This window comes from Kangiella aquimarina DSM 16071 (assembly GCF_000374105.1).
GTDB lineage: Bacteria > Pseudomonadota > Gammaproteobacteria > Enterobacterales > Kangiellaceae > Kangiella > Kangiella aquimarina.
In genome coordinates, this window is record NZ_KB893650.1 from 473,354 (window position 1) to 588,696 (window position 115,343).

General features: G+C 44.8%; 105 protein-coding genes, 1 other RNA gene and 1 pseudogene (1 of these 107 cut by a window edge). 56 read left to right on the forward strand and 51 right to left on the reverse strand.

The genetic code is table 11. The features are described 5' to 3' along the window. The first annotated feature begins 140 nt into the window (after positions 1-140). From B158_RS0102355 to B158_RS0102365, 3 genes are all read left to right on the forward strand, one after another. The gene (locus B158_RS0102355; RefSeq protein ID WP_018623726.1) at positions 141-689 is read left to right on the forward strand and encodes a DNA-3-methyladenine glycosylase I; all 549 of its coding nucleotides are present in this window, start codon (positions 141-143) and stop codon (positions 687-689) included. A gap of 221 nt (positions 690-910) precedes the next feature. Continuing rightward, complete coding sequence (locus tag B158_RS0102360) at positions 911-1,144, forward strand: hypothetical protein (protein WP_018623727.1); 234 nt, start codon at positions 911-913, stop codon at positions 1,142-1,144. Positions 1,145-1,341: 197 nt separating this feature from the next. Beyond that, positions 1,342-1,719 carry a hypothetical protein gene (locus B158_RS0102365; protein WP_018623728.1) on the forward strand — a complete coding sequence of 126 codons (378 nt, stop codon included), beginning with the start codon at positions 1,342-1,344 and terminating at the stop codon, positions 1,717-1,719. A gap of 48 nt (positions 1,720-1,767) precedes the next feature. Here the strand turns inward: B158_RS0102365 and B158_RS0102370 are convergent, their stop codons facing one another. From B158_RS0102370 to tusA, 3 genes are read right to left on the reverse strand one after another with little or no spacing between them, the layout of a single operon-like run. Continuing rightward, positions 1,768-2,001, reverse strand: coding sequence for a hypothetical protein (locus B158_RS0102370; protein ID WP_018623729.1), 234 nt, complete (start codon positions 1,999-2,001; stop codon positions 1,768-1,770). A 14-nt stretch (positions 2,002-2,015) separates the two neighbouring features. Next, on the reverse strand, positions 2,016-2,615 hold the full coding sequence (locus B158_RS0102375; protein ID WP_018623730.1) for a DUF1285 domain-containing protein: 600 nt from the start codon (positions 2,613-2,615) through the stop codon (positions 2,016-2,018). Between the two features lies 1 nt (position 2,616). Next, the gene (gene tusA / locus B158_RS0102380) at positions 2,617-2,871 is read right to left on the reverse strand and encodes a sulfurtransferase TusA (protein WP_018623731.1); all 255 of its coding nucleotides are present in this window, start codon (positions 2,869-2,871) and stop codon (positions 2,617-2,619) included. Between the two features lie 179 nt (positions 2,872-3,050). Here tusA and B158_RS0102385 point away from each other — a divergent pair, with 179 nt between their 5' ends. Then, positions 3,051-3,527, forward strand: a complete 477-nt coding sequence (locus B158_RS0102385; protein ID WP_018623732.1) for a Dps family protein — start codon at positions 3,051-3,053, stop codon at positions 3,525-3,527. A gap of 88 nt (positions 3,528-3,615) precedes the next feature. Here the strand turns inward: B158_RS0102385 and B158_RS0102390 are convergent, their stop codons facing one another. The 6 genes from B158_RS0102390 to B158_RS0102415 form a co-directional block, all read right to left on the reverse strand. After that, positions 3,616-5,490, reverse strand: coding sequence for a tetratricopeptide repeat-containing diguanylate cyclase (locus B158_RS0102390; RefSeq protein WP_018623733.1), 1,875 nt, complete (start codon positions 5,488-5,490; stop codon positions 3,616-3,618). A gap of 134 nt (positions 5,491-5,624) precedes the next feature. Further along, positions 5,625-8,831, reverse strand: a complete 3,207-nt coding sequence (locus B158_RS0102395; RefSeq protein ID WP_018623734.1) for an amidohydrolase family protein — start codon at positions 8,829-8,831, stop codon at positions 5,625-5,627. Between the two features lie 347 nt (positions 8,832-9,178). Then, positions 9,179-9,895 (reverse strand): CPBP family intramembrane glutamic endopeptidase, encoded by a 717-nt coding sequence (locus B158_RS0102400; protein WP_018623735.1) that lies wholly within the window; start codon positions 9,893-9,895, stop codon positions 9,179-9,181. Positions 9,896-9,950: 55 nt separating this feature from the next. Next, the gene (locus B158_RS0102405; protein ID WP_018623736.1) at positions 9,951-10,199 is read right to left on the reverse strand and encodes a hypothetical protein; all 249 of its coding nucleotides are present in this window, start codon (positions 10,197-10,199) and stop codon (positions 9,951-9,953) included. A gap of 15 nt (positions 10,200-10,214) precedes the next feature. After that, a complete protein-coding gene (locus B158_RS0102410; protein WP_018623737.1) occupies positions 10,215-11,042 on the reverse strand; it encodes an enhanced serine sensitivity protein SseB C-terminal domain-containing protein in 828 nt (275 codons plus the stop codon). A gap of 104 nt (positions 11,043-11,146) precedes the next feature. Beyond that, entirely contained in the window at positions 11,147-11,794 is a 648-nt protein-coding gene (locus B158_RS0102415) for a hypothetical protein (RefSeq protein WP_018623738.1), read from the reverse strand. A gap of 252 nt (positions 11,795-12,046) precedes the next feature. Here B158_RS0102415 and B158_RS0102420 point away from each other — a divergent pair, with 252 nt between their 5' ends. The 3 genes from B158_RS0102420 to B158_RS0102430 all read left to right on the forward strand — a co-directional run bounded on the left by B158_RS0102420 (position 12,047) and on the right by B158_RS0102430 (position 13,254). Beyond that, the gene (locus tag B158_RS0102420; RefSeq protein WP_018623739.1) at positions 12,047-12,415 is read left to right on the forward strand and encodes a VOC family protein; all 369 of its coding nucleotides are present in this window, start codon (positions 12,047-12,049) and stop codon (positions 12,413-12,415) included. Between the two features lie 34 nt (positions 12,416-12,449). Then, a complete protein-coding gene (locus B158_RS0102425) occupies positions 12,450-12,818 on the forward strand; it encodes a SpoIIAA family protein (RefSeq protein WP_018623740.1) in 369 nt (122 codons plus the stop codon). A 79-nt stretch (positions 12,819-12,897) separates the two neighbouring features. Next, positions 12,898-13,254, forward strand: a complete 357-nt coding sequence (locus B158_RS0102430) for a PDZ domain-containing protein (RefSeq protein WP_018623741.1) — start codon at positions 12,898-12,900, stop codon at positions 13,252-13,254. Here B158_RS0102430 and queG read toward each other — a convergent pair whose 3' ends face one another. From queG to B158_RS0102445, 3 genes are all read right to left on the reverse strand, one after another. Then, positions 13,255-14,403 carry a tRNA epoxyqueuosine(34) reductase QueG gene (gene queG, locus B158_RS0102435; protein WP_018623742.1) on the reverse strand — a complete coding sequence of 383 codons (1,149 nt, stop codon included), beginning with the start codon at positions 14,401-14,403 and terminating at the stop codon, positions 13,255-13,257. 37 nt (positions 14,404-14,440) lie between these two features. Beyond that, positions 14,441-14,755, reverse strand: coding sequence for a c-type cytochrome (locus tag B158_RS0102440; protein WP_018623743.1), 315 nt, complete (start codon positions 14,753-14,755; stop codon positions 14,441-14,443). 74 nt (positions 14,756-14,829) lie between these two features. Then, on the reverse strand, positions 14,830-15,270 hold the full coding sequence (locus B158_RS0102445) for a c-type cytochrome (RefSeq protein ID WP_018623744.1): 441 nt from the start codon (positions 15,268-15,270) through the stop codon (positions 14,830-14,832). A gap of 222 nt (positions 15,271-15,492) precedes the next feature. Between B158_RS0102445 and B158_RS0102450 the strand changes: the two genes are divergently transcribed. The 3 genes from B158_RS0102450 (at position 15,493) to B158_RS0102460 (ending at position 18,788) form a co-directional block, all read left to right on the forward strand. After that, positions 15,493-15,954, forward strand: coding sequence for a thioesterase family protein (locus B158_RS0102450; RefSeq protein ID WP_051082509.1), 462 nt, complete (start codon positions 15,493-15,495; stop codon positions 15,952-15,954). Positions 15,955-15,990: 36 nt separating this feature from the next. Next, complete coding sequence (gene rarD, locus B158_RS0102455; RefSeq protein ID WP_018623746.1) at positions 15,991-16,911, forward strand: EamA family transporter RarD; 921 nt, start codon at positions 15,991-15,993, stop codon at positions 16,909-16,911. Between the two features lie 101 nt (positions 16,912-17,012). Then, a complete protein-coding gene (locus B158_RS0102460; RefSeq protein WP_018623747.1) occupies positions 17,013-18,788 on the forward strand; it encodes an SLC13 family permease in 1,776 nt (591 codons plus the stop codon). A gap of 19 nt (positions 18,789-18,807) precedes the next feature. Here the strand turns inward: B158_RS0102460 and B158_RS0102465 are convergent, their stop codons facing one another. The 4 genes from B158_RS0102465 to B158_RS0102480 form a co-directional block, all read right to left on the reverse strand. Beyond that, positions 18,808-20,064, reverse strand: coding sequence for a pepsin-like aspartic protease (locus tag B158_RS0102465; RefSeq protein ID WP_018623748.1), 1,257 nt, complete (start codon positions 20,062-20,064; stop codon positions 18,808-18,810). Between the two features lie 61 nt (positions 20,065-20,125). Beyond that, positions 20,126-20,614 carry a DUF2165 family protein gene (locus B158_RS0102470; protein WP_018623749.1) on the reverse strand — a complete coding sequence of 163 codons (489 nt, stop codon included), beginning with the start codon at positions 20,612-20,614 and terminating at the stop codon, positions 20,126-20,128. Positions 20,615-20,771: 157 nt separating this feature from the next. After that, positions 20,772-23,084: a TonB-dependent receptor gene (locus tag B158_RS0102475; protein WP_018623750.1), complete on the reverse strand. Its 2,313-nt coding sequence runs from the start codon at positions 23,082-23,084 to the stop codon at positions 20,772-20,774. 73 nt (positions 23,085-23,157) lie between these two features. Then, complete coding sequence (locus tag B158_RS0102480) at positions 23,158-23,430, reverse strand: hypothetical protein (protein WP_018623751.1); 273 nt, start codon at positions 23,428-23,430, stop codon at positions 23,158-23,160. A gap of 142 nt (positions 23,431-23,572) precedes the next feature. Here B158_RS0102480 and B158_RS0102485 point away from each other — a divergent pair, with 142 nt between their 5' ends. The 5 genes from B158_RS0102485 (at position 23,573) to B158_RS0102510 (ending at position 31,859) form a co-directional block, all read left to right on the forward strand. Further along, a complete protein-coding gene (locus tag B158_RS0102485; RefSeq protein ID WP_018623752.1) occupies positions 23,573-24,883 on the forward strand; it encodes a threonine/serine exporter family protein in 1,311 nt (436 codons plus the stop codon). A gap of 31 nt (positions 24,884-24,914) precedes the next feature. Beyond that, positions 24,915-25,388, forward strand: a complete 474-nt coding sequence (locus tag B158_RS0102490; protein WP_018623753.1) for a thermonuclease family protein — start codon at positions 24,915-24,917, stop codon at positions 25,386-25,388. Between the two features lie 5 nt (positions 25,389-25,393). After that, a complete protein-coding gene (locus B158_RS0102495; protein ID WP_228127052.1) occupies positions 25,394-26,287 on the forward strand; it encodes an aspartoacylase in 894 nt (297 codons plus the stop codon). A 103-nt stretch (positions 26,288-26,390) separates the two neighbouring features. Then, complete coding sequence (gene polA / locus B158_RS0102500; protein ID WP_026309200.1) at positions 26,391-29,129, forward strand: DNA polymerase I; 2,739 nt, start codon at positions 26,391-26,393, stop codon at positions 29,127-29,129. A gap of 510 nt (positions 29,130-29,639) precedes the next feature. Next, positions 29,640-31,859, forward strand: coding sequence for a PKD domain-containing protein (locus B158_RS0102510; protein ID WP_018623757.1), 2,220 nt, complete (start codon positions 29,640-29,642; stop codon positions 31,857-31,859). 48 nt (positions 31,860-31,907) lie between these two features. On the opposite strand, the gene B158_RS0102515 is transcribed toward B158_RS0102510, so the two are convergent. After that, positions 31,908-32,765, reverse strand: coding sequence for a tetratricopeptide repeat protein (locus B158_RS0102515; protein ID WP_018623758.1), 858 nt, complete (start codon positions 32,763-32,765; stop codon positions 31,908-31,910). A gap of 182 nt (positions 32,766-32,947) precedes the next feature. Between B158_RS0102515 and B158_RS0102520 the strand changes: the two genes are divergently transcribed. Next, positions 32,948-33,529 (forward strand): hypothetical protein, encoded by a 582-nt coding sequence (locus B158_RS0102520; protein ID WP_018623759.1) that lies wholly within the window; start codon positions 32,948-32,950, stop codon positions 33,527-33,529. An 80-nt stretch (positions 33,530-33,609) separates the two neighbouring features. Here the strand turns inward: B158_RS0102520 and yihA are convergent, their stop codons facing one another. Continuing rightward, a complete protein-coding gene (gene yihA / locus B158_RS0102525) occupies positions 33,610-34,227 on the reverse strand; it encodes a ribosome biogenesis GTP-binding protein YihA/YsxC (protein ID WP_018623760.1) in 618 nt (205 codons plus the stop codon). A 130-nt stretch (positions 34,228-34,357) separates the two neighbouring features. On the opposite strand from yihA, the gene B158_RS0102530 reads away from it, so the two are divergent. Then, complete coding sequence (locus B158_RS0102530; RefSeq protein ID WP_018623761.1) at positions 34,358-34,975, forward strand: c-type cytochrome; 618 nt, start codon at positions 34,358-34,360, stop codon at positions 34,973-34,975. Between the two features lie 145 nt (positions 34,976-35,120). Then, positions 35,121-35,711: a DsbA family protein gene (locus tag B158_RS0102535; protein ID WP_156823035.1), complete on the forward strand. Its 591-nt coding sequence runs from the start codon at positions 35,121-35,123 to the stop codon at positions 35,709-35,711. Between the two features lie 61 nt (positions 35,712-35,772). Here B158_RS0102535 and B158_RS0102540 read toward each other — a convergent pair whose 3' ends face one another. Continuing rightward, a complete protein-coding gene (locus tag B158_RS0102540) occupies positions 35,773-36,501 on the reverse strand; it encodes a DUF599 domain-containing protein (protein ID WP_018623763.1) in 729 nt (242 codons plus the stop codon). Between the two features lie 107 nt (positions 36,502-36,608). Between B158_RS0102540 and B158_RS0102545 the strand changes: the two genes are divergently transcribed. Further along, complete coding sequence (locus B158_RS0102545; protein WP_018623764.1) at positions 36,609-38,681, forward strand: thioredoxin domain-containing protein; 2,073 nt, start codon at positions 36,609-36,611, stop codon at positions 38,679-38,681. Here the strand turns inward: B158_RS0102545 and elbB are convergent. After that, the gene (gene elbB / locus B158_RS0102550; RefSeq protein ID WP_018623765.1) at positions 38,678-39,337 is read right to left on the reverse strand and encodes an isoprenoid biosynthesis glyoxalase ElbB; all 660 of its coding nucleotides are present in this window, start codon (positions 39,335-39,337) and stop codon (positions 38,678-38,680) included. The two genes, B158_RS0102545 and elbB, sit on opposite strands and share 4 nt — an antisense overlap. Positions 39,338-39,509: 172 nt before the next feature. Between elbB and B158_RS0102555 the strand changes: the two genes are divergently transcribed. The 8 genes from B158_RS0102555 to B158_RS0102590 all read left to right on the forward strand — a co-directional run bounded on the left by B158_RS0102555 (position 39,510) and on the right by B158_RS0102590 (position 55,132). Next, positions 39,510-44,060 carry an EAL domain-containing protein gene (locus B158_RS0102555; protein WP_018623766.1) on the forward strand — a complete coding sequence of 1,517 codons (4,551 nt, stop codon included), beginning with the start codon at positions 39,510-39,512 and terminating at the stop codon, positions 44,058-44,060. A gap of 186 nt (positions 44,061-44,246) precedes the next feature. Next, a complete protein-coding gene (tkt, locus tag B158_RS0102560) occupies positions 44,247-46,244 on the forward strand; it encodes a transketolase (RefSeq protein WP_026309201.1) in 1,998 nt (665 codons plus the stop codon). Between the two features lie 27 nt (positions 46,245-46,271). Then, positions 46,272-47,273: a type I glyceraldehyde-3-phosphate dehydrogenase gene (gene gap, locus B158_RS0102565; RefSeq protein ID WP_018623768.1), complete on the forward strand. Its 1,002-nt coding sequence runs from the start codon at positions 46,272-46,274 to the stop codon at positions 47,271-47,273. A gap of 373 nt (positions 47,274-47,646) precedes the next feature. After that, on the forward strand, positions 47,647-48,825 hold the full coding sequence (locus B158_RS0102570; protein WP_018623769.1) for a phosphoglycerate kinase: 1,179 nt from the start codon (positions 47,647-47,649) through the stop codon (positions 48,823-48,825). Positions 48,826-48,869: 44 nt separating this feature from the next. Beyond that, positions 48,870-49,934, forward strand: coding sequence for a class II fructose-bisphosphate aldolase (fba, locus tag B158_RS0102575; RefSeq protein WP_018623770.1), 1,065 nt, complete (start codon positions 48,870-48,872; stop codon positions 49,932-49,934). Between the two features lie 199 nt (positions 49,935-50,133). After that, complete coding sequence (locus B158_RS0102580) at positions 50,134-51,435, forward strand: DUF4123 domain-containing protein (RefSeq protein ID WP_169334647.1); 1,302 nt, start codon at positions 50,134-50,136, stop codon at positions 51,433-51,435. A gap of 14 nt (positions 51,436-51,449) precedes the next feature. After that, positions 51,450-54,305 (forward strand): toxin VasX, encoded by a 2,856-nt coding sequence (locus tag B158_RS0102585; protein WP_018623772.1) that lies wholly within the window; start codon positions 51,450-51,452, stop codon positions 54,303-54,305. Beyond that, positions 54,302-55,132 carry a DUF4199 domain-containing protein gene (locus B158_RS0102590; protein ID WP_018623773.1) on the forward strand — a complete coding sequence of 277 codons (831 nt, stop codon included), beginning with the start codon at positions 54,302-54,304 and terminating at the stop codon, positions 55,130-55,132. Before B158_RS0102585 ends, B158_RS0102590 begins: the two co-directional genes overlap by 4 nt. A 53-nt stretch (positions 55,133-55,185) precedes the next feature. Here B158_RS0102590 and serA read toward each other — a convergent pair whose 3' ends face one another. After that, positions 55,186-56,415, reverse strand: a complete 1,230-nt coding sequence (gene serA, locus B158_RS0102595) for a phosphoglycerate dehydrogenase (protein WP_026309202.1) — start codon at positions 56,413-56,415, stop codon at positions 55,186-55,188. Between the two features lie 236 nt (positions 56,416-56,651). Between serA and B158_RS0102600 the strand changes: the two genes are divergently transcribed. The 4 genes from B158_RS0102600 (at position 56,652) to B158_RS0102615 (ending at position 60,682) form a co-directional block, all read left to right on the forward strand. Next, positions 56,652-56,915, forward strand: coding sequence for an acyl carrier protein (locus B158_RS0102600; RefSeq protein ID WP_018623775.1), 264 nt, complete (start codon positions 56,652-56,654; stop codon positions 56,913-56,915). Between the two features lie 103 nt (positions 56,916-57,018). After that, positions 57,019-59,016, forward strand: coding sequence for an XrtA/PEP-CTERM system histidine kinase PrsK (gene prsK / locus B158_RS0102605; RefSeq protein ID WP_018623776.1), 1,998 nt, complete (start codon positions 57,019-57,021; stop codon positions 59,014-59,016). A 17-nt stretch (positions 59,017-59,033) separates the two neighbouring features. Beyond that, entirely contained in the window at positions 59,034-60,389 is a 1,356-nt protein-coding gene (prsR, locus tag B158_RS0102610; RefSeq protein WP_018623777.1) for a PEP-CTERM-box response regulator transcription factor, read from the forward strand. 2 nt (positions 60,390-60,391) lie between these two features. After that, positions 60,392-60,682, forward strand: coding sequence for a GIY-YIG nuclease family protein (locus B158_RS0102615; protein ID WP_018623778.1), 291 nt, complete (start codon positions 60,392-60,394; stop codon positions 60,680-60,682). 902 nt (positions 60,683-61,584) lie between these two features. Here B158_RS0102615 and rpiA read toward each other — a convergent pair. The 6 genes from rpiA to zapB all read right to left on the reverse strand — a co-directional run bounded on the left by rpiA (position 61,585) and on the right by zapB (position 64,686). After that, complete coding sequence (gene rpiA / locus B158_RS0102625; protein WP_018623780.1) at positions 61,585-62,244, reverse strand: ribose-5-phosphate isomerase RpiA; 660 nt, start codon at positions 62,242-62,244, stop codon at positions 61,585-61,587. A gap of 8 nt (positions 62,245-62,252) precedes the next feature. Further along, positions 62,253-62,717, reverse strand: coding sequence for an EVE domain-containing protein (locus B158_RS0102630; RefSeq protein ID WP_018623781.1), 465 nt, complete (start codon positions 62,715-62,717; stop codon positions 62,253-62,255). A gap of 439 nt (positions 62,718-63,156) precedes the next feature. Continuing rightward, positions 63,157-63,789 carry a 5-formyltetrahydrofolate cyclo-ligase gene (locus B158_RS0102635; RefSeq protein WP_018623782.1) on the reverse strand — a complete coding sequence of 211 codons (633 nt, stop codon included), beginning with the start codon at positions 63,787-63,789 and terminating at the stop codon, positions 63,157-63,159. Between the two features lie 12 nt (positions 63,790-63,801). Further along, positions 63,802-63,981, reverse strand: a non-coding RNA gene (gene ssrS, locus B158_RS13285) — 6S RNA. 154 nt (positions 63,982-64,135) lie between these two features. Further along, on the reverse strand, positions 64,136-64,462 hold the full coding sequence (locus tag B158_RS0102640; RefSeq protein ID WP_018623783.1) for a cell division protein ZapA: 327 nt from the start codon (positions 64,460-64,462) through the stop codon (positions 64,136-64,138). Positions 64,463-64,488: 26 nt separating this feature from the next. Next, entirely contained in the window at positions 64,489-64,686 is a 198-nt protein-coding gene (gene zapB, locus B158_RS0102645) for a cell division protein ZapB (RefSeq protein ID WP_018623784.1), read from the reverse strand. A gap of 197 nt (positions 64,687-64,883) precedes the next feature. Between zapB and B158_RS0102655 the strand changes: the two genes are divergently transcribed. The 17 genes from B158_RS0102655 (at position 64,884) to B158_RS0102735 (ending at position 83,626) form a co-directional block, all read left to right on the forward strand. Next, positions 64,884-65,435 (forward strand): UPF0149 family protein, encoded by a 552-nt coding sequence (locus B158_RS0102655; RefSeq protein WP_018623786.1) that lies wholly within the window; start codon positions 64,884-64,886, stop codon positions 65,433-65,435. Positions 65,436-65,477: 42 nt separating this feature from the next. Further along, entirely contained in the window at positions 65,478-66,797 is a 1,320-nt protein-coding gene (gene pepP, locus B158_RS0102660) for a Xaa-Pro aminopeptidase (RefSeq protein WP_018623787.1), read from the forward strand. A gap of 12 nt (positions 66,798-66,809) precedes the next feature. After that, positions 66,810-68,048, forward strand: a complete 1,239-nt coding sequence (gene ubiH, locus B158_RS0102665; RefSeq protein WP_018623788.1) for a 2-octaprenyl-6-methoxyphenyl hydroxylase — start codon at positions 66,810-66,812, stop codon at positions 68,046-68,048. Continuing rightward, a complete protein-coding gene (locus B158_RS0102670) occupies positions 68,038-69,000 on the forward strand; it encodes a hypothetical protein (protein ID WP_018623789.1) in 963 nt (320 codons plus the stop codon). Before ubiH ends, B158_RS0102670 begins: the two co-directional genes overlap by 11 nt. A 70-nt stretch (positions 69,001-69,070) precedes the next feature. Next, complete coding sequence (locus B158_RS0102675; RefSeq protein ID WP_051082495.1) at positions 69,071-69,889, forward strand: hypothetical protein; 819 nt, start codon at positions 69,071-69,073, stop codon at positions 69,887-69,889. Beyond that, the gene (locus tag B158_RS0102680; RefSeq protein WP_018623791.1) at positions 69,876-71,069 is read left to right on the forward strand and encodes a UbiH/UbiF/VisC/COQ6 family ubiquinone biosynthesis hydroxylase; all 1,194 of its coding nucleotides are present in this window, start codon (positions 69,876-69,878) and stop codon (positions 71,067-71,069) included. Before B158_RS0102675 ends, B158_RS0102680 begins: the two co-directional genes overlap by 14 nt. 10 nt (positions 71,070-71,079) lie before the next feature. Continuing rightward, the gene (locus B158_RS0102685; RefSeq protein ID WP_018623792.1) at positions 71,080-71,361 is read left to right on the forward strand and encodes an antibiotic biosynthesis monooxygenase family protein; all 282 of its coding nucleotides are present in this window, start codon (positions 71,080-71,082) and stop codon (positions 71,359-71,361) included. Positions 71,362-71,960: 599 nt separating this feature from the next. Then, positions 71,961-73,052, forward strand: coding sequence for a Fe(3+) ABC transporter substrate-binding protein (locus B158_RS0102690; RefSeq protein ID WP_018623793.1), 1,092 nt, complete (start codon positions 71,961-71,963; stop codon positions 73,050-73,052). 20 nt (positions 73,053-73,072) lie between these two features. Continuing rightward, entirely contained in the window at positions 73,073-74,719 is a 1,647-nt protein-coding gene (locus B158_RS0102695) for an ABC transporter permease (RefSeq protein ID WP_018623794.1), read from the forward strand. A gap of 90 nt (positions 74,720-74,809) precedes the next feature. After that, entirely contained in the window at positions 74,810-75,271 is a 462-nt protein-coding gene (arsN2, locus tag B158_RS0102700) for an arsenic resistance N-acetyltransferase ArsN2 (RefSeq protein ID WP_018623795.1), read from the forward strand. Between the two features lie 103 nt (positions 75,272-75,374). Next, the gene (gcvT, locus tag B158_RS0102705; protein WP_018623797.1) at positions 75,375-76,463 is read left to right on the forward strand and encodes a glycine cleavage system aminomethyltransferase GcvT; all 1,089 of its coding nucleotides are present in this window, start codon (positions 75,375-75,377) and stop codon (positions 76,461-76,463) included. A gap of 130 nt (positions 76,464-76,593) precedes the next feature. After that, on the forward strand, positions 76,594-76,983 hold the full coding sequence (gene gcvH / locus B158_RS0102710; protein ID WP_018623800.1) for a glycine cleavage system protein GcvH: 390 nt from the start codon (positions 76,594-76,596) through the stop codon (positions 76,981-76,983). Between the two features lie 323 nt (positions 76,984-77,306). Then, entirely contained in the window at positions 77,307-80,174 is a 2,868-nt protein-coding gene (gcvP, locus tag B158_RS0102715) for an aminomethyl-transferring glycine dehydrogenase (protein WP_407635755.1), read from the forward strand. A 68-nt stretch (positions 80,175-80,242) separates the two neighbouring features. Continuing rightward, the gene (locus B158_RS0102720) at positions 80,243-81,043 is read left to right on the forward strand and encodes an SAM-dependent methyltransferase (protein WP_018623807.1); all 801 of its coding nucleotides are present in this window, start codon (positions 80,243-80,245) and stop codon (positions 81,041-81,043) included. A 69-nt stretch (positions 81,044-81,112) separates the two neighbouring features. Further along, positions 81,113-81,334 (forward strand): hypothetical protein, encoded by a 222-nt coding sequence (locus B158_RS0102725; RefSeq protein ID WP_018623808.1) that lies wholly within the window; start codon positions 81,113-81,115, stop codon positions 81,332-81,334. 111 nt (positions 81,335-81,445) lie between these two features. Continuing rightward, positions 81,446-82,510 (forward strand): tetratricopeptide repeat protein, encoded by a 1,065-nt coding sequence (locus tag B158_RS0102730; RefSeq protein WP_018623809.1) that lies wholly within the window; start codon positions 81,446-81,448, stop codon positions 82,508-82,510. Positions 82,511-82,519: 9 nt separating this feature from the next. After that, positions 82,520-83,626 carry a tetratricopeptide repeat protein gene (locus B158_RS0102735; protein ID WP_018623810.1) on the forward strand — a complete coding sequence of 369 codons (1,107 nt, stop codon included), beginning with the start codon at positions 82,520-82,522 and terminating at the stop codon, positions 83,624-83,626. A 4-nt stretch (positions 83,627-83,630) separates the two neighbouring features. Here B158_RS0102735 and mutH read toward each other — a convergent pair whose 3' ends face one another. After that, on the reverse strand, positions 83,631-84,305 hold the full coding sequence (gene mutH / locus B158_RS0102740) for a DNA mismatch repair endonuclease MutH (RefSeq protein WP_018623811.1): 675 nt from the start codon (positions 84,303-84,305) through the stop codon (positions 83,631-83,633). Positions 84,306-84,383: 78 nt separating this feature from the next. Between mutH and rppH the strand changes: the two are divergent. After that, a pseudogene (gene rppH, locus B158_RS0102745) lies at positions 84,384-84,860 on the forward strand (RNA pyrophosphohydrolase); the annotation flags it as partial. 653 nt (positions 84,861-85,513) lie between these two features. Here the strand turns inward: rppH and B158_RS0102755 are convergent. After that, on the reverse strand, positions 85,514-86,113 hold the full coding sequence (locus B158_RS0102755) for a DUF938 domain-containing protein (protein WP_018623815.1): 600 nt from the start codon (positions 86,111-86,113) through the stop codon (positions 85,514-85,516). A 133-nt stretch (positions 86,114-86,246) separates the two neighbouring features. Here B158_RS0102755 and B158_RS0102760 point away from each other — a divergent pair, with 133 nt between their 5' ends. Genes B158_RS0102760 through folA form a run of 4 tightly spaced genes read left to right on the forward strand, consistent with a single transcriptional unit; the run spans position 86,247 to position 89,233 of the window. Beyond that, a complete protein-coding gene (locus tag B158_RS0102760; RefSeq protein ID WP_018623816.1) occupies positions 86,247-87,080 on the forward strand; it encodes a sulfite exporter TauE/SafE family protein in 834 nt (277 codons plus the stop codon). Positions 87,081-87,096: 16 nt separating this feature from the next. Next, positions 87,097-87,885: a prolipoprotein diacylglyceryl transferase gene (lgt, locus tag B158_RS0102765; protein ID WP_018623817.1), complete on the forward strand. Its 789-nt coding sequence runs from the start codon at positions 87,097-87,099 to the stop codon at positions 87,883-87,885. Between the two features lie 31 nt (positions 87,886-87,916). Further along, on the forward strand, positions 87,917-88,711 hold the full coding sequence (gene thyA / locus B158_RS0102770) for a thymidylate synthase (RefSeq protein WP_018623818.1): 795 nt from the start codon (positions 87,917-87,919) through the stop codon (positions 88,709-88,711). Positions 88,712-88,720: 9 nt separating this feature from the next. Then, complete coding sequence (gene folA, locus B158_RS0102775; protein ID WP_018623819.1) at positions 88,721-89,233, forward strand: type 3 dihydrofolate reductase; 513 nt, start codon at positions 88,721-88,723, stop codon at positions 89,231-89,233. 202 nt (positions 89,234-89,435) lie between these two features. Here folA and B158_RS0102780 read toward each other — a convergent pair whose 3' ends face one another. From B158_RS0102780 to B158_RS0102835, 12 genes are all read right to left on the reverse strand, one after another. Beyond that, complete coding sequence (locus tag B158_RS0102780) at positions 89,436-90,005, reverse strand: class GN sortase (RefSeq protein ID WP_018623820.1); 570 nt, start codon at positions 90,003-90,005, stop codon at positions 89,436-89,438. An 11-nt stretch (positions 90,006-90,016) separates the two neighbouring features. After that, the gene (locus tag B158_RS0102785) at positions 90,017-92,077 is read right to left on the reverse strand and encodes a marine proteobacterial sortase target protein (protein WP_018623821.1); all 2,061 of its coding nucleotides are present in this window, start codon (positions 92,075-92,077) and stop codon (positions 90,017-90,019) included. Positions 92,078-92,230: 153 nt separating this feature from the next. Beyond that, positions 92,231-92,941 (reverse strand): SIMPL domain-containing protein, encoded by a 711-nt coding sequence (locus B158_RS0102790; RefSeq protein ID WP_018623822.1) that lies wholly within the window; start codon positions 92,939-92,941, stop codon positions 92,231-92,233. Positions 92,942-93,094: 153 nt separating this feature from the next. After that, on the reverse strand, positions 93,095-93,493 hold the full coding sequence (locus B158_RS0102795) for a YccF domain-containing protein (RefSeq protein WP_018623823.1): 399 nt from the start codon (positions 93,491-93,493) through the stop codon (positions 93,095-93,097). 151 nt (positions 93,494-93,644) lie between these two features. Further along, complete coding sequence (locus tag B158_RS0102800) at positions 93,645-94,064, reverse strand: hypothetical protein (RefSeq protein ID WP_156823038.1); 420 nt, start codon at positions 94,062-94,064, stop codon at positions 93,645-93,647. Between the two features lie 22 nt (positions 94,065-94,086). Next, a complete protein-coding gene (locus B158_RS0102805) occupies positions 94,087-94,578 on the reverse strand; it encodes a hypothetical protein (RefSeq protein ID WP_018623825.1) in 492 nt (163 codons plus the stop codon). A 100-nt stretch (positions 94,579-94,678) separates the two neighbouring features. Continuing rightward, positions 94,679-95,185, reverse strand: coding sequence for a GNAT family N-acetyltransferase (locus tag B158_RS0102810; RefSeq protein WP_018623826.1), 507 nt, complete (start codon positions 95,183-95,185; stop codon positions 94,679-94,681). A 165-nt stretch (positions 95,186-95,350) separates the two neighbouring features. Beyond that, positions 95,351-96,328, reverse strand: a complete 978-nt coding sequence (locus B158_RS0102815) for a malate dehydrogenase (protein WP_018623827.1) — start codon at positions 96,326-96,328, stop codon at positions 95,351-95,353. A gap of 140 nt (positions 96,329-96,468) precedes the next feature. Next, complete coding sequence (gene recG, locus B158_RS0102820; RefSeq protein ID WP_018623828.1) at positions 96,469-98,571, reverse strand: ATP-dependent DNA helicase RecG; 2,103 nt, start codon at positions 98,569-98,571, stop codon at positions 96,469-96,471. Beyond that, positions 98,571-99,488: a hydrogen peroxide-inducible genes activator gene (locus B158_RS0102825; RefSeq protein WP_018623829.1), complete on the reverse strand. Its 918-nt coding sequence runs from the start codon at positions 99,486-99,488 to the stop codon at positions 98,571-98,573. The genes recG and B158_RS0102825 overlap by 1 nt, the downstream gene beginning before the upstream one ends. An 88-nt stretch (positions 99,489-99,576) precedes the next feature. Beyond that, entirely contained in the window at positions 99,577-100,413 is an 837-nt protein-coding gene (locus B158_RS0102830) for a rhodanese-like domain-containing protein (RefSeq protein WP_018623830.1), read from the reverse strand. After that, entirely contained in the window at positions 100,382-101,605 is a 1,224-nt protein-coding gene (locus B158_RS0102835) for a DUF418 domain-containing protein (RefSeq protein ID WP_018623831.1), read from the reverse strand. The genes B158_RS0102830 and B158_RS0102835 overlap by 32 nt, the downstream gene beginning before the upstream one ends. Positions 101,606-101,881: 276 nt before the next feature. On the opposite strand from B158_RS0102835, the gene B158_RS0102840 reads away from it, so the two are divergent. Further along, complete coding sequence (locus B158_RS0102840; protein ID WP_033413804.1) at positions 101,882-102,838, forward strand: GlxA family transcriptional regulator; 957 nt, start codon at positions 101,882-101,884, stop codon at positions 102,836-102,838. A 27-nt stretch (positions 102,839-102,865) separates the two neighbouring features. Beyond that, positions 102,866-103,783: a hypothetical protein gene (locus B158_RS0102845; protein WP_018623833.1), complete on the forward strand. Its 918-nt coding sequence runs from the start codon at positions 102,866-102,868 to the stop codon at positions 103,781-103,783. Between the two features lie 69 nt (positions 103,784-103,852). On the opposite strand, the gene trmH is transcribed toward B158_RS0102845, so the two are convergent. From trmH to B158_RS0102890, 9 genes are all read right to left on the reverse strand, one after another. After that, a complete protein-coding gene (gene trmH / locus B158_RS0102850) occupies positions 103,853-104,545 on the reverse strand; it encodes a tRNA (guanosine(18)-2'-O)-methyltransferase TrmH (RefSeq protein WP_018623834.1) in 693 nt (230 codons plus the stop codon). 3 nt (positions 104,546-104,548) lie between these two features. Further along, positions 104,549-104,935 (reverse strand): RidA family protein, encoded by a 387-nt coding sequence (locus tag B158_RS0102855; RefSeq protein WP_018623835.1) that lies wholly within the window; start codon positions 104,933-104,935, stop codon positions 104,549-104,551. 35 nt (positions 104,936-104,970) lie between these two features. Then, positions 104,971-107,079 carry a bifunctional GTP diphosphokinase/guanosine-3',5'-bis pyrophosphate 3'-pyrophosphohydrolase gene (gene spoT, locus B158_RS0102860; RefSeq protein WP_026309206.1) on the reverse strand — a complete coding sequence of 703 codons (2,109 nt, stop codon included), beginning with the start codon at positions 107,077-107,079 and terminating at the stop codon, positions 104,971-104,973. Positions 107,080-107,116: 37 nt separating this feature from the next. Beyond that, a complete protein-coding gene (gene rpoZ, locus B158_RS0102865) occupies positions 107,117-107,365 on the reverse strand; it encodes a DNA-directed RNA polymerase subunit omega (RefSeq protein ID WP_018623837.1) in 249 nt (82 codons plus the stop codon). 146 nt (positions 107,366-107,511) lie between these two features. Beyond that, complete coding sequence (gene gmk / locus B158_RS0102870) at positions 107,512-108,165, reverse strand: guanylate kinase (protein WP_018623838.1); 654 nt, start codon at positions 108,163-108,165, stop codon at positions 107,512-107,514. Positions 108,166-108,427: 262 nt separating this feature from the next. Next, positions 108,428-108,967: a nuclear transport factor 2 family protein gene (locus B158_RS0102875; RefSeq protein WP_018623839.1), complete on the reverse strand. Its 540-nt coding sequence runs from the start codon at positions 108,965-108,967 to the stop codon at positions 108,428-108,430. Between the two features lie 103 nt (positions 108,968-109,070). Further along, complete coding sequence (locus B158_RS0102880; RefSeq protein WP_018623840.1) at positions 109,071-110,042, reverse strand: L-threonylcarbamoyladenylate synthase; 972 nt, start codon at positions 110,040-110,042, stop codon at positions 109,071-109,073. 8 nt (positions 110,043-110,050) lie between these two features. Then, positions 110,051-112,522 (reverse strand): YbcC family protein, encoded by a 2,472-nt coding sequence (locus B158_RS0102885; RefSeq protein ID WP_018623841.1) that lies wholly within the window; start codon positions 112,520-112,522, stop codon positions 110,051-110,053. After that, a complete protein-coding gene (locus tag B158_RS0102890) occupies positions 112,519-114,057 on the reverse strand; it encodes an NADH-quinone oxidoreductase subunit L (protein WP_018623842.1) in 1,539 nt (512 codons plus the stop codon). Before B158_RS0102890 ends, B158_RS0102885 begins: the two co-directional genes overlap by 4 nt. Before the next feature lie 117 nt (positions 114,058-114,174). Between B158_RS0102890 and B158_RS0102895 the strand changes: the two genes are divergently transcribed. Continuing rightward, positions 114,175-115,050 carry a LysR family transcriptional regulator gene (locus B158_RS0102895; RefSeq protein WP_018623843.1) on the forward strand — a complete coding sequence of 292 codons (876 nt, stop codon included), beginning with the start codon at positions 114,175-114,177 and terminating at the stop codon, positions 115,048-115,050. 61 nt (positions 115,051-115,111) lie between these two features. Here the strand turns inward: B158_RS0102895 and B158_RS0102900 are convergent, their stop codons facing one another. Further along, positions 115,112-115,343 carry the 3' end of a YicC/YloC family endoribonuclease gene (locus B158_RS0102900; RefSeq protein WP_026309208.1) on the reverse strand. It continues 635 nt past the right edge of the window, so the window shows 232 of its 867 coding nt (coding positions 636-867); its start codon lies beyond the right edge, outside the window; it ends in the stop codon at positions 115,112-115,114.

Consider the following 115,343-nt stretch of genomic DNA (forward strand, 5'->3'; position numbering starts at 1 on the left):
CTTTATTTTGTGCAAAGAGCGAAATTATACGGTAATTCAGGTTATTTTCTAACCTTAGAGTGTGAAATATCGGGCTTTTTGTCGATTTCCAACTCGTGGTAACATTCATTGAAATAAAAATCAGTCAATAAGATAAATAAATGCGTAACCGATGCGGTTGGGTCAATGATGATCCGCTATATATTGAATACCATGACAATGAATGGGGTGTACCGACCTATGACGACCGCGAGTTATTTGAAATGCTCTGTCTGGAAGGTGCGCAGGCGGGCTTAAGCTGGATCACGGTGCTAAAAAAACGTGAGCACTACCGCAGGGTGTTTGACCATTTTGATGCCGAGAAAATCGCGCTTTATGATGAAGTGAAGCGCGAGCAACTCTTGTCCGATCCCGGCATCATTCGCAATAAACTCAAAGTAAATGCTTTTATCGTCAACGCGCAGAATTATCTCCGCATTAAAGAGCAGCAAAGTTTCAGCGACTACCTGTGGCAGTTTGTGGGTGGTGAACCCATCGTGAATAACTGGAAAAGTCTTAAACAAGTTCCTGTTACGACGCCTGAATCCGATGCCATGTCAAAGCAACTCAAAAAGGACGGTTTTAAGTTTGTCGGCAGCACCATTTGCTATGCCTTTATGCAGGCAACAGGGATGGTGGATGATCATACGGTGGATTGCTTTAAAAGATAAAATCCCCTTTTTTTGTCCTAAGCTTTGCTTTAAGTCCTTTTATCGTAAATCATTTAAGAGCAACTAAACTCCTTCCTCAAAAAGACTTATGCCGCGCTCAGTAAAAAATTTAGTTTTATGATGATGAGTTTGTTTGAAGGAAAATTTATATTTAAAGTTCAGTCAGTATTCATTTTAAGAACGCTAAGTTAGGTAATTTTAGTTAAGGCTTAAGGGATACTATGAAAAAGGTACGGATTATAATTGGCTTAATCGTTTCTTTTGGAATGGCAGGTTGCGAAACAATGGGAAAAATTGCTTTGGTTGAGGCGATTGAGCAAGCCACTAATAGCGATATCAGTGCAGGGTCATACTGCCAGCAATTGAGAGCGACCTGTGAGCTGGGGCATTATAAAGAGTGGCAAACTCCGAGTGGCGGCAAGCGCTGTGCCTGTGAGAACCAGAATTATCGATAACCAATAGCTACATCAGACACTCTCTCTTCTGTGGACTTCATCTTCTCTAAAATCTGCTTGAAAAATAATCGGTTTTGGATAATTCTTTAGCTACTTAAAGTGCCACAGAGCATTATGTTGAGAAAATAGGCTAAGGAAAAGGACGTATGTTAGGGCAGACAATATTCAGATTGATTGGGTAAACAGAGGGAACATTTATGGATAGAAAGTTTATTATTACCGCATTACTTTACGCTGTGGTAGGTATGCTGATCGGCATACATATGGCGGCTACTCATAATCATCTTCAACACGTCACTCATGCTCACATTCTTTTAGTCGGATTTGTGGTTTCATTTATTTATGCGCTGTGCCATAAATTGTGGCTCAATGCTGACGCTACCATGCTTGCCAAATTACAGTTCTGGATACATCAGGTTGGAGTTTTGGGGATGGTGATTGGTCTGTATTTACTTTACAGTCACAAATTTGATGCTGCTAAAATTGAACTGGTTCTGGCAGTGTCGTCTATCCTGGTTTTAATCGGGCTGATATTAATGCTGGTCATGGTTCTGAAAAATAAGGCTACTCACTGATTCTAAATAGGGGTGAGCTATGTTCGCCCTACTCGTATTTACTAACTATTAATTTTTTGCCGAAGGTTTATTACGCTTGAGGAAGCCCGCCAGCTGCTTTGCAATACTGACGGTCGATCCAAAGACGCCAATAATGGCAGCGCTGACTAAAATGCCGACTTTAACTTTACGACTAAACAGATCCCATTCGGCAAACTGCTCGGCTAATACAAAGCCAATAATGATAATTGAAATGATGTAGGAAACTATAGTGATTTTGGGCAGGGCTTGAAACTTGACCATCTGTTACCTACAACCTAAATAGTTCCCAAACTGAAAAACTCACCGGCAGACATTACGCCTAGATGTTTTTGATCAACAATGACTCTTTCTTCGGCGCGTTCCACCAGCTCATAAAAGACATTGCGATGAATTAAAGCGTGGAGATTACGACGAACCATTATATAAGGTGAAGGTTCGCCAGTTTTAGAGTCATGCTCAACCCAGATGGGGTTGTCCTTGGTAAGGACTATCTGATTATCGCAGTTATCTTCGAACGAAATGATTGGGCCTTCGGCAGTATCTTTAACCTGCATGCGAATGACCAGAAAGGGAGCATCTTCGACTCGAATGCCAAGTTTTTCAACCGGCGTAACCAGAAAATATTTATCGTCTTCTTTCTTGAGTACAGTCGAGAACAGTTTAACCAGCCGCTGGCGGCCAATCGGTGAGCCCTCATATTGCCAGCTACCATCGCGTTTAATGATCAGCTCCATATCGCCGCAGAATTCTGGGTTCCACTTTTCTACAGGGGGTAAGGATTGTCCGTCGCTATTTTTTTCAAGCTCAGAAAGAATTTGACCAAGATCCTTATTGACCGCTTCCTGCTGTTCGGGGTGATTGTCGGTGCCTGCCATACTAGGCCGCCATGCCCTTTTTAATCAGATACTTGTAGGGGAGCTGGTCGGTATCGCTTCCAATAAGCTGATGATCCATGAAGGTACAGAACTTTGGAATATCCCGAGTGGTCGAAGGATCGTCTGCTACAACCAGCAGGACTTCGCCGTCTGCCATCTTGCGAACATTGAGGCGCACCATCATGACAGGCTCAGGGCAACGCAGGCCGAGTGCATCGAGTTTGCGGTCGTATTGATCAAAGTTGAGCTGTGTCATAGGGTAGTAAAACAATTGCTGTATGCTGAAATTGTGCGAATTTTAGTCTTTTTCACCCTTAACATGAAGCTAATAGCACTTTATATAGTAACTATATATCAATTCGTTAGTTAAGATTGATTTTAACTAACATTGAAGTTAGGTTAGTATGGTGAAAAGTTAATCATAAGGAGTACAGAATGAATAAAGCGATTAATATTGGAATTAACGAAAACCACCGTGAAAAAATTGGCGATGGTCTATCTCGTCTATTAGCAGATACTTACACCCTCTATCTGCAAACTCACAACTTTCACTGGAACGTCACTGGGCCATTCTTCCAGTCATTACACACCTTGTTCGAAACTCACTACACAGAACTAGCGGTTGCAGTGGATGATATTGCAGAGCGTATTCGTGCGCTGGGTATTTTGTCGCCGGGTACTTATAAAGAATTTGCTAAGCTTACCAACATTAAAGAAGTTGAAGGCAATATTAGTGCTGAAGAGATGCTAGAGCGTTTAGTGGATAGCCATGAAACTGTAGTGAGAACAGCACGTGAGATTTTGCCACTGGCTCAAGAAGCCGATGACGAATCGTCAGTGAGTTTGATATCTGACCGTCTGGTGGTGCATGAAAAGACTGCCTGGATGCTACGTTCTCATTTGCAGAAGTAGCTTATTAATTAAACACCGTAGTATTTGTAGGGGCGATTCATGAATCGCCCTTACATTGATATTGGAACAGTCTGTAGCTTAAAGTGTCTCAAGCAAAACTCGCCATCACCTGATTACGACCTTCATTCTTTGCTTTATACAATAATCGATCAGCTCGATTGATAACCAGATCAAGAGTTTCATCGTCGGGCATGTACTCGGTAACTCCGAAACTGGATGTGACGGTAAGTCCTGGCGCTAAATCATCAAAGTTATAACATTCAAAATATTCGCGTAACCTTTCTGCAATGCTGTAGGCTTCTTTAATGCCGGTATCCGGGAGTAAGATTAAAAATTCTTCGCCACCAATTCTTCCTACTGTATCTGAATCCCTTAATATTGCTTCACAAATATTACGTGTAGCCTGGATAACTCTATCGCCGACGTTATGTCCAAAGCGGTCATTAATACTTTTGAAGAAATCAATGTCAAACAGAATGACGCTGTAGGGTTTCCGTGTTTGTCCACTGGATCGATGCTGAAGCTCCAAGGTACGAAAAACGTGGCGTCTGTTGGGCAGCTTAGTCAAATTATCTGTATAGGCCATACGATGATTGGTTCTGGCCACGCTTCGATAACGCAACATAATCCACAGCGCGATACACACTACCAGTAACAAGAGTAATATTAGTACCCATAAAATATAACTATACTTTCGGCTCTCCTGGACATACTGAGCGTTAAGTATATTTTCCTGTTCTAGAAGCTTATTCTCGAATACCAGACGTTCTTGATCGAGTTGCTCACGAGACAAGTTAGAAACATAAGTCAAATTGTCATTAAACTGTTTACGATATTGAGTGTAAGACTCATTAAGCAGCTCATAGGCCTGTTCAAAGTTACCACTTTTAAAGGCTAACTGACTCTCAAGGCGGTTAATATAATGAGTATCTTGGCTGCCTAGTTGCACCGCATATTCTTTTGCAATAACCAAGTGTTGATTGGCTTTATCAAGTTGGCCCAATTCAAGGTAGATAGTTGCTAATTCTGTATGAATCTCAAAACTGAATAGTTCTTCGCCAACCTCTTTATGTAATTCTTGGGAAGTCAGAATGTGATTTAAAGCGGCCTCATAATTTTTTTGATCAATCAGCAAGCGCCCTTTAACTTGATGTGCGTATGCTCTGAGAGAGATATCTCCTGTATCTTTGGCTATTTGAAATGATTTATCGAGATAAGCATCTGCTTGCTCAAAGTCTTCAGCTGCGCGGTAAGAGTCGGCTAGATTTACGTATAAGTAAGTGTTCTGAGTGAACTTAGGGTTTGCTTCCATAATCTCAATTGATTTTTTAAGGTAATCAATTGCCGATGGGTAGTCATTAAGTGCACCGTATAAAATCGAGAAAACATTATAGGTTTCAACCAGTTGAAAAGGGTCGTCACTTTCGTATGCATGGGATAAAGCAAGCTCCATTAGCTCGAAAGCTTCCTGATAGCGATACATATAGGAATTAATATAAGCCCGCTCAAGCACAATATCGCTGAGTTTATTGTCTGGCCATGATTCTCGAACATCACGATAGAGTGCATCGGCAGTACGCTTAGCTTCTTTAATTTTACCCTCGGTTCTCAAAACCAGCATGAGAACATAATTGAACTCCTGATAGAGACTTGCCTTATCAACCGTATTTACCAGTGGTGTAGCGATGTTAAGGAATTCGCGGGCACGAAGAGGATCATTGGTGTGTATGTAATAATCAGCAACCAGAATATTGGCTAATGCTTCTGAGTGAGGATCCAAATCATTATTGAGAATGGTTTGAAGTTTATTGAGAAAGGAGTCCTGACTGCGCTCGGGTATGGATAATTTACCCATGGCATAAAGCTGGTTCTGCAGGGGAATATTGTCTGCTGGACTTGCTGAATAAGTTTGTGAGCTAGCCAGTAGCAACAACACCATCAATAGTGATTTGAGCTTGACCACATTAATCCCTTAATTGTTGTATTAGTAGAATGTGAATTAACTCACTTTACCGTAAATTGATGCAAAAATGAACAATGCCGTAATGCAAATTTGCATTACGGCATTGCAAGATTGAAATAATCTATTGAGAAAGGTTATTCAAAGAAGAAAGCAGGACGTTTCTTCTCTTCTGGGGCAATTTGATTGAGGGTCTGGGCATCGTATAGGCGTCCATTCAGCATCACCATATTGACCTTTTCACTGTTCTTCAGGTTTTCCAGTGGATCAGCATCAAGGATAACCAAATCTGCCAGTTTGCCCTCAGTGATAGAGCCAATCTCCGAATCCATACCGAGTATTTTAGCGCCATCCATAGTACCCGCCTCCAAGGCTTCATGCGGAGTCATGCCACCTTGCTCAAACATCCACAGTTCCCAATGGGCAGCTAGACCTTCGCGCTGACCGTGAGCACCGATACCCACTTTAACGCCAAGTTCGCGCAATTGTGCGGTAACCGTAGCATTGTTGATATGGTTGTAGTCCTCATCAGGCGCTGTGTAGCGACGACGAGACACCGGATCAAGGATTTCACGAGGAACAAATTTGGTCAGCAAAGGATGATCAAAAACCTTGGTTTTGTCATACCAGTAACGCTCACCCCATATTCCACCATAGGCTACGCCAAGCGTTGGCACGTAAGATGTCTGACTCTGGCTCCATAATTGCTTAACATCGTCATAGATTTTTTCGACAGGAATTGAGTGCTCAATGGTCGTATGACCATCAATGACCATCGAGATGTTATGCATGAACAATGAACCGCCTTCAGGAACCACAATGAGTCCAGTCTGACGGGCAGCTTCCAGTACCTGCTGTCGTTGATCACGACGTGGCTGGTTATAACTTTTTACAGAGAATGCTCCGGCAGCTTTCATGCGTTCAAGGTGGCCAATCGCATCATCCAGGTTGTTTACTTCAGCCGTAATGTATTGCTCTGCACCATAAAGAATGGTCCCTGTTGAGAAGAGGCGAGGTGCCGTAATCACACCTGCCTTTTGCATCTCGCTGGAAGAGAAAACAGCTTCGGTGTTGGCAGACGGATTGTGAGTCGTGGTGACACCAAAAGCCAATGAAGCCATTGCGTTCCAGTTCGTTTGTGGCTGGATCTGGTCATTCGCGTAAGGGCCATGCCAGTGTACATCCACTAATCCAGGGATAATGGTTTTGCCAGAAACATCAATGGTCTTAGCGCCTGAAGGAATGGTGACTTCACCACGCTGACCAACTGCTTTGATACGGTTGTTTTCAACTACAATGACACCGTTTTCAATGATCTCTTTACCTTCCATAGTAATAACTTTAGCACCAACCAAAGCTAATGAGGTGTCAGGCTTGTCTGCATTAACGGTAAAGTTAATGCGAGTTGCTTTGGCTTCAGGAGCTTCGGCTTCTGCATCTGCACCAGCATTTAAAAACGCAAAGCGCTCTTTAAGAGCTTGCTGATACAGATCTGGGCCTAACGACCATGAAAGCGATGCACTGTCTTCTGACCAGGCCAGGTTGCTGCCTGCAAATTTAGAGAACTGACGAACCGGCAGGTTGCGAGCAGATGGACCTGTACTAATCGCATTACCGCTACGCACGAATGGTGTTACATAAACTTGATAGCGTTGCGTGAAAGCGAGCCATTGCTGATCCGGAGATACTGCAAAATCACTAATCCAGTTGCCTTCATAATGTTCCTGCTTGGCGTTACCGCTTAGGTCAGTACTAACTAACTTGGTGCTGTAAATTTCGCCGTTAGGTGTTACCTGAGAAAAGAACACACGGTCAGAGCTTCCGGCAAAGAAAGGGCTGCTACCACTTTTTGATAACACGTATTGTTTATCATCATCAAGGTTAATGGCGACGATGCCAGTATCCTGAGAATAAAGTGGACTGGTCAGGTAACCGCCAGAAATGGCTTGTACCACAACCGTTTCACCATCCGGACTTAGACTTGGATTGGTGTAATGGCCTGGTTGCTGAGAAACCACTTTACCGCTGCCGCCACGTGAAGAAACGATGCGAACCGTACCCAGTTTTGCGTCATCCCAGGTGGTGTAGACAATTTTGCTACCATCCGCTGAATAATGCGGATAAAACTCAAAATGATCATTCTGGCGAGTTAAGCGTTTAGGTTTGCCATCTGGTAGGTTTACGGTATAAATCTTGCCCAATGCCTGGAAAATAGCTTGATCACCATCAGGAGAAACCTGTAACCAACGCAGCATCTTGGCATTAAATTTGGACTCATAAGCAGCATTCTTTTGAGTCACGGCCTGACGCATCTCGCGGCGATCAGTCACTTCAAAAGGAATGTTGGAAACCTCTTTGGAGGCAATATCAATCTTGTGAAGTTTACCCTGCGCCCAGAAGACAATTTCATCGCTATCTGGCGTCCAGGCAAAATTTGGGTAAACCCCATGAATAGCCCAGGTCTCCTGCATATCGCGCTCAAGGCCTTCATAAATCGGGTATTCAGCACCTGTCTCACGATCTTTCAGGAACAATGCGCTTTGTGCACGGATGCGACGCACGAAAGCAATAAACTTACCATCTGGCGAAGGTGTTGGACGAACTGCGCCGCCGGGGCCGTCAATCCAGGTTTCGATGTCGCCTGTCTCACGATTAATCGCAAAAACTTCATAAATCTGATTGTTGGAATCTTTACTGTATTCGAAATAACGACCTGGTGTTGAATCGCGAGAGAAAAGAACGTACTTACCGTCAGGGGTAAAAGCTGGCTCACCCAGATCTTTCTGCTCATTAGGACGCTTGTTCAACTGAATGCCGCTACCGCCTGATTTGTGGTAAAGCCAGATTTCACCGGCACCTAGAGAGCGTGTTCCGGTAAAGTGTTTGCGCGCAGCAATATAGTTGCCATCAGGACTCCATACAGGATTATTCAGCAAGCGAAAGCTTTCTTTAGTGACCTGATATTGGTCGGAACCATCGGTATCCATGACCCAGATATTGTCACCGCCACCCTGGTCAGTGGTGAAAGCTAGCTGCTTACCATCAGGCGAGAAACGCGGCTGCATATCCCACGCCATGCTGTTAGTAATGTTAGTCGCCTTACCGCCAGACATCGGCATAGTGTAGATATCGCCCAACAAATCAAAGGCAATCGTCTTGCCATCAGGGCTAACATCAAGATTCATCCAGGTGCCTTCATTGACCTGAATATCCGCAAAAATAGGAGTGCCGGGAGGATTGTTCACATCCCACTTAGCCTTGTCCTCGTCTGCCGCTGTAGCTGAATTCGCCACAGTCCCCAAAGACAGCACCAACAGGCTGGATAAGATAGATAATTTCTTCATTGCCAGACTCTTTCGTTAGTTAATGAAAATGACTCAACCTAGCAATATAGTGGGGCAATAGCTATTAGGCAAAAGATTGGCGCAGTAAATTGTAAGAAAAGGTTAAATGAAGGAGATTAACGTATACTTGGGAGGCGGGTGACATACCTATAAGGTAAGACTTAGCTCAGCACGTGACCATAGGAAGTACATTTGGGGAAAGTAAGAATTTGCTTCGTTACGTACCATGTTTGAGCCTGGTTTGATAGGAGGATAGTCCTCTGAGCTGGGAAAAGCAGGATTTAGAATAAACGTTATAGGTTAAGGAGTTCGAATGATACTTAAGCAACATGAGATACATACGGAACTTAAACCCTTTCTAACATAGACATGGTATTGAGAAGGCAATGGGCAAAAATTAATGGCCATAAGTTTCTACCAAATGCCACATAACCTATACCCATGGCTAAACCTATCAATCCTACGGTGATAGAACGCTCGGAAAGATCGTAGGAGTGTCTAAAGCCAAAGAGCATGGCTTGAAAAATGACCGCAATAACTGTGGCAAACCAGACGCTGGATAAGGTTTTTTCTATCCAATTAATGAGAAAACCTCGATCAAGGATTTCTTCTAATGCAGATTGTAGCCATATAAAAGGAATAATAGATAAAAAGAGCAGCCAATTACTAGTCAAGTTGCCAAATTTATCTGCTGCATTTTGCTCAGATGTATCAGCCGCTATTTGTAGGCCAAACTGGTCATTTACTATTTGGAAAAAAACGATAGAGATTACTGTAAACCCTAAAATAAAAGCAGTAGCATATAATGACTGCTTATAGTTTTTGGGTTTGCATAATCCAATCTCTTTCCAACTGACGTTTCTTAAACGTACTAAAACCACAGCGACCAGTAGAGTAGATATCGACCAGAAAAGACCATTAGTGATGAAGTTAAATTGTGAAAAATAAACTTCCCTTATTAAAAACATGACTGAAATATAGATCGCTAAATCTAATAAAAAGTATAGTGGTGATGGTTTGGAGATGTTTTGAGCGGGTGGTTCAGCCTTTCCGAGAGAGTTCATCTTTATAATCCCTTAAACAGTTTATGGTGAAAGCGAAAGCTAATTGCAAGTAGTGTTATAAACTTTTATCACTATCAGTGTCTTGCATTTCGGGGGTGTCTTTACACAGTGCACAGTGTTGACCGCGTCTGGCCTGATAAAAACGGCTTACGGTAAAAATGATTGATGTAATCGGAGCCCATATTGCACCCTGAAACAAAGCATAGCTTAGGTCATTATTTTTTAAATACTGGGCACCTGAAATAGCAATAAAAGCACCAATAAGAATGGTAATAAATCGTTTGACCCAAAAAGTATAACCCATAAACCTGCCTCCGTATTATTGAGCCTGATTGTCAGCAGTCGTCGCTTGGTAGATAGGCTCTACGCGTTTACTGATTGTATGACCTATACCTGTGTCACCGATATAGATGAGATCCAAGTACTTGTTACCCGCATTGAGTGCAATGATTGCATGTGTGATAGCTGTATTTAACTCATCTTTTCGTGAGCTGCTTAAATTATGCGAGTCGATAGCTAGCAGTAAATTGGGTTTGGCGGATTCTGTTTCATAGGATACAGAAGCAAGGTATGCCAATTGTACTTCGGGAAACTCTTTAAAGGTGTTCGTTATTGCATTGATTAGGTCCGTTGAGGCATCTTCTGGATGTCGAATGAACACAGTTGTGTCTTTGCTAAGCACTTGCTCTGTTATCTTAGAATCAGCAACCAGTTCGGCAAGCCAATCTAACTCATCAGGAACGAAAATTTTACTATGCTCAGTTCCAACATTAAGTGCCCAATGCAGGTCTGAACCTACCGCTTCGACAAGCGTTCGGCCATTCATGGAAACATAGGCAAGTTCATCATTACCCCACTGTCTTAATCGTTCCAAGGAATCGAAAACCATCAGAACGAGAACACCGTCAGTTTTCATAAGCAGCGGATCAAAGGTGCCTCCCTTTTGGGTAAGACTATCTTTTTCAAAGCTATGAACGGGTATATAGAGTTCAGAATTTAATAACAGGTTGTAGTAGGCGAACTCTTTTTGCTCATCCTGTAGCGCAATTTCATATGCTTGGTCCAAAGGGCTTAGAATGGTTTTAGTCGCAACTGCAAATGGTGCGAACAAGCAAATTAAAAGCAGTGAAATACGTAATTTATGCATGGGCTATAATGTAAGTTAGTTATTAGAATAAATGACTTAAAGAGAAAAATATAATACAAGAATAATTAACTCTGTCCGTGTTGATTATTGAATTAAAGATTAAGTCATTGTTCTGTGATGTCTCTTGATTTAGGCGTTGGGATTAATCCTATAAACCTTGCTAGACTTAATAAAGTCATGAAAAGGCCAATCATCGCTTGTCCGATAACGAGGGAATAAGCCAAGACTCCAAGTGGTGTGACATTGTAATAACCAAAACTGGTCATTACGACAAAGCTGGTATAAATAGCTCCGAAAACGCTTTCGTTCGATCCTTCGACTGCGAACAAAAATAAACTATTGAATACTACATACTGGGCTGCAAACCAAAAAATAATTTCAAAATAGTTTTGAATCAAAAGTACTACAATCCGACGATAGCCATGCAAAGCATATTCTTTACCTGCTTTTTTGGCTCTGTATTCATCAAAGAGCAACACATTGGTCTGATATACAACAACCTCGAAGACCCGTAGTAAGGCATATGCTGCAATAAATAAACCTACATAGTAGTTATTGATGAATAAAACGGCGGGTACAGATAAGAAAGATAGCAGCAGATGTCCAAGAGCCCAGGCTTCTGAAAAAAGACCAGTTCTGGCGCCTGGAAATAAAAACCTGACAAAGTTGAAAAGTGATATTTTACCTATGGCTTTGAAAATAAAGGCCCAAAAATCAAGAATGAATGTCGTTCGTTTTGGTGAATCTGCCATAGAACACTCTGTTATTAATTATTTGTAGTATATTCGTAAGACTTTATTATCATTAATCTTGTAATACAAGTATCGATTATCCAGCCATAAACAGCACTTTCTTCGGTCGAATTACTCGGCTAGCAGATAGGAAATTCAGTTATAGGTATAATTAAGACAGCAATGGAACTGAGTTCATAATCGCTGCAGCGTGTTAACTGGCGGTGCTATTGCATATCATTCTGTAATAACTAATAGGGTCAAGGAGGGTTTATGAGATCACGCTTCGAACCGGGCCATAATATTGCGATGAAGGTTCCAGCGCATGAGTACGATACGACGGTGGCGTTTTATCGTGATGTGTTGGGGTTTGAGTTGATTCCTTTGGACAATGATGAGGAGAACAATACCATTCGTTTTAAGTTTGGCGATAAGGTGTTGTGGATTGATCGGGTTGCGACTCTCAGCCAAACTGAAATATGGTTAGAAGTTACTACGGATGATGTGGAGGAGGCTGCTCAGTATTTACAGCAAAATAACGTCGTGCGTTGTGATGATATTGAAATCTTGCCTGAGGGTTTCAAAGGCTTTTGGATATCTAGTCCTGCCAATATCATTCACTTAGTGACCGATTCCGATTAATATGGTGTAAAACATAAGCAAGGAGAGTAAGGATATGCTGAATGTAAAAGTCGATGCTGATCATGCTTTAGTGATTTTAGAGCCGGATGGTGCTTTAACGGATAATGATTTTCGGTTGGCGGCACAGTTAATTGATCCGGTGATTGAAAAGAATGGTTCACTCAAAGGGCTAATCATTCAAACACGTTCATTTCCTGGCTGGGCTTCATTTGCCGCGCTAGTCTCTCATCTACGTTTTGTTCGTGAACACCATAAAAGCGTACAGCGCATTGGCTTTGTTACTGACTCTCCAGTAGGGTCATTTGCGGAGGCGATAGGCAATCATTTTGTTAGTGCTCAAATTCGGCACTTTTCGTATGATGAATTTACACACGCCAGAAACTGGGTTCTGTATGGAGAATAAACCGACTGATTTAATGGAATTAATTCGCTTTTATCGAGTCTAGTAAAATTCAAATAAAAAAGCAGAAGGAAGTTAGTGAATGAATAAAATACTGGTTGGATTAATTTTGTGTGCCGCTTGCACGGGATTTGCAAAAGAAAAGGGCTCAATTGGATTTTCAGGAAAAGTTGGTGTAGATGGCTTTTTCTCTCCAGAAATTTCGTCTTTTGAAATAGAAGAAGTCTTTGCGGATTCTCCCGCTGAAAAGGCGGGTCTAAAAGCAGGTGACAAGGTGTTGGCAATTGAAGACTGCCAGATCCCAGGCTGTGATACTGATGAGGCACAGGAGTTAATGAAAAGAGCGCCTGGAGAAGAGCTAAGATTAACTATCCAAACCAAGGATGGAGAGGAAAAAGAAATCCTGATTCTGGTGGGTGAGCCGATTGAAGAATCTTAATTAAGCATCATCAGGTAACATGACCGTCACACAATGAATTAACTTTTGTGTTTTTTTATCAGTGGCGGTTCTATCGATATTTTCTGGGTTAGTAAGCTGTTGAACTGCCCAATCAATATGTTCTCGAACCATTTCGTTGGCCTCTTCGTATTTAGCCTTCAGCGGCTCAATCATTTCATGCTGATTTGAGTTACCAATAGCAACTGCCAGATTTCTGAGCCAGTTCTGATAACCGATGCGTCGAATAGGACTACCCTGGAAATTGTTTAGGAAGGTTGGCTCATCCCAACTCCATAGCGTTGCCAGCGATACTTTGTGGAGATCATGTCGAGCTGAAAAATCCTCAATATTGGTATGATTAGCAAATCGGTTGTAGGGGCATGCCAGTTGGCAGTCATCGCAGCCATAAATTCGGTTGCCCATTAAAGGTCGTAATTCGATTGGAATGGCTTCCTGATTCTCAATGGTCAGATATGAAATACAGCGCCTTGCATCGATTTTTTTATCATCAATAATCGCATCCGTTGGGCACAGATTGATACAGGATGAGCAACTGCCGCACAGATCCTCGACCGGCTCATCAATGGACAATGGTAAATTAATAAAGATTTCACCAAGGAAAAACCAGGAGCCTGCATCTTTATTGAGTATCAACGTATGCTTACCCTTCCAACCAAGTCCTGACTTTTCAGCGAAAGCTGTTTCCAGCACTGGAGCACTATCAACTAACACCCGATAATCAATATCACAATCTTTTTCCAGAGTGGACCTTAAATCCTCGATGACCCGCTGCAACCGTTTACGCATCAACTTATGATAGTCGCGACCTAAAGCATAGCGAGAGATATTGGCCAGGGATTTATCTTTGAGTGGCGTAGTAAAGCTGGCGTTGTTATTCAGATAGTCAAAACGTAAAGATAAAACACGGCAGGTGTTGGGATGTAGCTCGGCGGGGTTTTGGCGCAGCTCCTGATTACGTTCAAGAAAGGACATGCAGCCATGATAGCCGTCATCCACCCACTGCTTGAAGCGCTCAAAGTAACCGCCGGTATCAGTGTCGGAAACTCTTAGATCCTGAAACCCATGCTCTTTTGCCAACCTAACCGCGGTCTGCTTAATCTGTTCAAGTTGTTGGTCGGTCAGGGGCATAGATAGTTAAAGGGATTACCATGCATACATGGTAACGCTATTCCTTGGGCAATAACATAAAGTCCAAGGCCATTTGCAGGTCGGCTTCACTACAATCGAAGCAGGCACCTTTGGGTGGCATACCCTTATAGCCTTCAACCATACTAGTCATCATAGCTTCCTCGCCTTTGTCCAGGCGTGATTGCCATTGCTCCATATTGCCACGGATCGGGGCTCCGCCGTGGCCACGTTCATGGCAACTGAAACAGGATTGGTAATAAATGCTTTCACCAGTACGTTCCTGTGGTTCTGGAGTGCAGGCAGATAGCAGTAATAATGCTGTGGCTGAGATAGTTAAAAGAGTCGGTTTCATGGCAGTGTTACAGAAGTGTTCGTAAATGACAGGCACAAAAAAGCCGATCGCGAGGGATCGGCTTGATGTAATGATTACTGGCTTTGTTCGATCATGTAATCGACAGTAGCGATGATTTCTTCATCAGAACAATCAGCACAGGTACCTTTGGCTGGCATTGCGTTAATACCATTGATGGCGTTGGCGTGAACGGTATCGATACCCTTTGCGGTACGGTTAGCCCACTCAGCAGCATCACCAATTTTAGGAGCGCCTGCAGCACCAGTAGTATGACAGGCCATGCAGTATGTGTTGTATATCTGATCTGGAGTGCGTGTTGCTGAAGCACCGCCAGCTGCAGCTGGAGCAGCGTTAGCTACTTGTGGTACATCGTCACCTTCAACATAAACGCTATGAACAGGCTTCAAGCGTTCGTTAACATTATGATCACTCATGTGCTTTGCGGTGGCGATACCAGCAAAACCCGCGATAGTGAAACTGGTGATAAAAACAAGTGCGTTTTTCAAGTTAGTCATGACGTCTCTCTCTGTATATGCCTGTTGCCTGTGCTCTATAGTCGAGATGCAGGCATTCATGTGGCGCAGATTATAACGGTTATTGGCAAACGATCAAATAGTCATCAACTATCAAGGGCAAAAAATAACCAGATTAAACAGGGATCGAAGGGCTTTGAATTAGGCATAGGTTTTTGCCGTCAGATCAGGCAAACTAGCGCAAAAGCTTTGGTTGGGGAGAATATGGGTTTTCTAAAGCAAACAGCGCTCAAAATGCTTGGTGAAGCGTTGGTCAATAAGATTCCTTTCAATCGCCATATAGGGCTCGAATACGATAGTGTCAGTGAACAGGAATGTATCATCAAGTTCGATATGAAGCCTGAGTTAGTGGGCAATTACTATCATGGAATATTGCATGGAGGAGTAATTTCCTCTGCTTTGGATATGGTTGGTGGTACCATGGCTGCGGTTGGTATTCTTAACGATAATCCTGCTACTCATTTACCTCAACTGAAAACTAAACTGGCCAAACTGAGCACCATTGATATTCGTGTTGATTATCTGCGGCCAGGTCGCGGAGAGCAGTTTTTTGCTAAAGCTCAGCTTTTGAGGGCTGGTCGAAAGGTGGCGGTAGTGCGAATGGAGCTGGAAAATAACGAAGGCTCATTAATCGCTGTGGCAACCGGCACTTACATGGTGGGTTAGCCCCATACAAAACCAATAATTGATTAGAGAATCATCATGCAGAACGTTAATCGTGCAGGATACATTTATGGCATTCTAGCTTTTGTCATCTGGGGACTGGCGCCTATATACTTTAAGGCTCTTGAAGGGGTTTCTGCCCTAGAAATACTTGCTCATAGGGTGGCCTGGTCAGTGCCGGTGGTACTGATCATTATGTGGGCCATTAAGCGGCCTTTTCCGAAGAATATCCTGCAAGATAAAAAAACCATTGGGATTCTGATCGCCACCTCAGTATTAATTTCAGGTAACTGGCTGGCATTTACCTGGGCGGTGACCAATGAGCGGGTGCTTGAAACCAGTTTGGGCTACTTTATCAATCCTTTATTCAGCGTTGCTCTGGGCATTCTCTTTTTAAAAGAGAAGTTGACAACTTGGAGCAAGATAGCACTACTTTTGGCGACGTTAGGCGTACTTTATCGTATATTTTCGTTAGGAAGCTTGCCCTGGATATCCCTGTGGCTGGCTTTTTCATTTGGTGTCTATGGGTTGCTGCGTAAGCAGGTCAATATTGGGCCTTTACAGGGTTTGCTGGTTGAAACGCTAATCGTTTTGCCATTCACGGCAGGTTACATCATCTATCTATGGTACACAGGCACCGGCGCTTTCCTGCATACCTCGGCTTCTATCGATTGGTTATTGTTAGCAGGTGGTGTAATCACCACGGTACCTCTAGCATTGTTCTCAGCCGGAGCGCGCTTGCTACCACTTAATACCATCGGCTTTATGCAGTATCTGGCTCCAAGCTTGACCTTCCTGTTAGCAGTATTTGCCTTCAAGGAAACCTTCAATGTCGATCTGTTGATTACCTTTGGCCTGATCTGGGCAGGTTTGATCATCTATACCATTGGCGTAGTTCGCCAGCAAAATCAGAAGAGACGCGACCGCAAGTCAGCAGCTAAGTTAATGGAAAATCAGTAAGTTTTAGAGCGTAAAGGGCCAGGATAATCGTATTGGCGATAGCCTGATGTATGATAAATTGGCTGGTACATTGATTTATTCTTGGTGCAAACGGAGCTTGTATGACTTTTGAAGTCATTTTCATTTTTGGACTGGTATTAGCGGTTTTTATCGCTTTCATCTGGGAGAAATACCCTCCAGAAGTAATAGCCCTGGCATCATCAGCAATATTGATGGTGGTAGGCATTCTGGATACCGGCGAGTTTCTATCAGTATTCAGTAGCAGCGCGCCAATGACAATTGCCATGATGTTTATCATCAGTGCCGCTCTGGAGCGGACTGGCGTGCTACAAATTATTAGTAATATCCTCAAGCGCAGTGCCAAAGGTTCCTATCTTCGTTCATTATTGGTGATCATGTTTTTCAGCATGATTTCATCAGCATTCATGAATAACACGCCAATTGTTATCATGCTGACGCCGGTGGTCATTTCATTGGCAGCCAGTATTAACATGCCCCCTTCAAAACTGCTTATCCCTCTATCCTTCGCTTCAATTTTTGGTGGCACCTTAACGCTGGTTGGAACTTCAACCAATATCTTGATGAGTACTGTGGCAACTGACCATGGTCAGCCAGTGATTGGTATGTTTGAAATGACCTTACCGGCACTGTTTTTTGTAGTGGTCGGTTTTACTTACATGATGATCCTCAGCCGATTTTTGTTACCTGATCGCTATTCACTGGCAGATATTGTTGGCAGCCAACCTGAGAGAAAATTTATCGCCGAAATACTCATACCGGCTGAGTCAGACCATATAGGAAAACAGGTAAAAGACTTCTCATTGCCGGTAGAAGGGGCCAGCGTTATCGACATGATTCGACGTAATGTTTCGGTAAGGCGCAGGATGAGAGAGCTGACGGTTAAGGCAGGCGACCGCTTTATTTTAAAAACCGATGCCAGCGAGCTGTTAAGTTTAAAAGAAGATGGGCAAGTCGAGTTCAGTTCAACGTTACCACAAGGTTTTGAGCCAGTTACTGCCAGTGAATCATTGTTGATGGAAGCCAGTATCAATCAAAAATCCAGCCTTATGGGACGTCGGTTGATGGACTTAGGTTTAGCACGTAAATATGGCGTTTATGTAATCGCTATTCATCGTGATGATGAAAATCTGAATGAAAATTTTGAGAATATTAAATTAAAGTTTGGCGATACCCTATTGTTAGAAGGTCCGGTTGACGGAATTAAGCGGTTGCTGGAAGACGGTAACATCATTAATTTAACCGAACCACAAGATAGACCCATTCGTCGTAGCAAAGCCCCCATCGCTTTCATTACCATTCTTGGCATTATGGTGCTGGCAGCGATGAATGTGTTGCCGATTGCAGGATTAGCCATTATTGGCGCTACTATTGTAATGATCACGCGCTGTGTCGATCCTGATGAAGCATTTGATGCGATTGACTGGCGTATTCTGTTTCTGATATTCGGTATGCTGGGACTGAGTCTGGGCATGGAAAAAACAGGCGCAGCTGAGATATTGGTTTCAGGAGTTGTTGGAATTACCGAAAATATTGGCCCCATTGGTTTGCTGTTTGCAGTTTATGTATTAACTTCTTTGCTGACCGAAATGATCAGTAATAATGCGGTAGCGGTATTAATTGGGCCGCTGGTGATTGCACTTGCTGAACAATTGGGGCTCGATCCGAGACCTTTTATCATGGCAGTAATGTTCGCTGCCAGTGCCAGCTTTGCAACGCCAATTGGTTATCAGACCAATACATTCGTTTATGGTGCCGGTGGCTATAAGTTTAGAGACTTCCTCAAGATTGGTATTCCACTGAATATCATTTTTGCGATTCTGGCAACCGCTGTCATACCGATGTTTTTTCCATTTTAGAACACAGTTGCCGAGGTGATTACAGTTTCACCTTGGCAACTTTTATGACGCCATTGGCATCGTATTCCCGATCGAACACGCAGTAATAGTCGCTCATTAGTGGCAAACCCATAATCGACATATCAGGCCAGTTTTTTAATTGATCCATGATCATGAAATAAGCTCGGCCATGTTCCAGTGCATTAATCTGCCAATAATTATCAGGGGTACAGCTCATTCGGATTTTCTCGCCATAGGGGCTAAGGAAATAAAAGTGAATGTCAGGCCATTGAGCTAAGTCCAGATCAGTCGGGAAGTAGCCTTTGCCAGCCTGATTGGCATTCTGGAATCGCTCAATATGACGAATGAAGCTGACATCCAGGTCTATCAGGTCATCCATTAGTTCCTGGTAAAGATAACGCTGTAATACTAAGAAACTGGAGCCACAGTCAATGATGCTGTTGGAGCGGCCCTTGCTGCGATAATTGTTTTGAATTGGTGGTGCGGCAATTTCACGGCCATTACCAACCTGCATCGAAATTAACTTGGTGTTGTAATAACTGTCGTGCACCACATCAATCGTTTCGAGGTTGCCATGGTAGAGTTCGCGATGAACTTCCCCGGCACCCAGAATCAGCAGCCCCTGATTTAATGGGTCGGCATGTAGATGTTCATCGGTATAAGTCGGATCGGCAACATGCACGATGGAACGCTTGGTATACAGGGCAAATTTATTTTTACTGATTTTTTGTTCTTCGAGCTGGGTGAAGAATGCTTTGGGATAAAGTCCCGGGTATTGTTTTAACTGCTTACGAAATTGACGGATACCCTGTTTACTAGATTCAACCTCAAACGGCCAGGGATAGGTGTGTGCCGGCTCGTGATTTCTCTCTGTGAAATAGTCTGTCAGGTCATGGGCGCGATTAAGTTCGCGATAGCCAAGCCCGAGAATGCCATCAGCCCCATAAAAATTATCCTGTTGTTCGGTCTTAATTACCGCAATATGAGTGTCCTTGAGGAGCATACGTTTATTGTCATGTTCAAGCGACAAGTGAGTTTTAACGATTGGGCCTGCCCAACCACCGGCACCATAAGTGAGCGCCTGCGCCAGCGGCGTTGGCTTAAGATAATAGTCATTGGCGTGGTTATAAGCTTTGGTTTCTACGGCAATGGTACTGCTGCCTGTATCCAGTAAAAGATGGGCGACTTCCTGATTGCAACCAATTTGAATAGGGGCGCAGTAGCCGCCTTTGGCTGGCACAATGGTGATGGGCAGTTTCATCGTATCCTTGGGCATTATTGTTGTTTCCTTGGGGTACTCATTAAATTAAAAGAAAGCCTCGATAGAGGCTTTAAATCTAAACGTCGTTACTATTTACAATTAACCAGATGAAAACGCAACTGGCAAAATACTGAAAGGCACCAGTCAGCGACATCGAGCCGGCCTGAGTTTGCCACATCTGCATCAGCGCACCGCCAAATACGGCGAAATAACCAAACCAGACAATAATTCCGATGCCAGCACCGATAAGCGCATATTTCTTGGCATGATTAAACGCCATGGCTTCCGCCAGTCGAGATGTCCATAGGTCCCAAGCGCCTTTTAATAGCACCAGGCCAGCGATGATTTCGGTTGTAATGATCAGAATGACCACGAACCAGACCAAAAAGCTGCTCTCAATGCTTGGCATAAAGGAGTCTGGGTAAACAGCGTGTTCCTGCATGGAAAGCACATAGGCAATGGCTTGATAGCAGGCATCGATGTTGGCGATATTTTGAAAAGCGTAGATTAGGCACATGAGTGCTAACAGTAAGACAAAAATAACCTTGAAATGACGAATCGTCATAGTTCCCTCCTTGATTATCAGCCTGATTAAAAAACAATCAGTTCAAAGAGTATAGGTAATAAGCCATAAAATCGCTAGTGCGAGAAAGAAGAGAGTTGTATCAATAATATGAAATGGCAAGCAACAGGAATAACCGTTGCTTGCTACTGCTCAAGAATTAAAAGGTCCAGCGGAATCCTGCAAGAAGTGAGCGGCCTGCACGTGGCGCTCTGTCTTTCAGGAATGACGAATGATCTCGGATTTCTGCATCGGTCAGGTTTTGCCCACGTAAAAACAGGAACAATTCTGACTCATCAAAGAACACGTTGTATCCCAGATCAAGGTTAACCAGAGTATAGCCATCAGTTGGTAGCTCATCTTCTGCCAGATGATCCTGATCGAATACTTTGGTCGCCGACAGGTTACTGGTGAACATATCGTAATCAAACCCAATGGAACCGCCTAAACGTTTGGCTGGCGTACGTGGTAAATAGGGGCCACTTTTCAGTTCAGCGTTGGTATAGTCTCCAAATAGCCCCGCTCTCCAGACAGCCAATCCATCGCTGGCAAAACGCCAGTCAATCTCTGCTTCAGCACCCTCAAATACAGCATCAGCCTGACTATAGACAAATACTGGCAGCTCGTCATGGGCGTGGACTTCACCAGGCGCCGGTTCGTGTTCCTCATGAGCAAGATAAATAAAGTCATTGATACGGTTATGGAAAATCGCAACCGATGCACTCACTGAGTCTGAATTATAACGAATACCAATATCGATGTTGTTGGCGGTTTCTTTGCCTAAGTCAGGATTACCCACTTCAATACTGGCAGTTGCAAGATGAGGAACATAGGTTGCTTCTGTATTACCGGCATTGGAATAGAGTTCTTCAACCGCCGCCAGACGTTGCGCACGGGTGATATTGATTGGCAGTGTCCAGTGCTCATCAAGATGCCATAAGGAACCAACTGCAACACTGAATGCATTATCATCACGCTGACCAAACATATCGGTAGTGATGGTCTGCTTGTCGTAACGTGCGCCTAGCTCAGTGTGCCAATGGCCAACTTCATACTCTTCCAGCCAGAAGAGTCCTAACTTCTCTGTATTGGATGCAGGAATATAGGCTTCATCACCAATGGTTACAAAATCGCTGTCCGAATACTGCAAACCAAAAGCACCTTGCCAGCCATTCCAGGAATCATGAACCAGCTCCAGTCGAGTTTCCTGCGCATCATTCAGGAAAGTGGTACCAATTTCTGCACCTTCAATTTCCTGATGCTTATAATCGGTGCTGGCAAATTGCACGCTTAAACTACGGAAACCATCAAAGGGATCATTCCAGCGACCCTTCATATCCCAGCGTTGCTGACGAAGGTCGAGACGAACTGCTTCTTCAGTAGGTTCAGGTTCAACAACTGCCCCTTCATCATGATGCTCAGCGTGGCCCGGTAAACCATAATTACGCTCATAATCGGAATAAGACATGCCCCAGTAACCCGCATCGGAAATGTAGGAGAAGCCAACACTGCCGCCTTTGCTGTCAGTATCGCTATTTTCAAGAATGCCGGAAGCAGCCTCGTCGTGGCCTGCTTCGCCTTCTGCTTCTTCTTGTTCGCGCAAGTAGTAGGACTCAGCAAATCCTGGAATTTCAATTTCATCAGTTTCCGATTTGAAGGCATCAATGTTGAAGGCAAGACCGCCATTAGCGGTAGAAAAAGTACCCACCGTACTGCGCTCGCCAGTGGCCGAGTCGCCCATGCGTACTTCCACACCGCCTTCAATGCCGTCAGGTAGTTCGGTGGGGATACGATTATCAACTACATTGACCGCGCCACCTACAGCACCGCCGCCATATAGTAGGGTTGCAGGCCCTTTTAAAATTTCAACACGTTTTGCCAGTAATGGTTCCGCTGCGATCCAGTGATCAGGACTGGCGTTAGAGGCATCCTGCGTTGAGCTGTTATTGCTCAGTATCGTGACACGATTACCTTGTTGTCCTCGAATAACCGGACGCCCAGCGCCAGCGCCAAAACTGGATAGATTGACACCAGGTACTTCAGCCAATGTTTCGCCAATATTGGAGCCGCGCTTCTGGGTCAGTTCGTCACCGCTGACGATAACTGCTGGGGCGGCCATCTCAAGAATAGTGTGCTCAAGCGGATTACCAGTGATCACTAAAGTTTGAGTGTCGGAAAAATCGACTGTAACTGTCAGACTTTCGCCAGTGTGCTGGACCGCTTTATTAACGTGACCTTGTTTGCCACCTTTGATATCCAGAACATAACGACCGGTTTCAAGACCTGTGAACTCAAAGCGGCCATTTTCATCGGTGGTGACCGATTGATTTTCAGAAGAGATAAAGATTTCAACATTGGCAAGAGGCTTACCCTCGCTGTCCTGAAGGGTGCCAGAAAAAGTTTGGTTGTCAGCTGCCAAGGCCTGCTGGCTTAATGCTGCGGATAGTAATAATGCAATAGCAGAATATTTCATGCTTAAGATTCCTCATAGAATAGACCTGTGTCTATTCGGTTAATACACAAATAAAAGAATAAAACTGGAGAAATTAAGCTGAAACTGGTGGGGCGCGGCCAAAATAACCCGTTCGTGGACAGGACTCAATAACAGGTGTTGGCCAGGCTATGGATTGCTCCGCAATCATAGAAGGAGACGCAACGAAAAGAGTTGGCGAACTGCTATGATAGTCTTTAAAAGGCTGGTATAGGCAGATAGCACAATCGCTGGTCTCATGATCGGGAGCTTTAGCATGAGCAACACCTACCAGCGCCATGCCAAGCAGGGCGACAATCAGTAGTATGTGTTTTATGGATTTGCTCATGGTTTGTGACTCCTATTACAGAGGTCTAATATCCTAATTACCTTATTACCGATAGGCAATACAAGAATAACCGATTAATGTTACAAATAGTGAACAAAAACAGGTAGCATTGGTAGATTCCAGTAACCATTTAGCCAGAACGATGAGTGAAAAGCTAACCGAGCAAATTCCTGAGTCAATATCCGAGCGCAGACTCGATATGGTGCCTCATTTTCCAAACCGCCACGAGCCTGTGGGCTTTATGTTGCGACTGGTTAAAGCCTTGCATACTTACGGTGTGCCCAGTTATGAACTTGAGCGCCTACTGACCAATGTAGCGGAACAACTTGGCTATGGTCTGCAATGTATAGCGGTGCCGACCAGTATTACCCTGACCTTCATGCTGGAAGAAGACAAACCGCAGACTTATGTGATCCGCTCGAATGCAGGTGAAGTGGATGTCGACAAGTTGAGTCGAACCATGGAAGTCGCGTATGCCGTCATAAATGAAGAAATGAGTACGGTTGAGGGGGCAAATAAATTAAATGAAATCACCCGCTCTAAACCAGTCCATAATCGCTACTGGACCATCCTTTGCTTTATGCTTGTTTCGGCATCAATCGCAAGGATATTCAATGGTGGATTCCTTGAGGTAATTACAGGAGCAGTAATTGGCCTGTCAGTAGGTTTGCTGGTCAATTTAGCAGGCTCTCGCTCAGAAACCGTGGCCAACCTGATGCCAGCCCTCTGTGCCTTTATGGCTTCGATAATTTCAGTTGGATTTAATAAATGGCTGGGCCTGGGATCCACCTATATACCGATTGTTGCGGGTATTATAATTCTGGTCCCTGGGATGATGCTGACCATAGCCATGGCTGAGTTGGCAACCCAGAATCTGGTATCGGGTACCGCGCGACTGTTGGGTGCTGGCGTGATATTTATCCAGATGACTTTTGGGGTGGCAATTGGTAGTCAGCTGGGTAATTTTCTATTTCCTACTGAGCTTGCAACAAACTTGGTATTGCTTCCAACCTGGTCCATCTGGATTGCCATTCTGGCTACGTCATTTTCATTTGTGGTTTTATTTCAGGCCCGTTGGAGCCATTTCCCATGGATTATTGCAGCGGTCTGCATCGCCTACTTTGTCTCACGCTGGGGGGTAAAATTAATGGACCCAGCAAGCGGTGCATTTGTGGGAGCCTTATCTGTAGGGTTGTTTGCAAACCTCGCCTATCGCATCAAGCAGGTTCCGACGGCAACAATTATGATGCCTGGCTTCATTATTCTGGTTCCCGGCAGTATTGGCTTCAAAAGCCTGACAGCGTTACTAGAGCACGATATTATTGGTGGATTGGATACTGCCTTTAATATGATTATTATAGGTATATCATTAGTTACTGGCTTATTGATTTCGTCGATTGCCACTTTGCCAAAACCAAAAACAAAAGCAAAGCTGGGTAAGCCATTAAGCTAATCAAACGCATTGATGATAAAGTGGGGTAGGCATGATAAGACAATTGCAATGTTTTGTGTTGGTGTTTCTGTTGTCTGGCTGCGAGCCGGCAGAATCAGAGTACCGGGTCAAGTTCGTGCAGGATGGAGACAGCATGATCGTCTGCTGCGATAAGGGTAATAGTTTCACCATTCGACTTAAGGATATTGACGCACCGGAAAGAGAACAGCCGTTTGCGTCAAACTCGAGAGATTATTTGAAAGAAATGGTTATGGATAAACCCATTAAATTGATTGGCGATAAACGCGATAAATATGGTCGCCTGTTGGTCGATATCATGGTGGATGGGCAATCTGTTAACGAAATCATGATTGCTGAGGGAATGGCATGGCGGTGGCGCTACAGTAAAAGCAAAAAAATGGAACTGCTAGAGGAAACTGCCAGGGATGCAAAAAAAGGCATTTGGGCGCTGCCGGAAAGCCAGCGCATTGAGCCGTGGGAATGGCGTAAACAACGGGCGAGGTAACGGTTGTGTCTAGGGAAGAAGCAAGAGAAATGGTAAATAAGGCAGTAGTTGTCGGTGGAACTCATGGCAATGAATACACGGGTGTTTACTTGTTGGAAAAGTACCATGAATATCCCCATCTATTAAAACCTAAAACCTTCGAGCTGGAATATCTGCTAGCCAATCCCGAAGCCTTTAAACATAACCGTCGTTACCTCGACCGCGATCTCAATCGCAGCTTTAAACAATCCGACCTGAAAGACCCTTTATTATCAGGTTATGAAAATGCCCGTGCTAAAGAAATCAATGACCAACTGGGGCCAAAAGGCGATGCCCGCGTCGACATGATCATTGATCTGCACACATCAACTGCCCCAATGGGCGTCAACCTGGTATTAACTCAAACCGATACTTTCCATTTGATGTTGGTAGATTATGTTCAACAACGAATGGACGATGTAACTGTGACGCTTGAAAAACAACAAGATCATCATTTCTTAATGACCGTTGCCGATAGACATGTATTAGTAGAAGTTGGCCCTGTACCACAAGGCCAATTGAAGCATGAGGTTTTTGAAAAAACCGAGCAGGCGGTGCAGCTAATCGCAGAGTTTATAGAACACTATAACCAGCACAGCTTACCGCAACCTTCAGAATCGATAGATATCTATGAATACTTTGGTGTCATGCATCTACCGACCGATCCACTTGGTAATATCTGTGGCATGGTGCATAAGAATATTCAAGACCGAGATTTCCAGACTCTCAAATCAGGCGAGCCAATTTTTCATCTGTTTAATGGTGAAGACGAATTCTATGATGGCGAAGACTGCACCATAAGCTTCATCAATGAAGCTGCGTATTATGATGAGAAGAAAGCATTCTCAATGTCTAAGAAACACACCTACCATATTGGATAATGTTTCTAAAGATGAATCTTTAGACCTCTTGAAACAAACTGACTGCGAGAAGGTAACGTTTTTTGCTACACTAGTTGTATCTAACCAATATCGCTAATTCATAATGTCAGAAAAAAAGCCTCCATTTATTCTTGTAGACGGATCCTCATATTTATTCCGTGCCTATCATGTACCTCAATTACAGCGAATGACTAACTCCAAAGGGATGATGACCGGTGCTGTGTTTGGTGTCATCAATATGCTGAAGAGTCTGATAAAAGAGTTTGAGCCAGAGCATATGGCGGTGGTGTTTGATGCCAAGGGCAAGACCTTCCGCAATGATCTTTACCCAGAATACAAAGCCAACCGTCCACCGATGCCGGAGGATTTGCGTCAACAGATTGAGCCAATTCATGAGATTGTGAAAGCAATGGGGTTGCCTTTGTTAGTGATTGAGGGAGTTGAGGCGGATGACGTTATTGGTACATTGGCAAAACAGGCCTGCAATGAGGGGCGTGAGACATTAATTTCGACTGGCGATAAAGACATGGCGCAATTGGTTAGCGAGCATGTCACGCTGATTAACACCATGGATAAAAATAATCCAATTACCGATAGGGAACGGGTTGTTGAGAAGTTTGGCGTAAAACCAGAGCAGATAATCGATTATCTGGCTTTGGTCGGGGATAAGGTTGATAACATACCAGGCGTTGATAAGTGCGGACCGAAGACAGCTGTAAAATGGTTGGAGCAATACGATAGCCTGCAGGGGGTTATTGACCATGCAGATGAGATAGGCGGCAAGATTGGTGAAAATCTTCGTGAGGCGATTGATCGTTTACCGCTTTCCTATGAATTAGCAACGATTAAGCTGGATTGCGAACTTGAATATAAGCCCGGTGAGTTAAATATTGGCAATCCGGATCACAAAGAGTTAAAGAAGCTCTATGGCGAGATGGAATTTAAGCGCTGGCTAACTGAGGTATTGAAAGAACTCGGTGAGGGTGATGAATCAAGTCAGGATGGTGAAAGTGAATCAGGTGTAGCTTTGGTCGATCGTTCTAAATATGAAACGATTTTAGAGCAGCAAGATTTAGACAAGTGGATACAAAAACTAAAAGAAGCAGAACTGTTTTCTTTTGATACCGAAACGACCAGCCTAAATTATATCGAAGCGGAGTTGGTTGGCATGTCGTTTGGTCTTGATAATGGTGAGGCCGCTTACCTGCCGGTCGCTCATTCGTACATGGGCGCCCCTAAGCAGTTAGATAGGGGTGAAGTTTTAGAAAAATTAAGGCCATTGCTTGAATCTGAAAAGCATAAAAAGGTCGGTCAGAATTTGAAGTACGATATGAGCGTATTGGCTAACTATGGAATTGAACTAGGTGGTATCGAGTTTGATACCATGCTTGAGTCATATTGTTTGAATAGTGTCGCCAGTCGGCATGACATGGATACGCTCGCGCTTCACCATTTAAATCATGTGAATATTAAGTTCGAGGAAATCGCGGGCAAAGGAAAGAATCAACTCACATTCGATCAGATTGAAATTGAACAGGCCGCTCCTTATGCAGCGGAAGACGCAGATATAACGATGCGTCTACATCAAAAGTTATGGCCAGAACTGAAAGAAAGTGAGGGGCCTACTCAAGTTTTTGAACACATTGAAATGCCTTTGTTGCGAGTATTATCTAAAGTTGAGCGCAATGGTGTTTTAGTTGATGGGAAACTTCTGCTAGAGAAGAGTCATCTTTTTGAAAAGCGTTTAAAAGAGCTTGAGAAAGAAGCTTTTGAAATTGCAGGTAAAGAATTTAATTTGGGTTCACCAAAGCAATTGCAGTCTATTTTCTATGAAGAGTTAGGTTTGCCAATTCTAAAGAAAACTCCTAAAGGTCAACCATCAACAGCCGAAGAAGTTTTACAGGAATTGGCGCTTGACTACCCCTTACCAAAATTAATTTTAGAGCATAGAAGTTTAAGCAAATTAAAGTCAACTTACACCGATAAGTTGCCGCAAATGATTAATGACAAAACCGGTCGTGTTCATACGTCTTATCATCAGGCTGTAGCTGCGACTGGGCGACTTTCGTCCACTGATCCTAATCTGCAAAACATACCCATCAAGACTGAAGAAGGTCGCAGTATTCGCACTGCATTTATTGCGCCGAAGGGGCACAAAATTTTAGCCGCTGACTATTCACAGATCGAACTTCGTATCATGGCTCATTTGTCGCAAGATAAAGGTCTGTTGAAAGCCTTTGAAGAAGGACTAGATGTCCACTCGGCAACAGCCGCTGAAGTATTTGATGTGCCATTGGAAGAAGTGACTTCGAATCAACGTCGTAATGCTAAAGCCATTAACTTCGGTCTGATTTATGGCATGTCTGCATTTGGCCTCGCAAAGCAAATCGACACTGATCGCAATACGGCGCAAGATTACATCAATACTTATTTTGCACGTTATCCGGGTGTAGAAACCTATATGGAGTCAACGCGACAAAAAGCAGCCGACCTGGGTTATGTTGAAACGCTTTACGGGCGCCGCCTGTATTTACCGGAAATACACTCAAAGAATGGCATGCGCCGCAAGGCAGCGGAACGTACAGCGATTAATGCACCTATGCAGGGCAGTGCTGCCGATATTATCAAGCTGGCAATGCTGGAAGTGGATAAATGGCTACAAGATGTCAAAGGCATCAAAATGATCATGCAGGTACACGATGAACTGGTCTTTGAAGTCGAAGAAAGCCAGCTGGAGTTAGCACAAAAGAAAATTCCAGAATTAATGGAAAGTGTTGCTGAACTATCCGTACCGTTAATCGCAGATGTTGGAATTGGCGAAAACTGGGAAGAAGCACACTAAAAATTTTAGTCGACAGGCTGTAAAACAAGTGAGAACTGTGAACCGCTAGCGGTCGATTCTGTGAGTCATTTTTAAGCTAAAAACGACTATCGTTAGCCTGTTCACATTTCTTGCTACTCTTTACAAAAGCTGACACTTTTCTTGCAACAAACACCCCAAAGCAATGTCTATTGTACTGAGCGCAACGAATGCGCTCCCCGCGACTCCCTCCTTCCAGCGGGACTTGCAGTTCGGCCTCCCCAAGCCGGATTGCGCATTTGGGGTGGTGCCTTGTTCCCTCAGGCCACCCCTTTTTTTTGCCTCGAATAAATTCGTGAGCATAATCAATGATTAATTCTCTAAGCCTTTAAATTCAAAGACTCTTGAATAAGATTAATTTGCTTGCAATTTATCTAATATAAATAGGGATAATGCATAAATGACATTTCTGCTTGAAATATGAACAAATCCCGCTATTATTCGCAAGGCTAGAAAAAGCGCATTGACAAAAAATTACATAGGATATTTATCATGAATAATAAAGGGGTTAAGCTCTTATTTGTTTCTTTATTCTCTTTGGGGATTATCAGCTGTGGAGGTGGCGGTTCTGATTCGACGCCTGAACAAGAGCCTGTTAATCAAAAACCCACAGCTAATGCCGGTGCAGATCAAACCGTAGATGAGCAAACTGCAGTAACTATTCAAGGTTCAGGAACAGATAGTGACGGTAGCATTGCATCTTACTCATGGGAACAGACATCTGGACCTCAAATAACCTTAAGCAATACTGGTCAGCAAAGCCTAGAATTTACAGCACCAGTTGCTAAACAAGCTACTAATCTCGAATTTACTCTAACAGTAACAGACAATGATGGTGCAACTGGGTCAGATCTGGTTATTGTAACTGTAAACCCAGTTGACGAGCAAAAAGTAACGCTTCAGGGTGTGGTAACTGATGGCCCAATTGCTAATGCAGAAGTAACGGCTGAAGTGGGTGGCAGAACCTACACCACAACTGCTGACGAAAATGGTATCTATTCATTAGTGATAGGTACTGATGAAGATGTCAGTTTTGATGATGATTTAGTCGTTCTTACAGCGCAAGGAATTAATAATCAAAGCCACGTTAAGTTGATGTCTGTGGTAGATAGCTTTGACTCGATTGTAAGTCAAGCAGGGAGTGACAATATCCTGACGGCTGATGAAAATAACAGTGTTAATGTAACTCATGTATCAACAGCAATAATTGCTCAGTTAAAATATCGTAACAATAATATTCTACCGGCTACCATCGAAGAGTTGGAGTCAAATAGTCTCAAGCTAGATGGCGACACGATTCTATCAATGGCAACTTTGATTAAGTTTATTGTTGATTATGGAGCAACTAATACTGAAGCTACATTGCCAGATGGTATTGCAGACACTTGGGAGCTTGTTGCAGATATCAATAATTATCGGGCTTTTATGGCATTAGAATTGTCAGAAAAATCTAAGGCAGACATGCAAGCTGCAAAATTGGCGACGGTAACAGACCAAAGTTTAGTTACAGACTTTGATACAACGCCATCTTTTTATATGCATACATCAGGTGACATATTTAAGCTTTATGAGTATTACGAATTCTTACCAACTGAACAAGTAAATTTTATATACAGTATGGCCTCTCAACAAGGCTCGTGGCTGAATCAGACAACCGATCTTTCGGTAACTTTGCCAGAAAATAAAGTCGTTGATACCATCCAGGTCAACAAAGAAGGTAGATATATAGACCAGGAAACAACACTCGAACAAATTTCTTTCAAACTTGTAAGGAGTTTTCCGAATATAGATATTGTTATAAGAAGAAAACAGGGCTATTACCATTATCCAAATAATCCTGAGTTCTTTGATGAAGATTTTGATGACTATCAGATTTCAGCAATGACAAAGGCTGGCTTGCCCTTTGCTGAGAGTGAAGTTATTGGTCAAATTATGTTGCCAATGAGGGCGGACTACTTGTTTGAAAGTATTGACCAAAATACTTTGGCGTATGGACCACTTAATAATTCAATTACTAATGAAGGAAGCAGCTTTGAACTTACATCAACCGGTACTGTATATAATACTTTGCCCCAGTTAGGTAATGGCACTTGGGCCATTAATCAGTCTGGAAGATTAATACTAAGCCTTAATGGTGGAACTCTAGAAGTGATTAAGTTTGACGACCATAAGGTTGGTGTAATTGCTAAAGATATCTCATCAAATTATAAAGGCGTGTTAACTGGAAGTATTGCGCAAAGAAGTATAAGTAGCTTGTGGAATGCTAATAATATTGCTGGGCTTTATGAACTCGAGGATATTCTCAGCGAACCAGACATGAATTTCTTGCTTTATTTGAAGCCAGATAATACTGGTTATGTAGCAAGTGGTAGTGATGAAGATGGAGATGGTATTGTTGAGAGCCCAGAGTACTTTCTAGAGCCTCTAAGCTGGAAATTAGAGTCCGGCAAAGTTATTGTTGATAGATACAGAAATTTATCAAATACTCCATGTGAGCCAGAAGGTGTTAATTGTTTTGTATATAATCGTCGTGTGATGGATCTGTTTGAAATAGATGGTGATGATTACTACACCATTAACAAGCATAGCTTCAACTTATACCCGTTAATTTATAATGACTTAAATGAGGAGCTTCTAGATATTTGGTACTTCGAACAGACTGATACCCGTTCATGGAAAAAGCACCCGGAAGGAACTCTACAGTTTCCATAAGTAATTAAAAAAGGCCAGCAATTGCTGGCCTTTTTTTCCTCGAATAAATTAAGCTAACAACTCTTTAAACTCTTCCAATTCATGCAGTGGTTCAAAAGCTGGTTCACGTTCGATTTCTTCGGCCAGTTTAGGAGCTTTATCAACCGCGATTTTTATGTCGCTGATAGCATCTTGGACGGCTCCATTGGCTGCATTGGCACAAGCTCTTTGCCAGTAAGCAAGGCCGTGATCTTCATCCTGGTCAATGGCGCGATTGGCTAAACTAAATGCCCACTCATACTCACCCAGCTCGAATGCTGCATCAGCTTTATAAATCAGTGCTTCTATATCGGTTGGGTTAATTGCCAGCAGTTCATCATAAAGTTTAATCTTCTGATGCATGTTAGTTTCAAGACCAGCGCGCATCCATATTGAGTGTATTTCATTAGCTTTGGAGATATCTTCCTGGGCTTCAATGATTTCCTGTGAGCGACGTTTGAGTTTATCCTCCAGGTCTTTTAAGCGTTCTTCATATTTGCTGGTCAACTCTGTAATTTTAATTTCAACCACTTCGTTAAGTTTGCTGCGAACATCGCGTAGAGAACGCCAGCCCATGAGCACCAGAAGAGATGCTGCAGTGGTGATAATGATAAAGACATTGTTGAGCGTATCAGTGGTATAGCGAATGGCACGATCTGAGACATCAAGGCGTGCGTTAGCAACTTTATTCTCAACTTCTGCTCTGAAAGCCTGCTGATCCTGGCGAATGCTTTTCAGCTCGTCGAGAATGTAACGCTCAATTAGAGGTGGATATTGAGCAGAAGTGGCATTGGTTTTAACTACCTGCTCTTTTTCCGGTTGTTGGTCTGCGGCAATTACATTGGTGCTTATAACCAACAAAAGGATAGCGATAATACGGCTGAACATGGGTTTCCTCGCTAGAATAAACAAAGGCTTAGTGAATTGATCCTAGCGAAGCTAGTGCTTCTTTGCAAAATAAAGCAGATATAACTTACAGCAATATAAGAAAAGTGCCCTATAAAATATTAAAAACGAAAAATAGAATACAGAGTGGGCAGGAAGCCTAATTTACAAAAAAGGAGTTAAAAATGAAAATCAGTCAGAAATTATATTTACCCACCTTTATAGCAATACTCTTATTAGCTGGTTGTGAAACCGTTCGTCTACCAGATGCCGGTGAGCACAGTCCTCCAACAATCAAAGTGTCAATGCCTGGAGCTGATCTAAGTGCCGCTTACGGTACTACAGTAAATGTTGAGTTCCTTAGAGAAGGTGAAACAGCGGTATTTAGGGGTGTCAATCCAAATACCAGATACGCATTCCTGGCAACAGCTGAAGATCTGCAGTCAGGTGTTAAGAACGTAACGGTTCAGGTTAGCGTAAAATTTAAGTGCCGGGTGAGATCTTATGATTCAGATGGAAATGAGCGCGAATACGGGTTTATAGAATTAGGTGAAAATCTGGATCGAAGCTATCCGCTACCGGGCTCGGGTGATGAGGTTCCAAAGGTAAAAGCAGTCAGCGCAACTGCAATCTTAAAGGAAGCTAATGATATATGCGGCAGGCTTGGGGGTGTCGGCGGTATCATGCGGGCAAAGGTCACAGCTTCGGCTACCAATTACTTTGATTTAAGCGCCAGAAAAGAGTTTGATTTAACCTTTAGGTTCTAATCACTCTTAACTATCCGTGATAAAAGGGGCTCTGCGGCCCCTTTTATCTTCTTATATGTAAGCTTCAGATTAATCCGCTATTATTCAGTCTGTTCCTCAGGCTCTTCGGAAGGGTGGTACCACTCATCCAGTATCTTATACAGTTGATCAAGGCCTTCACGTTTGAGCGAAGAAAAGGCTTGAACGGTTGCTGTCGGGTGAAGCTCCTTGACGGCTTTCTTACATTGCAGCACAGCCTTTGACTTTGCCCCTTGCTTGAGTTTATCAGCTTTACTAAGCAGGCAGTGGACGGGGAGTCCAACTTCGGCAGCCCACGCCAGCATGTCCTGATCGCTGTCTTTAAGGAAATGGCGGATATCCATTAATAGAACCAGACCACGTAAACACTGACGCTGTTGGAGATAACGGGATAGCTCTTCCTGCCATTGAAGTTTCATGGCTTCTGGAACTTTGGCATAACCGTAGCCAGGCAGGTCAATCAGACGTCTATCTTCATCCAGAGTGAAAACATTAATTAACTGGGTGCGGCCCGGTGTTTTACTGGTACGGGCAAGGCTCTTTTGCTGAGTTAACGTATTGAGAGCGCTCGACTTGCCGGCATTGGAGCGACCCGCAAAGGCAACCTCAATACCCTCATCGGGTGGTAGCTGAGCAAGTTTGGCTGCGCCAAGCAGATATTTGGCTGTGTGATAGTTCATAAAGGCGTATTTTTTATAAGAGATATTGGCATTTTACTGGTTAGTTCCCTATAATTCATCGAACTTTTTTCGAATTCTCTGTCATTGCATCTCAGCGATGACCATTTAACAGAACTATACGGGTAACCTGATGAAAAAGTTAGTGATTGTTGCATTATTCTTATTTGGTGCCACCGCTTCTGCGCAGGAAGGTGATGCCGCCAAAGGTGCCGAACTGGCAGCCACATGTGCCGCTTGCCATGGTAAAGACGGTAACAGTGCAAACGTGATTTGGCCAAAGTTAGCTGGTCAGAACGCAAAATACCTTGAAAAACAACTCCATGATTTCCAGGCCGGTGCAAAAGATCAATCGCAAGGCCGTTACGATCCATCAATGGCACCAATGGTTGCTAACTTGAGTGATCAGGATATTGCTGATTTGTCAGCTTACTATGCAGCTCAGGAAACTCAGCTTGGCGCTGTTAAAAAAGAATTCCTGGAATTAGGTAAAAAAATCTATTTCCAAGGTGATGCTGAGCGTGGCGTGGCAGCTTGTGCTGCTTGTCATGGTGCAACGGGTCAAGGCCTAGATTTAGCGGGTTATCCAGCGGTTTCTGGCCAACATCCTGAGTACACCATTAAGCAATTGAAAGACTTCAGTTGGGCTAAGCGTGCTAATGATGACAATGCAGTGATGCGTGATATCGCAAACCGTATGTCAGAACAGCAAATTGAAGCAGTTGCACACTTTATGTTGGGTCTTCATTAATTTTGACCTTTTAAAGTTGCAATGACCTGTTGAATCAGGGTAAAAAAGGCGACATTGGTCGCCTTTTTTTATGGCGAATGAACTGTGGCACCTTGTGTTTAAGCAGTTGTCTATGAGTTGTATAAATATCTATCCAGAGAAAATTATGAAACATTTATTTTTGGCTTTAGCAACCAGTCTGGGATTAATGGTTGTCGTACCCTCCGCCGCCGCTATTGAGCAGGGGCGGGACTACTGGCGGATCGAGTTGCCTGATTCGAAGCAGTTAGATACGCAGGATAACCTCTATTTCAGTTGGCTTGGTTGCACCTCTTGTCGCAAATTGGAGAAGGAGCTGGATTCAGAGCTGGAAGATCTGGAGTATGTACCGCTTATTGCACGCCCTGAATGGCGCGCTGCTGCGAAATTGCACTACACCATGCAATTGTTGGGGTTAAGCGAGCAACAGAAAACTGCAATGATTGCAAAAATTGATGCCGGTGAGATTGATGTCACTGACTTTAACGCCATGCAACAAGAACTTCTGGCAATGGGAGTTGATGAAGAAGCCTTAACAGAGTTGCTAGAAGACAAGGAGCTCTATCGACAAGTACAAAGAGCGGAACAGCTGGCAGCCAAGTATCAAATACAGTACGCACCAACTGTAGTCATTAAGGGGCAGTTTGCAACAGACGCCAACCACACCATGAAAATAGATCGTTTTGCCGAAGTCTTACGTTATTTGAAGTCGATGTAATCCTTTCTAACTCCGTCCGTATTTAAGTTTAAGTGCGGACGGTTCTTCCTGATATTAAATATCATCCCCAATAATCCGGTAACGGTTTCTCATTACTATGGTGACTGGCGTTGTAGAGTGCATCAAGAGTTGCTGAGCGGCATTCGCGGCGGTAGAGCACTAACACAACGATGCTTGAGCAAAGGATAAAAATCCAGGAGTTGAAGAACCATCCAAGTACGGCAATGGCAAAGGTGTAGGCGCGAAGGCCATAGTTGAAGGAGTTTGAGGCACGGCTGAGTAGCCAGTTGGTATGCTTTATGAACAGTTTGTGCTCTTCTTTATCGCAGGATTGATCAGGAGCTGCACCAAACAGAACCACTGCGAAGTTGTATTGGCGCATGGACCAGGTGAATTTGAAAAAAGCATAGGCAAAACAGACGACCAGCAGGATAATTTTAACTTCCCATGCTGCACGTGAGGCAATCTCAATCCAGGGCAGCGCGGAAAGGAGATTAATGGCCTGTTGCGTTGAGCCGAGTACCGTTAAAAGACCTGCAATAATAAAAATGGTAGTGGACGCAAAGAAGGTTACATTGCGCTGCAAGATCCCCAGCCCAGTCATATCAGAAATTTTAACATCCCGTTTCAGCATTTTTTCAATCCACTGTTCACGGTTTGCCGCAAGTTGATTGGCAATAGTGGGCCGCTTGCTATGTTGAATTCTGGCGTATTGAGTGTAGCCGACCCAGCAAATCAAAAACCAGACCAGTGCTATCCAGTCAAGAAACGGCAAAAAAGATAGGGACATCGGGAAACCCTCAAACTAAGGCATAAATGGTTGCAGGAGTGCAGTTAAAAGTGCCATGCTTTAAGCTATAGTTCAAGCAACTTTAAAGAATGGCCCCATAACTTTTTATGACACAGCAAGCAAATCTCAAGAATGATCTGAAGGGCGCCAGCAGTCCTTATCTACAGCAGCACCAGGACAATCCGGTTCATTGGCAGCAGTGGAGTGCCGATACTTTGGAGCTTGCGCGTCAGTTGGATAAGCCCATCCTGTTGTCGGTTGGCTATTCGTCCTGTCATTGGTGCCATGTCATGGCTCATGAGTCATTTGAAGATGAGGCTACCGCAGAGGTCATGAATGATCTCTTTATCAATATCAAACTGGATCGAGAAGAGCGTCCTGATCTGGATAAGACCTATCAACTGGCCCACCAGCTCCTGAATCGCCAGGCTGGTGGCTGGCCATTAACTACTTTTCTTGATCCGCAAACCCTGACGCCCTTCTTTAGTGGTACTTATTTCCCGAACCGACCGAAATATGGCATGCCAGCCTTTACCGATCTTCTCAAAAATATTGCTGGTGTGTTTACCGAGAAGCGGCAGGAAATCAAGCAACAGAACGGACAACTACAGGAAGCATTACAGTTTGTCTCTGGTTCGGTCAGCCGTGCAGAGCCTTCAAATCAAGTAACAGCCAACGAATTGTCTAATGGTTTTATTAATGAGGTGTTACAACGAGCTGATAAAGATTTTGGTGGCTTTAAAGGAGCACCAAAGTTTCCTCAGGCAGCAATCTGGCAAACGGTTTTTGAGTTAAGCGCTGATAGAGATAATCAGCTAGAGGAATTAAGTGACCATCTACAGAATACGCTGAACGCCTTTGCTGACTATGGCTTATATGATCATCTCGGTGGGGGCTTTTTTCGCTACTGTGTTGATGAAGGCTGGGATATTCCGCACTTTGAAAAGATGCTCTATGACAACGGGCAATTGATTAAGCTGATGGCGGAAGCTGGGCATTACTATGCTCGGGGCGACTGGATGCAGTGTGTGAAGCAAAGTGTCAGCTGGCTCTCCGAGCAAATGCAGAGTGAGCAGGCAACCTATTACTCAGCACTCGATGCAGATAGCTTGAATGCAGATGGACACAGCGAAGAGGGCGCCTATTACGCTTGGTCTCAAGCAGATTTGCAGAGTCTCAATGATGAAGAGCGGGCAGTTGCCAACCAATATTATGGCTTAGCGGATAAGCCTAATTTTGAAGGCCAATGGCACCTGGTCTGTCGCCATTCGTTGCAGGAGGTAGCTGAAAAAACAGGTATTCATCCCAAGCAACTACCGCTTTTAATCGAGGAAGTGCGCCAGCAGCTGAAACATAAACGTGATCAACGTCCACTACCGTTTCTGGATGACAAGCAGTTAACCAGTTGGAATGGGTTGCTGCTACAAGGGCTATTCAGTGCTGCCCGTCAGCTCGGTGACCAAGATATTTTGCAACAGGCCATAAGTGCACAACAGGGATTGCAGCAAACAGTCTGGCGGGATGGGCAGTTGATGGCCTGTTATCGTGATGGAACTGCTTATCAACCGGGCTTTCTGGATGATTATGCTTATCTGGCAAAAGCGCTATTGATGAGGCTGACCTTTGATTTTGATAAAGCAAGTTGGCAGTGGCTACTACAGTTGTGTGAAGCGCTTTGGGAAAAATTTGCCGATCAGAAAAATGGTGGTTTTTATTACACAGCAAGTGATGCCGAAACGGTCATTACTCGCCATAAGAGCTGGAGCGATGATGCGATGCCAAACAGTGCCTGTCAGGCACTGGAAGTTCTATGGTTGGTCTCTGAGTTAACCGGCAAGCTGGATTGGCAGGATTTTATTGAGAAAAGCCTGCACAGTGCAGGGCATGAAGCGATCAAGGCTCCTTTGCAGTATCCATCAGTAGTGCGTTTAGCCAGAGCTTTCGAACAAGGTTCAGAAATCTGGGTATTGCGCGGCGATTTGCATCAAACCGTTGCCTGGCAGGAATATCTCACCACTGGGCAATATTCTGAGCGCTGGGTTTTCAGTGTGAGACCGGATGAGGACTTGCTGGAACAAAAATATCCTGCTCAGGAGATGCCGGTTGCATACTGCTGTCGAAACCGCCAATGCTTCCCTGCACTGGCCTCTATTGCTGCGATTAAGGAGTTCTTAAATTAAGCTTTGAGCAGGCTAGCCAGTTTGGCAACCAGTTTACTGATTCCGCTGGCAGCTTCAGAGACACTACCGGCTAACATATAGGCAGGTGTCGACAATAGGTTTCGCTCTTCATCGTACACAATATCCTCTACCGGACAGGCCATGTGCACGCCGCCCATAGCTTCAATCGCTGCCGCCGTGTCCTTATCGTTACCAATGGTCAGCTTGCTGCCTTCTCCATACAGTCTTGGGATCATGGCTGGCGCAATACAGATGAATCCGACTGGTTTTTTTACTGCAGCCATGGCTTTTATAAATCGCTCAACATCAGGATTGACGGTGCAATCGCTTCCTTTGACCGCAAAGTCGCATAGGTTTTTGGCCGCACCAAAACCACCCGGCAATACCGCTGCATCGAAATCAGACTCTTTTGCCTGGGCTAAATCCTTGATATTGCCGCGCGCAATACGAGCAGCTTCAACCAGGACATTACGCGATTCACCTTCGGCCACATCCCCAGTCAGGTGATTGATTACGTGCATTTGCTCTACGTTGGGGGCAAAACATTGATAGTCCAGACCGTTCTGTTCGAGCGCTAACAGCGTAAGCACGCTTTCATGAATTTCGGCTCCGTCATAGACACCACAACCAGATAAAATTACTGCAATCTTTTTCATAATACTCCCTTTTCCAATCAATCGAGTGAAGTGTAAATATCATCATAATATAAGCAAAATTTGCTGTCAGGCGGTAAGAATTTTGATTTTTGAGACGTTTTAACCGAAACTAGAGGACAGCCTGCCGGGTAGGAACGCACAAAGGCGAATATAACGTCGCAAAGGGCCATTAATGGTGACACGATTTCTTTTTCTTTTCTGTTTAATTGGGACAATTTTTTTAAACCAACAGACACAAGCTAACCAACAGCTTGTGGATGCTATTGGTATTGAAGATCAGTTGTCTCAAAGTGTCATCACTGCCATCGTAGAAGATCCTCAGGGCTTTCTCTGGATTGGTACCGAAGATGGTCTTAATCGTTATGATGGCTATCAGATTAAAGTTTTTCAAAAACAGAATAGTAATCTTTCCCATACCACCATCCATGATCTGATGGTTGCAGATAATGGCGATATCTGGATTGCCACTGAAAATGGTCTGAACATCTTTCAACAGCAGACTGGCAAGATCATCAACTTTCATCACAACCCACTGGAACCCTTTACCCTGGCTAATGACTTTGTAACCGACCTGTCGAAAGACGAGAAAGGTGGTGTCTGGCTGGCCACCTATAACGGTCCTTCTTATTATGATCCGGCAATTGAAGGATTTAAAACCTACCCGATCATGCTGAGCCGTCGCGTAACTGCAACTGTCAGCGAGCTGCGGAAAATCTATGTAGACAGCAAGCAACGGGTGTGGGCCGTTACTACACGTGGTGAGTTGGCACAATTTAATCCGACCAGTGAGCAGTTTTTCATAATCAACTCAACTACCGGTGGTCAATTAGGTGCTATCGCCGATATTGAGGAAACTCCTGATGGCAATATCTGGCTGGTATCCTACCAGCAGGGTGTTATTGAATATAACCCTGAGAAGAGTGAGTTTGTTTCTTTGTCATATGAAGAGCTGGGTCTTAGAGACTCAAAGCTTCAGGCCAGTACAATTTTTTTTGATAGCAATCGCAATCTCTGGATTGGAACTGTCAAAGAAGGACTCTACTCGGTAAACAATGAAACAGGACGTTCCAATCACTACCGTTATGGTCGGCCCGGCTCAATCGGCAGTAATACCATTAACGCATTGTATGAAGATAGTAATGGAATTCTTTGGGTGGGGACTTCTGCATACCTCAATAAAATCAATCCAAACGCAATACTGTTTAACCATAATTATTTTCAGCCGGATTTACTGGATTCGTTGGCTGCCGACACGACCTTCTCATTGCATATAACCGCGGATGATGTCCTGCTGGTTGGTAGTGATGGACATGGTATAACCATGATGGATGCACGTGATCCACTGGATCTGAAGAAATTAGCCATCATCGATCCACCACCATTAAATGGAAAAAGCATCAATTACATCGGCCCAGCTAGCTCAGGAAAGGTCTGGGTCATGACCTTTGATGAGATCTGGTTGTTGAACCTAAAAACACGCGAATTACAGCGGGTATTCGAAAATGAGAGTTATACCGCTGAGCTGTTAACCGCCAGATACCTTGACGGGAACTTATGGGTTGGAACGACAGAAGGTTTATGGAGGCTGGATCAGAACAACAGGATTGATCGTTACCGAGTCATAGATGCTGATTTCCATCGTAATAATCGTATAAACAGCATCCTGCCCAGCAAAGATAGACAGTATTTGTGGATTGGCACGGAAAGTGGCGTTCACCAATTCGATATTCAGACATCAAGTTTCAAAAACTTAAATCAGCTGATAAAAGAAGTACCAGAAGAAGCTAACGATGTTGTTCTCAGTCTGGCACTGGATCAGTTCGAGCGGTTATGGATTGGTACTTTTGGTAATGGCCTGGTGGTGATTGATTTGACGCGTCAGGTTGCTACTACCATCAATAGTACGACATCAGGAATTCATGACAGCATCTATAGTATGGAGTTGGATGGCAATAAGTATATTTGGGCGGGAACCGGGCGTGGTCTATTCAGAGTGTCACCGAATGACTTTAGTCTGACCCAATTTACGTTGGCCGAAGATCAGCCGATTCTGGAATTTAATACCGGAGCCAGCACCCACGATCGCCAAGGTAACCTCTATTTTGGAGGAATTAACGGTATCATCAATTTCCGGGCAGAAGCCTATCAGCCTGATGAAGTTCCGCCAACGCCAGTGATAACCGAGATCATGATTAATAATGGTCCGGTACTTATTGGTGATGAACATAAAAAGCGCCTGGCAAAACCTGCGAACCTCGCCAAAGAAGTTACCTTTTTCCCTGAAGATACCAGCGTAAGTTTTGTATTCTCAGGACTGAACTATGCCGATCCTAAGAATAATCGCTATCGGTATATGCTCGAAGGATACGACAATGAATGGATTGAAACGGATGCTAAAGCTCGCCGCGTCACCTATACCAATCTTCAGCCTGGTGATTACCGTTTTCTGGTGAAAGCTTCTAATAAGGATGGAGTCTGGAGTGAAGTTCCGGCTGAGCTGAAAGTTCATGTCAAAACCTCAGGGTGGCTAAGCCCGTCGGCCTTTACATTGTATGGCTTTATTCTGGGACTGATCATACTGGCCTTCTCCTATCTGATTTGGGCCAGGGTGCGTGAACGAAGAATGGCCGCATTACAGCTGACACAAAGTGAAGAGCGGCTGAAGTTATCATTGTGGGGCAGTGGTGATGAATTGTGGGACTGGCAGATACCTTCTGGGGCTCTCCACCTTTCTAATGAGTGGCCTTACGATTTTCCAAGGGATGGAGTACGTAGTGGCTACTCAATGGCTAACTCCAACATTCACCCGAATGACCTGCCATATGTACGACAGTCTCTAAACGCGCATTTAGCGGATAAGTCGATGCACTATGAAAGCACTTATCGAATCAGCGATGAGAAAGGTGGCTGGATTTGGGTGCTGGATCGCGGCAAGGTGGTGAGCCGTGATGATAATCAAAAGCCATTGCGGATGGCCGGGACTCTGAAAAATATCACTGAGCTTAAAAATACCGAACAGCAGCTCAGCATGATCGTGAAGTCTTTCGACAATATTTCCGATGGCGTCTGGATTCTGGACGAGAACTTCCATTACATTGCAGTCAATAAGGCGTTCACTAAAATTACTGGTTTTGAAGAGTCGGAAGTACTGGGCAAACTGATGAAAGTCAGTGCCTTGCATAAGATTACCGACGAGGAATTCAGAGAGCTAAGAGAAGAGCTTGCCGACAAAGGCTTCTGGTACGGTGAGCTGGTGGCAAAACGTAAAGATAACTCAACCTATCCGATTGAAATCAATATCGACGTTGTCTTGGATAATGATGGTAATGTCATAAACTATGTAGGAGTTTTCTCGGATATTACCTTCCGTAAACAGGCCGAAAAAGAATTACGTCGACTGGCTACGGTTGACCAGTTGACCGACCTTAAAAATCGTACCAGCTTCAGGAATCACTTTGAGGATTTGATTGCTCACTCAGAGCGAGGCGACCAGCATGCCCTGTTATTTATTGATCTTGATAACTTTAAACGGATCAATGATTCGTTAGGTCATGGTATTGGCGATGAGTTGTTGATTTACGTGGCCAAGATTCTGCAGGAGATTACCAGCGAACAGCACGGAGTCGTCGCCCGTTTGGGGGGAGATGAATTTACTGTGTTATTGCAGGACGTGGATACCTGGAATAAGCCTGCCAAAATCGCTCAGGCGATTCTGGATGAATTCGCCAAGCCACTACCACTATCAACTGCCGAAGTGGTTGTGTCTCCGAGTATTGGTATTGTGATGTATCCCGAAAACGGACTAAGCGCGGAAGAGTTATTGAAAAATGCTGATACCGCCATGTATTACGCCAAGAAAAAAGGCAAGAATACCTATCAGTTCTATACGCGTCAGATGAATGAACAGGCCAAGCTGCGGATCACATTGGAAGGCGAGCTACGTCAGGCGATAGAAAAAGATGAGTTTGTGATGTTCTATCAGCCGAAGGTCAGCCTGCAAACTGGTAAAATTACCGGCATGGAAGCGTTGGTGCGTTGGCGTAATCCACGTAGAGGCCTGGTATTGCCGAACGAGTTTATTCCTTTAGCCGAAGAAGCAGGCTTCATTATTCCAATCAGTCAGCGCGTTATCGAAAAGACCTGTCTGCAGATTAGGGACTGGCAGAATCGTGGCATTTTCCATGGCAAGGTCGCGGTTAACCTGTCAGCAGTGCAGTTCTACCATGAAAATTTGTGGGAAACGGTTAAGAATGCGCTGCATCTGGCCAAAATCGAACCTGATGCGCTGGAATTTGAGATTACCGAAGGGATGGTCATGGAAGATCTGACTCAATCCATCCAACAGATGCGAACATTGCGCGAAATGGGCATCAGCCTGGCACTGGATGACTTTGGGGTAGGTTATTCCTCACTGGGCAACCTCAAAGATTTCCCTATCGATACCCTGAAGATTGATAGAACTTTCGTCTGGGATCTCGAAGATTCGGATCGGGATCGCAATCTGGTGGCCTCAATTGTTACTCTGGCTCATAACTTGGACATTAAGGTGGTCGCTGAAGGGGTAGAAAACCGCAACCAGGTGGATGCGCTGCGTGACATGGGGTGTGAAGAAATACAGGGTTTCATCTTCAGTCGGCCAGTGCCGCCATGGGATATTGAGACCATGCTCAACATAAAGGACTTCGATCTGGACGAATTCATTACCCAGAATGAATCGGACTAATTCTTCTAATGCAAGGTCCTAATTCGCATTAATTTCGCCACAAAGCCCGAGTTTATTGCCTTTCAGAGGAAAAAACTGAGTAAAAAACAGGCAAATCATTTGATTGGTCAGGGCGGGTCTGCGACAATATGCGGCCTAAAAAATGCTGCCTTTTGAGGAGACCTCATGTCACTGTCAGGTAACGACATGCTTACCCGTTTTCAACTTGCTAATGCAATCCGCGCACTCAGTATGGATGCTGTTCAAAAAGCCAAATCCGGTCACCCCGGAGCGCCAATGGGCATGGCTGATATCGCCGAAGTCCTATGGAACGACTACCTGGTACACAATCCTGCAAACCCTGACTGGGTTAATCGCGACCGATTTGTGATGTCAAACGGCCATGGATCCATGCTGGTCTATTCATTACTGCACCTCACAGGCTATGACATTTCTATCGATGATCTGAAGAATTTCCGTCAATTGCATTCAAAAACCCCTGGTCATCCAGAATACGGTTACACCCCGGGTGTTGAAACGACCACTGGCCCATTAGGTCAGGGTATTGCCAATGCAGTTGGTTTTGCGATTGCGGAAAAGAAGCTGGCAGCTGAATTTAACAAACCTGACCATGACATCATTGACCATTTCACCTATGTCTTCATGGGCGATGGCTGCATGATGGAAGGCATTTCTCATGAAGTGTGTTCATTGGCCGGTACCTTGGGACTGGGCAAGCTGATTGCCTTCTATGATGACAACGGCATTTCAATCGATGGTGAAGTGGATGGCTGGTTCTCTGACGACACGCCGAAGCGTTTTGAAGCTTATGGCTGGCAGGTTATTCCAGCAGTTGACGGCCACGATCCAGAAGCCATCAAAGCGGCAATCGAAGAAGCGCGTGCTGACAGTGAACGCCCAACTTTGATTTGCTGTAAAACCATTATCGGTTTTGGTTCGCCAAACAAGCAGGGCAAGGAAGAGTGTCATGGCGCACCTTTAGGTGACGATGAAATTGAACTGGCTCGTAAGCAATTGAACTGGCCACATCCTGCCTTTGAAGTTCCAGAGAACGTTCGTGAAGGCTGGAGCGCCCGTGAGGTGGGTCAGCAGCAGGAAGCCGAGTGGAATAAGAAATTCATTGCCTATAAGGAAGCTTATCCAGAATTGGGTAAAGAACTTGAGCGTCGTTTAAGCCGTCGCTTGCCTGAAGATTTTGCCGAGCAGGCACAGGCTTATATCGAAAAATTACAGGCAGAAGGCCCTGTAGTTGCCTCACGTAAGGCTTCACAGATGGCCATAAACGCCTACGCACCATTATTACCTGAACTAGTGGGCGGCTCTGCGGATCTGGCGGGCTCTAACCTGACCATTCACAGCCACTCCAAAGGTATTGAGGCCAAAGACGCCAGCGGTAACTATGTGTATTACGGTGTTCGTGAGTTTGGTATGTGCGCCATCATGAATGGCATGGCGCTTCATGGCGGACTGATGCCTTATGGCGGCACTTTCCTGATCTTCATGGAATACGCCCGTAATGCTTTGCGTATGGCTGCATTGATGAAGCAGCAAGCCATTTACGTCTTCACACACGATTCAATCGGTTTAGGCGAAGATGGTCCTACGCACCAGCCTATCGAGCAGCTGGCTAACTTGCGTACAACGCCAAATATGTCGGTATGGCGTCCGTGCGATGCAGTGGAAACTGCCGTTGCCTGGAAGTCTGCGATTGAACGTCGACAAGGCCCAACGGCTTTAAGTCTTAGCCGTCAGAATCTGCAGCATCAGAATCGAGATGCGCAGCAGCTTGCTAATATTGAGTGTGGTGCTTATGTACTGGTTGATAGCGCCGATCAGCCTGAATTAATTTTCATCGCTACTGGCTCTGAAGTCGAGCTGGCAGTTGAAGCAGCAAAAGTCCTAACTGAAAAAGGCAAGCAGGTACGAGTGGTTTCCATGCCATCAACCGATGTCTTTGAAGCTCAGGATGCCAGTTATAAAGAATCAGTACTGCCAAGTGATGTACCCAGCCGTGTCGCCATTGAAGCGGGTATAGCTGACTATTGGTACAAATATGTCGGTCTTGATGGTCGTATCGTTGGCATGACCAGCTTTGGCGAATCCGCACCAGCGGGTGAGCTGTTCAAACATTTTGGGTTCACAGTAGACAATGTTGTTGCTGTAGCCGAAGAACTTTTAGATTAAACGCGTGAGTAATTTCTGGAGATAAAGATGACAGTTAAAGTTGCAATTAATGGTTATGGTCGTATTGGACGTACCGCCCTTCGTGCGATTTATGAGCACGGTTACCGTGATCGCATTCAAGTGGTTGCGATCAACTCTTCACACCCAGCTGAAACAACCGTTCATTTGACTAAATATGACACTACTCACGGTCGTTTTAATGCCGACGTTTCAACTGATGGCGAATACATGATTGTTAACGGTGACAAAATCAAGTTGTATGCCGAGCGTAACCCAGAGTTAATTCCATGGGGTGAGCAGGACGTCGATGTTGTTTTTGAATGTACCGGTGTATTTAAAGATCAGGCCGGTGCCTCCAAGCACTTCAAAGGTGGCGCGAAGAAAGTTCTTATCTCAGCACCAGGCGCAGCAGATGTGGACGCAACTGTTGTTTTCGGTGTGAATGATGACATTCTTAAGCCAGAACACCGCGTCGTATCAAACGCATCCTGTACCACTAACTGCTTGGCACCATTGGCAAAAGTTCTTAACGATACAGTAGGCATCAAGAAAGGTCTGGTTAACACTATCCACGCCTACACTAATGACCAGCGCTTGATTGATAATCAGCATTCTGATCTGCGTCGTGCCCGTGCTGCAGCACAAAGCATCATCCCAACTAAAACCGGTGCCGCTAAAGCAGTAGGTTTAGTACTTCCAGAATTAAACGGTAAATTAGATGGCTTCGCAATGCGCGTACCAACCATCAACGTATCGTGTGTAGACCTGACTTTCGAAGCCGGCCGTGATACTTCAGCCGAAGAAATTAACGAAATCGTCAAGAAAGCAGCAGATGGTCATGTACTTTGCTACAACGACGAGCCATTGGTTTCAATCGATTTCAACCACAGCCCAGCATCATCAACTTTTGATGCCGGTCTGACTCGCGTACAAGAAGGTAACTTCGTCAAAGTGGTTACCTGGTACGATAATGAGTGGGGTTTCTCGAACAGAATGTTAGATGTCGCCATCAAAATGATGTCTGTCTAGCAATCTTTTTCTTGTAATAATTTGTTATGGCTAATTTTTATCAAGCTGGCGTACTGAAGTACGCGTCGCCTTCAAAAATTAGCCATGCCGCGTCTTACAAGAAAAATCTAAGCTATCCAGTACATGACTTGGTTAAGGTGTTGCCTTAGGCCAAAAGTCTTAGCTTAGAAAGTTAGTGGCCTTGTCTACGACAAAAACGACTGCCAGAGATGGCAGGAGTGCAGAAAATGCAGGAGCAATTTTCTGAGCTAAGCTATCCAGTACACTGTTTTACTGGAATATTTTGTAGGGTGCGTCGTGACGCACCGTTTGTGTTTTTAAGTCTGGGCAAATTAACCCCGGATACTCAAACTACCATGAATGGTTTAAGACTATGAATGTGTTAAAAATGTCTGATCTCGATCTTCAGGGAAAGCGCGTTTTAATTCGTGAAGATCTCAATGTGCCGGTTAAAGACGGCAGAATCACCAGCGATGTTCGTATTCAGGCGGCTTTACCAACCATTAAATTGGCTCTGGAGAAAGGTGCCAAATTGATGGTGATGTCACACCGCGGTCGTCCGACTGAGGGCGTGTTGACGAAAAACGATTCCATGCAAATCGTGGCTGACTATTTAAAAGATGTACTGGATGTTCCGGTTCGTCTGGTCACTGAATACCTGAATGGGGTTGAGGTTAACCAAGGCGAAGTCGTTTTATTTGAAAACGTGCGCTGTAACGTTGGTGAGAAAGCCAACGATGATCGCCTATCGAAAATGTACGCCGATTTATGCGATGTATTTGTGCATGATGCTTTTGGTACCGCTCATCGCGCTCAGGCATCCACTCATGGCGTTGCTAAGTTTGCACCAGTTGCCTGCGCAGGCCCATTGCTAGCCGGTGAGCTGGAAGCTTTAGGCAAAGCTTTAGATAATCCGGCCCGTCCAATGGTTGCGATTGTTGGCGGCTCTAAAGTCTCGACTAAGCTAACGGTTTTAGATTCTTTGTCACATATCGTTGACCAACTAATTGTTGGCGGTGGTATAGCCAATACCTTCATTGCAGCGACCGGTCACCCGGTGGGTAAGTCCTTGTATGAACAAGATTTAATTCCTGAAGCCAAACGCCTTATCGAACAGGCACAGTCGAAAGGTGGCGAGATTCCGGTACCGGTCGATGTGGTTACTGGTAAAGAGTTCGCAGAATCAGCAGCAGCGGAAACCAAGTCAGTTAATGATGTGTCTGAAGATGATATGATTTTTGACATTGGCCCACAGTCAGCGGAACACTTGGCCAAGATCTTGAAAGAAGCAAAAACGATCGTCTGGAATGGCCCGGTTGGAGTTTTCGAATTTGATCAGTTTGGTCATGGTACCGAGGTGATTGCAAAAGCAATCGCAGAAAGCGATGCGTTTTCAATTGCTGGTGGCGGTGATACGCTGGCGGCTGTTGATAAATACGGCATCGCCGATAAAGTTTCATACATTTCAACTGGTGGTGGTGCTTTCCTTGAGTTTCTGGAAGGCAAAGAATTACCAGCAGTGGCAATCTTAGAAGAGCGAGCAAAAGGCTAGGCTTTAAGACTGTCGAACAGGATACAAAGTTAAGGGGAAAGAAAATGGCTCTAATTACATTACGTCAGTTACTCGATCATGCAGCAGAGCATGATTATGGTATTCCAGCATTTAACGTTAATAACCTTGAGCAGATGCGTGCGGTTATGCAGGCAGCGGATGAAACTGATAGCCCGGTGATCATTCAGGCGTCAGCTGGCGCTCGTAAATATGCCGGTTCAAACTTTTTGCGCCATCTAATCTTGGCAGCAACGGAAGAATTTCCGCATATTCCAATCTGTATGCACCAGGATCACGGTTCATCACCAGCCGTATGTCAGCAGTCAATCCAGCTTGGTTTCTCATCAGTGATGATGGACGGCTCGTTGGAAGAAGATATGAAGACACCGGCAAGCTATGAATACAATGTTCGTGTCACTAAATTAGCCACTGAAATGGCGCATGCCTGCGGTGTATCGGTTGAAGGTGAGTTAGGTTGTTTAGGTTCACTCGAAACTGGCATGGCTGGTGAAGAAGATGGCTCTGGTGCAGAAGGCGTATTAAGCCATGATCAGCTACTGACGGATCCTGAAGAAGCGGCTCAGTTTGTAAAAGATACGGGTGTTGATGCTCTGGCTATCGCCATCGGTACCTCACACGGTGCCTATAAATTCACCCGTCCACCAACAGGCGATGTATTAGCTATTGACCGTATTAAAGAAATTCATGCGCGTATTCCTGATACGCATCTTGTGATGCACGGTTCTTCATCAGTGCCACAGGACTGGTTGGCGACCATCAATGAATACGGTGGTGACCTTGGCGAAACCTATGGTGTGCCAGTGGAAGAAATCCAGGAAGGTATCAAGCACGGTGTTCGTAAAGTCAATATCGACACTGACTTACGTTTAGCTGCGACTGGTGCAGTGCGTAAATTCTTAAAGCATAACCCTAAAGAGTTTGACCCACGCAAGTACAACAAGGCAGCACAAGACGCGATGCAGGCAATCTGTAAAGCGCGTTACGAAGCATTTGGTACTGCTGGCAACGCAGGCAAAATCAAGCCAATCAATATGGAGCAGATGGCGCTTGATTATAAAGCTGGGAAACTTGATCCTCGCGTGAAGTAATACGTAGTCCTTTTAAAGAGAGCTGGCAAATGCCGGCTCTTTTTTCTTCAGACTGCTAACAGCAAAGCTTGCATCTCAGATTAATCTAAAAGTGTGATACCCTTCCCATTTCAAACAAACAATCGACTCATTTGTTAACAGTCCGTTATGTGAATCGCTAAAATACGCGGCCTTAGATGAAGAACAAATGAGGAATGGTTTGCGCCAGCAAATGACATGGATTAGCCGCTGCGTGGTCGGTCGAACAAGCAATAAAGGAAACCTTGAGTATTATCAGCTCGATATTGCAACCAATCATGACGAACAGATACAGCATCATAATAAACTGCATGACTTCATCTTGCAGGAAAACTTCTATCTAAAATCAATTGAAAAAAGTGAGCGCATAAACAACTCAAACCTCGATACTGTGAGTCAATATCCACATTTGACAGAAGAATCGATTTCTAAGGGATTCGCTAGATCAGAATTAACTGCGATAAATGTGTTGGCGACACCATTCGAAAACAACCGTCCTCAATATCTCTCAATCTCATCTCAACCGTTAAATTGTAACGCATCGTATGATAAGCCAATTTGGGCTCGCCCTTGGATCAACGAACCATTAAAGAGCTTATTATTTAGATCAGACATTAATACTTACTTATTGTTAGACGCAACAACCAGAACAAAAGTCACAGGCGTATTTGATTTGGAAATACACGATGAAATAAAACAACAGAGTCTATATAGCGGTGAGTTAGCGAATAGGTTTAAAAAAAATGCGCCTTACTTACTCAACATAAGTCTTTCGCCACAGCAATTAATGGATCCAGATAATATTCCGCAGTTTCATAAGGACTTTTTTTCTAATCATTGGGGGCAGAGTACCGGGCTCATTGTGCAGAGTAAGAGTGACCTCATAACACTGACACGGCATTTCAAAAAGTTTATAAAAATTCAAAATGAAAACAAGAAATGGCACTACTTCAGATTCACTGATCCTAGAGTCATGAATCACTATCTTCAATCTATAACACAATGGCCGCAGAGAGTAGCCAAGTGGTTTGGAATCAATGGTGATGAAAGATTAGTGGATAGAATTATCTGTGAGGATAAGAGCGGAAGCCAGGCAAATATATTTGAACCTGTTATGCAACATACTCTGAAGAATACCGGTGCTATGAGTTTAACCAACAGAGATTTTGAAATATTTAGAAATTATCGTAGGGAATATAACAAGAAGTTAGTGATCGATGAGTTAAATCAGGACTTTGCAGACAAAATAAAAGAGCTCCATCCAGAACAATTAGGTATCTGGTATGAAGAAGGTATTGGGAAAGGCTACACAACAGCTAGAGGATTGTATGACTACTGCTATGCGCAAATGATGGCTGCAACATACGGACTTGATCTATCCGAGATAGAGCAGTATCTGGAAGAGCAGCCAACCAGTCACCTGGAAAAATCAAGCCTACTGCAAAAAACGATAAAGCAGACAATAGAAACGCTTATAAAGTAAATAAGGATATTACAGTGCCTAGAGAAAACTTATCTGCAACACATAATGTATTAGACCCAGTTGCACCTTGTGATCAGAGTATCACGCCTATTTTCCCAGTGCGATTTGCATTTAAACCAGAAGTGCTAATGGACATAGCCAATGAATACCGAAACACCAGCGCTGAAGACAATATGCATAATGAAAAGGATTATTGTCTGCGAAGAATCAGACAGGGCTTTGTTTACATTTATGTGCCGAACACTGTGGAAGATCTTGAATCGAGAACCGATAGGCCGAATGGCTATTGGATGGTATTTCGATATAACACAAGTTACGAAGATCAGAATTCAGACGAAATGCGCACTGATACCGAAACACTGACCAGTGGTTTATATCAGTTCAGAATGTATCAATGGGAAGATGGGCACGCCGCCGGAAAATGGAAACTGGATAATACAAGAGTCTATCCTTATGCGTTTGTCCCTGAGCATACCACTCAAATTGAAATAGGCTACAGTGAGCAGCGCTGGCCAGCATATTACTTTGAGGAAGCGGAGAGAAATCCAGAGTTTAGAAAACATATCCTTACTCCAATTAATCTGAGCGCAGAGCAAAGTCAATTTACTGCACCGCTACGAGATCTTGATAAGCATGTTGAGGAGTTCAAACCCACTTTACGACAAAGAATAACGAATTATCTGGTGTCTCAAACTGGGATAGGATTAGAGGACAAGGATACAGTCGCATTCTGTTCGCATAGTAAAACGTATGGTCGAATTGTAGCTTTGCACGATCCGATAGGTCGCTTGCTGGATATTAATATGTTGTCGCTGCTGGTCAATAATACCCAGGCTAATTTTAATAAGGAATATCAGTATCCGTTAGTTACAGCAAGAGCAATCGAAAGTATCAAAGTTCACTTGGACGATAACTGGAACTGGTTTAAAGATATATGGGGCGATAGACCAATATCAGAAGAGTCGGATCTGCTTAGACAAAAGTTTATCGAGGCCTGTGATAATTTCACCTCCTTACAGGAAAACCTGGTTAAGCTGCATGAAACGACGTTCAGTCATCAACTTGATTACGCGATCACTAAACAAATCGACTTTGTTCAGGCCAACGGCATAAAAGGCGATGGGTCAGAAAGCGACATAGAGCTCATTGACTATACAACAGGTTTACTTAACCAAGCGGTATCAGATCTGAATAGCTCTATAGCGGGCTCAGAATATTTCGTCGATTTATACAATCCAAATAGCGGAAAAGGAATATCACAAACCTTTCAGGATAACTTTGCGCTATGGAGTAAGATTGGCGGCGCAATTCAGAAAGGATTGGCTAAAAGCCTTGAGATTGCAGAAAAAGCCTTTCAAAGATTCGATGTAATGTGTACGACGAACTGTCTGCAAATGACGCAGGCGATTTTCAAACACAATAATATGGAAATCAGAGCTGCTTTTGACTCAGTTTATAGTATTGAAGAATGGACGCTCAAGCCACTGACACTCGATGAAGTAGAAGAAGTTATCAGTACAGGGAGAATGCCGAAGACTAGATTAGTCACCAACCACCAATTAAAACAAAAAGGTGGGCTAACTGTTTATGCTGGAAACAGGCGAATAACGCCGAGAAATATTGCGGTGACGCAAGTTGAAACCCTGCATGTCAAAGTAAAAGGATTTGATATTGTACCGGCTCCAGGCATAAGAGAAATTTCCCCTAAATTTGGCAATATTGAAACGGCTGTAACGGGCATGGCAGCATTTTTAAGTGCTGCAACCATCGTCGATCTATTACACAAAAAAGAAAAAGCACCGGCAGGCGATGATATTTTTAGCCAGATAGCGGATAACTTCTGGGTAAACATAACAGTAGCCAGTATGAGCGCTATTGATGATAGTTATAAAACAGGACAAGCATTGATACGCTCTAATGTAGGGCAGGCCGCACGCTCAGCAATTTCAAGTAAACTATTCAGCCGATTTAGCGCTAACACACTGTTTAGATCGCAAAGCATAGCGCTGGGTATGACCCAATCAAAAGCCATCAGTCTGGTATCCAGTGGTGCTAAAGCGCTGGGGCGTTTTGCAGGTCATGCCGGTATCCTATTGAGCTTATTGCAAGCTTCAGCAGGGATTGCACAGGATAACTATGCGAAAGCATGGGGCAATGCATTAATTGCAATCGGTAGTGGTGTACTCATGTTATTCGGTGCCACGATAGTTGGCGCAGTTATCGGTGTGCTCCTGATCGTGATAGGTGCCGTCATCGAATACTTCGGTTCCTTGGACCCGCTACAGGAATGGGCCAAAAAATCATTTTGGGGGAGTTCTGATGACTATTGGGGTGAAAGAAGAGAACAGTTTTTAAGTGATCAAATTAAATTATCAAGAGCGATTGCAATGCCTAATCATAGGAATCACTTAAAATTATTAGATGCACTCAGTCAAGAACTAGACGAATTTAATCAAATAGTAAACCAATTAAGATTGGTTGATATCGGCGGGAAAAGAAACTCTAGGTTTAAAGTGTATTTGCCCTACTTAGGAGAGGGAGTTCAAGTAGGGGAAAGCTTAAAAGTAAATATTAGCATCGAACATAAAGCAGATTCTAGTTGGTTCTTATCTGATGACTATGACGACGTCCCTTTTGAGTATAGCATCGACTATAAACAGAAATGGATAGTCATAAATTACGGCAGTTCTCTCCCTTCCTCCCCCGGTTATATCGAAGAAGTAAGCGTTTTTATTGAATACACCCCTGAGTCTAAACAAACAATGGAGCTGGAACAGGTTATCTATACCCACAAAATACCGATCAGTGCACTTGATTACCGTGGTGCACCTGCACCTGACCCTAAAGTATATGGATGGGCCACACCATGATTAACCTTAAAAAGATAAAACGCTGTTTCGAGCGTGTAGATACCGATGAGGTACACATTAAGAAGTTCAATTTCATGTATCAGAAGTTGAATCTCTACCTGATCGGAAGTGCTATAGTAATAGCATTCATAATTTTAAACTTCTACGATCAAGATTATATTGAGAGTCGTGAGGACGTTTTAAATTATAAACAAAAAATACACGAGCAATACCAAAACACGAAAAAAAGCTTAGAGAGTTTAGGGGAAAGCATACGAGGTTATGATGAGTATTACGAAGGAATGTTAGGGAGATACAAAAATGACTTTATCCTAATCGGCGGCATGACTACTTTAACTCTGATTCCCTTCATCATTTTCTTTGTCTGGCGTCAGCCAGCTCCCGTATGTGTGGATCGGCAGCGGCAATTGATCTACACCTGGCATCGGGGCAAGTTGTTGGCGGCTCGATTAGATCAACTGCAAACCGAGCTGCGGGCAAAAAGTAATCTGGCATTGGAGTATAGCGGTGGTTGGGGGCCCATGGTGATCAGTTTGTATCCTGCCGGTAAAGTGTACGATGACAAAGGCAAGCTCAGAAAAGGTAAGCGTATTCCTATCGGCACTTTTGTTCCGCAGTATGATTATCAGAATCACGACTTGAAGCCCTTCATCGAAAATTACATGCGAGGTTTAATTACTATTCCAGAGAACTTAGAAACCAGCCGCAGCTGGCTTGAGCCATCGCCGCGAAATGAGAAGTCTTTGCCTGATGAAGAGGTGCTTGATAAGGCTATTGGTGAATGGTTGGAGCAAGAAAAAACAGTATATAGTCATTATAAAAAATGACCCGAAACAAAAAGGCCAGCGATTGCTGGCCTTTTTTATAAATATAAATCGTATTAATAAAGTACCCTGGCCCTAATAGTCCCCTCAATTTCACGCATCTTCTCAAGTGCGAAATGACTTGAGCTTTGATCAATATCGGTTACCACATATCCGATGTCACCTTGAGTCATCAGGTATTGCGCGGAAATATTGATGTCATTCTGAGACAATATCTGGTTGATCTGCGACAGGATACCAGGCTTGTTATGATGAATATGCAGGATGCGGTGTGTGTTGATATGTTCAGGCAGCGCAACTTGTGGGAAATTAACTGCCGAAACGGTGGAGCCATTGTTGCTGTACTTGATCATTTTCTCGGTCACTTCGATGGCAATGTTTTCCTGCGCCTCAAGGGTAGAACCACCGATATGGGGTGTCAAAATAACATTGTCAAAATCACGTAGAGGTGACTGGAACTCCTCAGTGTTGGACTTGGGTTCAGTCGGGAATACATCGATAGCCGCGCCTAGAATATGTTCCGAACGGAGTGCTTCGGTTAAAGCATCAATATCGACCACTGTACCGCGTGAGGCGTTGATCAGGATGCTGCCTGATTTCATGGCTGCCAGTTCAGCTTTGCCCATCATGCCTTTGGTTTGTGGCGTTTCAGGTACATGTAGCGTGACCACGTCAGATTCTGCTAACAACTGATTCAGATCGGAAACCTGACTGGCATTACCCAGAGTGAGCTTGGTTTCTATATCATAGAACTTAACTTGCATCCCGATACCTTCGGCAAGAATGCCTAGCTGTGTGCCAATATGACCATAACCTATGATGCCAAGCGTTTTACCGCGTGCTTCATTGGAATTCTGAGCTGTTTTAAGCCATTGACCGCGGTGTGCAGCAGCATTCTTGGCGGGAATACCGCGTAAAAGCATAATGATTTCGCCCAGTACCAGCTCGGCAACACTGCGCGTATTGGAGTAGGGGGCGTTGAAAACCGGGATGCCTTTATGTTGAGCTGCGGTCAGGTTAACCTGGTTAGTACCAATACAGAAGCAACCAATAGCTACCAGTTTATTAGCCTCGGCTAGAACTTCCGGAGTGATTTGCGAGCGCGAACGAATGCCTAGAAAATGGCAATCCTGGAGTGCACTTTTCAGCTCTGATGCAGAAAGAGCTGTTTTAAGGCTCTCAACCTGATGATAGCCATCTTGTCTGAACAGCTGTTCTGCTTTAGGGTGGACTCCTTCGAGGAGTAAAACTTTCAGTTGGTGCTTATCGAATGATGTGTTCGCCATCTTGATGAATTCAGCGGTTAACAGGCAACGAAGGTCTATTAAAACAGATCCGATCAGCATGTAAAAGTAGCAGAGCGCTGTTCGTTATAATTATTCCTGATAGGACTAAAATAGGTGTCTAAAAGGGGCATTTTTGCTACAATCTGCCGCCTTGTGTCGCAGATGGTGCGGCATTTATGATTCTGCGCCTGATATGAAGATGAGATTGCAGGGCAAGACTTGAGGAGATTTGCCGAATGGCATACCAGACCAACATCGATAAAATGATAGCTTTGCTAAGTGATACGCTATCAATTGATGCCGATCAGCTGTCGGCTGATACTTTGCTGCTGGGAAATTTGCCTGAATTCGATTCGATGGCAATTGTCTCTATCCTGATGCAGATTGAAGAAAACTTTGCGATTGAAATTGCCGACGACGAATTAACTGGTGAGGTTTTCGAGTCAGTGACGACTCTGACCGAGTTTGTTGAAGTTCAGCAGGCAGCCACTGCAATTTAATCTGTTCTTATAGATAATTGATTTTTAAGGCCGAAAAGTAGCTTTTTCGGCCTTTTTCTTTTATAACACCCTTAGCAACCAAACAAATAAAGTAAGCAGGGAAATGGCCGGATTTATCGCCTGTATCGTGTTAGCAGGCTTCTTGTTCATGACCGTACTATTGCGCTGGCGCGGCTCGACGCTGGGCTGGCCGATTATGCTATTGGCATTAACATTTATTGGCTGGAGCGGCTTGAACCTGGTGGATACAGATTCTGAGCTTAACCACTGGATAATTGAATGGGCTCGTTTGTTTGGTATTTTTGCTGCCCTGACCTTCTTTCTATTCTACTTTGCTACTCACCATAAGCTATTAAGTGTCATCATCATTATTGCCTTCATCGGCTGGGCCAGCTTTATCCTGCTATATAGCGGGGATATGAAACGGGTGATTAACCCTGCCATTGCTGGTTTTATTTTATTGATGATGATGCAGATGATGGAGCGGGCCGGAAATCAGTTTGCTGAAACTCTGCGGGCTGAAATTTCCACTTTGGGTGGAGCCCTGGGCATAGTCCTGATCTGGGATCTTCTATCAATGCTGGTGCTAATGCTTAATCTGAATGTGGATGCAGAAGCTTTGGACGTGTCGCGTGCCATCATTGCCAGTATTGCCATAGCCTTCAGCCTGGTGCACATTCAGCGGATTGATCAGTCTCGACTAGATTTGGAAAACATACAGCAAACTTACCGCCCACAAAGTAGCCTGAATATCTTTGCTGTACTGTGCTGGCTGGCAGTGGTGGGTTATATGCTGATTGGCGTTGCCTGGCAAAAGCCATTTGCAGGCTCTGTGGTGCTTGCTGCATCAATATTGATATTCATCTGGCTGGCGTATAAGAAAAAACTATTAAGCCAGCTTAAAATCATGTTCACCAAGCTGTTCGCCAGTTACAAATATGATTATCGTGAGAGCTGGCTGGGATTTAATCGTGCGCTGGACGAGGCGAACGTACAGGGTGATTTCTACCAACTATCTATCAAGGCGCTGGCTAATATCATCAGTAGTCCGGCCGGAAAACTGTGGAGCCGACGCGGAGACCTGTTCATTTATACTGACAATTGGCAGTCGCCCCTAAATTCTCCGCTCAACAATGAGCTGGCCTATCAGTTGCCCATGGAGCTGATTGATTTCATAGAGCGCACGAATTGGGTGGTAGATATTAAAGAGTATCAAAGTAATCAGAATGTTTACCAGGGACTGAAGCTGGATCATCACTCACCGCTATTTCAACAACATCAGATATTTATTCCGCTGCGTCGCGGAGAGGAGCTGGTGGCAGTGGTTGGTTTAAGAAGCAGCTACTCCAAACCCAGTCTCAATTGGGAAGACCATGACCTGCTCAAAGCTGCGGGTCAGCAGATGGCTAGTTACTTGGCCTTGTTTGAGGCAACCACGCAAATCTATGAGCGTGAACAGTTTGATGCCTTTAACCGCCTGTCCGCGTTCGTGGTGCACGATTTAAAGAATGTCACCGCCCAGTTGGAGCTGATCACCCACAACGCGCATCGCTATCGTGATAACCCCGAGTTCGTGGATGATACCTTTGAAACCGTAGCCAGCGCGACACAACGACTCAATAAAATGCTTGAGCAGTTACAACGCAAGCAGCTACCGAAAAAAGAGATTCTACAGGCTTTTATTCCTGAAGTGTTTGCCAAGTTTAAGGAATCCGCAAGCCGCCTTAACGTGATTGGAGATATTCCTGAAGTAGAGGTGTATGCTAATCAGGATCAGTTGCTGAATATCATCCAGCACCTGCACCAGAATGCGATTGATGCCAGTAACGAAAGTGATAGAATCCATCACCGATTTGACCAGATCGGACAGGAACTGCACTGGCATATTGTCGATAAGGGCAAAGGTATGGATCCAGACTTTGTTCGTAAGCAGTTATTCAAACCCTTCGCCACCACCAAGGGCAATGCGGGGATGGGAATTGGTGTTTACCAATGCCGCTATTTGCTCCAAAGCTTTGGTGGTGATTTAATAATACAAAGTGAATTGGGGAAAGGAACACGTTGCATCGTTATTTTGCAGACGTTAACTCCCGGAGATTAGAAAATAAAGAGGACAGGATGGCACAATCAAATAAACCCGACTTATTAATTATTGAAGATGACAAAGGGCTCCAGAAACAGCTCAAGTGGTCATTTGATCAATATAACGTAATTCTTGCAGAAGACCGCGACAGTGCTTTGGTAGAATTAAGACGTTACCAGCCACAGGTCATAACCCTTGACCTTGGCTTACCGCCAGATCCTGCTAATGCCAGCGTAGGGCTTGAGCTTCTAGAAGAGATCCTGTCTTTATCACCGACCAGTAAAGTCATTGTGGTGACCGGTAATGACCAGCGTGAAATTGCCATGCAGGCGGTTAACGCCGGTGCTTATGATTACTATCAGAAACCAATTCAGCCGGAAGAACTGACGCTGATTATCAAGCGTGCATTTGAGCTTGCTAAGCTTGAAGATGACAATCGTCGTCACTTCCAACAACAGAAAGAAAGCTTTCACGGCATCATTGCCACCAGCCCGGAGATGATGGGCGTTTGCCAGAAAATTGAAAAAGTCGCTCCAACTGACGTAAGTGTTTTGCTACTAGGCGATAGCGGAACAGGCAAAGAATTACTGGCTAGAGCGATTCATGACATCAGCCCTCGCCGTAGCAAAAACATGGTAGCGATAAACTGTGCAGCCATCCCTGATAACCTGCTTGAAAGCGAACTGTTTGGTTATGAAGCAGGAGCATTTACTGGCGCTAACAAAACCACCATGGGCAAAATTGAATATGCCAATGGAGGTACTCTGTTCCTCGACGAGATTGGCGATATGCCAATGGCACTGCAGGCCAAGTTACTGCGCTTTCTACAGGAACGTGTGGTTGAAAGAGTGGGCGGGCGTGAATCGATCCCGGTAGACGTACGTATCATTGCAGCGACCCATCATACGCTTGAAGATCTGGTCAATGAAGGCAAATTCCGCGAAGATCTTTTCTATCGACTCAGCGAAGTTGTGCTCAATATTCCAGCGCTGTCAAAACGCAACGGTGATGTGGTGTTGATTGCCCGCTCGTTGTTGGAAAAATTCAACCGCCAGTATTCTCGTAATATCCGAGGTTTCTCAAAAGATGCCGTTCAGGCCATGGAAGCCTACAGCTGGCCAGGCAATGTTCGCGAACTGGAGAATAAAATCAAAAGCGCAGTGGTGATGTCAGACAGCAATCAAATTACCGCCAAAGACTTGCAGATTGACGAAGCCCAACTGCGCGAAATGCCATTGAACCTACGCCAGGTTCGAGAAGCCGCCGAAACCCGCGCCATTCAGCGCGCAATTGTTTTATCCGACGGCAACATTTCCCAAGCCGCAAAACTGTTAGGCCTGACTCGACCAACCCTCTACAGTTTAATGGATAAATACAGTATTAGTAGTTGAGGATGAAGCAGATTTATAAAATCACTTATCCAACAGGAAAGATTTACATTGGTAAAGATACTGTTGGTAGTTATCGATATTTTGGAAACCCCTCAATAGAAGTGGTGAATGAGGATTTCAAAAATTTACCGGATGATATTAAAAAAGATTATACGGTTAGAAAAGAAATCTTGTGGGAATCAACTGAATGCTCAAATGAAGAGTTATCTCAAAAGGAAGTGGAATTAATAAAAAAATATCAGTCTAACAATCCTGAAATTGGTTATAACCGATGGCCAAAGTGGGTTGAATAGAGAGAAAACTACAGGCTTGCTCCAATTACCCCTTAGAGTTAGCCGAGTGAAGAGAAGTTATAGCGTAAATTGGGCAGGGAAGCCCAATTTAGCCACTTCGAAACAGGACGTTTCGTATTGGCGGCGCGTTTTAACTTTGATGAGCGAGGGAAGCCAGAAGGGCCTAACGACTAGGGTGTCTTTGCTTTTCGTCTCTTTTCTTTGGACAAGCAAAGAAAAGGGACTCGCCTTAAGGCGAAAAAACTAAGTGACTCACCAACTGCCCAACACATCCCACTAACATCAGCAACAAGCCAACCATTGCGAGAACTAATAATTGCTTTTGGCCAGATTCTGTAATGCCTCGAATTTCGCTATTCTGTTTTCGTAACTTTCTGAGATAATCTAAGCGCATAGCATTTTGAGCTGGTCTTTGACGATCCCGGTTTTCGAAGACTTCCGCTAGGTACACCTCATAACGTGAGCATTCTGTCAGCTTGTTAAATCCTTGAATTAATTTATAGGACAGCCAAATTAACATACATAGTGCAAATACAATGACTACCAGTGAAAGCACTGAAAGATTGGATAGTTGCAGCAACTCGTGCCAGCCAGTAATAGATCCTGATAGAGCCCAAAGACAACTGAATAGGTATAGCGGCAGAATTAACAGCCAAAACCAGGGCTTAAATTTAGATTGGGTCAGTTGCAGTGGGGGATTCTGAATATCGTCGTACATTGAGCTTAGAAGGCAAAGTGACAAAGGAAACAATCATACCCATATTGAGAATGTGGTTCTGAGAGTTTATTCAAAGTTAAGAAGCGATAGAGGAAAGTAAACAGCGTCCAAAGTAGACGCTGTTTATTGTGGAATATAGGGGTTTTCGAGAGAAAAGTAGGTCGCCTTAAGGCGAAAAAATAACCTATCGGGTTATCGTTTCCACTTTACCTTCTTTCCCAAGCAACAACACATCGGCTGCTCTTTCGGCAAATAAACCATTGGTTACCACGCCAACAATATTATTCAGGATGCGCTCAAGCTTGATGGGTTCATTAATAACCAGACCATGCACATCAAGAATGACATTGCCGTTATCGGTGACAAAGCCTGTGCGGTAAACTGGATCACCACCGAGCTTTACAATCTGGCGTGCAACGTAGCTGCGTGCCATCGGAATAACTTCAACGGGCAGTGGGAATTCACCCAAGCGACGAACCAGTTTAGATTCATCAGCAATACAGATGAACTGGTCGGCCACTGCGGCAATAATTTTTTCGCGGGTTAAGGCGCCGCCTCCGCCTTTAATGAGTTCCAGTAGATGATTCGATTCATCGGCGCCATCAATGTAGACCGGAATTTTATCCACTTCATTGAGCTCAAAGACTTCGATGCCATGTTGTTTGAGTCGCTCGGTTGAAGCTTCTGAGCTAGACACAGCGCCTTTAATCTTGTGTTTCATGGTGGCCAGTGCATCAATAAAGTAATTGACGGTTGAGCCCGTACCGACGCCAACAATGGAATCTTCGACGACATATTCCAGCGCGGCTTCACCCACTAATTTTTTCAATTCATCCTGTGTCATAGAGGCTCCTATTGTTTTTCAATACTCAAAATAAAGTCCCACTCTTCCTTGGTGACCGGCATAATTGAAAGCCTGTTGCCTTTTTGTACCAACTTCATGTCAGCAAGTTCTGGGTATTGTTTTAACTCATCCAGTGGAATCTCGCGCTTCAAATCACGAACGTGTTTTACATCAACCATGTACCAGCGTGGATTATCAGGGTTGCTTTTCGGATCGTAATATTTCTGATCAGGATCGAAAGCGGTATGGTCAACATAACCTTCTTTGACGACTTCCATGATGCCTACGATTGCTGGAGGTTTGCAGTTTGAGTGGTAGAAGAAAACCTTATCGCCTTTTTTCATTTCATCACGCATCATGTTGCGCGCCTGATAGTTGCGAACGCCATCCCAGTGATCTGTTTTGTTTGGCAGGGCTTTGAGGTGTTCAATGCCGAAAACATCCGGCTCAGACTTCATTAACCAATAGTTCATAGTGCTCTAGGCTTGTTGGTGACTAAAGCGCAAAGTATAAAGCATGGACTAAAAAATTGTTAGTTATGGCTGGGTTTTGGGTGTGATTTGTACAGTTAGAGTTAGGTATATCAATTATCTAGATATCATTTGTCAACCAAGTGTTTCGCTACTCAGCGAATTACTTTCTCTTGAGTGGCCAAGAGAAAGTAATCAAAGAGAAGGCCACCCCGAGATTGAGGTTTCGCTTTGCTCAACTCCCTTCGTCGCCACCAAGTCACTTAACGCACCGTAAAATACGTTCCATCCGTGGCCCGAATTTTACTATTCAAAACGTCCTGTTTTGAATTGCTATGCCATGGTTGCTACTCAGCTCAATCTAAGGGGGCTGGAGTGTATGTATCCGGAATTATATTTGTATCAGACGAGGTATTAAACTTTATGACAAGCTCTTATGGGGCTAGTGGTTGGGTGCTGGATTAATGCTTGTCTTAGACTTGCGTTCGAATACGCGGTAGTGGCTGGGGGTGATGACGGCGTCCATCTGGATATCCCATTTTTCCTGGGGAATGTCACGAACCTGTTGCAGGTTATAGGCGAGGCCGATGAGTTTAGGCTGTTCGTGTTTGGGGATGTTGGCCAGTACGGTGTCGTAGTAGCCGCCGCCCATACCAAGTCGATTCCCTTTAGGATCAAAGGCGACCAGCGGCATGAAGATAATATCCAGTTCGCTTGGGCGAACCGCTTTGCTAATTGGGGCTGTTGGTTCAAGAATTCCAAAGGCGCCTTCTTTGACCGACTCTTTGCCGGTATAAGGCAGAAACCACATGCCACGTTTTTTATTTGGATAGATTTTGGGCACGTAACATTTTTTGCCAAGCTTCAGGGCGTATTCGATCATTGGCAAGCAACTGATTTCGCCACGGGTCGGCAGGTAAAAAGCAATGCTGTCGTGGTCTTCAATTAGTGTGGCCTGTGAGGCGTGGCCAAGAAGGGCAAGCGCTGCGCGCTCCATAAAGGGTTTAGTCAGCGTTAAGCGTTCATGCTTAATTCTGGTTCTTAGATAATGTTTTTGAGCAACTGCTTCGTTCATTGCGTCTAAATATAAAACCCCGGACTGCCGTTGTAGGTAATAGCCCATGAACCCAAAGGTTCAGGGGGGAGTCCATATAGAAGATCAGGCTTTCCGGTCGAAGCGGACTTGCGCAACACTTCCATTGAGGAGTCCCAATTAAAGTATTATCGGCTCGAGGACGGTCGCTACTGACGAACAGTCCAGGAAGAGCCATTGTAACATAGACCCTAGTCGATGTTTCAAGTTTAGCGGGTTCCTTCCGGGCGTCAGTTGGCTATTAAGGCGCTAACTGTCTGACACTTCTAACAAAAGTTAAAAGTGAATTGGCGTTCCTGCTCGTTTGAGATTGCTGTGCTATAAAATATTAAGAATCAGTGAGTTCTATTTGCTCACTGTGTTTTAAAGCCTGGTCTATTTTCTGACTCATGTGGCTTAGCCTTTGCTCAATTTCGTTAGCTTCGTCACTATCGAGCGTAGGCGTATTGATTAACTCATAGCTCAAGTTCAGTGCAGCCATCACGGCGATTCTTTCAAGACCAAGCACCTTGCCTGATTCACGGATCTCTTTCATGCGCTTGTCCAAAAAGCTCGCGGCCTGTAAAAGCTTCTGATGTTCGCTTTCAGGACTGGCGACCTGGAACTCTTTCCCCAAAATGGTAATGTTTATGGGTGTAACTTTTGGTTTTGCCATATTGTTATAAAAACCTTAAGTGCAATCTACATCGACTTTAGTCGAGAGATCATAATATCAATCTGCTTGCGTGCAGTTTCATTTTTGCTGTGCAGACGATCACGCTCATTACGCAACTCATTAACCTGTTGGCGTAACTGATTGTTCTCGAGATTGATTTTCTCGAAGCGCGCTAACAAGGCGTTGATCTTATCTTCTAGTTTCTCTAATTGACCTTGTGTCATAGTGAGTTACCCGATTTTGTTAAAGCACACTATAAAGTCAAGCCGGTTTTTGGTCAATGTTTAATCAGCTTGACTTGTGATGCTGCTACCACCTTTTTATCCAATAATTCTCAGGCGCTAGTGTTGGGTTTTGAGCGCCTGGCGAGTTAAACTATGGGCCTGCAACCGAAATTACAAGATGAAAAGCATTTAACTTAATGAATTATTTAGAAATTAATGAGTTCTGCCAGAAATTCCTGCCCGATCTTTCTGGTGCTGAGCTGGCGGGTATGCTTCATGGGCTGGTTGGGCATGGCTTTGTTCCAGAGGCAGGACGTTGGCCGCAGCAGATGAGTGACTTTCTGGCCAATGGTGAACCGCTGGGGCAGCAGGCAGAAGATGAACTGGAGCAGATCATCGCTTTTACACAGAAAGACTATCAGCCTGAATCCTATTCGATTGATCTGCTTATTCCAGAGGATGACTACCCCATTGACCAACGCGCTAAGGCTCTTGGCGAATGGTGTCAGGGTTTTCTGACTGGATATGGCTTAATTAAGCAGGAGAAAGAGCTGGAAGGTGACGCCAAAGAAGCCTTAAGAGATCTAAGCGAGATCGCCAAGATTGATTTTTCAGTTGAGGATGACGATCCCGAAGAGTTGGAATCGGCCTTCATGACCATATCAGAGCATGTAAAAATGTCGGCGCAGATAATCTTTACCGCAAATCAGGCTACGCCTACAGCGCCACAGAATAAGAATATTCATTAGGATTAACACACCCGAGCCCACTCACGCTATACAGGATATTGGATGCAAGCAATCAACTTTGCCGCACGACGAAAGAAACTGATGCAATGGATGGGCCCCAACTCCATTGCTATTTTGCCATCAGCAACCGAAAAGGTGCGTAGCCACGATGTGCACTATCCGTTCAGACAAGACAATGACTTCTGGTACTTAACGGGTTTTAATGAACCCGAAGCAGTCGCGGTTTTGGTGCCGGGCCGTAAACATGGTGAATTTATCCTGTTTAATCGCGAGAAAGACGTAACCCAGGAAATCTGGCACGGCAAACGGCTTGGGCAGGAAGGTGTAGTGGAACAGCTGGGGGCCGATGATGCGTTCCCGATTTCCGACATTGATGACATCCTGCCTGGCTTGATGGAGGGCAAGGAGCGGATATACTTTGCCTTTGGTGCGCATCCGGAATTTGACCAGAATATTATGGAATGGCGCAGTCAATTGCAGTCTCAGTCTGTCCGAGGTTCGGAGCCACCGGGCGAGCTGGTTGATTTACGTCATCATCTGCACGACATGCGCCTGATAAAGTCTAGTGCTGAAATTCAACGTATGCGCCATGCCGCCAAAACGGCGGCCAAAGCCCATACTGAACTGATGAAAGCCTGCGCACCCGGCAAGACCGAAATGCAGATGGAAGCGGTCTTGCATTATCATTATGTGCAGGGCGGTTGCCGTTATCCTGCCTATCCTTCCATCGTGGCCGGTGGTGATAATGCCAATATTCTTCATTATGTGGAAAACGCTGATGAACTGCATGACGGAGACTTGTTGTTGGTGGATGCTGGCTGTGAATTTGAGCATTATGCATCCGATATTACCCGGACGATTCCGATCAATGGCAAATACAGCAAGGAGCAGGCTCAGCTCTACGATATCGTGCTTGAAGCCCAGTTAGCGGCCATTGAGATGATCAAGCCGGGCAACCATTGGGCACAGATTCATGATAAGGCAGTAGAAGTCATCACTCAGGGGCTGGTGGATTTGAAAATTCTGAAGGGTAACGTTAAAGAATTAATCAAGCGCGGTGCTTACCGCGATTTTTACATGCATAAAACGGGTCACTGGATTGGACTGGATGTGCATGATGTGGGTGATTATCAGGTGCATGGTCAGCCAAGAGTGCTGGAGCCAGGCATGGTACTAACGGTTGAGCCGGCGCTGTACATTAGCAAGGACAATACCAAGGCGGCGAAAAAATGGCGCGGCATTGGCATTCGCATCGAAGATGATGTGGTGGTAACGCGAGAGGGTTATGACATCCTGTCGAAAGGTGTTCCGAAAACGCGTGAAGAGATTGAGCAGCTTATGGCTCAGGCCAGACAACAGTAGGAAAATAGATCCGTGAAAACCTATCCGGTGGTGATTATTGGTGGTGGCATGGCAGGCGCGAGTCTAGCACTGGCGCTGGCTAATGCAGGTATTAAAAATGCTGTCTTTGAAGCCGTCGCACCGGAAACTAATGCGCAACCTGGTTTTGATGATAGAACCGTTGCTTTGTCTGCGGCTTCATTGAATATCCTGAAAAAGCTTGGACTGGAAAAAGACTTGTATTCGGTTGCCGCACCAATTAAAACCATTCATGTCTCCGATCAGGGGCATTGCGGTTTTGCTCGAATTGATGCCACAGAGGGTGGTGTGCCAGCGCTGGGCGCTGTGATTGAAAACTGGCAACTGGGCCAGGCGCTCAATCAGGCCATCAGTAGTCAGCCACTGATTGAGTATCATGCTCCCGCCAAAGTGGTGGATATTGAGCAGTCGGCAGATGAAGCAACCTTGCGAATTGAACTGAGTAGCGGCACCGAGGAAGTGAAAGCCGGTTTAGTGGTATTGGCTGATGGTGCCCGTTCGCCGCTTCGCCAACAGCTGCACATTGATGCGCAGATTAATGATTACCATAAGTCCGCTATCGTCTGTAACCTGACCACTCAGTTACCCCATCAAAATTGTGCCTACGAGCGCTTTACCCAAGATGGGCCGCTGGCATTACTACCTCTCACAAAAAATCGTATGGCGCTGGTTTGGTCTAAGCCCACTAAAGAAGCTCAGTCGCTGGTAGAGTTGAATGAAGTCGAGTTTGCCGCAAAGTTAGAAGAAGCTTTTGGAGCCAGACTTGGCAGAATCACCAAAGTCGGTAGCAGAAAATCTTTCCCGCTCATTCAGTTAAAGGCAGAAACCCTTTTCCGTGGTCGCTGCGTTTTAATAGGCAATGCTGCTCAGTCGTTGCACCCGATTGCCGGTCAGGGCTTCAATCTGGGCTTGCGTGATGTAGCAGATTTAACGGAGCTACTGGCTGCTGCGAAGAATACTATACAGGACGATGAGCTGGCCTTGATGCAGATCGTGGGTTCCTATCAGTTATTGAGGCAGTATCAGCAGAAAAGACATCCGGATCGGGAACAGACCTTGTGGGTTACCGAATCGCTGGCGAGACTGTTCAGTAACAGCTGGCTGCCATTGTCCATATCACGAAACCTTTTATTGAAGGTGATGGATACAGCACCAGTTGCAAAAGGTCTGTTTGCCAGTCAGGCAATGGGTTTTGGATTTAATAATAGTCAGATGGCAAGTCATGAAGAATAAAATCATTATTTTTTTGATGTTATTGTTGGTATTGGTTCTGGCCACTGTCGCCTGGCGCAGCATTTCTCAGGATGCTGCGCAGGTTCAGGTGGACAGAGATGAGCAGAGCCAGCCTATAAGCGATACAGAAAACCAAAACGGAAAAGTCGGCCAGGAATTTGAAAGGCTAAATGATAGCGAGTCAGCAATAGATTCGAATGAACAGCTGTCGGTGGTTAACCAATCAGAACAGTCCGCTGGCGACACTGAAGACCAGTCAGAAGATAAGCTTTGCGAGTTGGTGTCGAAGTATGACGACTGGCAAAACTCAGGCTCCGGTTATAACTCTCAGAAACTAGTCGATGAAATTAGAAGCTGGGGCAACACGCGCGGTTATTTTGAAATGGAATATAACGGCAGTGGCATGGAAATTAAAAAGACTTCTGATTATGACTATTATGAAACAGAAGATTTACAACAGATGGCGGATGCTGGTGATCCTATTGCCAACGTCAAATATGCGTATCGTTTATTCCTACAGGGCGACCCTGCTTCGCTTGAAGAAGCTCAACCTTACTGCGAAAAAGCGGTTGTTCATGGTTACTCGGCTATGCTTCGTTGTAAAACAAGCTATTTAAATCACATTGTGACCCAGCATGAAAATCAAGAAGAGCCAGATGCTGAACGAATAGAGGAGTTGCACGTTGAAATACAGGCTTGGCAAAAATTATATCAATTGCGTAATGACCCTCTAGGGCAATTATTTGAGGTTCAGTTCTTCACTGAAGTAGAAGGTGTTGAAGTAGATGACGAAGAGGTTAATGCAAAAGCACAGACGCTTTATGCCGATATTGTTAAGCGACGAAATAATCTAGGGCTAGGGGAGTTTGATAGTGAGCCAGCACCGGACATCATCAACTATGCGGTTGAAAATAATATTCAGGAAGGAGCCGTTGCCAAATGTTTCGAGTAGCGTTTTTTAATAAACGCACCGGGCAAAAAAGCAGCAACTTGAACAATAGATGACAGCACAAACAGACATTATGAATTTCCAACATATTGCAACGGGGCTATTCCTGTGTCTGTGCTCAATGCTGGTAAATGCAAAACATGTTGAGCCTGATTATGCCAGGCAGCCACAAACGGTTTCGGAAGAACTGTGTGAAGCTGTAAAGGACTATGATGACTGGAAGATATACCATGATCAATGGATTTCAGAAGCATATGATTTAGAGCGTTACCAATGGCAAGCCAGCAAAGGGTATCCGGTCAAAGACTCGAGGTTCTACGAGAAAACGGATTATGATAAGTATTCAACAGAAACTCTGATGCGTCTGGCGCAGGAGGGTGATAAGGCGGCCAACCTGGAGCTGGCACAACGTCATTATTATTTTCGTTCGGGCAAGGTTACTGATGCGGAACATTTTTGCTATATGGCGGTGGTTGATGGCTTCAGTGCCATGACCAGCTGCATGATCAGCAGCTATGGGGAAAAGATTGCCAGGCAGATGGCAAAAGATCAGGGACAATCGTCGGAGCGACAATTGAAACTTAGGCTTAAGCTGCTCGGATGGGCGCAAATCAGTCAGGATTTTGATGACATATTTGCACAGCAGTTTGCAGAGATATTGAAGCCAGGTTATCAACGTAATGATATCACTGATGCCATGATAAAAGACGCTGCCGAATCAATCCGTGAAGAGCTGAAGCTGGCGCGACAGGAGCGCAAGCAATACAAAGAGACGCTGACTTTTGATGTTAAGCAGAAGATGCCAGAATTATGGCGTATGTTGGAACAGAATAAACTGGAAGAGCAGGTCATAAATAGCTGCTTTATAGAGAATGAGTATGCAACAGAGTAACCCTGATTATGATCTGATCATTGTTGGTGGCGGCATGGTTGGCCTGGCACTGGCTGCTCGGCTGGCGCAGAGCCAACTAAAAATTGCCATTATTGATCCCAAGCCCGTGGAAATGAGCTGGGACAAAAGCGACTATGATTTGCGGGTCAGCGCCATCACTCGAGCCAGTCAGAAGTTGCTCGATGAGGTGAGCGCATGGGACTATATTGGGCAGGATGAAAAGACTGCCTACCAAAGAATGTATGTGTGGGATGGCGAAGCCAGTCGCGGCAAGATTGAGTTTGATGCAAAGCTTTTGGCTGAGCCCAACCTTGGGCATATTATCGAAAACCGTGTGCTGCGTCGCAGCCTGTTCCAGGCCATCAAACCCTATCGAAATATTGAATTCCTATCGCCGCAAAAATGCGCCCGAGTTTCCTATCAGGCGGAGCAGGCGAGCATTGAACTGGCTGATGGTAAAAGTATTTCGGCAAAATTACTGGTCGCTGCCGATGGCGCCATGTCATGGCTCAGAAAAAACAGTGGTATCGAAATAAAACAAAAGCCTTATGGCCATAAAGCCATTGTGGCCACCATCAAAACTGAGAAGTTGCATCAAGAAACTGCCTGGCAACGCTTTGACCATAATGGACCATTAGCTTTCTTACCACTGACTGATGAACATCACTGCTCCATCGTCTGGTCAGTCAAAAGCGACTATGCCGATCAGCTGATGGCGTTAGATGACAAAGAATTTTTGCAGCGACTCGAGCAGACATTTGAAAATACCCTTGGGCAGTGTTTGGAAACCAGCCAGCGAGTTGCATTTCCATTAATTGAGCGCACTGCAGAATCCTTGGTCCAGGAACGCATCGCATTGATAGGCGATGCAGCGCATACCATCCATCCCTTAGCCGGACAGGGCGTTAACCTCGGCTTCAGCGATGTGATAGAACTTGCCAAAACCATTGAGAAAAGCATCAATAAAAACCAGGACATTGGCCTCAAAAGAAACCTGCGACCTTACGAACGCGCGCGCAAAGGCGATATTTTAATGATGCAAAAAGCTATGCAGGGCTTTAAATTACTCTTTGAACAGGACATACCATTTATACAAATGACCCGAAGTTATGGTTTGGCACTGACCAATCAGCATCCACTGTTGAAACAGCAGTTGATCAAACAGGCAATGGGGTTGTAGGGAAATAAACATGTATGTGGTGATCTTTAAGGCAAAAGTTCGACAGTTTGATGATGAGTACTCACAAATGGCAGAACGTATGCGTGAGCTAGCACTAACAGAATTTGGTTGTCTGGAGTTTAATGCAGTGACCGAAGGTGATCAGGAGATAGCACTTTCTTACTGGCCATCCGAAGAACACATCAAAGCCTGGAAGCAACATCCCGAACACCTTGCAGCACAACAACTCGGTAAAGAACGATGGTATGAGTCTTACTCGGTGGAAATAGCAGAAATTATGCGCTCTTATTAGTTATCAAACTTCCTAGATTAATCCGCTGGTTGTCTATCGTTATGGTTTACTGTTTAAGTATTGGGTAAAACCCCATTTGATTGAGCTGAGTCGTAGCCAAGTCATAGCAATTCAAAACAGGACGTTTTGAATAGTAAAATTCGGGCCACGGATGGAACGTATTTTACGGTACCCAAGGGGGCAGACCCTGCGTTAAGTGGCTTGGCGCAGAAGAAGGTAGTTGAGCGAAGCGAAGCCTCAATCATGGGGTGGTCTTCTTTTATGAAGTACATCCTTGTACTTCACCCTTCGGGCTAGCTTTGCTATTCAAAATCGTTCCAGACGATTTTGTGGTTACTTAGAGCAAGACAAATTTGTCAGGAACAAATTTGAACAGCGGAGCTAAGCGACGCTGGCTTCAGCGGAATACAGGGATGTATTCCGCAAAACTAACTCGCTAAGAAGCGAAACACAAATGCAGAATAGGACCATAAAACCTTGATCCACATCATCCCCTGTCTGACTAAAACAGAAATAATAGCGTCCTGCCCTTGTAATATTTAATGATAATAATTATCATTTGCGAACTTCTCACGAATTCTTAAATTGGTGTTATGACGATGAAAAAAACTTGGCTTACTGGCTTGTCTGCAAGCGTGCTGTTAGTACTTAGCGCCTGTTCTGATGAGTCTGCGCAATCAAGCGATACTCAAGCTCAATCTCCGGAAGCTCAAAACACAACTCAAACCACAGCTCAAGCACAGCAAAATGATACGCCTATCGTGGTTTATACCTCACGCAAAGAGCATCTGGTTAAGCCTTTCTTTGAGCAGTTCACTGCCGAAACTGGCATTGATATTCAATATATTACTGATAGCGAAGCAGCCTTGATTAGTCGCCTTAAAGCCGAAGGTGAGCGCACTCCGGCAGATGTTTTAATCACTGTTGATGCGGGTAATCTCTGGTTGGCAACACAGGAAGATGTCCTGCAGCCTATTGAGTCACCTGTACTTGAAGCTTCAATTCCTGAGAGCTTGCAGGACCCTGAGAATCACTGGTTTGGTTTGACCGTTCGCGCCCGTACTATTGTATACAGCACGGAGCGAGTAAAGCCTGAAGAGCTAGCCACCTATGAAGCATTGGGTGACGAGCAGTGGAGTGGTCGTCTATGTTTACGCACCTCGAAAAAGGTCTATAACCAGTCTTTAGTTGCGATGTTGATTGCCCGTTATGGTGAAGAGAAAACTCAACAGATCGTCGAAAGCTGGGTTGCAAACCTGGCAACGGATCCTTTCTCAAACGACACCAAGGTTATGAATGCTATAACCGCAGGTGTGTGTGATGTAGGTGTAGTAAACACTTACTATTTTGGTCGTTTACAGAAAGAAACACCAGACATCCCATTGGCTTTATTCTGGCCTGATCAGTCGGAAGAAGGTTACGGTGTTCACGTTAATGTCTCCGGCGCAGGTATCACAAAGCATTCTGATAACCAGCAAAATGCGTTAAAATTGATTGAGTGGTTGGCGAGCGAAGAAGCTCAACAAATGTTTGCCGGTTTAAATATGGAATACCCAGCCAATAAAAACGTTAAGCCAACTGAGGAAGTTGCAGCCTGGGGTGAGTTTAAAGCTGATACCACCAACTTATCCAAAGCTGGAGAATTACAGCCTGCTGCGGTGAAATTAATGGATCGCGCAGGTTATCGATAATTTAAGATAAGCGAATCATATTGACTGATAATACTGATCAACAGACCTCTCAGAACGCCAGCACTAAACGCTGGCGTTTTGGCGTTTTAAAGAAAGTGGATGGCTTCCTGCTATGGGCCATTCTGTTGATCTGTCTATTGCCGTTACTGCCTCTTTTATTTTCATGGTTCAATCTTGAGCCGGAACTGTGGCAACATCTTTGGAATACCCAAATCCCCCAACTGCTCAGCAATACGTTTTGGCTGGTATTGTTGGTGGGCGTGGGAAGTTTCCTGATAGGGGTATCGCTGGCCTGGCTAATTGTGATGCACGACTTTCCAGGTCGAGCAATTTTGCAGTGGGGATTAATGCTGCCACTGGCAATTCCGCCCTATATTCTGGCATTCACGCTGCTGGGTTTTACCGATTATGAAGGACCACTCCAACACTTTCTTGAAGCGATTGGGCTGGGAGTTGCCTGGCTACCGGATACACGTAATGTTTTTGGTGTCGCCTTAATTTTTACTTTGTCGCTTTATCCCTATGTCTATCTACTGATGCGCAGCGCCCTGCAACGCAAAGGCCGCACCAGCTATGAAAGCGCCAGAACTTTAGGCTATAGCAGAGCTAAAGCTTTCTGGCGATTGGTCATTCCGCTGACGCGTCCAGCCTGGATCGCAGGCCTGGGACTGGTGCTGATGGAAACTTTGGCGGACTTTGGTGCGGTAGCCATTTTCAACTTCGATACGTTCACCACTGCAATTTATAAGTCCTGGTACGGTTTTTTCAGCGCAGGAACCGCTGCGCAACTGGCCTGTATTCTTCTACTGTTCGTTGCTTTGTCGGTGTTGGTGGAGAAGTGGGGACGCGGCCAGAGTCGTTATGAGCAGACAGGTATAGCGCTCAAAGAATACCGCCAGCCACTCACTGGCTGGTGGGGCTGGCTGGTGCAGATTTTTGCCTGGACCGTATTTGCTCTGGGGTTTGTACTACCCGTCATCCAATTGCTGGTATGGGCAATAAAAACCTATGAGCGACATACCGATGGCACGCTTCAACTATTAAGCCATACCATGATTCTGGCGGTGGTTGCAGCATTAATTACGCTGGTCGTTGCTGGAATTATGGTGTGGGCGAAACGCAATCGAGAGTCCGCCAGTCGTAATTTGGCCATTGAGTTTTCACAATTGGGCTATGCATTACCGGGAACGGTATTGGCGGTTGGTATCATGATGGCCCTTAACTGGATTGATGGTGGTATTGCCAGTCTATTTGGCATTAAAGGGCAGTGGCTGGCCAGCGGACTTTTTGCCTTGATCCTAGCCTATATCATTCGCTTCCTGAGAATTGGCTACGGTCCTGTCGCCAGCTCAATGTCACAAATAAAGCCGAGTGTGGTCGAGGCAGCTGCCAGCCTTGGTGCCGACCAGAAAGAGCGCCTGTGGCGAGTATATATTCCCTTGTTGCGCCCCGGCGTTTTCACGGCATTGCTACTGATGTTTGTGGAAGTGATGAAAGAGTTGCCAGCAACCCTGATGTTACGTCCGTTTGGTTGGGATACCTTAGCGGTTCGAATTTACGAACTGACCTCCGAAGGGGAATGGGAAGTGGCCGCACTGCCGGCTGTTCTGTTAGTGGCAGTAGGTATTTTGCCAGTAATATATCTGATCAAAAAAAGTGAGTCGTAACGGACTCTAGAAATCGAAAATCGTTCCTAAAACAAAAAGACAGGGGTAAAATAACTCATGTCCCATCTACTCATTCCGAGTTAAATCACCATGTACAAATTGTCTTCAGGCCCCGTGGCCTATAATCCTGCAGTTGAAACATTGCTTAAAGCGACACAATTACCGACCGATGATCTACAGGATGATGAATACATAAACGGCATTCAGTTGTTCACGTTGGAACTCGACGAACAGACGGTTGGTGTTGTTGGTCTGGAGCTGCATGGTGAAAGTGCTTTGGTGCGCTCTTTGGCAGTTGCCGAAAGTGAACGAGGCCAAGGGCTGGGCGTTCTTCTATTGAAGCATGCGGAAGCAGCAGCCCAGATATTGGGCGTGAAAGAGCTCTATTTATTGACCACTACAGCAGCCGATTTCTTCCGAAAATTAGGCTATGAAGTTGCCGACCGAACCATCGCTCCACCCTCCATCGCACAGTCAAAGCAATTTGCAGGTATTTGCCCAGCTTCAGCAACCTTTATGGTTAAACGATTAGCTGACTCTATCAGTGCATAATCAAAGGTTATTTAGACCTATAATTCTAGTGTCGCAGGGTTCTTTTAAGCCTTTTTCCCCTGTATAATCGCTGGCCATTAAATGAACGACTGGACACACCTTAATGGCCAACAAAACCCCTCTTTACCAAGCACATGTCGACGCCAACGCGCGTATCGTTGATTTCGGTGGCTGGGATATGCCTCTTAACTATGGTTCACAAATCGATGAGCACCACGCGGTGCGTCAGGATGCGGGCATGTTTGATGTTTCTCACATGACCGTAGTTGAAGTGACAGGTGGTGAAGCCAAAGCCTATTTGCGCTATTTGCTGGCCAATGATGTCGATAAGCTCAAAGAATCGGGTAAAGCCCTTTATAGCGGCATGTTAAACGAAGAAGGTGGTGTTATTGACGATCTTATCGTCTATTACCTGACAGATACTCATTATCGTGTGGTTGTGAATGCATCGACTCGCGATAAAGACCTGGCCTGGATGGAAAATGTCGCCCAGCAATTCGATGTGGCCATTGAAGAGCGTGTAGATGTCGCCATGATCGCGGTGCAGGGTCCGAATGCGATTGAAAAAGCACAAAGCATCATGAGCGATGAGCAAAAGGCTGCTGTTGCAGGCCTTAAGCCATTCGTCGCTGCGCAGGCAGGTGATCTGTTTGTGGCCCGCACCGGATATACCGGTGAAGACGGCTATGAAATTATGGCACCGGACGCAAAAGGCATCGAATTCTGGAATCAACTGGCAGCAGCAGGCGTAAAACCCTGTGGTCTCGCTGCGCGTGACACCTTGCGCCTGGAAGCTGGTATGAATCTTTATGGCCATGACATGGATGAAACTGTGTCGCCGCTTGAGGCGAATATGGGCTGGACCATCGCCTGGGAACCAGAAGACCGCGATTTCGTAGGACGCAAGGCCTTAACGAAGCAGAAGGCACAGGGCGCACCGCGCAAGCTTATCGGTTTGGTGCTGGAAGACAAAGGGATCATGCGTGAAGGTCAGGAAGTGATCGTTAATGACGAAGTGGTTGGCGTAGTCACCTCTGGAACCATGTCTCCAACTACCGGCAAAAGTATTGCCATGGCCCGCGTTAATCGTTCGCTACAGGAAGAGCAGGTACTGGTTCAAATCCGTAAGAAGCAGTTATCCGCTCGAGTGGTAAAGCCAAGCTTTGTGCGTAAGGGTGAATCACTGATTTAATCAGCGCCCGGGCAGAGGTTTCTGCTTGGGCAGATGAAAAGTTTCATATACAATACGCTTACTTTTTGAGCGACTTTTAGAGTTTATTAACAGCCAGCCAAGATGCGGCGAAATATTGAGGAATATTTAAATGAGCCAGATTCCAGCAGAATTAAAATACGTATCTAGCCATGAGTGGATCCGTGATGAGGGTGACGGAGTAGTAACTATCGGTATTACCGACCACGCACAGGAATTATTGGGTGACGTTGTGTTTGTCGACGCGCCAGAAGTGGACAGTGAAGTGGATGCAGAAGATGAAATTGCAGTGGTTGAGTCAGTAAAGGCTGCTTCAGATATCTATGCGCCACTAGCAGGCACAATCATCGAAGTGAATGAAGAGCTGGAAGATTCACCTGAGCTGGTTAACAGCGATCCTTATGGCGATGGTTGGATGTTCAAGATGAAACTGGCTGATGCGGGTGATATGGATAGCTTATTATCAGCTGAAGAATACGCTGACGAGATCGCTGAAGACTAATTCAACTTCCTATCGCGGCGTTAAACGCACTTATTTGTCAGCTTATTTACGAAACGAAGTAAACTACGCCTCCAAATAAGCAGTTTGCCTTGCGCTAGGAACCTGAATAAGTTTTGGTTTAGGTCGTAACCTAGCCTAAGAAAGTTTTCTGAAGTTTTTGCGGCGAGTAAAGTTGAAAACAATTTCAAAGTTTAAGCAATTACGGTAAGTGTAAGATTTAAGGGCCTCGAATCAATATCGAGGCTTTTTCTGTTTTAATTAGTGGCTGATTTTAGCCGTTTAACCAAAGTAGGTATTTGAAAGCTATGGCTGACACATTGAGTTTGAAAGGGGCACCTTTGCAGCAGTTGCAACAGTCTGATGACTTTATTCGTCGTCACTTAGGCCCTCGTGAGGACGAAATCCAGGAGATGTTACAAGAGCTTAACCTAAGCTCGCTGGATGATTTGGTGGATAAGGCTGTCCCACACAAAATTCAAATTGATGCTCCACTGGCGGTGGAAGAGTCGCGCTCTGAAACGGAAACTTTGAAATACCTTAAGTCGTTGGCGGACAAAAACGTCATCGCAAAATCCTACATCGGTATGGGCTATTACGACACCATCACCCCAACCGTTATTTTGCGTAATGTGTTGGAAAATCCAGGCTGGTATACCGCCTATACGCCATATCAGCCTGAAATCGCACAAGGTCGTCTTGAAGCCATTCTAAACTTCCAGCAAATGACTATGGATCTTACCGGCATGGAATTGGCCAGTGCTTCATTGCTGGATGAAGCAACCGCAGCCGCTGAAGCGATGGCTTTGGCTAAGCGTTCTTCCAAGAATAAAAAATCTAACAGCTTCTTTGTTGATGAAAACGTGTTCCCACAGACTTTGGATGTTGTGAAAACCCGTGCTGAACATTATGGTTGGGATATCGTAGTCGGTCCTGTAAGCGAAGCAACGGAACACGACGTGTTTGGTGCTTTGTTGCAATACACCGACGTCAACGGTCAGGTCACCGATTTAGAACCTATCATCAGCAAACTGCATGACAACAAGGCGATTGCCTGTGTTGGCGCTGACATCATGAGCCTGGTATTGCTGAAAGCGCCGGGCGAAATGGGTGCTGATGTGGTCTTTGGTTCAGCACAACGTTTTGGTGTACCGATGGGCTTTGGTGGTCCACATGCAGCCTTCTTTGCGACTCGTGATGCGTTTAAACGTTCATTACCGGGCCGTATTATTGGTGTATCGGTTGATACTCGTGGCAATCAGGCCATGCGTATGGCGATGCAGACCCGTGAACAGCATATCCGTCGTGAAAAAGCGACATCTAACATTTGTACCGCGCAGGTGTTGTTGGCCAATATCGCAGGCTTCTACGCGGTCTATCATGGCAAAAAAGGCTTAACCACCATTGCCAATCGTATTCATCGTTACGCCACCATTGTTGCCAAAGCACTGCAAAACGCTGGCTTGGAATTGGTCAACGACAGCTGGTTCGACACGGTAACTTTCAAGGCTAAAGACGTGGATACGGTTCAGGCTCGCGCTAAAGCAGCATTGATCAACTTACGTTACAACGGCGACAAGGTTAGCTTCTCAATTGACGAAGCGAAAAATCAGGCCGATATCGAAGAGCTGATTGAAGTCTTAACCGGCGAGAAAACCGATGTGTTCGCTTTGGATTCAGAAGCCAAGAGCAGCATTCCAGCAAGCCTTGAGCGCACTACAGATTTCCTGACGCACCCTACTTTCAAGAAGTATTATTCTGAAACAGACATGCTGCGTTATTTGAAGCGTCTTGAAAACAAAGACTTCTCATTAGCTCACGGTATGATTCCGCTTGGATCGTGCACCATGAAACTGAATGCAACCAGCGAAATGATTCCTGTGACCTGGCCGCAGTTTGCGAATATCCATCCGTTTGCACCAGAAGAGCAGACGGTTGGCTATATTGAAATGATTAAAGAACTGGAAGCCGATCTGGTTGAAATTACTGGTTATGACTTTGTTTCCATGCAGCCTAATTCAGGTGCACAGGGCGAATACGCTGGACTATTAGCGATCAAAAAATACTTCGAAAGTATTGGTGAAGACCACCGCAATATCTGCCTTATTCCAAGTTCGGCACACGGTACAAACCCTGCATCAGCACAGATGGCTGGCATGAAAGTGGTTATCGTAAAGTGTGATGACAAAGGTAACGTGGATGTTGAAGACCTGGAAGCTAAAGCGGTTGAATTGAAAGATAACTTGGCTGCATTGATGGTGACCTATCCATCAACGCATGGTGTGTTTGAGGAAGAAATTAAGCACATCTGCCAAATCATTCATGACAATGGTGGTCAGGTTTATATGGATGGCGCCAATATGAATGCTCAGGTTGGTATTTCAAAACCAGGCGAAATTGGCTCAGACGTTTCGCACCTGAATTTACACAAAACCTTTGCGATTCCTCACGGTGGTGGTGGCCCGGGCATGGGTCCAATTGGTGTTAAAAAGCATTTGGCACCGTTTGTTTCAGGCCATGCGGTTCGTAAGGTGCATAGTGTTGATGCACGTGATGGTGCGGTATCAGCAGCGCCATACGGCAGCGGCATGATTCTGCCAATCTCATGGGCCTATATCAAAATGTTAGGTCGTGAAGGCTTGCGTAAATCCACAGAAGTGGCCTTGTTGAACGCTAACTACCTGAAGAATAAGTTGGCACCACATTACCCAGTACTGTATATGGGCCGTAACGATAAGGTCGCGCACGAGTGCATCATCGACTTGCGTCAGATAAAAGCAGAAACCGGTATCAGCGAAGTGGATTTCGCTAAGCGTCTAATGGATTATGGTTTCCATGCACCTACTATGAGTTTCCCGGTAGCCGGCACTTTCATGATCGAGCCAACTGAGAGTGAATCAAAGTACGAACTGGATCGTTTCATTGATGCCATGATCAGTATTCGTCAGGAAGTTGAAAAAGTACGCTCAGGCGAGTGGGAGGCGGATAATAATCCGCTGAAAAATGCGCCGCATACACAGGCTGACGTGCGTCACTGGGATAAGCCTTATTCAATTGCCGAAGCGGTTTACCCATCTGAGTCGACCATTGATGCAAAATTCTGGCCAACCGTAAATCGTATTGATGATGTGTACGGTGACAGAAACCTGATTTGTAGCTGTCCAAGCATTGAAAGCTACCAGGATCAGGACTAGTCAATAAACAGAAAAGCCAGCGTTTGCTGGCTTTTTGCTATTAAAAGAAAAAGAAGGAAGCTGAATTAATGGCTGAATCAAAAGGTGAATTTATCGCCGTTAGTACGGGTATGAATTTAGGGGGGCAAATCTCTGTAATAGCTAAGGACTACATTCAAAAAGCAGATGTAGTTTATGCCTTAATGCCTCATACATTGGCTGAACGATGGTTAGAAAGGTTAAATCCTAACTTAAAAAGCCTACAACCCTTTTACGGAGTGGGTAAATATCGCATGCAATCATACGAAGAAATGATTGAGGTGATGATGGATGAAGTTAGAGAGGGTAAGAAAGTATGTGGGGCATTTTATGGTCATGCTGGAGTATTTGCCTGTGTGCCACGATTAACAATAGATAAAGCCCGTAAAGAAGGTTTTCGCGCTCTAATGGAACCAGGTATTTCTGCAGAAGCCTGTTTATACGCCGATATTGGTATTGATCCCGGAGTTCATGGCATTCAGGGTTATGAAGCTTCCCAATTTTTATTCTACAATCAATCAATTAACAACGCTGCCTATGCAATTATGTGGCAAATTGGCATAGTAGGAGAGCATACGGCTACGCAATTTGAAACCAAGCCAGAGTGGGTTGAGGTTTTTGTTGAGCGATTGAAAGAGTGGTATCCGTTATCTCATGAAGTCATTCTTTACGAAGCCGCGGTACTTCCTATTGAGGAGCCGAGAATAGAGCGTCTACAACTAAAAGATTTGCCACAAGCGGAAATGTCTACTAAAAGCACGCTGGTTATCCCACCAGCTAGAGCTCTCGAATTGAATATCGAAGTTCTGGAAAAAATGGGATTGAAACCAGAAGATATTGCTCACGGGTAGTGAGTTGGAAGTTGGTAAAAAATACTGTATAAACAGTAGCTTATTATTTTAATAAAGAGGGAGTTCACTATGTCGAAGCAAAAACTAGAAGAGTTCATCATTCAATTGAGCGAGGACTCAGAGTTAAAACAGTCTTATATTGAAAATCCAATGGCGGTTATGCAGAAGATTGGCTTAGAAGAACAAGAAATAAAGGCTATTATGTCAGGAGATAAAAGACAGATATCAGCAATGCTTGGGCAGGATGCTGAGTTGATTGTTACAGGAATAATACACTTAGTTAAAAAGTAAAATATTTATAATATAGTTTAAATAACGTACAGTTAAGCAAGCTGTGTGCTAAGCTAAGCATACAGCTCGTTACTAGGAAATTATAGATAAGGATGTTGGGACTCGTACTGAATGAAGGCTTTAATAAAAAAATCATGCATTACATTGGCGCTACTATTCTTTGCGTCAGTAGCTATTTCTGTCCAAAGTTTAGAGGAAAAGCTAAACGAGGCACATCGACTGTTAACTTCAAGCCCAGAAGAGAGTGGTAGATACCTTAGTGAACTAGAAGCTGAACAGCTAAACTTAAATGATAATCAAAAAGAAAGATTCCTACTGTATAAGGGGCACAACTCATTACTACAAGGAAAGCATGATGAGTCAATTCTCTATTTAAATAAATTAGTGGAAGAGAGTAAAAACAAAGCAGCGAAAGCACAAGCCTATTCGATGTTGGCAGTGGTATATACCAATACCTCAGAGTTTATGAATGCTTTCGTGAATATAGAGAAAGCAAGATTAATGTTAGATGGTTTAACGGATGAGAAAGCAATTAAAACTGTTTTAGCAAATGCTGCCACAATTTATACAGAAGTAGGCTTCGTTGACAAGGCTTATGAGTATTCAAACAGTTATCTAAAAGAGGTAGGTAAATCAGGGGTAGAAAAGGAGTTATGCTACGCATACTTTAATTCGGCATATATTGAAATTCAGCTTCAGAATTATGAAAAAGCCCAAGAGTATTTTTCAATTGCGTTAGATAATTGTGAAAAGTCGAAGCAAAAGCTTTTTCATACAGTAGCCGCACAAGAAATAGCATCTTTATTAATTATGAAAGACAATGATGTCAGTCATTTGGAAAGTTTAAAAAATCTACAGGATGAGATCCAAGAAATAAACTGGGATATTGCTGAGGCTGGCGGCTTGATTAAAATTGCTGAAGCAAATTTAAAATTAAAGAAAAATGAAGAAGCAGTAAAATATGCAGAAAAGGCATTTACTACTAAAACCACTGATAGTTATCTTCCTCATAAAAAAGAAGCCACTCGAATACTCGCGACTGCGTATTCTAATCTTGGGAATAACGATAAAGCAATTGAGTATTATCAATTGTATATCGACACGGAAAGACAAATTCAGTTGCAATTAAAACAGCGTAAAATGGCTTATTTTATTGCAATGCAGAGTATGGAATAAGGCTGGAATATGAGTAAATCTTATTTTGAAAAAGCAATGAAAACTACCGTCACTATAATCTATGGCATGTTAATGCTGATAGGCTTTAACAATGTTGCGCAGTCTGAAGAAATTCTAGAGCCTCATGGTTATTCCAATATTCTAGAAGCAATTGAAATTGATAAGACATCAAATATTGAGTCGGCAAAGAAATATATAGAGTTACTTGAGAAAGACTACGAAAAATTAAATACAGATCAAAAAGAATTATTCACACTCTTCAAAGGACATGCCTTAGCTCTTGAAGGTAAATTTGATGAATCAACTCAGCAGCTCGAAGAACTTATCCGGAACTCAAAGAATGAAACTTTGGTCACTCGAGCACATGCATTAGTTGCTAACATTTATTTGTTTTCAGGAAACTATGAGCAGGCTTACCAGCATGCTTCTGATGCTATTGAAGGACTGGAGTCTATGGACTCTCATCCTTGGCATAAGTATGCAGCATTACAGAATTTAACAAGCTTGTTTAGACAATCTGGAATGACAAACACGGCTATTGGCTATGCAAGACAAATGCTAAAGGTTGTCAGTCAAAACAAGCATCCATTGCAACTGTGTGGTAGTTATTTTGAGTTGGCAGATTTAGAGTTAAGCATAAAGAGTGTAGATATGGCGCGCATTCATAGTGAAGAAGCTATGCTGCATTGCAACGAAGCCAACGATCCTATTTATTACACGCTGGCTTTAGATTTACAAACAAAGTTAATGGCTCAGGCTAACAAAAGTGATAAAGCGTTAGAATTGCTCAAAGAGCACTATCCTGTAGTGAAGTCAGTTGATTATAAAACAATGACCAATGTTTTTGAGATAAGACTCGCTTCAACGTATCTTGAATTAAAAGATTTTAGTAATGCTCAGACAATTGCAGAATTAGCTTACCAAAGGGCGGAAGAATTAAACGATAAAGTTCGTCTAATGGAACTTTCAAAAATTTTGGCGAGTGTTTATTCTGAAACCGGTGAGTTAAAGAAAGCCGTTGAGTATTATCGTCAATACATCGATCTTGAAAAAGAAATTGATATTATGACCAACAAACGCAAAATGGCGTACTATATGGTGAGTCGTAGGAAGTAATACGTTATTGTTGAGCGAAAGTATCTTCCAGTATTAGACGGGTAAAAGACGGTCTTAAATAGAATCCTCTTGGTAAAGTTTTAATCGTTTCTCCTTCTGGGCCTATTGCTTCAGTTAACGCTTTTGCATTGGCAGCTTTTGGCCTGACCTGCATCACTTCCCCAAAGCGTGCATCAATCTGCTCAATCTGACCGAGCGCAACGGTTTCAATCGTATCCTCAAAATCCTTCCTGAGTAAGTTTTCCTGTTGCGCAGTAGGTTGCCAGATAAAGGGCATAGCAACCTGACGCTGTTCTACGGGAATGGTGCGTTCGGCTAAAATTGGAATCCAGAGAACCTGCATAAGTTTGTGTCTTACTACCGAGTTATGCCAATGCAGGCCATGTAGATCCTTGAGCGGAACAACGCTGACGTAAGTAGATTCGAGTGGACGCCCCGAACTATCAATGGGTAGTGTTTTAAGTTCAACACCCAACTCAACAAAGTCAGGCTGTGCCAGTGAACCTGAGGTTGCTCCCAGCAGGTATTCGAAGAACTGGCCAATTCGACCTTTCTCGCGTAACAAGTGGGAAGGAAGTTCAGATTGATACTTCTCTGCCAGTTCGCCAAGCGTAAAGCCAGAAAGTGATTGGGCTTTCTCAAGCAGTTCTTGCTGTGTAGCGTAGGTCTGGTGGTTCATAGGCCGAGGATTTTTTTATTGTCGAAATTCTAAGTCTGTGGAACAATGATAACAAAGTTTTATGATTTGGATAGATCGATGATCGACGCAGAAGGCTTTAGAGCCAACGTCGGCATCATCATTTGTAATGACCAGGGCCAGTTGCTCTGGACACGCCGCTTCGGACAAACATCATGGCAGTTTCCACAGGGAGGAGTGCATCCCGGCGAAAGCGCGGAACAGACCATGTACCGAGAATTATATGAAGAAGTCGGCCTTGAAAAAGATGATGTCCGTATTCTAGGGAGTACGCAGCATTGGTATAAATACCGATTGCCCCAGCGTTTAGTAAGACAAAATTCGCAGCCGTTGTGTATTGGACAGAAGCAAAAATGGTTCCTGCTGCAGCTGTTGGCTGATGAAAGCAAGATCGATTTTGCTGCCACTGACCATCCGGAATTTGATGGCTTCATCTGGGTTAATTACTGGTACCCAGTACGCAATGTGGTGAACTTTAAGCGTGATGTTTATCGGGCAGCTTTGTCAGAATTGATGGGAAGCATGTTCCGGTTTCAGTTTAAAGGCAAACCGTCCAAGCACTATAAGTCGGATAAAAATGATGCCAATCAACGGGGCGTCACGCCACCCAGCGAGGAGTCAAGACCTCGCCCTAACCATCAGCATCGTAATGAGGGTGGCAATAAGCAGGGCAAGCGAAAACGGCGCCCGCGTCACCCTTACCGAGGTAATAAAGATCAACAGAGCAGCTAATCAGCTGCTCTTTTTTTATCTATATTCTTTCTATGGGTTAACGCCAGGACAAGGGTATGAAAAGTGGGTAGAGCGCAAAACAAACACAAAAATACCGCTAAATATAGCGTAAAATCATTGCTCAAATAGAACATAGCCACAATAACGCTCACGGCACAAAAGAAATATGCTATGAAATACACTATGTGGGAGTAAGGCTTGTTAGCGTTAAAAAGAATGATACTGAAAGGTAATAAAAAGATGCAGGCCAAGATCAAGATAAAAGAAATAATGATAAGCAAATCTTCTACCAGGTAGGGATTGGAATCACCACAGGCCAAAACGTTAAAACTTATACAGCATAAAACGATAAAAACAGTAATTTTGGTAAACATAATTCCTCCTTCTTAAAGGTCGTATTAGACACTGAAAAAAGGAGGTTTTGATGGCTGAAAAATGATGAATTCTGGTGGTCGAATCTAGAAAGCTGAACTCTTTTCATAAGCCAATAGCATGTTATTAGCTGGCATATCATGACGCTTTATCAGAGAGAAACCATTGTGGCGTGCCACTCGGTTCATATCATCATAATCGCGAATGCCGCTTTCGGGATCGCGATGCTTCAATGAAGCATCGAATTCCTTGTTAGATTCGGAAGTGTATTCGCCATTGACGTTAAAAGGGCCATAGATTAGCAGGTGGCCACCAGGTTTGAGTACACGATTGGCACCCTCGAACATATCGCGAACCCGCTCCCAGGACATGATATGGCAGGTATTGGCGGTAAAAATGGCATCGACCTGGTTGACCGGCCAGACCCCTTGCCCGACATTGAGGGTACGTGGTTTTCTGAGGTTTGGCAGCTCGCTGGACTCAATCCAGGCAATGATCGAAGGATGGTTATCTCGCAGATCGCTGGTATGCCAGATCAAATGTGGCATGGCGCCAGCAAACCAGACCGCGTGCTGACCTGTGCCTGAGCCGATCTCCAGCACTTCTTTGCTGTGATCAAGATAGGGTTTTATAACATCCAGAATGGGCCCTTTATTGCGTTCGCAGGCTTCGCTGAATTGGCGCATGAGTCGTCCTTTTACATATCATTTATATGCCTTAATAGTAACTGATCGCGCAGAAACAGGACAAGTTACGTGTTGGCATTAAACCTGTCTGATTAACACTTTTGCCTATCAAGGCATCATTCGTCATAATGCCATGCAATCAAATAACACACTGGCTTGCATGGGACTTGAACCTGAATTCTTACTGCTTCTTCTGGCGCTTGGCCTGTTAAACGGCATTCTGGCCGGATTATTTGGTATTGGCGGTGGGTTGGTGATTGTGCCGGCCATGGTCTGGTTATTGCCGCAAATTGGCGTCCCAGATCAGCACATTATGCATATGGCGTTGGCAACCTCGATGGCAACTATCTGTTTTATCGCGGTTTCATCGGCCTTATCCCATTATCGACGTGGCTCGGTCTCCATACGGTTATTGAAGCTGCTGGTGCCCGGTATCATGTTCGGGGCGCTACTCGGTTCCTATCTGGCCAAACTGATGAATACCGAATGGTTAGCCTGGATTTTCGGCTTTTTCTCGATTCTTATGGGCCTACGCATGATGATCGACAGGTTGCCAGTTGCCAAAGGCGAACGGTTGCACTGGCAGCAGGCAGCACCGAGTGCGGTAGTCATGGGGGCATTATCCTCGCTGGTTGGAATCGGTGGCGGCAGTCTGGTGGTGCCTTATTTATTGTTCCATAAGGAAAAATTAGTGCTTTCGATTGGCACGGCAGCGGCCTGTGGTCTACCTTTGGCGATTATGGCCGCGGTAGGGTATATCGCATTGGGCTGGAATGTGGCGGAGTTACCCGATTATCATTTGGGATATGTCTATCTGCCTGCTATGATTGCGATTGCTGTCGGCTCAATCGTCACCGCGCCTTTTGGTGCCTATTTGGCGCACCGTTTGCCTACCAAGGTCATTAAACGATTTTTCGCGTTGTTGCTTATCGTAGTCGGCATAAAAATTATTACAGAATACTTATAAGACGTTAGAGAGATTCATGAACTTTCCAAAAATTGACCCGATTATCTTTGAGTTAGGCCCGATTGCCCTGCGCTGGTATGGACTCATGTATTTGTTAGGCTTTATTGCGGCCTGGGTGCTGGGTAATTACCGCGCCAAACAGCCGAACTCAGGCTGGACCCAGGACCAGGTGGCAGACTTTCTGTTTTATGCCTTTATCGGTGTCATCATTGGTGGTCGCCTAGGCTATGTCATGTTCTATGGTATGCAGTGGTGGAAAGAGGACTTCTGGTATCTGTTTAAGATCTGGCAGGGCGGCATGTCCTTCCACGGCGGTCTTCTGGGTGTGATCGGTGGAGCTCTCTACTATCAATACAAAAGTAAAAAAACATTCTTTGAAATTGCTGATTTCATAGCTCCATTGGCGCCACTTGGGCTGATGTTCGGTCGAATCGGTAACTTTATCAATGGTGAGTTATGGGGCCGACAAGCTAGCGCAGATTTCCCGCTGGCGATGCGCTTCCCGGATGATCCGCTTGGCTTATTACGCCATCCGTCGCAGTTGTATGAGGCGGTGTTTGAGGGTCTGGTTTTATTCATTGTGTTGTGGATTTACTCGGCTAAGCCACGTCCAAGAATGGCGGTGTCAGGGGTGTTCCTCTTAGGCTATGGTGCGGCACGTTTCGGGGTGGAGTTTTTCCGCGAGCCGGATGCGCATCTTGGTGAAATCATTTCCTGGCTGACCATGGGGCAGGTACTCAGTGCTCCTATGATTATCATTGGCATATATTTATTAATTGCTGCGTATAGCAAAAAGACAAAATAGCGTTAACTGACAGGGTAGAACGGTAGTCACTATGAAACAGTATCTCGATATGATGCGCCATGTCCTTGAGAATGGCGAAGATAAAGGCGATAGAACCGGAACGGGAACGCGTAGCGTGTTTGGTTATCAGATGCGCTTTAATCTACAGGACGGTTTTCCATTGGTTACCACCAAGAAATTACATCTTCGTTCAATCATTTATGAATTACTGTGGTTCTTGAATGGCGATACCAACATCAAGTATCTGAAAGACAATGGCGTTTCGATCTGGGACGAATGGGCAGACGACAATGGCGACCTTGGGCCAGTTTATGGTGAGCAATGGCGCTCATGGAAAAAGCCTGACGGAACAACCATTGATCAGATTTCAAATGTACTCCATCAGATTAAAAACAATCCGGACAGTCGTCGTCTGATGGTGGTTGCCTACAATCCTGGGGTTGCCGATGAAATGGCCTTACCGCCGTGTCATTCACTGTTCCAATTCTATGTAGCTAACGGCAAACTGTCCTGCCAGCTCTATCAGCGTAGCGCGGATATTTTCCTGGGCGTACCTTTCAATATTGCTTCTTATGCTTTGCTAACCCATATGGTTGCGCAGCAGGCGGGATTGGATGTCGGTGAGTTTATCTGGACAGGTGGTGATACCCATCTGTATAGCAATCACTTTGAACAGGCTAAAGAGCAGTTGTCTCGCCAGCCATTGCCGTTGCCAACACTAAACATCAAGCGTAAACCTGACTCACTGTTCGACTATCAGTTCGAAGACTTTGAAATCGTCGGCTATGAAAGCCATCCGCATATCAAAGCACCGGTGGCAGTCTAGGAAGGAATTATGAGTAAGCCTATCATCAGCTTGATTGTGGCCATGGCTAATGAGCGAGTTATTGGTAAAGACAATCAAATGCCGTGGCATTTACCCGCTGATCTCAAGCATTTTAAAGCAGTAACACTAGGCAAGCCGGTCATCATGGGCCGTAAAACCCATGAGTCGATTGGCATGGTCTTACCGGGTCGCGACAATATCATCATCAGCCGCAATCCGGATTACCGCTCAGAGTTTCATAATGAACGCTGTCAGGTAGTAACCAGCTTAGAAGAAGCCTTTGCGGCCGCCGGTGATGCACAAGAAGTGATGATCATTGGTGGATCTAATATCTATCACCAGATGATCGACCATGCGGATAAGCTCTATTTGACCTTCATTGATTTAGATACAGAGGGTGATGCACACTTTCCCGACTGGACGCATTTGCAATGGCAGGAAGTTTCGCGCGAGAAACATCAGCCGGATGAAAAGAATCCCTATCATTATCAGTTCGTTGAATTGGCAAGGATAAGAGATTAATCTTCATATCGGGTAGGGGCAGGCTAATGTGCCTGCCCATTTTGAATCATCGTTTGATTACCTTAATAATAAGATCACAATCCCCACCAGCATCAACACCAATAAAATCCCCTGAATTAAACGTTTCATAACAAACTCCTCATCGATATTGTTTTTATATAACGAGGAGCATCGGAATTTATTCCACTTTAATATAATTTAATCAAACTTTCTCCGCATGGACCAGATAACGTAATGGCCCTCCCACTTCCAGTGTGTTGAAAGGATAACAGGTGACCAGCGTCAGCTGATTGATGCCCCTATCCTGAATCTGATCGGTTTCTATATTGTGAATTTCTATCTGAGTCACCTTGTAATGGTGGGTCACTCCTAGCTTATCCTGAATGACGAGCTCATCACCTGCTTTGAGGTATTGCAGGAACTCAAAATGAGTATCTCGATGTCCGCCTAAAATCGTATGACCGGGCTGTTCGGGCAAATTACTTGATAGAAGATGCCCTGGGCCAAAAGCCAGGTTGCGGCCTGAAGCACCCGAGAGAACTAGCTGCTCAATGTTCTGGCTTGGCACTGTTAGTTTGGCTACCGGGAAGGTATCGGCCCAGTCCCAGGGCTTATGTGGCTGGCCATCATCAAGCGTCTGTTGCCAGGCGTCTTCAAGCAAATATTGCGCAAGTATGGCCTTGGCTTTGATGTAACCGGCCTGACCAAAAGCGGTCAGGCTAATGGCCAGGAGTGCACAGAGAACACCGTATTTGCGAATGAAGGTTTTCATAATTGACTCGCTTACGCTTGGGTACGGTTACGACGATTCATTGTGTACTGGTAGGCCAGGGCGAGTAGCAGGGCCAGTAAGCCAATCAGCATGGCAAGATTGGCAGCTGTACCACCCTGAGGGTAGCCATGAGGTGCTTTCCAGCCATCAGGAGTACGATTAGCCAACTGTAATTTCTTTAACTCTTCCATGACACGAGCGGGCGTCTTATCAACCGCAACCAGACTGGTGAAATCGGAAACCAGGTGATAGTCGAGTGCCGTTTGTAGGATTTGCTCACGCGACTGGTCATAGCTAAGATTGAAGTCACTCTTGATAGCATCGATTTTCATCCGGGCCCACAGTCGTGCGATACCTTTATCTCGGCCATTGGTCACCGGTGGTAATTTAAATGACCAGTCATAGGAGTCGGCCTTTCCTTTGACCTGAATGTTGTGATTAATGCCTTTTGGGGTGCGATAGGATACAAACAAAGGTTCGCCCAGATATAAGTCACGCAAGTGGCCAGGATAAAGTTCTAATTTGCTGGCGGCGCCATTTTCCAGAGACGGGTTCTCAAGTGATAAGTTCTCTAATGCGGGATAGCGCAATTTCTTGAACAGTTTTTCCAGCTGAGACTGCACCTCAGATGCCTTACCGATATAGGTGAAAGTACCGCGCCCATAGTTGGCGGCTTTACTCATAAAGTAGCTGTTTGGAGCTGCACCAATACCAATGGTAAATAAACGGTTATTGCCTAATTGATTTTCGATCATCTGGAAGATCTGACGCTCATTGCCAATGCTACCATCAGTCAAAAATACCACCTGACGTAACAAAGTACTGTTGGGTTTATCAAGCGCCAGATTAATCGCCTTAGCAATCTCTGTGCCGCCGTCGGCTTCAAGAGTCGCGACAAAATATTTTGCCATTTCTAGATTGGATTGAGTGGCTGGTACGGCTTCATCAAACAGCTTTGTCGCCTCATGATCAAAGTCGATGATATTAAAGGTATCCTCGCTGCCCAATTGTGTCAGCGCATAATACAAACCCTGTTTAGCCTGTTGCATAGAGTCGCCTGACATGGAGCCAGAAGAGTCGATAACAAAAATCATTTCGCGAGGTTGTGTTTTTTGCTGAACAAAATCATGAGTCGGCGGTAACATCATCAATATGTGATAGTTGTGTCCTTCATAACTTTCGCTAAACAAAGCAACTTTGGGTTCCTGACCTAACTGGGGTTGCCAGTTTAGAACAAAGTCACGCTCAGCCTGCGCAGGGTTTTCCAGTTGGATGGTGTATTGTTCGCCAGTCTGCTGAGTGACGATTTGATGATAAGGGCTTTCCAGTAATGACAGATCAAAACCTGGGTTTAAGTGAACTGTAACATTGACCGGACGATCAGGCTGGCCACCAGTATTAAATAACGTCGTTGCTGGTGAAAGTTGAGCGCTATCATGATCAGATACAATGGTTTCAGAAGCTGAAGGCTTTGCATCCGAAGAAAGGTAATTATAGTCATCTACAGATGTGGAAATGGCTTGAGAGGGTTCATAGCGAGGAGTAATGCCTAAAGGCATACGCACAGAAAAGTGCGTGCCATCATTATGAACAAGCTGCTGAAATTCGATGTGGATGGTGATGCTTTCGCCAGGAGCAATATTAGCCAGTTTGGTGGTAAATAAGTTATCACGAACCTGTTCGACCAGACTTGCGCGCTTACCCTCCGCTTTAGCTTTCTCATAAGTCCGCTGGGCCTGTTGCTTCTCCTGAACCTCACCCTCAATGATGCGTTGGCCAATGTGCATTTTTAAAGTGTCGACTGCGGCATTCTCAGGCAATGGAAATTGATAGACACCTTCCAGCCATTGGTCTGATTCATTAGAAAAGGTCTGCTTGACGGAAACTCGAGAAACGACACTGTTGATGTGCATCTCAATGTCCGTTGAAAGCGGTAGTTGTTTGAAGGTCAGGTCACTTTCCAGCGAGCGATAGTTTATGCTGGAAGGAAACAGTTCATCATCGGCTATGCTGACTGCGTTAATGCTTAATAAGAATGTTCCCCAAAATAAAAAGAATAGTACGCGTTTCATGATTGCTCCTTACTCATTAGTTGTTATTGTTTATTAGAGCAATAGAGTGTGGCTTGATATGTTTACTAAAATGGAAGGTAATTATGAAATGTGGCAGAAAAGTGGCAGGTGCTTTTACCTATTAAAAGCACCTGATATTGGGTTTATCGAAAATCAATCGACTAAATAGTATTGCAATGTAGATACCACCCGAACGTTTTTTATGTGTGGGGTATTGCTGTCCCTATCGGATATGCTGAATTGGCCCTGACTTGCAGTTCTTAACTTACCCAGGGCACTGTTCGAGTCTTGGGCAAATTTCTCAGCAACCATCCGGGCATTCTGTGTCGCCTCTTCGATCATGACTGGCTTGATATCATTTAATCCACTGAATAAAAACTCCGTGCGGGCCATATAGTCATCACTATTAATGACGATACCTTTCTCGGTAAGGTCGATTAATTTCTTACGAGTTTCAATAACTTTATCTACCTGCGACGTATAAACATTCACTGTGATATTCGCGGTATAGCGAAATCCGCCTCGTTCCCCGCCGTATTGCTGCGCCTGTTTATCAAAAATGGTTGGCGCACCTGTTGTAATTTCTTCTTCTGTGAAGCCTTGATTGATCAAGAAGGCTTTTATATCTGAGGTTTGTTGAGTGATGGTTTTGTATAGCTCTTCAAGTTGATTGCTGCCGGTATTAAAGCGAATAGGGAATATGGCAATATCGGCTTTAACCTCTCGCTCAGCTAAACCTTTCACCGTAACTACTCGATCCATCTTTTTAAAGTCAATTAAGGCATTAGCCATTAAGTAACCGGTCGCAAGAATGCCAAGACCGACAAAAAGACCAGCTAAAGCAACAGATAGTTTTTTACCCATAACGATTCCTTGTGATTGTTGGTGATATATTGTTCATCATAGCAGAGCTTTGTTATAGGAAAAGTAGAACAATCGGATAAATTTTGACAAAAAAATGGCCTGCAAAAGCAGGCCGAACAGTCTCTTTGGGTAGAGAGGTTATGAAACGTTCTTTTAGGCTGGTTGCAGTGACTTTAGATCGACAATGACTCGACCAAAAGGCCACACACCAAGTTTAACCATCTTGAAGTGTTGGATACCGAATGGGATACCGATAATAGTCAGGCATAGGAACAGACCCCAGAACAAGTGGTTGAGAACCACCCAGAATCCACCAAACACTAACCAGATAACATTCAGTAAAACATTGGGTACGCCTGCGAAGGGCTGGTTGTCACGCATTCGGGTATCCTGTCCGAACGGGAACAGCGAGAAAATGGCCAGCTTGAACAACTGTACACCCCACGGAATACCTATCAAAGTTAGGCATAAAGCTATGCCACCAGCGATATAGCCTAAAAAGACAAAAATACCGCCAAATAATAGCCATAGAATATTTAATAAGAGTGACATAGCTTTACCCCTTGCTGTAACTATAGTTTTATTTAAGCGCAGTTGATGAAAGGTATAAAGCAATCAAACGCAACAAAGGGGCACAAAGTGTTAGTAAATATTGCAGGTATGTCATAAAGAAAAAAGCTCCCGAAGGAGCTTTTGTTAGAACTTATTTATTTTGTTTTTCTTTCTTGTCTTTAAACTCTGGGATGTATTGAGATTGGGTCGAAAAGCCTACATTGGTACACTCATCATTTTCATCCCAACCAAAACTGATATATGAAAAGTCGTTAATATTAGACATTTTGTCTAGTAAGGCTGGATTGGTAGTTGAGCAAATCTTAGATGTTTCAGCATCAATTCTAGCCTGACAAAATCCCCATGAATACTCATAGCCGTCGCTGAAAGCATAGTTACGAACACCGCAACCAATCAGTTCTTCTGAATTATCAGAAAAGCGAGCGCTAACCATATTGCCATAGGCAAGGTTATTCTCATTATCAATCGTTACAGGGACGTCTGAGCTAAAACCGGCATGAGCCGAACTTATGGCTAGAGCTAAAGCTAGAGTGGCAAATAATGATTTCATATACATTGTGTTTTTCCTTGTGTTAGTGGGTAATTATTGCTGAGTAATTAGTTGCATTCTTTGCAAGTATTTGAATCACCTTCTGACGCTCGGCTTGGTTCATGGTGGCCATTGAGCGTTCAATGTTTTTTAATTCTGACTCAGATATGATGCCATCGCTCATATATCCAATCATTTGATTATTAATTTCGGCTATCACATTATCATCAACTGAATAGTGATTGCTTATAGAGCTGTTCAGAGATTCTTGAGAAGGAATCTGAACTTTGGATAAGGCTAGGTCAAGTTCTTCTGCTACGATGGCGCGGATTATGTCTGCTTCAATCTGGTTGTTGGGAGTAGGCTGTAACACTCTTGCCTCGTTTGCAGAAGGGTATTGAGGTGTTGCAACTTTATTAGGTGTGATTTGCAACTCTTGGCTTTTTGATAATTGACTTTCAAGAGTGATCAGCTTGTAACTTATGAAGGCAAGAAGAAGCAATTGCAGTCCATTGAAAAGAGATTGCATTTTCATATTATTATGTAGTTAATTCCATTTTGCAGAAAGCATAAAGTGATATGAGTAGAAGGTCAAGGGGGCTTGTGACATAACCCTCCCTGATGCGATTTTCTGGTTAGCTAAAGGTTAGTAAATAGACGAGGGTTGGCTCCGTTGAGTCATCCAGAAATTCTTCTCGATTGAATGTGAAGTTAAGTGAGAGGAGAAGTTTTTGAGAGGCGATATTATCATGAATTGTGATCGCGTAAATATGAGGAATGCCTAGCGTCATTGCAAAATCAATCACTGCTAGTGACGATTCTTTAGCAAAACCTTTTCCGCAGTACTCAGGTATAAGAGCAAAGCCAATGTCTGGAGCGTCGAGATAATCCCGTTGTATAAGACCATTAACCCCGAGTGGTTGCCGGGTCTCTTTATCTTCCACCAGATACAGCCAGAAACCAAACTGTTGGTAGTTGTCTTCGACTTTTGAGATAAAAGCTTCGGCATCTTGTACCGAATGGATACCGCGATCACCAATGTATTTAATAAAGCTGGGTTGGTTATAAAGTTGATAAATAAATTCTGCGTCAGACTTCCTAAAATGACGAAGACGTAATCGTTCAGTTTCTGCGATGATCATGGACAACAGTCTTTGGTGAGTTCAGCTTACTTTGCCATAAAGTTTTAGAGAAAAGAAATAATATATGTCGTTCATCCCAACTCAAAGATGTAGGTTACTGACACAACTTTTAAAAGTTATAAAAAAACCGGCTACTGGAGCCGGTTTTCTCAAAGCTTAAAAGACTTAGAACAAGTCTTTGCAGGTTTCAGCTTCTTCCTGCAATTCTTTTTGTGACTCAATCATTTTGTCTTTAATGAAGTCTGACACTTCCAGACCTTGTACGATTTCATAGTCACCGTTTTTGCACACTACTGGGTAGGAGTAGATTAAACCTTCTTGAATACCGTAGCTGCCATCTGAAGGAACGGCCATGCTAACCCAGTCGCCTTCTGCTGAACCTAGTACCCAGTCATGCATATGATCAAGGATAGCGTTGGCAGCTGAAGCTGCTGATGAAGCACCACGTGCTGCAATTACTGCTGCGCCACGCTTGGCAACGATTGGCATAAACTCTTCTTTAGCCCATGTAGCATCAACTTTATCTGCTGCTTGATCGCCGTTCACAGTCGCGAAAGAAATGTCAGGTACCTGAGTTACTGAGTGGTTACCCCAGATAATCATTTTCTTGATTGCTGCGATTTCAGCATCTGCTTTTTCAGCAAGCTGATAAATAGCACGATTATGGTCAAGGCGAGTTAATGCTGTGATGTTGCGCTGGTTGATGCTCGGTGCATTCTTAGCAAGGATGTAAGCATTGGTATTAGCTGGGTTACCAACCACACAGATTTTGATGTTTTTGTCAGCAACCTGATCAATTACTTTACCCAGGGCGCTGAAAATTTTGCCGTTATCGGTTAACAGGTCTTTACGCTCCATGCCTGGGCCACGCGGTTTAGCACCAACCATCAGGCCGATGTTTGCGTCTTTGAAAGCAACCGCAGGATCGTCAGTCACAACGATGTCTTTAACCAATGGGAATGCACAGTCATTCAACTCCATAGCAACCGCTTCACACACTTTAAGTGCTGGAGTGATTTCTAGAAGGTTAAGAATTACTGGCTGATCTTTGCCTAGCATTTCACCGCTGGCGATGCGGAATAATAGAGAGTAACAAATTTGGCCGGCTGCACCGGTAACAGTAACGCGAACAGGCTGTTTCATTCCTGAATCCTCAGTTGATTGAGATGATGAAATTAAGGGCGCAACTTTACCATAAACAAAGGCTAAATCCTATGATCGACGGGCTATAAAGCGAGGGTTTGCAGGAAAATTTGATAGGATTTTACAATAAAGCGCTAAGCCTAAACGTCAGCAAATTCCTGACGAGAACCCAGCCAGCGTTGGCAGATTTTATGGGCTAGCTCATTATTTTCAGCAATTAAATCATGTGCTTGTTGCTGTATGGCCGGAATCAATTCTGCATCGCGTACCAGATCGGCGAATCGCAGGCTGACTTCTCCAGTCTGACGCGTGCCCAGCATTTCACCGGGGCCCCGTAAGCGCAGGTCTTCTTCGGCAATGACAAAGCCGTCATTGGTTTCGCGCATAACTTGGATGCGGGCCTTGGCATTATCCGATAAAGGGTGTTGATATAGCAGTACGCAATGGCTTTCCACAGAGCCGCGTCCGACACGACCGCGTAATTGATGAAGCTGTGATAATCCGAGTCGTTCGGGGTTTTCGATGACCATTAAACTGGCATTAGGCACATCCACTCCGACTTCGATAACAGTAGTGGCTACCAGAATATCCAGTTCACCCTGTTTGAACTTATCCATCACCATCTGTTTTTGTTCAGGCTTAAGTCGACCGTGCAGCAGGCCAACACGGCAAGCCGGCAGTTGTTGGGTTAGCAAGTTGGCGGCAGATTCGGCGGCTTGGCATTGAATTTCTTCGGATTCATCGATCAATGTGCATACCCAATAGACCTGACGGTTTTCATCTCGACAGGCAGTTTCAATACGCTTGATAACTTGCTCGCGTTTTTGATCGGACAGGGCAACAGTCTGCACCGGTGTCCGCCCGGGAGGTAGCTCATCAATAATCGAAACATCCATATCGGCATAAACAGTCATGGCTAAGGTGCGCGGAATCGGTGTTGCAGTCATCATCAATTGATGCAATTGCATCCCTTCGGGTGCTTTTTGCTTAAGCATCAGACGCTGATTGACACCAAAGCGGTGTTGTTCATCAATGATGGCCAGCCCTAAATTATGATATTCGACGCCTTTCTGGAACAGTGCATGAGTACCGACAATCAATTTGGCCTCTCCACTAGCGATGACTTCTAGCGCAGCCTTACGTTGGCTTGCATTAAGCTTACTGGCCAAGAAGACGCACGGAATATTCATCGCTTCAAACCACTGGCTAAAGGACTGATAGTGCTGATCGGCTAACAGCTCGGTGGGCGCCATAACTGCTACCTGAAAGCCTGCCTCAATGGCCTGTAGTGCGGCTTGAGCTGCAACCAGGGTTTTACCGGCACCAACATCGCCCTGCAGTAGACGCAACATGGGATGCGGTTGCTCAAGGTCATGGATGATTTCCTGTATCACTCTTTTTTGCGCTGCAGTAGGTTTAAAGGGCAACTGTTTTAGCAACTGAGACTGCAATTTACCGGAATGCTTAAATACCGGAGCAGAGTAATCTTTTTGCTGATTGCGCTGCAGTAATAAACTTAATTGCTGGGCCAGTAATTCTTCACTGATCAGGCGACGCACCGCGGGTGTCTGGTTCGATTGCAGTTGTGCCAGATCAGCATCTTTCGGTGGTGAGTGAATCCAGGCAAGGGAGGCGTTGATGTCAGGCAACTTTAGCGACTGCAAAATTGATGATGGCAACAGGTTATCTATTGGGTGTTGTTTTAGTAGTGTGACCGCCTGACGCATCATATGGCGAAAGCTGGCTTGATGCAGACCTTCAGTGGCTGGATAAATAGGTGTTAAGGATTCCAATAAAGGTGCTGAGGTGCCTGAGTTGATGGCGGTCAGTTCAGGATGCACCATGGAAAACTGAAAACCATAACGTCTGACTTCGCCAAAAGCATAAAACTCAGCGCCACGCTGCAGTCTTTGTTGCTGCCCTTTGTTGAAATAGAAAAACCGAAAATCAATACTGGCGCTTTCATCGCTGGCGCGACAAACCAAAGAGCGGCGTTTGCCGAATTTTACTTGCGCCAGTTCAACTGTGACTTTAATTAAAGCCCGCTCACCATCTTTGAGAGAAGCAATCGTTCTGACGCGGGTTCTGTCTTCATAACGTAAAGGCAGGTGAAACAGTAAATCCAGAACCGACTGGATATGAAGCTTTTCCAATTTCTCAGCAACTTTGGGACCTACTCCTTTTAAGCTGGTGCAGGGTAGTTTTTCCAAATTGATATCTGCTGCGAGTTTGGAAATAGCCATCAGTCGAGAGGTTTGGCACCTTCAATGGTGATTTGCGAAAGGGCATTATTGATAATTTCCAAAGCCTTTTTGCGTGGGAAACTGCGACGAAATGCCAATGCAACTTTGCGGCTGGGTTTTGGGATATCAAATTCGCGCGTGACCAGCCCCAGTTTCTCATTGTGGAAGTTGGCGGCCGAACGAGGAATAACGCTAATACCTAAACCACTGGCAACCATCTGACGAATCGTTTCAATGGAGCTGCCGGTAATCCAGTCTTTTTGTGGGTTCAGGCTAGAGTCTTTGCATTGTGGACAGGCTTCAATCACTTGATCGCGGAAACAATGACCTGCGCCTAGCATGATCATGACTTCATCCGCGATATCGACAATGTGCAACTTATCGCGTTTCACCCAGGGATGTTTTTCGGGTAACAGAGCGATGAACTCTTCTTCATACAGCGGAATAACATCGACTTCGGGCTCTTCAAAAGGAAGAGCTACAAATATCACATCCAGTTCGCCATTACGCAGCTTGGTGCGTAGATTGTGGGTGTAATCCTCGTCAATGTGCAAAGGCATCTTGGGTGCCAGTTTTTTCAGCATGGGGATTAACGATGGTAATAGATAGGGGCCGATCGTGAAAATTGCGCCAATTTTTAATGGGCCATCCAGCTGATCTGAATTTTGCTTGGCCATCTGCTTTAACTGGCTTACCTGCTCAAGAATATGTTGAGCCTGTTCAATGATTGGTTTGCCTTCAGGAGTGACTTTAACGTCAGATTTGCTACGCTCAAACAGGGTAACGCCAAGCTGTTCTTCAAGCTTGCGTACGCCAACACTTAAAGTGGGTTGACTGACAAAGCAGGCTTCAGCGGCACGCCCAAAGTGGCGTTCGCGAGCAACTGCAACAATATATCTAAACTCTGTTAATGTCATATTTGATAGCCTCTGCCTATCTATGATCAGGAAGTGACGCTAAGAAGTCAACGACTATCAGGCTTATCACGTCATTTAAATGTGAAGATCAGTAAGGCTTGCGAGCAATAAACAAGGATAGCGGTCGCTTGTCATTAAGTACATGGATTTGGTCCAGTAATATGTCCCAGTCGGCAAACTGATTTGCAAGTTCACCGGGTTCTAAAAGGAAAGCTGGTTTTTTAGGGCTACCGTACTTGGCTGCGTCTTTCATAAAGGTATGAATGGCAACCATACTGCCAGCAGGTAAGTGCTGATGGTAAAGATCGAGTAATGGGCGATGCAAATAGCGGCACTGTAAAACTAACGATGGTTTCTGCAGATGAATCAATTGAATGAGCTGCTCATAGTCTTCTTCGCAATTGAGTTTGATTGGGGTGACGTCAACCTGCCAACGTTCGATGAAATTACTGATTCGCTCCATGGCCATTGGATTGCGATCAATCGCCAGAACCTGAAAGCCATGTAAGCCCAAAAAGATACTGTCTCGGCCAGAGCCACAGCCAATATCAAAAGCCAGTGGGTCAGTACCTGGCAAATGCTGCTCGATCAATTCGATATAGTCTTCCAGTAAAGGGCTCGCGCGCCATAGACGGCGACTATTGGGATCCTTAACCAGTTCATCCTGCTCGAAGTCTTCAGCCAATAATATTGCTTCAATCGGATATTGCTGGCGTTCGAACAAGTCTTTAACTTCCTGTTGCTCGTCAGACGAGGTAAATAAAATTAACGGGGAGCCTTTAGGTGGAAGCTCATACCAGCAATCTTCGATTTCCGACAAAGGGAGATTGGTAGCACCCTGAATATGGCCCTGTCGAAAATCTTCAACAGGGCGCAAATCAATAATGGGTAAATCAGTGTTTTCTAAAAGCTTGGAATTTGCCATAAGTGAGTGAGCGCCATAGCCATTCGAGAGGGCCGTAGTGGAAGCGGTTTAGCCACCATGACGACCAGAAAAGTTGTACTAAAAACACTATCGCAACAATACCCATCAACTGCAAGCGTCCTAGTTCGGTGAATAGACCAAAACCAAAACTATAGAAGATACTGGTGCAGATTAAACTTTGCGCAATGTAGTTGGTGAAAGCCATGCGACCTACCGCTGCAAAGGCATTACGGATAGCTCCTCTGGTTGATGACTTGACCCATAAAGCTAACAGAGCGATGTAGCCAAAAGCTATAAACATCGCCGCCACATTGGTCATTGTCATATAAGACAGCAACAAGGCATCAAAAGAGAATTCTTTTGCCAGCAACTGGCTCATGTCGTAGGCCGTTAACAGGAAGCCAATAGTGAAACCTGTGATAAGAAGTAACCAGTAGAATTTAGTGGAGCGAGCTGCGGTAAGCACACCGTATTGATAGAGCGCCATCCCTATCAGCATGCTACCGCCTATGCGGAAAATACCAAAGGTAAGTCCCATCGATAAAACGTTTTCGGCGAAGAAATCAATTCGGTCGCTCACCTGTGCGGCATAACTGGTCAAGTAAGGCAGGGTTTCATCCTGAATGGTTGCCTGATCGGGGTAGAACATGCTGAGCATGAACTCTAAATCTTCGGCAGGGATACGATCAATATAAATGCTGGCCATCGACATGTAGGCGCTGTAAAGCACAATCAGCACGATTCCAGTAATCAGTTTGGTTTTAGGACTCGTATCGGTAAACAGAAATACCCACAAGCCCATGCAGGCGTAAATAAAAAGAATGTCACCAAGCCAGATTAACAGGCCGTGGATAAGGCCAAAAATAATCAGCCAGAACATCCGGCGATAATGATATTTGGCGGCGGAAATACCCTGAGCATTGGCTCGCTCTGCCATCAGCATGATGCCTGCGCCAAACAACATGGAGAACAGCGTATAAAACTTCTGATCGGCAAAAATATGAGTCACTGACCAGACCCAGACATCGGAAACCGATGGTTCGCCCAGCGCATAGGGATTCATGTAATAGGCAAATATATTGGCGAAGCCATAAATATTCATAATCAGAATACCTAAAACGGCTACACCACGAATCAGATCCAGGGCTTGATAGCGTTGCTCAGAAGAAGTTGGCAGTAAAGCGGTTGTCATGACTAATCCTTTAGTGAATTGATCTTAGAGTTATGAAATCAATATATAACAAGATGAGTTGGAGAAACAGCTTTAAGGGTTTTATTAATCTCTATGAAAAATAAGCAGTGCGTAATGTGACACAAAATGTTCCTCAGACTAGTAAGAATCAAGGCTAAGAGCTACTTACCTAGCTAGGCAAATGTAGGTGATTTGGCATAAATGGTAGTTTAGGTGTCATTTATGACATTAAAGACTGTAATATGATGCCATTCATAGATTCATTAAGAGAAAAAGATGGTCAGGAAAACAATCGCCTTTCTTGTGTATAACGACATGGAGCTGCTGGATATGGCTGGCTCGCAGACCGCTTTTTACGAAGCAAGCCAATACGCAAAAGAAAGCTACTCGGTGGAGGTTGTCGGGTTTGATGAGCAGCTAGTGGTTAGTGAAGCGGGAACCCAGATACAACCCAACACGACCATTGATGCTTTGCAGGATTGTCACACACTGGTTATTCCGGGCGGTAAAGGTGCTAGACATAATCTACTCACTGCAGACTCAGTTGCAAAACTCAGGCAGTTAATGGCGCGATGTCAAAGGGTCGTTAGCATCTGCACCGGTGCATTTCTATTAGCAGAAACCGGTTTACCCAAAGGAACACAAGTTGCAACTCACTGGGCCTTTGTTGAGGAGCTGGCTAAGCGCTTTCCAGAATTGCAGGTGGATAAAAAAAGTCTCTATGTTGAGGACGGAAAATATTGGTCATCAGCTGGCGTCACCGCCTGTATTGACCTTACCTTGCGATTAATAGAATTGGACCTTGGTATTAAAGCTGCAATGCACGTGGCGCAGCATATGGTGGTCTATTTGAAAAGAACTGGCTCACAACAACAGTACTCAGATTTTTTGAGCCTTCAGACCCCCAGCGATGAGCGGCTGATTTCCATTGTGAACTGGCTTAAGCACAATCTGGACAAACAGATAACGGTAGAGATGATTGCAGATAAGGCGCACATGAGTGAGCGTCAGTTACACCGGTCGTTTGTGAAAGAAGTTGGTAAGCCACCCGCCCATTATCTGGAAGAACTGCGAATGGATCTGGCGCGCACTTTATTAGTCAGCTCGGATGAAAACCTGAAGAAAATAGCGCTTTCGGTGGGTTACCGATCCTATGACGGGTTTAAAAGGGCCTTTGAAAGAAACTTTTCAATTTCACCGCTGAGATACCGACAAGCATTTACTGCGAAATGAAACATGTCAAATCAATAAGGAAAGAATATGAAATTAATAATCAGGGCAATAGTATTATGGTTAAGCTTCAATGCGACGACTGTATTAGCCGACAAGATAAACATAGAATCAGGCTCAGGCAGTTTTGTCATTGCTGGGGGTGAAGAACATCCAGAAAAATCAATAGAGGTTTATTATCACAAGCCAGAGTCATTCAGTAGTGATACCAAGGTTTTATTTGTTATACCGGGGGCTGGAAGAAATGGTTGGAGTTACCGAGATGCCTGGAAGGAAGCCTCGGAGCAATACGACATACTAATCCTATCTCCAAGTTATTCGGAAAAAAATTATCCTGAGTTTTGGAGTTATAACCTTGCAGGCATGATTAGCAATGTGGTGATCAATGAACAGCGGACGGCTATTAATTCGTACCAGATAGTACACAATGAGAATGTATGGATATATTCGGACTTTGACCGAATCTTTGATGAGGTGGTCAATTCGCTATCACTTGAAGCGAAGACTTACGATATGTTTGGTCACTCCGCAGGAGGACAAGTCTTACACCGTTTGGCGTTATTTTATCCGATGAATAAAGCCAATAGGATTCTGGCCGGTAATTCGGGTTGGTACACGGTACCGGATTGTTCGCAAGATTTTCCCTATGGCTTAAATCAGGCTCCTATTGCTGATAAAGCACTTGCAAAAAGTTTTCAGCAAAAGTTGACGGTATTTTTGGGTGAAAAGGATGATCAGAATGAAACAAGAGGGCATTTAGTGCGTAATGATGTGATTGATAAACAGGGCACTTACCGTCTTGCCAGAGGCAAATATTTTTACCAACAGGCAAAGCAATTTGCAGAAGGTAATGGTTACGACTTTAATTGGGAGATAACAATAATCCCCGGGGTTGGACACAATTACCGAGCAATGAGTGAGGCTGCGGGACGCTATCTTTATGAATAAACTCACTTGTCATAGAAGTTGGCAATCAGTCGTTAAGTGGCAGAGAAACTTAACGACTGCTGCAAAATGCTAACGTGAGATTTGTTTGCGCAATTTATTCCATTCGGGATCATCAATGTCACCAAACTCATCCATTTTGGGATAGCGAATTTGGTGTTTATCGCAAAACTTAGTAATGGTGGGATGTAATGCTTTGAAGCAGATCTCATCGACTTCTGCCTGAGGAATTTTGCACTCGCCGTACATGTTGGCATTAGAACGTTGGCGTTGTGCTTCGTAAAGAATCAGTGCGGTTGCAACCGAAACATTAAGCGATTGGACCATACCGACCATGGGAATGATTACGTGCTCATCAGCAAGGTCTGCAGCTTCATCGGAAACCCCGACTAGCTCGGAACCAACTAAAATACAGGTGGGTTTGGTGTAGTCGATAGAACGAAAATCAACTGCCTTATCGGATAGATGGGCAGCCAGAACTTGCATACCCTGTGCCTTCATTTCTGCGATTCCAGACTTTAGGGTTTCATGCTTATGAGTAGTAACCCAACGTTTACTGCCGCTTGAGGTGTGATGACCTGAGTAGCGCACGCCTTCAGGAAATACCGCATGAACATGTCCGATGCCAACCGCATCAGCGGTGCGAACGATAGCAGCAAGGTTATGGGGTTTATGGACCTCATCCATGAAAACCGTCAGATCAGGCTGACGGTTTGATAATAAAGTTAGAATCTTTTGTAAACGCTCAGGACTTCGCGGTTGCACACTTTAGTCCTCATCTAAACTAACAATAGCATCCATTTCAATTTGCGCACCTTTCGGTAGTTCTTTAACACCAATAGCTGCACGAGATGGATAAGGTTGTTCGAAATACTGTGCCATGATTTCGTTGACGGTAGCAAAGTGACCAAGATCGGTCATGAAGATATTCAATTTAGAAATATGATTTAAGGTGGCGCCTGCTGCTTCACAGACCGCGCTAAGATTTTTGAATACCTGATGGACCTGATCGTCAAAAGACTCAACCAATTCCATAGTTTCAGGTATCAATGGAATTTGACCAGAAAGGTAAACGGTATTTCCTGCTTTGACGGCTTGCGAATAAGTGCCAATGGCAGCTGGTGCTTTATCAGTTTGAATAATGGTTTTGCTCACAGCAGTTTCCTTAAAGAGGTTGTATAAAGTTCTAATTAAGGGTGACGATGAACTTTGTTGACGAAAGGAATGACCCTTAATTTTTTGATGATGTTTGCCAGATGAACACGGTTTCTAACGCCCATCTGGAAGGTAAGAATATTGGTTGAACCATCCAGTTCATTAATATCGACATTGACGATATTGGCTTCCTGATTGGAGATAATATTGGTAATTTGAGCCAATACTCCGCGTTGATTGAATACTTCAATTCGAAGCTCGGCAATAAAGTCACCTTGCACATCGTCTGACCATTGCACAGGGACGTAGCGATCATTGTGCTTGTGTGCGCGTTGCACGTTAGGACAGGTTTCTCGATGAATGGTAAAGCCTTTACCGGCGCTAACATAAGCCAGAATCGGATCGCCGGGGATGGGACGGCAGCAGCGTGCATATTTGACCACCAGACCTTCAGTACCTTTAATGGCCAATGGAGCCTGATCCTTCTGTGGCATGTCGACAACCGTATCGTCACTGTCATCTTTGCCACTAGTCAGGCGGTGCGCTACCAGAACGCTGGCTATTTTGCCGAGGCCGATGCCTGCCAACATGTCATCCACGGTATCGTGATGAGTAATTTTGGCGACGGACTCGAGTTGCTCGGGCGGGAAATCTTCAAGCTGACTTTTGAGTACTTGTTCAAGTAGACGTCGACCAAGATGGACGGCCTCATCCTGACGGATGTTCTTAACAAAGTTACGGATGTTGGAGCGCGCTTTACCGGTCACCACATAGCTGAGCCAGGCCGGATTCGGTTTGGCTCCGGGAGCGGTGATAATCTCAACGGTTTTACCATTGCTCAATGGCGTACTTAGTGGTGAAAACTGCTTATCAATTTTACAGGCGATGCAACTATTACCGACATCGGTGTGAATAGCATAAGCAAAATCAACCGGGGTTGCGCCTTTCGGTAATTCAATAATTTTGCCTTTCGGTGTGAAGACATAGACTTCATCAGGGTAGAGATCAATCTTGACGTTTTCGACGAACTCTATCGAATCACCGGCGTTTTGTTGCAACTCAATGAGGCTTTGCAGCCACTCACGCGCTTTGGTTTCTGCTGGGTGAGCACTGCCGGTTTTATACAGCCAATGTGCTGCTACCCCATGCTCCGCCATTTGATTCATCAGCTCGGTACGGATCTGTACTTCAATATGCATGCCGGTTTTATTGCGCAGCACTGTATGCAGTGATTGATAGCCGTTGGCTTTAGGGATAGCGATGTAATCTTTGAAGCGACCAGGAATGGGTTTGAACAGGTTATGGATTTGACCAAGGATGCGGTAACAGGAGTCTTCGGAATCGGTGATGACGCGGAAGGCGTAAATGTCCATCACCTCGTTAAATGTTCCCACCTTGTCGCGCATTTTTTTATAAATACTGTATACGCTTTTTTCGCGACCAATCACCTTGCAGGTAATGCGGGAATCTTTCAGTCGCGTTCGTAACTGTTCGGTAATGCGTTCAACGATTTCCTTACGGTGGCCGCGCACTTTTCTGACCGAATGCTGTAGGATTCGGTAACGCAAAGGATACATATTCGCAAAGCCCAACAGTTCCAGTTGTTCTTTAAGTCGATATATACCCAGACGATTGGCAATTGGTGCGTAAATCTCCAGAGTTTCACGTGCAATACGGCGACGCTTATCTGGGCGCAATGCGCCAAGAGTCTGCATGTTGTGCAGGCGATCAGCGAGCTTGATAAGAATGACGCGAATATCCTGCGTCATAGCCATCATCATTTTACGAAAGTTTTCCGCCTGAGCCTGTTCTTTCGATTGGAAATCAATTTGGGTCAGTTTACTGACACCTTCCACCAGATCGGCAACCGTCTCACCAAACTCTGTCGTCAGGTCCTGTTTGGTTACGTCACAGTCTTCGATCACATCATGCATCAAAGCAGCCATGATGGTCTGATGATCAAGGTGTAACTCAGCAAGAATATGCGCAGCGGCGACGGGGTGAGTTATATAAGGGTCACCGCTGGAGCGCATTTGTCCTTCATGTGCGCGTTCCGCTAACTTATAAGCGCGCTCAATATCGGCAACCTGATTGGGTTCCAGGTAACCGCCGAGCACATCCCGTAAGCTTTCGAAATGCGACATATCGGACATCAATAATAAACCTTAATTTGCGGGCTTATTAAAATAGAACCGGTCTTTGCTCGCGCTCACGCTTGGCCGCACGTTCGTCTGCTTCAACCGTTTCACGAGTCGTTAACTCTTCTTCAATTTCACGTAAAGCAACAACCGTTGGTTTGTCGTTGTCCCAATCCACTTTAGGATCGTGGCCACCAGTTGCGATTTGACGAGCGCGTTTTGCCGCTAACATAATCAAATCAAAACGATTACCAACTTTCTCAACAGCATCTTGTACCGTTACACGTGCCATAATTTACCTCTTACACTCAAAATGTGGCGAATTCGCCAGGGGGTTAATTCAGTGCTTTAAGTCGGCTTTTAGCAAAAAGCCAGTGAATAAAGCGTAAAAAAAGACTGTATAAATGCGTATAGAATAAGTGTACCGTAAAAAACCGCTTACTCCATAGTATCTGATAGCAGGTTATTGATTAAGTGGTGCTGACGAACCTTCTGGCTTTCAATGCGCAGGCGACGTGCGGTAAAAATGGCCGCCAGCTCATCACAGGCGATATCAAAATTATCGTTGATCACCACATAATCGTATTCGTCGTAGTGTTTCATTTCTGCAGTAGCTGCTGCCATGCGTCTGGCAATCACTTCATCACTATCCTGACCTCGATTTGTCAGTCGGCTGAGCAGTTCTTCGCGTGATGGAGGCAGAATAAAAATGCCGCATGATTCTGGCATCAGTTTGCGAACCTGACGCGCACCCTGCCAGTCAATTTCAAGAATCACATCATGACCTTCAACCAGTTGCGCTTCAAGCCAGTCGCGGCTGGTGCCATAAAAGTTGTCAAACACCTGAGCATGTTCTAAAAAACGTTGCTCGGTCAGCATCTGCTGGAAAGTGGTTTGATCGACAAAATGATAATCAACGCCGTCCTGCTCACCGGGTCTTTGTGGGCGAGTAGTATGCGAAATCGAAACCTTTAATTCGGGCAATTTACGAAGAACAGCCTTCAATAGGCTTGTCTTACCTGCCCCAGAAGGCGCCGAAACCACATAAAGAGTACCTTTAGCGATGGTGTTGATAGGCGTCATAGTCGTCATCAAATCCTGCTATATCCAAATCCAGAGAATAATATTCAACCAAGCCAAACCTTTATAGCACAAGGCCTGCAGGGATAATAGGGCTTGGAGGGTCAAACGGAAAACACAAAGGCGCGATCATAACACAAGACAAAGCCTGCGCGGTATAGAAAGTAGGCAATTATTCAGCTAATTGCCCCGGCACTCAGTTGAGGCTAGCTCGGGTACAAATTTAAATTGAATGAGAATTCATAGAATGGCGATTGAATGTTCGAGTTATCGCCTACTGAGTATCGTTAGTAATGAGCTCTAGAGGGTCAAGCTTCATGGGCGACTGACTTTCCAGCGCATAGTACAGTGAAATTATTTTCCAGCTTTTGCCATCGAAGGCCAGTTGAATGGAGTTGATGCCTTTGTAAGTTTCAGTATTACCATCCTGAACACGCTTGGATAACGCAATGCTTTGAACCGAAGCCCAGTTGTCATAAAGGTAGGTGTTACGGTCAAGTTCTATCTCGGTAAACGAATAGGGATTGACTTTATTGATTCGAGACAGAAATTCTGTCTTGGAAAGTTGCGACAATTCACTTTGGTTTAATGGCTGTCTGATTCCAGTGATCACGGCCTTGTCATGCAATAAATGATCTAACCCTTTTATATCAGGACTGCCGTTTGCTTGATGGGACAGGGCAGTCCATAACTGTTTGACTGCCTGGTCTAGTTGACTCGCCTTTTCATCTTGGGGATAGTTATCCTTGGCGCAAGTAGTACCTATTGCCAAGAACATCAAAAATAAAAGTGCTGCATATAAGTTGAACTTCATTTTATCGGAACCGATTGATTTTATTGAAGTATCATATCTGAAAAATGTCTTTTGTACTGCGGGATTGTGTTTCTAAATATAACTGGAAAAGCAAATATAAGGCTTACTTCTGAGCTGCGCGGGTTAAGCGATCCCAGATATCAAGCCAGGAAAGGCCGGTTGGTGGTGCTTCAATCCACAGTTCATTGCAGCCTTTGCAGTCCATTTCATACAAAGCAGCAAAGAGCCTTTTGCGATAGGACTGGTGATCATTGGGCATCAAGGATAAGTGATGGCATTTGATGGTTTTTAGCTCGGGGGAGTAGGCCATGACACCAACCTTACTGTTCTTGGGTATGGCGCGCGTAGCAATTTCCTGGGCGGATAACAGCATGATTCTGGCGTCAGGCTGATAGTGTCTTTTCTTGTTGCCTGAGACTGAGTACTGGTGCTTTTCAGGAGTGACTACCGGCACTGTCAGATGAGGTGCAAGATCAATTTCAGAGATTGGCCCTGAACGTAGTATTTGTGCACGGTTTTGACTAACTTTCAATATGGTCGACTCTGTGCCAACCATACAATTACCGCCATCAAGGACTGCTGCAATTTTGCCATCCATACAGGCCATAACCTGTTCAGCGCTGGTGGGGCTGAGTTTTTGGTAGGGATTGGCCGATGGCGCTGCTATTGCCATATTAAAATTCCTGAGCAGTTCAAGTAACACGGGATGAGCCGGCATTCTTATACCAATGGTTTGCAGGCCACCAGTGATGACATCGGGCGCATTAGGATGGCGCTCAAAAATCAGGGTCAAAGGGCCTGGCCAGAAGCATTGTGTCAGGCTCTCTACCCATTCAGGAATATCGGCTGCCCAGTTTGCCAATTGCTCAAAACTACCAATATGCGTGATTAATGGGTGATCCGTAGGGCGTCCCTTGGCCTTAAATATCTTTGCTACTGCTTCAGGGTTGGATGCATCGGCTGCCAGTCCATAAACAGTTTCAGTGGGCACCGCAACCAGCTCGCCAGCTTGCAGGAGTTCTCCGGCAAGCTGAACGTCGGCTGGTTTGTTTGCATCAAGTCGTAGCGTTTTCATTACTGGATTCAGTTAGCCTGCGAGTCGGCATCAGATAACGACTGTATTTGCCAACTGCCCTGGTTATAAAAATATAGTTTGCCTTGCTCAATGCGCGCCAGGTGCATCCATTGATTGTTGATCAGTGAAGCAACTACAGGTTGCTCATTGATGACTTTTTCGATGTGTTCTTGTGGTGCGTCAATCACTACGGTGGTTCGCAAAGGCTCATGACGCCACTGCTCTCCATCATGAACTGATTGTATTGCCAGGCCGATCCGTAAATCACCACCATTGCCTTCGAATACCCCTATACGACCGCCGACCACGTTGTGCAGCGTTTTGTTACCACTGCCATATCGATGGTTATCGACGGTCGAGGCAAAGTACTGCATATTAATCCAGTTAATAACGACCATTGGCGCGGTCATAATTTGGGTTAACAGGCTGGCATCAGTATCTTGTGAAGCATCATACTCGTGAAGAAATGCTCGTCCCTCGAGGTTCAGGTTGCGAGTTAATGAACGTTTCCCAACGATAAAGCAGGCATTGTTGGCAAGCCCCCATTCGGGCCGTGTTTGCGCCCAGTCATTGGCACGCTTAACAACTGCCTTTTGCAGAGCCGCAGGTTTTTGAGCTAACTTGCCAAGCCCAAGCGCCGGAGCACGTTCTGCTCGACAGGCTTTTCCAGCTTCACTCAAAGCATCATTAAGAGCGGGTAGAACTCCCTCAGCTTCTGCGCTGAGATTGTCTGCGTCAAACAGGTTGACCTGGTCAGTGGTGGTGTTATGCAGAGCGGCAATAAAGCGGGTGCCTTCGGGCAGCTTAACCCCTTTTGCATGCAAGCCTTTGCGAACCTCGGGGTCATTGAGGATACCGGCTAAAGCTCGCGCATTGACTTCGCCTGTCTGGCCGCAACAGGCACCACAGTCCAGGCCAGATTTCTGCGGATTATTGGCTGTCTGGCTGCCGTGACCGACCAACAGAACAAGCGGTGCGATTCGCTGTGTTAAGCCCATGCCTTGAAGGACTCCCTCGGCAAGCGCAATGCGTTGTGATAGGTCTGCCTGTAAGCGTGGGCGTAGCTGCTGTGCCTGACGTTGGTTTAAACCAAGTGCTGGCTTTGTTGAATGCGTATTGCGCGCGCGCGAACGATTGAGCAGGGTGTTCACATAGCTAATGCCAAGGCTTTCTACCATATTAAAGGCTGAACCTGGCAACGATAGGAAGGACTTCCAGCTCGAAAGACTGCGCAGAGTTGTTTGTCGTTGTTGGCTTATGGACTCGTCTACTGAGGCCGTGCCGCTAGTGTCCGTGACAACCATCTGTGGAGCTAGCAAGCCTGGAAGTTGAGGGCGAGCAGCATCGGTACCCAGCGGGGTGTAGCTTACTGGAAGGCCAAAGAATCCGGCAAAACCAATCGTCTCGATATCATCAGACTGGCTTTCCAGATGGCGTCTGAAAACTTCCGAGCGAACGTCGATACAGAAAGCTGCCTGAACCTTTACCGATTCTGATTGCTGGTTGTCCGAAACCGAGGATTGCTTTAGGGTTTGCGCCAGCTCCTGTTGATAGCTGATTTCATGAGCTCGTTGCCACACCAGTTTAGTGATGGTTTGCTGAGGATTATAATGTTCAAAATGGCTTTGCCATTGGGTCTGCCAGAGATGCCAGATCGAGCCTTCTTCACGTTTGCCATCATCAATCAGCGCTTCCCAGGTCAGGCGAATGGCCAGCAACTGAAGCAAATTATCGTCATCGTTACCTTGCAATTGGGCCTGCCATTTCAGATATGCACACCAGGCGGCCCAGCCACTGATACGGTACATAACAGCTTGTAAATAATCTGCCCAGTTTTGCTTAGGAATATCGAGCTTGTTTAAAGCAATCTGTATTTGCTTGCGTGGGTTTTCTTCGAGTTGTTTGGCAGCTTTGGGAATTCTGCTGGCCTGCATTAACAGGCTGATACTGTGATCATCGCTTAGTGTATGACACCAGCTGGCATATAGTGGGGCCGGGTCGCTGGGATTCCAGTCTGACTGATCCTTATCGAAGTATGCTGCGCAAAACTGCGCAACCTGATGGGTGATGGCGTCACACCAGGCGGGTTTATGCTGTAAGTCACGTTGACTATCCAATGTATCGCATAACAGTGGCACAGGAGTGAGTAACTGATCGTCCCCATTCAGGGCCTCGACCAATTGCTCAATGGTCAAATCGGTATTCAGATCCTGAGCTGCCTGTTGCAGGTGCGCTTTGCTGATACTGCCTTCTGACCACCGCTTTTGATAATAAAACAGTGGCATGGCCATCGGAGAGCCTGCAAGCGTCGCCAGGTGGTGCGCTGTTTCGGAAAAACTGTGCTCAAGGTGAGTCCAGTAGGGATTTACTGCAATCATCTTATCCAGTGGCCAGTTCGGTGCGATGCTGCTGGTTGCAATTTCAATCGCCTCGTCCAGTTCGCGCTCAAAGCTGGCACTTTTTTGTTGAAGATTATTCATGCGCTTTCTCCTGAGGTGTTGATGCGACGATTGACTTTGGTTTCAGCCTGAACCGGACTGAGCTTTAACGGCCAGATTTTAAAAGTCAGACGGGTAAAGGTTTCATCCAGATAAAAGCCGTTATAAATCCAGGGGAAGCAGACTCTCAATAAGCGACTGTCTGAATATTTGATAACCGCAATCTGGGCGAAATAAAGCAATCCAAAGCTCAAAGTAATCCAAATTAACTGAGGTAAATTGTCACTGGCGGCTGACGGCATGACCTGACTAAAAATGAGGTGCCAGACATAATATAAGTTAGCTACACCCAGCACTCTTAGAATGCCAAGCGAAAATAGTTTCGCCGAGAAAGATTTTTGATACCAGAGCAAAGGAGCCAGTGCAAAAACCAGGATAACGATGATTTCTGAGGCTAATATAAAACTGGGTAAAACCCATTGCCAAATCAGTAGTGAGCCTATAATCAGACCCGAGCTCACAAATAAGGAAATAATGATGCCTTTTGGCGCAGCCCACGAGGGCAAATAGTCTTTGTGTTCAGCTTGTTTCACCGCATCACCGGCTGCCAGAAATGCATGGCCTTTGTAAATAGAGTGAGCGATGAGATGCAGGAAGGCCAGCTCATAAAGACCAAGACCAATTTCCATCAGCATAAAGCCCATCTGTGCGCAGGTTGACCAGGCAAGTCTGACTTTAATACTGATACGGGTCATCATGACCCAGCCTGCCAATACAGCAGTAATACTACCCACCACTACCAATAGCAGCTGGGCAGGGATGGACATATTGATCAGGGTGGCCATGGTAATCAGAACATAGCCGCCGATATTGACGACGCCCGCATGCATGAGTGCAGAAACAGGCGTTGGCGCTTCCATCACCTGAATGATCCAGCCGTGCAGCGGCAGCTGGGCTGTTTTAAGGATTGCAGCCAGGGCAAAGAGCGCTGCGGCAAACTGTAAAGAGACCGACAGTTCACTCATAGCCGAAAGAGATGCTGTAATCGTGTTAATAGAAAGAGTATCAAGCTCAAGATAAATCAGAATCAACGCGACGCCTAAGGCAATTTCGCCAAGGCGGCTGACAATAAACTTTTTATGAGCCACTACCTGTGCCGCTTTACGTTCACGGTAAAAGGTCAGCAAATAATGCAGGCTGATGCTGGTGCCAGTCCAGGCGATAGCCAGAATTAAAAGATGAGTGGTAGAGATTAGGGTAAAGACACAGGCGATGGTAAAAAGAATCGCGTGGACAAACATCCGCTCGCGGGATTCACCCTCAAGATAGCGGGATGAGTAACCGATAATCACCCAGCCCAGCAAGGCGACCAGTAGCCCCATGATAACCGGGATCAAGGCAGGCGTTTGGCCGGTTATAAGCCATTCGATAAGAGGGTAAGCAATACTGACCAGCAGGGCCAGAAAAGCAGTTGCTCTAGCAACAAGCCAATGATGTCTGCCAGGGAGATAGCTCACAATAAATCCGATAAAGAATATTGCAGCTAATGCTAACCCGCTGGCCACAAATAAAGACATAACGACTCTCTTATTAAAGTTGGATTGCTTGACGGGGCGTATTTTTGCATCGCTTCATGTGTTTTGTAAAATATATAGATGTGATATAAACGTTCTATAAAACAGAACGGTTAATATATGCGTAATCTTAACTTTCATCATCTGCACTATTTCTGGACTGTTGCAAAAGAAGGTCATCTGACTCGTGCAGCAGAAAAACTCAACGTTTCCCAGTCGGCGCTTTCGTCGCAAATCCGTCAACTTGAAGGTCAGCTTGAACATGATCTTTTCCTACGTCAAGGGCGAAGCCTGCAACTGACGGAGGTTGGACACGTGGTTCTGCAATATGCGGAAAGCATTTTTAATTTGGGCAGTGAGCTGATGTCGGTAATGAAAAGCGGTGAGCATCAGCAGGTACAACAGATTAAAATTGGATCGGTTGCGACCCTATCGCGAAACTTTTTGGAAAACTTCCTGCGGCCGGTATTTGGTAACTCTGAAATTAAGCTGGAATTAAAATCTTCCAATCTTGAGGACCTGTTAAGCAAACTGGAAGTCCATAAGCTGGATTTGATTCTGTCTAATCGGCCGGTGGTTTCTGATTCAGCAACCCCTTGGCGCTGTAAACTGATTGATAAACAAAGAGTCTGTCTTGTGGGGCCAAAGGATAGTTATCTGGAAAGCCTGTCTTTCCCTAAGGATTTGGATAAAGTTAAAGTACTGGTTCCGGGGCCGGATAGTGAGATACGTACCCAGTTTGATCTGTACTGCGAGGAACACGGGGTATTGGTAACGCCCTATGCAGAAGTTGACGATATGGCAATGCTGAGACTATTAGCGAGGGATTCAGGTGGTGTAACGGTGGTTCCCGAAGTTGTGGTGCAGGACGAGATAGTCAGTGGGATCTTGAAGAAATACACAACCTTCTCGACAGTGACAGAGAGCTTCTATGCCATAACAGCTAAACGACATTTTGATTTGCCGATTATTAAATCTTTGCTGGATTTGGAATAGTGATTGGAACCGTGATTAATACAATGACTCCGCAGGTGGCAGAGCCATCGTATGTATTCAATTATTCGATATTCTGAACCTGCTCGCGCATCTGCTCGATTAGCACCTTAATTTCAACGGCACTGGCTGTAATATCTGCATTGATGGATTTAGAGCCAAGCGTATTAGCTTCTCGGTTAAATTCCTGCATCAAAAAATCCAGACGTCGACCAATTGGGCCGCCCTTCTTGAGCATACGCTGAGCTTCAATTACATGAGTTTTCAAGCGATCAAGTTCTTCAGCGACATCCAGT

What these genes read in the sequence shown, in the direction of transcription:
- thyA (WP_018623818.1), top strand. Translation starts at nt 87,917, where the DNA reads ATGAAACAGTATCTCGATATGATGCGCCATGTCCTTGAGAATGGCGAA.
- serA (WP_026309202.1), bottom strand. Translation starts at nt 56,415, where the DNA reads ATGGCGAACACATCATTCGATAAGCACCAACTGAAAGTTTTACTCCTC.
- B158_RS0102785 (WP_018623821.1), bottom strand. Translation starts at nt 92,077, where the DNA reads ATGAAACGCGTACTATTCTTTTTATTTTGGGGAACATTCTTATTAAGC.
- yihA (WP_018623760.1), bottom strand. Translation starts at nt 34,227, where the DNA reads ATGAACTATCACACAGCCAAATATCTGCTTGGCGCAGCCAAACTTGCT.
- queG (WP_018623742.1), bottom strand. Translation starts at nt 14,403, where the DNA reads ATGCCCCTGACCGACCAACAACTTGAACAGATTAAGCAGACCGCGGTT.
- rpiA (WP_018623780.1), bottom strand. Translation starts at nt 62,244, where the DNA reads ATGACACAGGATGAATTGAAAAAATTAGTGGGTGAAGCCGCGCTGGAA.
- B158_RS0102675 (WP_051082495.1), top strand. Translation starts at nt 69,071, where the DNA reads ATGAATTTCCAACATATTGCAACGGGGCTATTCCTGTGTCTGTGCTCA.
- B158_RS0102510 (WP_018623757.1), top strand. Translation starts at nt 29,640, where the DNA reads ATGAATAATAAAGGGGTTAAGCTCTTATTTGTTTCTTTATTCTCTTTG.
- B158_RS0102670 (WP_018623789.1), top strand. Translation starts at nt 68,038, where the DNA reads ATGAAGAATAAAATCATTATTTTTTTGATGTTATTGTTGGTATTGGTT.
- B158_RS0102825 (WP_018623829.1), bottom strand. Translation starts at nt 99,488, where the DNA reads ATGACATTAACAGAGTTTAGATATATTGTTGCAGTTGCTCGCGAACGC.
- spoT (WP_026309206.1), bottom strand. Translation starts at nt 107,079, where the DNA reads ATGTCGCATTTCGAAAGCTTACGGGATGTGCTCGGCGGTTACCTGGAA.
- B158_RS0102485 (WP_018623752.1), top strand. Translation starts at nt 23,573, where the DNA reads ATGAGTGAAAAGCTAACCGAGCAAATTCCTGAGTCAATATCCGAGCGC.
- B158_RS0102555 (WP_018623766.1), top strand. Translation starts at nt 39,510, where the DNA reads ATGGTGACACGATTTCTTTTTCTTTTCTGTTTAATTGGGACAATTTTT.
- zapB (WP_018623784.1), bottom strand. Translation starts at nt 64,686, where the DNA reads ATGACACAAGGTCAATTAGAGAAACTAGAAGATAAGATCAACGCCTTG.
- B158_RS0102465 (WP_018623748.1), bottom strand. Translation starts at nt 20,064, where the DNA reads ATGCCCAAGGATACGATGAAACTGCCCATCACCATTGTGCCAGCCAAA.
- B158_RS0102690 (WP_018623793.1), top strand. Translation starts at nt 71,961, where the DNA reads ATGAAAAAAACTTGGCTTACTGGCTTGTCTGCAAGCGTGCTGTTAGTA.
- B158_RS0102680 (WP_018623791.1), top strand. Translation starts at nt 69,876, where the DNA reads ATGCAACAGAGTAACCCTGATTATGATCTGATCATTGTTGGTGGCGGC.
- B158_RS0102545 (WP_018623764.1), top strand. Translation starts at nt 36,609, where the DNA reads ATGACACAGCAAGCAAATCTCAAGAATGATCTGAAGGGCGCCAGCAGT.
- B158_RS0102475 (WP_018623750.1), bottom strand. Translation starts at nt 23,084, where the DNA reads ATGAAATATTCTGCTATTGCATTATTACTATCCGCAGCATTAAGCCAG.
- B158_RS0102355 (WP_018623726.1), top strand. Translation starts at nt 141, where the DNA reads ATGCGTAACCGATGCGGTTGGGTCAATGATGATCCGCTATATATTGAA.
- prsK (WP_018623776.1), top strand. Translation starts at nt 57,019, where the DNA reads ATGGCCGGATTTATCGCCTGTATCGTGTTAGCAGGCTTCTTGTTCATG.
- B158_RS0102460 (WP_018623747.1), top strand. Translation starts at nt 17,013, where the DNA reads ATGACTTTTGAAGTCATTTTCATTTTTGGACTGGTATTAGCGGTTTTT.
- B158_RS0102795 (WP_018623823.1), bottom strand. Translation starts at nt 93,493, where the DNA reads ATGTCACTCTTATTAAATATTCTATGGCTATTATTTGGCGGTATTTTT.
- B158_RS0102415 (WP_018623738.1), bottom strand. Translation starts at nt 11,794, where the DNA reads ATGGCAGATTCACCAAAACGAACGACATTCATTCTTGATTTTTGGGCC.
- B158_RS0102790 (WP_018623822.1), bottom strand. Translation starts at nt 92,941, where the DNA reads ATGGGTAAAAAACTATCTGTTGCTTTAGCTGGTCTTTTTGTCGGTCTT.
- B158_RS0102730 (WP_018623809.1), top strand. Translation starts at nt 81,446, where the DNA reads ATGAAGGCTTTAATAAAAAAATCATGCATTACATTGGCGCTACTATTC.
- B158_RS0102450 (WP_051082509.1), top strand. Translation starts at nt 15,493, where the DNA reads ATGGGTTTTCTAAAGCAAACAGCGCTCAAAATGCTTGGTGAAGCGTTG.
- tusA (WP_018623731.1), bottom strand. Translation starts at nt 2,871, where the DNA reads ATGACACAGCTCAACTTTGATCAATACGACCGCAAACTCGATGCACTC.
- B158_RS0102735 (WP_018623810.1), top strand. Translation starts at nt 82,520, where the DNA reads ATGAGTAAATCTTATTTTGAAAAAGCAATGAAAACTACCGTCACTATA.
- B158_RS0102420 (WP_018623739.1), top strand. Translation starts at nt 12,047, where the DNA reads ATGAGATCACGCTTCGAACCGGGCCATAATATTGCGATGAAGGTTCCA.
- B158_RS0102395 (WP_018623734.1), bottom strand. Translation starts at nt 8,831, where the DNA reads ATGAAGAAATTATCTATCTTATCCAGCCTGTTGGTGCTGTCTTTGGGG.
- B158_RS0102370 (WP_018623729.1), bottom strand. Translation starts at nt 2,001, where the DNA reads ATGGTCAAGTTTCAAGCCCTGCCCAAAATCACTATAGTTTCCTACATC.
- elbB (WP_018623765.1), bottom strand. Translation starts at nt 39,337, where the DNA reads ATGAAAAAGATTGCAGTAATTTTATCTGGTTGTGGTGTCTATGACGGA.
- B158_RS0102895 (WP_018623843.1), top strand. Translation starts at nt 114,175, where the DNA reads ATGCGTAATCTTAACTTTCATCATCTGCACTATTTCTGGACTGTTGCA.
- recG (WP_018623828.1), bottom strand. Translation starts at nt 98,571, where the DNA reads ATGGCTATTTCCAAACTCGCAGCAGATATCAATTTGGAAAAACTACCC.
- B158_RS0102470 (WP_018623749.1), bottom strand. Translation starts at nt 20,614, where the DNA reads ATGACGATTCGTCATTTCAAGGTTATTTTTGTCTTACTGTTAGCACTC.
- B158_RS0102815 (WP_018623827.1), bottom strand. Translation starts at nt 96,328, where the DNA reads ATGAAACAGCCTGTTCGCGTTACTGTTACCGGTGCAGCCGGCCAAATT.
- B158_RS0102540 (WP_018623763.1), bottom strand. Translation starts at nt 36,501, where the DNA reads ATGTCCCTATCTTTTTTGCCGTTTCTTGACTGGATAGCACTGGTCTGG.
- B158_RS0102480 (WP_018623751.1), bottom strand. Translation starts at nt 23,430, where the DNA reads ATGAGCAAATCCATAAAACACATACTACTGATTGTCGCCCTGCTTGGC.
- arsN2 (WP_018623795.1), top strand. Translation starts at nt 74,810, where the DNA reads ATGTACAAATTGTCTTCAGGCCCCGTGGCCTATAATCCTGCAGTTGAA.
- B158_RS0102490 (WP_018623753.1), top strand. Translation starts at nt 24,915, where the DNA reads ATGATAAGACAATTGCAATGTTTTGTGTTGGTGTTTCTGTTGTCTGGC.
- B158_RS0102655 (WP_018623786.1), top strand. Translation starts at nt 64,884, where the DNA reads ATGAATTATTTAGAAATTAATGAGTTCTGCCAGAAATTCCTGCCCGAT.
- B158_RS0102570 (WP_018623769.1), top strand. Translation starts at nt 47,647, where the DNA reads ATGAATGTGTTAAAAATGTCTGATCTCGATCTTCAGGGAAAGCGCGTT.
- B158_RS0102755 (WP_018623815.1), bottom strand. Translation starts at nt 86,113, where the DNA reads ATGCGCCAATTCAGCGAAGCCTGCGAACGCAATAAAGGGCCCATTCTG.
- B158_RS0102810 (WP_018623826.1), bottom strand. Translation starts at nt 95,185, where the DNA reads ATGATCATCGCAGAAACTGAACGATTACGTCTTCGTCATTTTAGGAAG.
- B158_RS0102725 (WP_018623808.1), top strand. Translation starts at nt 81,113, where the DNA reads ATGTCGAAGCAAAAACTAGAAGAGTTCATCATTCAATTGAGCGAGGAC.
- B158_RS0102640 (WP_018623783.1), bottom strand. Translation starts at nt 64,462, where the DNA reads ATGGCAAAACCAAAAGTTACACCCATAAACATTACCATTTTGGGGAAA.
- gap (WP_018623768.1), top strand. Translation starts at nt 46,272, where the DNA reads ATGACAGTTAAAGTTGCAATTAATGGTTATGGTCGTATTGGACGTACC.
- B158_RS0102400 (WP_018623735.1), bottom strand. Translation starts at nt 9,895, where the DNA reads ATGAACTCTCTCGGAAAGGCTGAACCACCCGCTCAAAACATCTCCAAA.
- tkt (WP_026309201.1), top strand. Translation starts at nt 44,247, where the DNA reads ATGCTTACCCGTTTTCAACTTGCTAATGCAATCCGCGCACTCAGTATG.
- B158_RS0102880 (WP_018623840.1), bottom strand. Translation starts at nt 110,042, where the DNA reads ATGAAAACGCTACGACTTGATGCAAACAAACCAGCCGACGTTCAGCTT.
- B158_RS0102445 (WP_018623744.1), bottom strand. Translation starts at nt 15,270, where the DNA reads ATGACTAACTTGAAAAACGCACTTGTTTTTATCACCAGTTTCACTATC.
- B158_RS0102385 (WP_018623732.1), top strand. Translation starts at nt 3,051, where the DNA reads ATGAATAAAGCGATTAATATTGGAATTAACGAAAACCACCGTGAAAAA.
- gmk (WP_018623838.1), bottom strand. Translation starts at nt 108,165, where the DNA reads ATGACGACTATGACGCCTATCAACACCATCGCTAAAGGTACTCTTTAT.
- rpoZ (WP_018623837.1), bottom strand. Translation starts at nt 107,365, where the DNA reads ATGGCACGTGTAACGGTACAAGATGCTGTTGAGAAAGTTGGTAATCGT.
- B158_RS0102440 (WP_018623743.1), bottom strand. Translation starts at nt 14,755, where the DNA reads ATGAAACCGACTCTTTTAACTATCTCAGCCACAGCATTATTACTGCTA.
- B158_RS0102885 (WP_018623841.1), bottom strand. Translation starts at nt 112,522, where the DNA reads ATGAATAATCTTCAACAAAAAAGTGCCAGCTTTGAGCGCGAACTGGAC.
- gcvH (WP_018623800.1), top strand. Translation starts at nt 76,594, where the DNA reads ATGAGCCAGATTCCAGCAGAATTAAAATACGTATCTAGCCATGAGTGG.
- B158_RS0102830 (WP_018623830.1), bottom strand. Translation starts at nt 100,413, where the DNA reads ATGGCAAATTCCAAGCTTTTAGAAAACACTGATTTACCCATTATTGAT.
- B158_RS0102520 (WP_018623759.1), top strand. Translation starts at nt 32,948, where the DNA reads ATGAAAATCAGTCAGAAATTATATTTACCCACCTTTATAGCAATACTC.
- B158_RS0102890 (WP_018623842.1), bottom strand. Translation starts at nt 114,057, where the DNA reads ATGTCTTTATTTGTGGCCAGCGGGTTAGCATTAGCTGCAATATTCTTT.
- B158_RS0102405 (WP_018623736.1), bottom strand. Translation starts at nt 10,199, where the DNA reads ATGGGTTATACTTTTTGGGTCAAACGATTTATTACCATTCTTATTGGT.
- B158_RS0102630 (WP_018623781.1), bottom strand. Translation starts at nt 62,717, where the DNA reads ATGAACTATTGGTTAATGAAGTCTGAGCCGGATGTTTTCGGCATTGAA.
- B158_RS0102835 (WP_018623831.1), bottom strand. Translation starts at nt 101,605, where the DNA reads ATGACAACCGCTTTACTGCCAACTTCTTCTGAGCAACGCTATCAAGCC.
- B158_RS0102590 (WP_018623773.1), top strand. Translation starts at nt 54,302, where the DNA reads ATGATTAACCTTAAAAAGATAAAACGCTGTTTCGAGCGTGTAGATACC.
- B158_RS0102845 (WP_018623833.1), top strand. Translation starts at nt 102,866, where the DNA reads ATGAAATTAATAATCAGGGCAATAGTATTATGGTTAAGCTTCAATGCG.
- B158_RS0102800 (WP_156823038.1), bottom strand. Translation starts at nt 94,064, where the DNA reads ATGAAATCATTATTTGCCACTCTAGCTTTAGCTCTAGCCATAAGTTCG.
- folA (WP_018623819.1), top strand. Translation starts at nt 88,721, where the DNA reads ATGAGTAAGCCTATCATCAGCTTGATTGTGGCCATGGCTAATGAGCGA.
- polA (WP_026309200.1), top strand. Translation starts at nt 26,391, where the DNA reads ATGTCAGAAAAAAAGCCTCCATTTATTCTTGTAGACGGATCCTCATAT.
- rarD (WP_018623746.1), top strand. Translation starts at nt 15,991, where the DNA reads ATGCAGAACGTTAATCGTGCAGGATACATTTATGGCATTCTAGCTTTT.
- lgt (WP_018623817.1), top strand. Translation starts at nt 87,097, where the DNA reads ATGAACTTTCCAAAAATTGACCCGATTATCTTTGAGTTAGGCCCGATT.
- B158_RS0102805 (WP_018623825.1), bottom strand. Translation starts at nt 94,578, where the DNA reads ATGAAAATGCAATCTCTTTTCAATGGACTGCAATTGCTTCTTCTTGCC.
- B158_RS0102875 (WP_018623839.1), bottom strand. Translation starts at nt 108,967, where the DNA reads ATGAAGTTCAACTTATATGCAGCACTTTTATTTTTGATGTTCTTGGCA.
- B158_RS0102720 (WP_018623807.1), top strand. Translation starts at nt 80,243, where the DNA reads ATGGCTGAATCAAAAGGTGAATTTATCGCCGTTAGTACGGGTATGAAT.
- B158_RS0102365 (WP_018623728.1), top strand. Translation starts at nt 1,342, where the DNA reads ATGGATAGAAAGTTTATTATTACCGCATTACTTTACGCTGTGGTAGGT.
- B158_RS0102760 (WP_018623816.1), top strand. Translation starts at nt 86,247, where the DNA reads ATGCAATCAAATAACACACTGGCTTGCATGGGACTTGAACCTGAATTC.
- pepP (WP_018623787.1), top strand. Translation starts at nt 65,478, where the DNA reads ATGCAAGCAATCAACTTTGCCGCACGACGAAAGAAACTGATGCAATGG.
- B158_RS0102535 (WP_156823035.1), top strand. Translation starts at nt 35,121, where the DNA reads ATGAAACATTTATTTTTGGCTTTAGCAACCAGTCTGGGATTAATGGTT.
- B158_RS0102615 (WP_018623778.1), top strand. Translation starts at nt 60,392, where the DNA reads ATGAAGCAGATTTATAAAATCACTTATCCAACAGGAAAGATTTACATT.
- B158_RS0102375 (WP_018623730.1), bottom strand. Translation starts at nt 2,615, where the DNA reads ATGGCAGGCACCGACAATCACCCCGAACAGCAGGAAGCGGTCAATAAG.
- B158_RS0102425 (WP_018623740.1), top strand. Translation starts at nt 12,450, where the DNA reads ATGCTGAATGTAAAAGTCGATGCTGATCATGCTTTAGTGATTTTAGAG.
- fba (WP_018623770.1), top strand. Translation starts at nt 48,870, where the DNA reads ATGGCTCTAATTACATTACGTCAGTTACTCGATCATGCAGCAGAGCAT.
- B158_RS0102600 (WP_018623775.1), top strand. Translation starts at nt 56,652, where the DNA reads ATGGCATACCAGACCAACATCGATAAAATGATAGCTTTGCTAAGTGAT.
- B158_RS0102515 (WP_018623758.1), bottom strand. Translation starts at nt 32,765, where the DNA reads ATGTTCAGCCGTATTATCGCTATCCTTTTGTTGGTTATAAGCACCAAT.
- mutH (WP_018623811.1), bottom strand. Translation starts at nt 84,305, where the DNA reads ATGAACCACCAGACCTACGCTACACAGCAAGAACTGCTTGAGAAAGCC.
- B158_RS0102410 (WP_018623737.1), bottom strand. Translation starts at nt 11,042, where the DNA reads ATGCATAAATTACGTATTTCACTGCTTTTAATTTGCTTGTTCGCACCA.
- B158_RS0102840 (WP_033413804.1), top strand. Translation starts at nt 101,882, where the DNA reads ATGGTCAGGAAAACAATCGCCTTTCTTGTGTATAACGACATGGAGCTG.
- gcvT (WP_018623797.1), top strand. Translation starts at nt 75,375, where the DNA reads ATGGCCAACAAAACCCCTCTTTACCAAGCACATGTCGACGCCAACGCG.
- B158_RS0102430 (WP_018623741.1), top strand. Translation starts at nt 12,898, where the DNA reads ATGAATAAAATACTGGTTGGATTAATTTTGTGTGCCGCTTGCACGGGA.
- B158_RS0102780 (WP_018623820.1), bottom strand. Translation starts at nt 90,005, where the DNA reads ATGAAAACCTTCATTCGCAAATACGGTGTTCTCTGTGCACTCCTGGCC.
- B158_RS0102360 (WP_018623727.1), top strand. Translation starts at nt 911, where the DNA reads ATGAAAAAGGTACGGATTATAATTGGCTTAATCGTTTCTTTTGGAATG.
- B158_RS0102530 (WP_018623761.1), top strand. Translation starts at nt 34,358, where the DNA reads ATGAAAAAGTTAGTGATTGTTGCATTATTCTTATTTGGTGCCACCGCT.
- B158_RS0102635 (WP_018623782.1), bottom strand. Translation starts at nt 63,789, where the DNA reads ATGAACGAAGCAGTTGCTCAAAAACATTATCTAAGAACCAGAATTAAG.
- prsR (WP_018623777.1), top strand. Translation starts at nt 59,034, where the DNA reads ATGGCACAATCAAATAAACCCGACTTATTAATTATTGAAGATGACAAA.
- B158_RS0102685 (WP_018623792.1), top strand. Translation starts at nt 71,080, where the DNA reads ATGTATGTGGTGATCTTTAAGGCAAAAGTTCGACAGTTTGATGATGAG.